This window comes from Paenibacillus sp. V4I7, from assembly GCF_030817275.1.
Classification (GTDB): domain Bacteria; phylum Bacillota; class Bacilli; order Paenibacillales; family NBRC-103111; genus Paenibacillus_E.
Genome location: NZ_JAUSZD010000002.1, coordinates 2,191,519 through 2,306,861, shown reverse-complemented (window position 1 = coordinate 2,306,861; position 115,343 = coordinate 2,191,519). Strand labels below are relative to the sequence as shown.

81 protein-coding genes and 1 pseudogene (2 of these 82 only partly in view) are annotated in these 115,343 nt (G+C 45.8%); 8 read left to right on the top strand and 74 right to left on the bottom strand.

All coding sequences use genetic code 11. The annotated features are described in order from the left end of the window. Positions 1–317, bottom strand: partial view of a lipoate--protein ligase gene (gene lplA / locus QFZ80_RS11540; protein ID WP_307558989.1) — the 5' end (the start) only. The gene continues 688 nt to the left of window position 1, outside the view; the window shows 317 of its 1,005 coding nt (coding positions 1–317); the start codon lies at positions 315–317; its stop codon lies off the left edge, out of view. Between the two features lie 19 nt (positions 318–336). Continuing rightward, positions 337–813: a GNAT family N-acetyltransferase gene (locus QFZ80_RS11535; RefSeq protein ID WP_307546549.1), complete on the bottom strand. Its 477-nt coding sequence runs from the start codon at positions 811–813 to the stop codon at positions 337–339. 142 nt (positions 814–955) lie between these two features. On the opposite strand from QFZ80_RS11535, the gene QFZ80_RS11530 reads away from it, so the two are divergent. After that, positions 956–1,753, top strand: a complete 798-nt coding sequence (locus QFZ80_RS11530) for a GNAT family N-acetyltransferase (protein WP_307558987.1) — start codon at positions 956–958, stop codon at positions 1,751–1,753. A 35-nt stretch (positions 1,754–1,788) separates the two neighbouring features. After that, positions 1,789–2,658, top strand: a complete 870-nt coding sequence (locus QFZ80_RS11525; protein WP_307558984.1) for an SDR family oxidoreductase — start codon at positions 1,789–1,791, stop codon at positions 2,656–2,658. A 71-nt stretch (positions 2,659–2,729) separates the two neighbouring features. On the opposite strand, the gene QFZ80_RS11520 is transcribed toward QFZ80_RS11525, so the two are convergent. From QFZ80_RS11520 to QFZ80_RS11440, 17 genes are all read right to left on the bottom strand, one after another. Further along, positions 2,730–3,425 carry a YdcF family protein gene (locus tag QFZ80_RS11520; protein ID WP_307558982.1) on the bottom strand — a complete coding sequence of 232 codons (696 nt, stop codon included), beginning with the start codon at positions 3,423–3,425 and terminating at the stop codon, positions 2,730–2,732. A 5-nt stretch (positions 3,426–3,430) separates the two neighbouring features. After that, the gene (locus QFZ80_RS11515; protein ID WP_307546557.1) at positions 3,431–4,090 is read right to left on the bottom strand and encodes an alpha/beta hydrolase; all 660 of its coding nucleotides are present in this window, start codon (positions 4,088–4,090) and stop codon (positions 3,431–3,433) included. 46 nt (positions 4,091–4,136) lie between these two features. Next, positions 4,137–4,868 carry a peptidylprolyl isomerase gene (locus QFZ80_RS11510; RefSeq protein ID WP_307546559.1) on the bottom strand — a complete coding sequence of 244 codons (732 nt, stop codon included), beginning with the start codon at positions 4,866–4,868 and terminating at the stop codon, positions 4,137–4,139. 129 nt (positions 4,869–4,997) lie between these two features. Beyond that, a complete protein-coding gene (locus tag QFZ80_RS11505; protein WP_307558980.1) occupies positions 4,998–7,550 on the bottom strand; it encodes a transglycosylase domain-containing protein in 2,553 nt (850 codons plus the stop codon). 143 nt (positions 7,551–7,693) lie between these two features. Further along, positions 7,694–7,933: an RNA chaperone Hfq gene (gene hfq / locus QFZ80_RS11500; protein ID WP_307546563.1), complete on the bottom strand. Its 240-nt coding sequence runs from the start codon at positions 7,931–7,933 to the stop codon at positions 7,694–7,696. 64 nt (positions 7,934–7,997) lie between these two features. Continuing rightward, positions 7,998–8,966 carry a tRNA (adenosine(37)-N6)-dimethylallyltransferase MiaA gene (miaA, locus tag QFZ80_RS11495; RefSeq protein ID WP_307558978.1) on the bottom strand — a complete coding sequence of 323 codons (969 nt, stop codon included), beginning with the start codon at positions 8,964–8,966 and terminating at the stop codon, positions 7,998–8,000. Continuing rightward, on the bottom strand, positions 8,960–9,736 hold the full coding sequence (locus tag QFZ80_RS11490) for a class I SAM-dependent methyltransferase (RefSeq protein ID WP_307558976.1): 777 nt from the start codon (positions 9,734–9,736) through the stop codon (positions 8,960–8,962). Before QFZ80_RS11490 ends, miaA begins: the two co-directional genes overlap by 7 nt. A 4-nt stretch (positions 9,737–9,740) precedes the next feature. Beyond that, positions 9,741–11,786: a DNA mismatch repair endonuclease MutL gene (gene mutL, locus QFZ80_RS11485; RefSeq protein WP_307558973.1), complete on the bottom strand. Its 2,046-nt coding sequence runs from the start codon at positions 11,784–11,786 to the stop codon at positions 9,741–9,743. 5 nt (positions 11,787–11,791) lie between these two features. Continuing rightward, a complete protein-coding gene (locus QFZ80_RS11480; protein WP_307558971.1) occupies positions 11,792–13,228 on the bottom strand; it encodes a S41 family peptidase in 1,437 nt (478 codons plus the stop codon). Between the two features lie 37 nt (positions 13,229–13,265). Continuing rightward, positions 13,266–15,893, bottom strand: a complete 2,628-nt coding sequence (gene mutS / locus QFZ80_RS11475) for a DNA mismatch repair protein MutS (protein ID WP_307564092.1) — start codon at positions 15,891–15,893, stop codon at positions 13,266–13,268. A 481-nt stretch (positions 15,894–16,374) separates the two neighbouring features. Further along, the gene (locus tag QFZ80_RS11470; RefSeq protein ID WP_307558969.1) at positions 16,375–17,841 is read right to left on the bottom strand and encodes a putative amidoligase domain-containing protein; all 1,467 of its coding nucleotides are present in this window, start codon (positions 17,839–17,841) and stop codon (positions 16,375–16,377) included. A gap of 145 nt (positions 17,842–17,986) precedes the next feature. Next, entirely contained in the window at positions 17,987–18,553 is a 567-nt protein-coding gene (locus QFZ80_RS11465; protein WP_307546578.1) for an outer spore coat protein CotE, read from the bottom strand. Between the two features lie 114 nt (positions 18,554–18,667). Next, a complete protein-coding gene (locus QFZ80_RS11460; RefSeq protein WP_307558967.1) occupies positions 18,668–19,627 on the bottom strand; it encodes an aromatic acid exporter family protein in 960 nt (319 codons plus the stop codon). A 70-nt stretch (positions 19,628–19,697) separates the two neighbouring features. Beyond that, the gene (locus QFZ80_RS11455) at positions 19,698–20,540 is read right to left on the bottom strand and encodes an ABC transporter permease (RefSeq protein WP_307546582.1); all 843 of its coding nucleotides are present in this window, start codon (positions 20,538–20,540) and stop codon (positions 19,698–19,700) included. Continuing rightward, positions 20,533–21,306: an ABC transporter ATP-binding protein gene (locus QFZ80_RS11450; protein ID WP_307558965.1), complete on the bottom strand. Its 774-nt coding sequence runs from the start codon at positions 21,304–21,306 to the stop codon at positions 20,533–20,535. Before QFZ80_RS11450 ends, QFZ80_RS11455 begins: the two co-directional genes overlap by 8 nt. Positions 21,307–21,355: 49 nt before the next feature. Beyond that, positions 21,356–22,369, bottom strand: coding sequence for an ABC transporter substrate-binding protein (locus tag QFZ80_RS11445; RefSeq protein ID WP_307546586.1), 1,014 nt, complete (start codon positions 22,367–22,369; stop codon positions 21,356–21,358). Positions 22,370–22,618: 249 nt separating this feature from the next. Continuing rightward, positions 22,619–24,139, bottom strand: coding sequence for a carboxypeptidase M32 (locus tag QFZ80_RS11440; RefSeq protein WP_307558963.1), 1,521 nt, complete (start codon positions 24,137–24,139; stop codon positions 22,619–22,621). Positions 24,140–24,281: 142 nt separating this feature from the next. On the opposite strand from QFZ80_RS11440, the gene QFZ80_RS11435 reads away from it, so the two are divergent. Both QFZ80_RS11435 and QFZ80_RS11430 read left to right on the top strand, forming a co-directional pair. Beyond that, entirely contained in the window at positions 24,282–24,605 is a 324-nt protein-coding gene (locus tag QFZ80_RS11435; protein WP_307558961.1) for an iron-sulfur cluster biosynthesis family protein, read from the top strand. A 51-nt stretch (positions 24,606–24,656) separates the two neighbouring features. Next, positions 24,657–25,235, top strand: coding sequence for a beta-class carbonic anhydrase (locus tag QFZ80_RS11430; protein WP_307558959.1), 579 nt, complete (start codon positions 24,657–24,659; stop codon positions 25,233–25,235). 278 nt (positions 25,236–25,513) lie between these two features. On the opposite strand, the gene QFZ80_RS11425 is transcribed toward QFZ80_RS11430, so the two are convergent. The 8 genes from QFZ80_RS11425 to QFZ80_RS11390 form a co-directional block, all read right to left on the bottom strand. Continuing rightward, positions 25,514–27,631: a hypothetical protein gene (locus QFZ80_RS11425; protein ID WP_307558957.1), complete on the bottom strand. Its 2,118-nt coding sequence runs from the start codon at positions 27,629–27,631 to the stop codon at positions 25,514–25,516. A gap of 64 nt (positions 27,632–27,695) precedes the next feature. Next, positions 27,696–28,874 carry an ABC transporter permease gene (locus QFZ80_RS11420; RefSeq protein ID WP_307558954.1) on the bottom strand — a complete coding sequence of 393 codons (1,179 nt, stop codon included), beginning with the start codon at positions 28,872–28,874 and terminating at the stop codon, positions 27,696–27,698. Further along, positions 28,871–29,587 carry an ABC transporter ATP-binding protein gene (locus QFZ80_RS11415; protein ID WP_307558952.1) on the bottom strand — a complete coding sequence of 239 codons (717 nt, stop codon included), beginning with the start codon at positions 29,585–29,587 and terminating at the stop codon, positions 28,871–28,873. Before QFZ80_RS11415 ends, QFZ80_RS11420 begins: the two co-directional genes overlap by 4 nt. 27 nt (positions 29,588–29,614) lie before the next feature. Beyond that, positions 29,615–31,348 carry an efflux RND transporter periplasmic adaptor subunit gene (locus QFZ80_RS11410; RefSeq protein ID WP_307558950.1) on the bottom strand — a complete coding sequence of 578 codons (1,734 nt, stop codon included), beginning with the start codon at positions 31,346–31,348 and terminating at the stop codon, positions 29,615–29,617. Between the two features lie 62 nt (positions 31,349–31,410). After that, positions 31,411–32,019, bottom strand: coding sequence for a hypothetical protein (locus tag QFZ80_RS11405; RefSeq protein ID WP_307558948.1), 609 nt, complete (start codon positions 32,017–32,019; stop codon positions 31,411–31,413). 101 nt (positions 32,020–32,120) lie between these two features. Then, the gene (locus QFZ80_RS11400) at positions 32,121–33,575 is read right to left on the bottom strand and encodes a sensor histidine kinase (RefSeq protein ID WP_307558946.1); all 1,455 of its coding nucleotides are present in this window, start codon (positions 33,573–33,575) and stop codon (positions 32,121–32,123) included. Further along, a complete protein-coding gene (locus QFZ80_RS11395; RefSeq protein WP_307558944.1) occupies positions 33,568–34,296 on the bottom strand; it encodes a response regulator transcription factor in 729 nt (242 codons plus the stop codon). Before QFZ80_RS11395 ends, QFZ80_RS11400 begins: the two co-directional genes overlap by 8 nt. Next, positions 34,293–34,826 (bottom strand): DUF309 domain-containing protein, encoded by a 534-nt coding sequence (locus tag QFZ80_RS11390; protein WP_307558942.1) that lies wholly within the window; start codon positions 34,824–34,826, stop codon positions 34,293–34,295. Before QFZ80_RS11390 ends, QFZ80_RS11395 begins: the two co-directional genes overlap by 4 nt. A gap of 180 nt (positions 34,827–35,006) precedes the next feature. On the opposite strand from QFZ80_RS11390, the gene QFZ80_RS11385 reads away from it, so the two are divergent. Beyond that, entirely contained in the window at positions 35,007–36,929 is a 1,923-nt protein-coding gene (locus QFZ80_RS11385) for a glycosyl hydrolase family 18 protein (RefSeq protein WP_307558940.1), read from the top strand. Positions 36,930–37,013: 84 nt separating this feature from the next. Here QFZ80_RS11385 and QFZ80_RS11380 read toward each other — a convergent pair whose 3' ends face one another. Further along, positions 37,014–37,229, bottom strand: a complete 216-nt coding sequence (locus tag QFZ80_RS11380; protein WP_307546612.1) for a hypothetical protein — start codon at positions 37,227–37,229, stop codon at positions 37,014–37,016. Positions 37,230–37,442: 213 nt separating this feature from the next. On the opposite strand from QFZ80_RS11380, the gene QFZ80_RS11375 reads away from it, so the two are divergent. Then, on the top strand, positions 37,443–37,601 hold the full coding sequence (locus QFZ80_RS11375) for a DUF1540 domain-containing protein (RefSeq protein ID WP_084159967.1): 159 nt from the start codon (positions 37,443–37,445) through the stop codon (positions 37,599–37,601). A gap of 99 nt (positions 37,602–37,700) precedes the next feature. Here QFZ80_RS11375 and QFZ80_RS11370 read toward each other — a convergent pair whose 3' ends face one another. From QFZ80_RS11370 to QFZ80_RS11165, 42 genes and pseudogenes are all read right to left on the bottom strand, one after another. Then, complete coding sequence (locus QFZ80_RS11370) at positions 37,701–39,779, bottom strand: thioredoxin domain-containing protein (protein ID WP_307558938.1); 2,079 nt, start codon at positions 39,777–39,779, stop codon at positions 37,701–37,703. Between the two features lie 64 nt (positions 39,780–39,843). Next, positions 39,844–40,488, bottom strand: a complete 645-nt coding sequence (locus QFZ80_RS11365; protein WP_307555558.1) for a formylglycine-generating enzyme family protein — start codon at positions 40,486–40,488, stop codon at positions 39,844–39,846. Between the two features lie 63 nt (positions 40,489–40,551). After that, positions 40,552–40,908: a DUF4180 domain-containing protein gene (locus tag QFZ80_RS11360; RefSeq protein ID WP_307555560.1), complete on the bottom strand. Its 357-nt coding sequence runs from the start codon at positions 40,906–40,908 to the stop codon at positions 40,552–40,554. 381 nt (positions 40,909–41,289) lie between these two features. Beyond that, a pseudogene (locus QFZ80_RS11355) lies at positions 41,290–41,439 on the bottom strand (TetR/AcrR family transcriptional regulator); the annotation flags it as partial. Positions 41,440–41,698: 259 nt separating this feature from the next. Then, the gene (locus tag QFZ80_RS11350; protein ID WP_307558936.1) at positions 41,699–43,480 is read right to left on the bottom strand and encodes a 5'-nucleotidase C-terminal domain-containing protein; all 1,782 of its coding nucleotides are present in this window, start codon (positions 43,478–43,480) and stop codon (positions 41,699–41,701) included. 237 nt (positions 43,481–43,717) lie between these two features. Beyond that, positions 43,718–44,170 (bottom strand): hypothetical protein, encoded by a 453-nt coding sequence (locus tag QFZ80_RS11345; protein WP_307546620.1) that lies wholly within the window; start codon positions 44,168–44,170, stop codon positions 43,718–43,720. Continuing rightward, entirely contained in the window at positions 44,171–44,959 is a 789-nt protein-coding gene (locus QFZ80_RS11340; protein WP_307546622.1) for a hypothetical protein, read from the bottom strand. Between the two features lie 115 nt (positions 44,960–45,074). Beyond that, positions 45,075–46,307: an OmpL47-type beta-barrel domain-containing protein gene (locus QFZ80_RS11335; RefSeq protein WP_307546624.1), complete on the bottom strand. Its 1,233-nt coding sequence runs from the start codon at positions 46,305–46,307 to the stop codon at positions 45,075–45,077. Between the two features lie 55 nt (positions 46,308–46,362). Then, the gene (locus QFZ80_RS11330) at positions 46,363–51,258 is read right to left on the bottom strand and encodes a pectinesterase family protein (RefSeq protein WP_307558934.1); all 4,896 of its coding nucleotides are present in this window, start codon (positions 51,256–51,258) and stop codon (positions 46,363–46,365) included. A gap of 98 nt (positions 51,259–51,356) precedes the next feature. Continuing rightward, positions 51,357–53,744: a hypothetical protein gene (locus QFZ80_RS11325; protein ID WP_307558932.1), complete on the bottom strand. Its 2,388-nt coding sequence runs from the start codon at positions 53,742–53,744 to the stop codon at positions 51,357–51,359. A 330-nt stretch (positions 53,745–54,074) separates the two neighbouring features. Further along, complete coding sequence (locus QFZ80_RS11320) at positions 54,075–57,938, bottom strand: hypothetical protein (protein WP_307558930.1); 3,864 nt, start codon at positions 57,936–57,938, stop codon at positions 54,075–54,077. 68 nt (positions 57,939–58,006) lie between these two features. Next, positions 58,007–59,314, bottom strand: a complete 1,308-nt coding sequence (locus tag QFZ80_RS11315; protein WP_307546632.1) for an ABC transporter substrate-binding protein — start codon at positions 59,312–59,314, stop codon at positions 58,007–58,009. Between the two features lie 105 nt (positions 59,315–59,419). Continuing rightward, positions 59,420–61,333, bottom strand: a complete 1,914-nt coding sequence (locus QFZ80_RS11310; RefSeq protein ID WP_307558928.1) for an ABC transporter ATP-binding protein — start codon at positions 61,331–61,333, stop codon at positions 59,420–59,422. 14 nt (positions 61,334–61,347) lie between these two features. Then, complete coding sequence (locus QFZ80_RS11305) at positions 61,348–63,339, bottom strand: alpha/beta hydrolase family protein (RefSeq protein WP_307558926.1); 1,992 nt, start codon at positions 63,337–63,339, stop codon at positions 61,348–61,350. A gap of 30 nt (positions 63,340–63,369) precedes the next feature. Further along, entirely contained in the window at positions 63,370–64,656 is a 1,287-nt protein-coding gene (locus QFZ80_RS11300; RefSeq protein WP_307558925.1) for a Gfo/Idh/MocA family oxidoreductase, read from the bottom strand. A gap of 175 nt (positions 64,657–64,831) precedes the next feature. After that, positions 64,832–67,993 carry an S-layer homology domain-containing protein gene (locus QFZ80_RS11295; protein WP_307558923.1) on the bottom strand — a complete coding sequence of 1,054 codons (3,162 nt, stop codon included), beginning with the start codon at positions 67,991–67,993 and terminating at the stop codon, positions 64,832–64,834. Positions 67,994–68,177: 184 nt separating this feature from the next. Next, positions 68,178–69,065, bottom strand: a complete 888-nt coding sequence (locus tag QFZ80_RS11290; protein WP_307558921.1) for an ABC transporter ATP-binding protein — start codon at positions 69,063–69,065, stop codon at positions 68,178–68,180. 1 nt (position 69,066) lies between these two features. Then, positions 69,067–71,412, bottom strand: a complete 2,346-nt coding sequence (locus QFZ80_RS11285; RefSeq protein ID WP_373460054.1) for an ABC transporter permease — start codon at positions 71,410–71,412, stop codon at positions 69,067–69,069. Continuing rightward, on the bottom strand, positions 71,366–71,968 hold the full coding sequence (locus QFZ80_RS11280) for a hypothetical protein (protein ID WP_307558919.1): 603 nt from the start codon (positions 71,966–71,968) through the stop codon (positions 71,366–71,368). The genes QFZ80_RS11285 and QFZ80_RS11280 overlap by 47 nt, the downstream gene beginning before the upstream one ends. 12 nt (positions 71,969–71,980) lie before the next feature. Next, the gene (locus QFZ80_RS11275) at positions 71,981–73,024 is read right to left on the bottom strand and encodes an efflux RND transporter periplasmic adaptor subunit (protein WP_373460394.1); all 1,044 of its coding nucleotides are present in this window, start codon (positions 73,022–73,024) and stop codon (positions 71,981–71,983) included. Then, positions 72,999–73,706 (bottom strand): ABC transporter ATP-binding protein, encoded by a 708-nt coding sequence (locus tag QFZ80_RS11270; protein ID WP_307558916.1) that lies wholly within the window; start codon positions 73,704–73,706, stop codon positions 72,999–73,001. Before QFZ80_RS11270 ends, QFZ80_RS11275 begins: the two co-directional genes overlap by 26 nt. Positions 73,707–73,926: 220 nt before the next feature. Beyond that, the gene (locus QFZ80_RS11265) at positions 73,927–74,412 is read right to left on the bottom strand and encodes a hypothetical protein (RefSeq protein WP_307558914.1); all 486 of its coding nucleotides are present in this window, start codon (positions 74,410–74,412) and stop codon (positions 73,927–73,929) included. Positions 74,413–74,491: 79 nt separating this feature from the next. After that, positions 74,492–75,853, bottom strand: coding sequence for an S-layer homology domain-containing protein (locus QFZ80_RS11260; RefSeq protein WP_307558911.1), 1,362 nt, complete (start codon positions 75,851–75,853; stop codon positions 74,492–74,494). Between the two features lie 196 nt (positions 75,854–76,049). Next, positions 76,050–77,393 carry an ABC transporter substrate-binding protein gene (locus QFZ80_RS11255; protein ID WP_307558909.1) on the bottom strand — a complete coding sequence of 448 codons (1,344 nt, stop codon included), beginning with the start codon at positions 77,391–77,393 and terminating at the stop codon, positions 76,050–76,052. Positions 77,394–77,449: 56 nt separating this feature from the next. Further along, on the bottom strand, positions 77,450–78,451 hold the full coding sequence (locus tag QFZ80_RS11250) for a hypothetical protein (protein ID WP_307558907.1): 1,002 nt from the start codon (positions 78,449–78,451) through the stop codon (positions 77,450–77,452). Positions 78,452–78,810: 359 nt separating this feature from the next. Further along, positions 78,811–80,142: an ABC transporter substrate-binding protein gene (locus QFZ80_RS11245; protein ID WP_307558905.1), complete on the bottom strand. Its 1,332-nt coding sequence runs from the start codon at positions 80,140–80,142 to the stop codon at positions 78,811–78,813. Between the two features lie 195 nt (positions 80,143–80,337). Then, positions 80,338–82,488 (bottom strand): COG1470 family protein, encoded by a 2,151-nt coding sequence (locus QFZ80_RS11240; protein ID WP_307558903.1) that lies wholly within the window; start codon positions 82,486–82,488, stop codon positions 80,338–80,340. Between the two features lie 103 nt (positions 82,489–82,591). Continuing rightward, positions 82,592–83,320, bottom strand: coding sequence for a hypothetical protein (locus QFZ80_RS11235; protein ID WP_307546661.1), 729 nt, complete (start codon positions 83,318–83,320; stop codon positions 82,592–82,594). Between the two features lie 25 nt (positions 83,321–83,345). Then, positions 83,346–84,083 (bottom strand): hypothetical protein, encoded by a 738-nt coding sequence (locus QFZ80_RS11230; RefSeq protein ID WP_307558901.1) that lies wholly within the window; start codon positions 84,081–84,083, stop codon positions 83,346–83,348. Positions 84,084–84,125: 42 nt separating this feature from the next. Beyond that, positions 84,126–84,842: a hypothetical protein gene (locus tag QFZ80_RS11225; RefSeq protein WP_307546666.1), complete on the bottom strand. Its 717-nt coding sequence runs from the start codon at positions 84,840–84,842 to the stop codon at positions 84,126–84,128. Positions 84,843–84,870: 28 nt separating this feature from the next. Further along, positions 84,871–85,827: a carbohydrate ABC transporter permease gene (locus QFZ80_RS11220; protein ID WP_307546668.1), complete on the bottom strand. Its 957-nt coding sequence runs from the start codon at positions 85,825–85,827 to the stop codon at positions 84,871–84,873. A gap of 38 nt (positions 85,828–85,865) precedes the next feature. Next, positions 85,866–86,732: a carbohydrate ABC transporter permease gene (locus tag QFZ80_RS11215; protein WP_307558899.1), complete on the bottom strand. Its 867-nt coding sequence runs from the start codon at positions 86,730–86,732 to the stop codon at positions 85,866–85,868. Beyond that, complete coding sequence (locus QFZ80_RS11210; RefSeq protein ID WP_307558897.1) at positions 86,729–89,008, bottom strand: DUF5696 domain-containing protein; 2,280 nt, start codon at positions 89,006–89,008, stop codon at positions 86,729–86,731. The genes QFZ80_RS11215 and QFZ80_RS11210 overlap by 4 nt, the downstream gene beginning before the upstream one ends. Further along, positions 89,005–91,125 carry a YIP1 family protein gene (locus tag QFZ80_RS11205; RefSeq protein ID WP_307558894.1) on the bottom strand — a complete coding sequence of 707 codons (2,121 nt, stop codon included), beginning with the start codon at positions 91,123–91,125 and terminating at the stop codon, positions 89,005–89,007. The genes QFZ80_RS11210 and QFZ80_RS11205 overlap by 4 nt, the downstream gene beginning before the upstream one ends. Before the next feature lie 32 nt (positions 91,126–91,157). Further along, a complete protein-coding gene (locus QFZ80_RS11200) occupies positions 91,158–94,244 on the bottom strand; it encodes a glycosyl hydrolase (protein ID WP_307558892.1) in 3,087 nt (1,028 codons plus the stop codon). A gap of 60 nt (positions 94,245–94,304) precedes the next feature. Beyond that, complete coding sequence (locus QFZ80_RS11195; protein WP_307558890.1) at positions 94,305–96,344, bottom strand: beta-galactosidase; 2,040 nt, start codon at positions 96,342–96,344, stop codon at positions 94,305–94,307. Next, entirely contained in the window at positions 96,341–99,493 is a 3,153-nt protein-coding gene (lacZ, locus tag QFZ80_RS11190; RefSeq protein WP_307558888.1) for a beta-galactosidase, LacZ type, read from the bottom strand. The genes QFZ80_RS11195 and lacZ overlap by 4 nt, the downstream gene beginning before the upstream one ends. 24 nt (positions 99,494–99,517) lie before the next feature. Next, on the bottom strand, positions 99,518–101,596 hold the full coding sequence (locus QFZ80_RS11185; RefSeq protein ID WP_307558885.1) for a hypothetical protein: 2,079 nt from the start codon (positions 101,594–101,596) through the stop codon (positions 99,518–99,520). After that, positions 101,551–104,628 (bottom strand): glycosyl hydrolase 2 galactose-binding domain-containing protein, encoded by a 3,078-nt coding sequence (locus QFZ80_RS11180; RefSeq protein ID WP_307558883.1) that lies wholly within the window; start codon positions 104,626–104,628, stop codon positions 101,551–101,553. Before QFZ80_RS11180 ends, QFZ80_RS11185 begins: the two co-directional genes overlap by 46 nt. 43 nt (positions 104,629–104,671) lie before the next feature. After that, positions 104,672–106,321, bottom strand: coding sequence for a hypothetical protein (locus tag QFZ80_RS11175; RefSeq protein ID WP_307558881.1), 1,650 nt, complete (start codon positions 106,319–106,321; stop codon positions 104,672–104,674). 9 nt (positions 106,322–106,330) lie between these two features. Continuing rightward, complete coding sequence (locus tag QFZ80_RS11170) at positions 106,331–107,179, bottom strand: sugar phosphate isomerase/epimerase family protein (protein WP_307558879.1); 849 nt, start codon at positions 107,177–107,179, stop codon at positions 106,331–106,333. Further along, positions 107,176–108,273, bottom strand: coding sequence for a Gfo/Idh/MocA family protein (locus tag QFZ80_RS11165; RefSeq protein ID WP_307558877.1), 1,098 nt, complete (start codon positions 108,271–108,273; stop codon positions 107,176–107,178). The genes QFZ80_RS11170 and QFZ80_RS11165 overlap by 4 nt, the downstream gene beginning before the upstream one ends. Positions 108,274–108,585: 312 nt before the next feature. Between QFZ80_RS11165 and QFZ80_RS11160 the strand changes: the two genes are divergently transcribed. Then, positions 108,586–108,765 (top strand): hypothetical protein, encoded by a 180-nt coding sequence (locus QFZ80_RS11160; protein WP_307558875.1) that lies wholly within the window; start codon positions 108,586–108,588, stop codon positions 108,763–108,765. After that, positions 108,765–109,079 carry a hypothetical protein gene (locus QFZ80_RS11155; RefSeq protein ID WP_307558873.1) on the top strand — a complete coding sequence of 105 codons (315 nt, stop codon included), beginning with the start codon at positions 108,765–108,767 and terminating at the stop codon, positions 109,077–109,079. The genes QFZ80_RS11160 and QFZ80_RS11155 overlap by 1 nt, the downstream gene beginning before the upstream one ends. A 480-nt stretch (positions 109,080–109,559) precedes the next feature. On the opposite strand, the gene QFZ80_RS11150 is transcribed toward QFZ80_RS11155, so the two are convergent. The 4 genes from QFZ80_RS11150 to QFZ80_RS11135 all read right to left on the bottom strand — a co-directional run. Further along, on the bottom strand, positions 109,560–110,882 hold the full coding sequence (locus QFZ80_RS11150) for an IS4 family transposase (protein WP_307556960.1): 1,323 nt from the start codon (positions 110,880–110,882) through the stop codon (positions 109,560–109,562). A gap of 197 nt (positions 110,883–111,079) precedes the next feature. Next, the gene (locus tag QFZ80_RS11145; RefSeq protein WP_307558871.1) at positions 111,080–113,440 is read right to left on the bottom strand and encodes a glycoside hydrolase family 95 protein; all 2,361 of its coding nucleotides are present in this window, start codon (positions 113,438–113,440) and stop codon (positions 111,080–111,082) included. 21 nt (positions 113,441–113,461) lie between these two features. Beyond that, positions 113,462–114,922 (bottom strand): DUF5605 domain-containing protein, encoded by a 1,461-nt coding sequence (locus QFZ80_RS11140; RefSeq protein ID WP_373460393.1) that lies wholly within the window; start codon positions 114,920–114,922, stop codon positions 113,462–113,464. Next, positions 114,903–115,343: the 3' end of a DUF5060 domain-containing protein gene (locus tag QFZ80_RS11135; RefSeq protein WP_307558869.1), read on the bottom strand. Its footprint extends 1,032 nt past the window's final position; only the last 441 of its 1,473 coding nucleotides appear in the window; its start codon lies beyond the right edge, outside the window — the gene reads right to left on this strand; its stop codon occupies positions 114,903–114,905. Before QFZ80_RS11135 ends, QFZ80_RS11140 begins: the two co-directional genes overlap by 20 nt.

Below are 115,343 nucleotides of genomic sequence, written 5' to 3'. Positions count from 1 at the left end.
ACGGGTTCAGTAAACTTTTGAAAATTGTGAAAAGAATTCCCATCATCCCGGGTAATGAAGCTGAAATTCAGATTGCCCAAATCATGATACACGGCTCCGCCACCTGATAATCTCCGAACCACATGAAGGTTATTTTCTTTGACATATTCGAGATTGATTTCTTCGAGTGTATTTTGATTTTTGCCAATAATAATGGAGGGTTCGTTGATATAAAATAGTAAGTAACTCTCCTCATTTGGGAGTTGTCTCAGGGCATATTCCTCAATAGCTAAATTAATCCGAGGATCTGTGATGCCTTCATTATCGATAAATAGCATAATCATGCCCCTTCAGTTATTATCCTATCGTGGTCGTCATAGTGCGATTTAAGGTAAACATCCCTAAGGATTTATAAAAAGCAATGGCACGCTCATTAAATTCCCATACGTTTAATTCTAGTGAAGCAGCTGAGCGTTCCCTAGCCCAGGCAATAGAAGCTTTATAAAGCTTTGTACCAATGCCCTGACGCAGATAGTCTGGTGAGACCGCTAGTTCATTTAAATACGCAAAGGTTCGAGGAACTAGCGCTTCATAGGTAGGAGATTTCTTCATCTCCAGCATAGCTACACCAATGACCAAGCCCTCTTTCTCCGCGACTAAAATCACTTTGTTCTGTTGGTCTGAAAAACTTCGGTACCAGCCCATAGCAACAACGTGATCCAACCTGGCAAAACGCTCAGGCAATGCATCCGCATGTTCTTCTTGTCCTACTCGAATGATGGCATTTACGGCCTCATAATCTTCTAATTGTGCGGTACGAATGATGAGTTCCAAGAAAAATCCACCTCCTGTTGTTTCATAGCTTACATCAAAGGATGATATTTTTCCACTTTGACGGAGTGCGATTATGTATATACATAACTCTATAAATTTATTTATAATATTGGAAACTTACTTGAGAAGGGGATCGCTAGAAATGAACGAAAAAATTGACTTTTATATCGCCATCGATACAGTGGCTTCAAACACGTGGCCTGCTGAATCATCCATTTCCATTGACAATTGGCTCCTACGGGCTTCCCAAGGTATCACTAAACGTGCCAACAGTGTGCTTGCCATTGGCGAATATCCAAACGATCCTAATTGGCTTGCGAAAATAGAGCAATTCTATCAAGAACTTGGTTTACCTGCAATTTTTCATATTAGCGACGCTTCTCCTGAAGGTCTGGATGAAATTCTTCATACAAAAGGATATGTGCTAGATACACCATGTCTGATGATGACTGCAGCCAGTCGGCAAGTTTCCGATAACGCAAACAATAAGATGATGCCTAATAAGTCGTCCATTCAAATGGAATGGGCAGAAGCAGCAGATGTAGAGTGGCTTGACGCTTTCCTCATGCTTGAACAGTTTCCCGAAGAGCGCAGAGGTTTCTATAGCGGTCTATTTGAGCGGATGCCCTCTCCGAAAGGGTTTCTCAAGCTGAAACTAAATGACCAAATCATCGCGTTAGGTACGGCTATTGTAGAGGACGAATGGGCAGGTTTTGTAAATGTCGTTATCCATGAAGGCCATCGAGGCAAAGGACTTGGGTACGTCCTCATGCACGCACTGACGGAATGGAGTTTAGAGAACGGTGCAACCAACCAATATTTGCAGGTTGTTACTTCCAATAAACCCGCTGTAACCTTGTATGAAAAGCTCGATTACCAAGCCAGATATGGCTATCATTATCGAATTAAGTATGATTTGCAGCCCCTTGTATCATCCTAACAAAGAATTTGTCTAGGATGAAAGGAGCCATACACATGGCAACAGCAACAGAAAAGAAACCAGCATTCCCGTCCCAGCATCAGAATCAGCAGCCAGGCATTGAATCACAGATGAATCCTCCTCCTGTCTTTGAGCAATCTGGGTATAAAGCAGCCGGCAAGCTAAAGGATAAAGTCGCCCTGATTACAGGAGGCGATAGCGGAATTGGCCGTGCGGTCGCGATTGCCTATGCCAAAGAGGGTGCAGATGTTGTATTGGTATATTTGAACGAACATACGGATGCGGAAGAGACACAGCGTCATGTCGAAAAGGCAGGACGAAAATGTCTGCATGTCGCGGGAGACATTGGCGACGAGAATTTCTGCAAGCAAATCATTGAGCAAGCTATCGGGAAGTTTGGCAAACTCGATATCTTAGTAAACAATGCAGCAGAACAGCATCCTCAGCCTAGCATCGAGAATATCACTTCGGAGCAGCTGGAGCGGACGTTTCGAACCAATATCTTCTCTTTCTTTTATTTGACCAAGGCTGCACTTCCCCACCTGAAATCCGGAAGCGCAATTATCAACACCGCTTCTATTACCGCCTATCACGGTCATGAGCAGCTGCTCGATTACTCCGCTACGAAAGGGGCTATTGTCACCTTCACGCGCTCCCTATCTCTTCAGCTGAATGCAAAAGGCATTCGTGTTAATGGCGTAGCTCCAGGTCCGATTTGGACGCCTCTCATTCCTTCTACATTCACCGCAGAGGAAGTAGCCACGTTCGGCTCGACTACACCAATGAAACGTGCCGGTCAGCCAGGCGAGCTCGCTGCCAGCTACGTTTTCCTCGCAAGTGAGGATTCATCCTATATGGCTGGTCAAATCTTACATGTGAACGGTGGAGCCATTGTAAACGGATAACCAAGGCAAAATAAAAAAGCATGACCAGCAAGTGGGTATTTCCCGCTTACAGGTCATGCTTCTTTGCTATCTCAGATGCCAACCAACAACAACAGCTTTGTCAAATACCACTTCGTATAAGCTAGCGTTTCTCTCGCTTCGTGGTAAGGCATGAAGAGCACCTCAGACTTCGTTGATGAAATGAGAGGCTGCTTCAAGCCGATCGTTTCCGCGATATCAAGCGAACGAGATCCATGAAATTGATGGGTCATAATAATCGAACTCTCAAGACCCTGCTCGTCCATAATTTGCTTGCTGTAAAGCAAATTCTCATAGGTACTTGTCGCCCGCGGCTCTATCAAAATGCTTTTGGCAGGAAGCCCTTTTTTAACCAAATAATTACGCATTCCCTCCGCCTCCGTTAGTTTGGAGCCGTTATGATCTAGACCTCCGGAGACGATTAATTGTTTGAACCGCCCCTCTTTATAAAGATTAACAGCCAAATCTAGACGCTCCTGGAGACCAGGACTCGGGATATCTTTGCGCAAGGAAGCGCCAAGAACAATACCAACGTCAACTTGTTTTGGCAACGTTTGATCGGGAGCGATCTGAACCTTCCACTGGATGTAGACGATCCAAGCGACAAGCAAGAGGAACACGGTAACTACGATTCGGAACACTTTCACAAGCATACGGTTGAACGTAGATTTTCGCTCAGTTCGTCGGCGTTTTTTTGGTGTTGGAGTGATGGCTCTTTGTTTCTTATTCATGCTTGGCTGTACAGTCATCCTTGCTACTCCTTATCCAAAAATGCACTAACTTGACGAAACAACGTGCCTGCATCCTCACTCAGACATATCAAATGATTAGATCTGGAATGCCAATGAAGCTCGCGCTGTCCTTTAAGCTTACTATAGATGTATCGCGCACTTTGCGGATGAATTACCTGATCTTTTTCAGACTGAGCGATGAGTGTTGGTATGCTTACCTGACTTAGTTCTGGTTTCAAATGCCGAACAAGTCGCGTAAACTGCCAGGTAGCTCGTAGCGGCGTGGATTTCGCTTTCATAAAGTTGATTTTCCTTTGATACTTCCACTCATCTCGAATGACATCCAGCATTCTTCTAGGACTGACGTAAATGACTGCCGTGTTCAAAAGGATCAGTCTACGAACTGGATATCGAACAGATAAATAAGCGGCCAGCAGCCCCCCCATCGAGAAGCCTACCATATCAAATGTCCCATACTGGATCGTCATTCTCTCCGCATGCTCTTCAGCTTCGCGTACCCAATCTTCCCAATGCGATGCTCTTAATTGTTGATGGGATTCTCCGTTCCATGGGAGTCTCGGAACCTCACAAAGCTGCCCGCGTTCACGTAAATACCGAGCTAACGGCTCAACCTCATAAGGTCCACCGGTGAATCCATGGAATAATAAACATGGTTTTTTCACGCGGTTCTCTCTCCTATCCATCCTTCAATGTTTAGAATATGATATTCTATTTTTCTTTAATGGCGATCGCGTTAATCGTTACTTTTTCTTTTGGCTTGCTTGGTGAGGATTCGCCACCCATCTCAACAGGTGTTTCGGCAATTTTAGCTATGGTTGCCATACCCTCTGGTGTTACTTTACCGAAAATTGAATAGTTAGGTTGTTGATTTAAACTTTTTGCACAATCTTCTCCCGAACAAATGAAAAACTGACTGCCATTCGTATTAGGACCGGAATTCGCCATCGCGACAATGCCGGGTTCATATTTATGCGAAGTTTTCAGCTCATCTGCAAACTTGTAGCCGGGGCCGCCTCTGCCTGTTCCAAGCGGATCTCCTGTTTGAATCATGAACGATTTAATAATGCGGTGAAACGTCACATTGTTATAAAAGCCTTCTTTGGACAGGAACACAAAATTGTTAACGGTCTTCGGAGCTTCCTTAGCAAACAGATCAATGGTAAACGTTCCCTTAGACGTTGTTACTTCAGCTTGATACGTTTTGTTCGGATCGATCGTCATATCTGGCGCTTTGCTCCATTGCTTAGGAGCTGCAGTTGGCGATGCCGCTGGTGATGCTGCAGAAGAAGCAGCAGGTGCCGTTGCACCGCTCTTAGGCGTTGCTGTGCCGCCGGCAGTTTCAGTAGGTTTGTTGCCGCAGGCCGACGCGATTAAAGTTAACGCGATCAACGTAAGCGGGAGAAGCTTAGTAGGTTTAAGGATGTTGAAAGGCACGTTCATTGAAAATTCCTCCGTCAATAGTATGTAGGTTTAGTGTGGGACCCGCGAATTGCGGGTCTAGTTTTATTATATAGCAAGTTACAGTTAAAACTAAAATAGTTGCTGTTTCTCCATATAAGTAACAAGTTACTATAACTTCGGCACAATAATCTGTCCCCCGTTTTGCTTGCCATCCTTCGGCTTTTCCTCGGTACCATCAACCGGCTTGTTAGCCGGTGACGGAGTAGGACTAGGACTTGGACTGATGCTGGAACTTGGAGTCGGACTAGCGCCAGGCTTAATGGTGCTTCCGGGCGATGGCGTAGGCTTCGTACCCGGTGACAGCGTTGGCTCTAGAGGATCCTTACCAGGAGATGTAGACGGCGAGACCGAAGGTGACGGCTGGCTTCCGTCAGGAAGTGTACCATCCTTCGGTATTTCGACGGAAACTACATTTGACTTGGCACCTTCCAAGTTTGAGTCCAAATTAATCGGGACAACGTAATATTGATACGTCTCTTCGCTGCTAACAGTCGTATCATTCACCTCAGGTGTTGCCGATTGAATCAGCATCTTCGGCTCTGTGTCTTTGGTACCTTTCCGGAACAGCTGATAAGCGATCTTCTCTCCTAGTGAGGTCCAAACTAATTTAACAGCCTTCGTTTCAGGTGCATACACAGCAGTTAAATCCGTAATCCCTTTTGGCGGTTCCGTTAGATTAGGTACGCCATCAGGCTTCACGAAATTCGTCACAGGTCGGCCTTCTAAGGACTTCGACATCACTTCTTTAAAGATAGCCGACGGGCTTCCGCTGCCGATTGTGACATAGTGCTTCGCATCCACTTTATCGAAGCCTTCCCAAACGGCTGCTGTCCATTCAGGCGTATAACCGACAAACCAAACATCACGATCATATTGTTCAATGCCCTTGATGTCCAGTCCAGTTGTACCCGTTTTGCCGGCAACAGGACGATTGAATTTCGCTTTGGTCCCCGTACCGCCTGGTTCAACAACGCCCTGAAGCAGCAGCGTCATGTAATATGCTGTTTTAGGTTGAATAACCTGTTTCTTCTCTGGCTTATAAGCGGCGATTTCCTTACCTTGCGCATCCGTAATGCGTAGAATGGCATGCGTTTTATTTTGCAATCCTTGGTTAGCAAAAGCTGTGTATGCCGTTGCCATTTGCAATGGAGAAACGCCATCCGTAAGTCCGCCCAACGCAATGGACAAATTCTTGTCCTTCTGTTCATTGAGAGGAGCCCCGATTTTTTTGGCAAAATCAATTGCTGAGTTCACTTTAATTTGATCTAATAACCAAACAGGAGCCAAATTATAGGACTTTTTGACTGCCTCAAACATCGTTACATGCCCATGCGTCACACGGTCATAGTTACGGGGGGAGTAAGTCCCGTTACCGAAAGACGTCTGCGTATCATCCATGATGGAATACGGCGTATACTTCCCGCTCTCCAACGCTGGACCGTAAGCCGCTATCGGCTTATACGAAGAGCCTGGCTGTCTTTTGGAATACACGCGACTGAAGCCTCTTTGTTTGTAATCCCGGCCGCCTATCAGCGCCATCAAACCGCCTGTTTTGTTATCCACAATAACCATGGCACTCTGAATCTTTTGACCATCAGAAGCATCCTTCTGGAAAAAGCTTGGATTTGCATAAGTCTGCTCCATCACTTTTTGCGCTTTCGGATTCATAGTCGTATAGATGCGGTAGCCTTTGGTCAGCAATTCATCTTCATCGATGCCATACATATTTTCAGCTTCATCCACAACATAGTCCAAGAAAGACGCGTAATCCTTCGTGCCTTGACTAGCTGCTGCTGGCGGAACATAATCCACTGCTGCGGCTTCCGCACGCTCGGCCTCTGTAATATAGCCTTGGTCGGTCATCAGCCTAAGAACGACAGCACGACGTTCCTTCGATAAGTCAGGATGAGCAAGCGGCGAGTATCTCGACGGAGCCTTCGGTAAAGCTGCGAGTGTAGCCATTTCCCATACTTTTAATTCATTCAAGTTGGATTTCCCGAAATAAACCTTGGCTGCCGCTTTAATGCCGTAAGCGTTACTACCAAAGAAAATACGATTTAAATATTTTTCAAGAATTTCATCCTTACTAAACCGTTCATCCAAAGCAAAAGCAATTGACATCTCCGTCGCTTTACGGAAAGCGGTTTTCTCGGAACTCAGAAATACGTTCTTAGCGAGTTGCTGGGTAATTGTACTCCCGCCCTCTACAGCACTCATATGAATAATATCTGTGACAAGTGCTCTGCCAATGGCTCTTAAATCAACACCCGCATGCTCGTTAAACCGACGATCTTCCGTTGCAATGAACGCTTGCTTTAATCGCTCTGGAACATCCTTGATGTTCACACTTTCTCGATTTTCGCCTTTATAGATTTTACCAATTTCCGTTGCAGGCTTATCTTTGCCTTCTTCTTGCGCATAAATAAGCGTCGATTCACTGGCCGTATCAATCTTATCAATGTTGTTATCGAGAATTCTGAAGCCGCTCATAATAACGACGATATAAATAGCCATTGCACAGATAATAGCCAGAATGGCTGCAATAATTGAACCCATAATAAATTGGCGAACATTAAATCCCTTTTTCTTTGAGCCCTTGCTGCTTCCTTGCGGCTTCGTCTTTGTATTCGCAGTTGTTTGCCTTTTCGTAGGTTTCTCCAAATCCATCGACTCCCTCGTTGTTCATTTCTCTATGTTGTAACCAACAAAAGAACAACCTTAAACAAGGTTGCTCCCACAAGTTTCTATTCAGTTAGACGATTCAGTCCATTAAAAAGTTGCAAAATTGAGAAACGAAGAGCGGATTACTCTGCTGCTTCAGCAGCAGCCATTAAAGAAACAGCGCGTTGTGGAGTGAAGGTAGAGATAGCATGTTTGTAAACCATTTGTTGACGGCCTTCACTGTCAATGATGATCGTGAAGTTGTCAAAAGCGCGAATTAGTCCTCTGATTTGAAACCCATTGGTTAAATATACGGTAACGGGAATGCTTTCTTTACGTAGTTGATTAAGAAAATTGTCCTGGATATTAATGGATCTGTTCATCAGTGGTCCCCCTTAATGGAATGAAACTATCGCCAGAAGGCGCTATTTTCTATTGGTGTATTTGTTAATTATATTCAATTTTATGTACAAACTTTCCTGCTAGTATATCATTAATAATTTGGAAATGGGCAGAAAAATTTGCTGATTCCGTCACATCCACCCAATGAATGTCTTTCATATGCCGAAACCATGACAATTGGCGCTTAGCAAATCGGCGCGTGTCACGCTTGAGCAGCGTTACCGCTTCCTCTAAACTCAATTCACCTTCCAAATAGCTGACGATTTCTTTGTAACCGAGTGCTTGCATGGAAATCGCCTGTTTTGGACAGCCTGCGGCTAGAATCGATTGAACTTCCTCGATAAGCCCCTCCTGCATCATCGCATCGATACGTTCCTCAATACGCTTGTACAGCCGTGCACGATCCATCGTCAATCCAATGATACATAGTTCGTAGGGAGACTCTTTTTTCTGGGACGCCAAATGGGTTGTCATCGTTTCACCAGAGATATAATAAATCTCAAGAGCTCGTATTACGCGTCTACGATCGTTGGCATGAAGTCGATTAGCGCTCTCAGGATCAATTTTACGCAGCTTCTGATGCAGCGCCTCGTCCCCATGCTCAGTGGCGAACGCTTCCTGCTCTTGGCGGAACGCTTCATCCATACTGACTTCCGTGAATTGATAATCATAACACACAGACTCGATATAAAGGCCTGTACCTCCAACAATAAATGGAAGCTTCCCACGTGAATGAATGTCCAGAATCAAAGCCTTTACACGCTCTTGAAACTCCGCCGCCGAAAAGGGATAAGAAGGATCATGAATATCAATCAAATGATGCGGGACAAGCATCTGCTCCGCTTCACTCGCTTTGGCTGTTCCAATATCCATACCTCGATACACCTGCATGGAATCTCCGGAAATAATTTCGCAGCCAAACTTCTGAGCAATTTCTAAACTTAGCTTGGTCTTACCAACTGCCGTGGGACCTAGTAGCACGAGTAATTTCGGCTTGGCTGGTGGGGCTAACACAGTCGAATCACTCCATACGTTGTTTTGGTCGTCGATCGCAATACATGCTCGAACCCGAGCCGGACAAATTCTTTACTGTCTCTGTTTTCTTTGAGCACAATGCTCTTGCGTGCAACTCTTTTAGCCTCTTCGATAGATGCCACACTGACAGCTTCATCGTTCGCATTGCGTCTAAGATGAGAGATCGCTTGAGATTCCTCAATCGGACTGCGAAACATCGGATCAAAATAGACAACATCTACGCTTTGCGGTGCCAGTTGCTGCAAATACGCGAGGTGATGTGTCTTTCTAACCGTGATGCGCCTCATTGCCTCGTTAAGCTCGGGAATTTCCGATTCATAAACGGCTAAACCTTCTTGAATCAACATAGCTGGAATCTTTTCGCTTTCAAGTGCCGTGACGCTTCCCTGTGGGCCAACAGCAAATGAGAACACGATAGAATCCGACGCTAATCCTGCTGTACAATCCACGATATGATCGCCAATTCCTGTACCGGAAGCCTCGATTAATAAGTCGGCCTCGCCTCGCTGCATACGTTTGACACGAACAAGGGCCATACTGGGATGAAAAAAGTACGCAGGTTGGTCATCTCCATAGTACCTGATCTCATCTCTGGTCACAAGCAGAACGGAATCATCCTTATAATTATTCCTAAGATGTTCCAAAGAATACTTCCTTCGGGACACGACTCGGCCGCCATACGCAGCAGCCAATCGCACTGCTTTGTCCAATAAATCACTGGACGGATTATACGAAGTTGTCACTAACACGGGTTTACATCACTCTCTTAAACATTTTTTCCAGTTCATAAGTCGTAAAGCTGACGACGATTGGCCGTCCATGCGGGCATGTGTAAGGGTTACGGCACCCTGACAGCCGGTCGATCAGCGTTTCCATCTCAAGAACACTTAATCCTTGATTCGCTTTGATCGATGCTTTGCAAGAGCACATAATAGCCGCCTTTTCTCTTAGTTTGGCGATGTCCACAGCCTTTTTTTCGCTGAGGACCCACTCACACATTTCTTCGACGATCCCCTTCTCTTCTCCTGACGGAAACCAGTGTGGATGCGCACGGACCAGAAACGTGTTCCCTCCGAAAGCCTCCATATACACGCCTGCCTGCTCAAAAAGCGACAGCTTCTCGGCAATAATACCTGCTTCTGATGGTGTAAACTCTAAAGTAATAGGGACGAGTAATTCTTGGCTCGCCTCAGCAGGATTGCCAAAACGCTCGTAATAATATTCATAATTAATTCGCTCATGCGCAGCATGCTGATCAATCAGGAACAGGCCTTCTTCGTTTTGGGCGACCAAATAAGTGCCATGCATTTGACCGATCGGGTCCAATCTTGGAAAAGCGGGAAGCATAGGAGCCTCGCCTTCCTGTTTCGAAGGAAGTAGGTCCATGAACGCTTCGTTCGTCCGGCGCTGCTGCTGGATGGACGTACTTCTGGGATTGCTTACAGCAGGAGATGAGTAGCTGTTGTTTGATGACGATGACGGACGGCTCGAATAGGAAGCTCCCGAAGCTCCAGAAACTCCTGAAGCTGTGGAGCTTCTTTGCGGTTCTGCAGCAGGTGGCCGGGAAGTTGACACCGATTCTGGTCGATACGATGTAACGGCCTCCTTCACTTGCGGAAAAAGCATGCTGTCCAAATCCACGGATACACGTTGTATCGTAGAATCAGGAAGCGATGTAGGTATCGCAGCTGAAACTGCCGGCGTTGATGAGCTTAATCCAGCTCCTGGCTCAACCGTTCTTGTAAGCTCAAGCTGCTCTTGTACGTATGCGCCTTTCGGGGCTGCTGGCTTCATCCCTTGCGGGATCAGCACCTGCCTTCCAAATAGCCGCTTCACTTCGGCTTCGATTAACGCGGTTAGCTCCGCTTCTTTACTGAAGCGGACCTCAAGCTTAGATGGATGCACATTCACATCCACTAAGGCAGGATCCATCCCGATGTGCAGCACAGCCACGGGATAGCGGTTGATCGGCAGCAGGGTATGATAACCCTGCAGCAGCGCTTGATTCAGCGCGAAGTTGCGCACGTAACGACCATTCACAATGGTCGAGATGCCGCCACGGTTCGCGCGGGTCATTTCGGGCTTCGCCACGAAGCCCGAGATCGTATAATCCAAGCTTTCCACTTGGATAGGAAGCATTTGTTTGCCGATAGCCGTGCCGTAAATGCCGGCGATGACCTGTAGCAAGTCTCCGTTGCCCAACGTTTGAAGCAGGAGATTGCTATTATGTTTCAACGAGAAGGCGATGCCCGGGTGAGCCAACGCTAATCTATACAAATAATCAGAGATATGGCCAAGCTCGGTCTGGATCGTTTTCATATATTTCAACCGTGCCGGTGTGTTATAAAATAATTCCCTCACTGACACTTCGGTCCCACGTGAAGCTGCCGTTTCTTCGACACTGCGAATCGTGCCGCCTTCAATGGAAATTTTCCGACCTAATCCATCGTTCGTAGAGCTAGTTACGCACTCAAGCCTAGACACGGACGCTATACTCGGCAAAGCCTCGCCACGGAAGCCTAATGTTCGTATCGAGAATAAATCTTTGCTTGTCGCAATTTTACTTGTGGCATGACGCTGAAAAGCTAATTCGCAATCTTCCAAAGCCATTCCAGAGCCGTTATCGGACACCCGAATCAGCTGAAGACCGCCCTCTTCAATCGTCACATCAATCCGAGTACTGCCGGCATCCACCGAGTTCTCGATGAGTTCTTTCACCACAGAAGAAGGTCGTTCAACGACTTCCCCTGCGGCGATTTGGTTCGCAATATGTTCGCTTAAGAGCTGGATTTTACCCATAATTCTTAGTTCCCCTTTACAGCACGGATGGAAACATTCTCCCCTTGATCCTTCACTTGGAGCTGTGGAAAATAATCATCGAAAAGATCAACATTGACGTAGCTAGTCCCATTTTCAATGATTAGCTTGTCCGCCTCTACAGGAATGGCATGCGTTCCTTTAGTATCAGAAATATCGACCGTGCGAGTCGCCTCGTTCCATGTAATCGAAGCTCCAACAAGTGCCGCTAGGCCGCGTGTTGATGCGTATAATTTTCCATTTTCATGGAAATTCCCGAATCCACTTCCTATTTCTACGCCGTTATAGGTTACTTTGTGCTTGGAAATCTCGACGTTAATATCTGTGATCCCTACTGTCTGTAATGCGGTAATCAATTGAGCAGAAGTCCCGTCCACTTTGATGTCCGGTGTGATCCCGACTTTGTTCACTTTACGCTTATTCGGCGTTAAGTACTCTTCAACCGTCACTTTCAGCGCACTGTCTTTATCCAATTGATAAAGTTGTTGTACACTTCCTTTGCCGTACGTTTGCATACCGATCACTTTGGCAACATTGTAGTCCTGCAGAGCGCCTGACAGCACTTCCGAAGCGCTTGCGCTATACTCATTGGCTAAAATGTAAACAGGAATAGACAATTCCGTTCCGCCCGTGATTAACACTGGATCATCCACACCATTGCGGTCTCTTGTATGAATCAGAACGCCTTCTTTGACAAAATGCTTGGCAATGTTCTGAGCCGTATCCACAAGACCTCCTGGATTATTACGAACATCTAGAATCAAAGATTTCAATCCTTTTGCCTGCAGATCCGTAAGCTGTTTACCAAAATCCTCGTCCGCATCGCTTGAGAAATCCGTTATTTGAATGTATCCAACACCATTCGTGAAGCTCTTGCTATACACTTCAGGTACATTGATCCCTTTACGCGTAATCTCGACGGTTAATTCTTTGTCACCGCGTTGAACCGTAACATTAACCTTCGTCCCCGCTACACCAACGATTTTGTTTCTGACTTCATCAATAGAGGTCGTAGAAGCAGGAGCGCCATCCACGGCACGGACATAGTCATCGCGCTGCAAGCCCGCTGATTCGGCAGATGAACCTGCAAACACCTCGGATAAATACACGCCTTTGTCATCAATTCCGATTCGAGCGCCCATACCGACATAATTATTTTCTAAGGAGCTGGAGAACTGACCGTACTCTTCTTGGCTGAAAAAGACGGTATATGGGTCCTTCAGTCCTTCTACCATTTGCTTAATGCTTTGATTGGCTAGCGCTTCTTCTGTTATACCACTCACATGCAGCTTGCCAATGATTTCTCTGACTTGCTGTGTTTGTAAATCTTCTTGTGCCGAAGCATTCAAGGGTAGAATCGTTATAAGAGCCGACGCCAGTGCTAGGGTAACCTTCATAGTTTTCATTCTTGGTTGATCTTTCATGTGCGTCTCTCCTCGAATATATAGTAGGAAAGCAAGCTTATTGCAGCTTTTGCTTCCATTCGTATACTAAATTAAGCGCCTGCAGCGGCGTCATATTGATTAAATCGATCCCTTTCAGCTGGTCGAGCACCAGCTGAGATTTGCTGTCCGGCTGCTTCTTCTTGACAGCCGTGTTTGCCGTGCTGTCCTCAGCGAAGAGGGACAGCTGCTGTATGGGAGCTGCCGCTTGCGGGACGGCAGCTGTCGCTGCAGCGATCTGCGCAGCACCCGCCGCCCGCTCTTCAAACCCATTCAGCAGCTCATAGGAGCGCTGAATGATGGCATTGGGCAGCCCCGCGATTTCGGCACAGTAGATGCCGTAACTCGTACTCGCTGCCCCGGGAATAAGCTTGCGCAGGAAGGTCACCTGCCTGCCGCTCTCTTTCACGGCCATGCAGTGATTGCGCAGATGCCCGAGGCTTTCTTCCAGATGCGCAAGCTCGTGGAAATGCGTCGAAACGAGCGTCTTGCAGCCGATCCGGTCATGCAGGAACTCGATGACCGCCTGCGCGATCGCCATCCCTTCCCCGGTCGAGGTGCCGCGGCCGAGCTCATCGATGATGACGAGGCTCTTGCTGGTCGCTTTCTCAGTCATCACTTGGATGTCCATCATCTCGACCATGAACGTACTCTGACCGCCGATCAGATCATCGGCAGCACCGATCCGCGTAAAGATGCGGTCGGTGACCGGAATGCGCGCAGATCTGGCAGGTACGAAACAGCCAATCTGCGCCATCAGACAGATCACGGCCACTTGCCGCATATATGTACTCTTACCGGCCATGTTCGGTCCGGTAATAAGCAGTATGCGGCCCTCATCCAGCAGCAGGCTCGTTTCGTTCGCGATGAACGAGCCGTCTTGAATAACCGCCTCCACTACAGGGTGGCGGCCTTCTTCAATCTCGAGATCAAAGCCTTCGCCGATCTCCGGCTTGCGGTAGTGATGCGCCGCGCTGACCGTGGCCAGCGACTGATAAACGTCGGCGGTAGCAATCACTTCCGCCAGCTTCTGTAATCTGGAGATATGCTCGGAGATCCGGTCGCGAAGCTCCGTGAACAGCTCATACTCCAGATCGATCATTTTATCCTGCGCTTCCAGAATGAGCGCTTCTTTCTCTTTGAGCTCTGGCGTTACGTAGCGCTCGGCATTCGCAAGCGTCTGCTTGCGCTCGTAGCGGCCTTCCTGCAGTGCGGACATGTTCGCCTTGGTGACCTCAATAAAGTAACCGAACACTTTGTTGTAGCCGATTTTAAGCGACTTGATGCCCGTCGCCTCCCGCTCCTGACGCTCGAGCTCCGCGATCCACTGCTTCCCGTTCTTACTTGCTTCCCGGAGTTGATCTAAGTATGGCTGGTAGCCTTCGCGGATCATTCCGCCATCCCGAATGGATACAGGAGGCTCGTCCTCAATGGCACTAGTAATCCATGACATAACATCTTCACAGGCATCCATATTTTCGACGAGTTTACGAAGCGTTTCGGAACCGGAAGCTGCACATACTTCTTGAAGCAGCGGAACCTGCTGCAAGGAGTGCTTGAGGGCGATCATATCGCGGGCGTTGGCATTCCCGTAGGAAATACGCGCAACTAAACGCTCCAAATCGTAGACTTCCTTCAACGCTTGCTTCACATCTTCTCTGATAATGAGCTGATTATAGAGCAGATTAACAGCTTCCAGACGCTCTTCTATGCGTGATACGCTCATTAGCGGCTTTTCGATCCAACGGCGCAGCATCCGAGCGCCCATCGCTGTTACGGTTTTGTCGAGCAGCCAAAGCAAAGAACCTTTTTTGGCTCGTTCACGTACCGTTTCAACGAGTTCAAGATTTCTACGCGTAAAAGGGTCCATCGTCATGAATTGATCAGGCTCATATACTCGTATATGCTTCACGTGGGTCAATGCTCGTTTTTGCGTTTCTTTCAAATAAGCAAGCAGCAAGGCAACGCCTTGACGGTTCAGAGCGGATAAAGCAGGCAGTGCGGCATCCTCAGCAAAATGCTCATCCAGCAGCTTTTCATCCACTTGCGTCCACTCTGTTAGCACCGTACTGCGTCCCCAAGTGAGGCCTGTTTCCCGAATTGTCGTTAATAAGGCATTATTCGTAATAATCTCCGAAGGGTTGTATACATTGAGCTCATCAACGACGAGTTCCCATGAGTTAGAAAGCCGTGTTGTATATAGCTCCCCCGTTGAAATATCGCATGCTGTAAAGGCATAACCGTGTTCCTGACTCACTAGGGAAACGATGTAATTGTTGCTCGATTCGCCTAGAAGCTTGCTATCCATAACGGTCCCCGGCGTAACGATACGAACAATCTCACGTCGCACCACACCTTTGGCTTCAGCAGGGTCTTCAACTTGCTCACATATCGCGACTTTATACCCTTTCTCGATTAACCGAGACATGTAATTGTCCGCCGCGTGATGAGGGACACCGCACATAGGGATTTTCTCGTCGCCGCCGCCTTCTCTACCTGTTAACGTAATCTCCAACTCTCGTGAAGCATTGATCGCATCATCAAAAAACATTTCATAGAAATCACCCAGACGAAAAAACAAAAAAGCATCCGGGACTTGCGCCTTCACGGTCAAGTATTGCTGAATCATCGGCGTATATTGGGCCACCTTGCGTTCCTCCAACCAATCACTATATTCATTATCAAAATCTATGAAATTACCAAACTTCATTTTCATATGTGGACAAAAAAGAATGTCAGAGGCTTCAATAACCCAGCCTTCTTCAAAGAGAAAAGACAAGTTTAAGCCTGATGCTTACTCTAATTGGATGAGGAGAGTTATTGAGCTTTGACTAATTAAGTAAGTTTGTTCCGAGTCGGTTAAGAGCCCCTAAAGACTGCTATCCATCCACTTTTATCGCTTTTAACCAAAATAGAAGCTTCTGGAGGCTCTTATTTAATCAAATACGCTTGATTTTCTAATGAATACCGGAAATAAGAGCCTCTAAAGACTGCTATCCATCAAACTTGCATCACTTATATGTAAAATAGCAGCTTCTGGAGGCTCTTATCTAACTGTAAATGCAGCATCAAAATGGGAATCCCAATGCAAAGACTACAACCATTTCAAATCTCTTATAGATACACTATTATAACATGATTTGTTCTTCAAAAGCTTCTTTACGATGGTAGGGTGCAATTTTCCAAGCTTTGCGAAAATCAGCTCTTTCGTTCCATGGCTCCATTGAGGTGATTCTTTCTCGGAGACGTTCCAAAACCGCGGCGAAAAGGTCATAGCCCTTCAGCTGCTCAAGATCCTGCCAAAGCTTCGCGACTATGGCTTGAAGCCGTTGCTTATCCCCACGATAGTAGGCTGCTTGAATATCCGGTTCCTGCAAGGGCTGCCGAGGCAGCAACCAGTAATTGTCAGCAATGAGCGAGGCTAGCGCGAACACACCGCGCGTAATATCAGGCGACTGCATCCAGCTCGGCAGGGTGCGGTACTCGAAGCCCCCATGCGACTTCTTGCGGAAGTCGCCAAGGAAGCCGTACCGAGGGCGTCGCTCCCGTGTCGTCTCGCCCTCGATCAAGATCAAGGGCAGCGCGAGGTAGTTATCGAGCGCGCGCAGTAAATGCCCATTCAGCCAGCAGCGGCTGAAGTGGATATGTCCGCCGAGGGGGTAGCCCCCCACCGGCATGCCGCCTGAGAGCCACGAGAGGCTCTCGTCGTCGATTTTCCGCGCGGCGAGCTGCATCGTAGACCGCAGGTTCCTCGCCAGCTCGCGCGGGTCTGTGCTTGGCTGCGGCCGAAGCTCCGCCAGCGGCAAGATCAAGCGATGCCCGCTGAGCACGACGGCATCGCAGCCGACTTCGCCGTCCCGCGTCAGGAAGCGGTCGGCGAAGACGACTTTGCCCTGCGGGCTGAGCAGCAGGAACTCCGGGTCGCTGCCGAGCATCGCCCGCTCCTTGCGCCCCAGCTCCTTCGCGATGGCGATCTCATAGCGATCGATCGCCTGCGCGAATAACTGCGCCAGCTTCCCGTTCAGCTTAGGAACGGGATCCACATCCAATACCAAGGTGTGCCCGCTAGGCAGCACACCTATGGTGACAAGGCCATAGTCTAGGCCGAGCGCATAGACAGATTTTACAGACTCACGGCTGGCCCTACGGACATGAAAATTCGCACGATCTGGTGTAACTTCTATGTAAGCTGAGCTGGCATTTAATTGTCTTTGATCATAGAGAGCTTTTTCTGATAACAGAAGCGTCTCCTTCTTCTCATAAACAACCAATGTCTGTAGATGAAATACAGCTACCTTATATTTATGTGTAAATATCAACCTTTCTTCCTTGGCACTTCGGCCATTCAGCCAAGCTACCGTCTTGATGCCGTGCAAATGAAGCAGTTCTTCCCGCTTCGAACGCGTCTGTGCCCTAAGAGTCGCCCTGATGGGCTGCAGCGCCGGCTTCTGCGGCCACTCATCATGAGCAGCTCCCCAATGAATGACGACCTGACCTCGCCAATCGACCGGAAGCCTTGATCCACTGGGTATGCGAATGAGATTCGCTAACTCCAGCGCTTCTTTTTCCTGTGCGTGCAGTAAGAATGTTTCCATCCATTTTGCCCCTTCTCCGTTCTCATTCCATCCTCACAGTCCCTGCATCTGATAGAACCGCCCATTTATTGAAATAAAACAAAAAAGAGGGCAAATGCCCTCTGCCGAACCTCTTTCACCCGCATACACTGGCGTATAAGATTCCTTAATCCAATTCGTCCTCAAGCAGATCGGCGTCCAGATCCTCGAAATCTCCATCGCCGCTGTCATCGAAATCTACATGCTTGTCGTCGAAGTCATTGCAGCCGTTGGTGCAAACGACTACACAGACTTTCGTTTCGGCAATTAGCTCGACTGAGAACTCGCGTTCTACCCGAATGATGACGCTGTCGCCACTTGAAGAGATACTAGCTTCCACACAGTTAGGCTCTTGCGTCGCGACAGCAGAAACTTCGGCTGTCGTCGGCTTATGTTTTTTGTCCAGATAGCTTAGCCCAACGATTTCTACATAAGAAACGGTTTCTTTTGCTACGTCTGTTTTGGTGTTACGATCGTAAGAATACCAGATGTTGATATCGTAAGTACCAACTACCTCTACGCCCTCTCCGGATTGGATCGCCTCGAATTGATTATTAATAATCCAAGCGCCCAATATACTGGTCGGAGAAAAGGGCGGAGTCACGGTATGACTTACATGCGAAAATTTGCGACCTTTACCGCAGACAGCCTTTGTAATGATCTCTCTGCATTGCAAATCTTTATCTAATGACATCCTTTCAACCTCCTCCATACAATCATTCATTACAAGTGTATGCAGGACAGTAGTCTAGAGTGACAATTATTTTATATTATTTTTACGATATAAAAATACTCATATCTTTAAGAGTCAACCCGCCTCTGGGCGCTGTTTTTTTTGCTTTTTGGCGATAGATAAGTACTGCATAAGCTCCCTGTTAAGCTGTAAAATGGCAGATCGCACCTCGAATTCTCCTCGGCTTTCTGGCAAAGGCAGCTGTTTATATCGAGCATCCAATGCTTGTAATTCTTTCTCGGCATCACCAGTATAATAGTCTTCCTTGACTGATTGACTAATATCTTCAAGAATCGCTGCCACCCACTCTCCCTGCGGCAAAGTTTGATACACCTGGGCAACTAAATCGATCATCCGGTGGATCGACTCCAATTGCTCACCCCTCATAAAGAAATATATCTGCAAGTAGGGGTCCCCTCCGAAAATGAGTGTATTCTCCATCGTACGTTTAGCCAGCCCTGCCCCTTGATTAATCTCTTCACTTACTTCCAAAAGCTCTTTGCCATCCCAGACAACGGTATTGTCTCTCAAATGCTTAGCCATGTTTATGAAAATATCTGAGAATAGCGCCTCGATTCTTTGTTTATGCCCTTCGATCGCTTTATCCGTCTTTGGCATATAGGCGATATTGATGAGTGTCGCTGTACCCAATCCAATGAGCAGAAGATAAATTTCATTCAGAACCGCCGTCCATCCGGCAGATTCATAGGCGAAGAGATGCAGCATGACAACTGCCCCGGTCACCGCACCCTCCGTAATCCGCAGCCGATGCAGGACGGGAAACACGACGAGGATGAATATACTGACAACCCACACATGGAACCCCAATACCATAAAAAGAAGAGAGCCTGTGAGAAGTGCGAGCATGGAAGCTGCGATCCGTTGAAGTGCGCTTTGAATCCCTTTTTTCTTCGTTACTTCTATACCCAGAATAGCGAGAAGCCCCGCTGCCGCTGGCGATTGTATCTCGAATACGTGCGCTAGATACATCGCTATAACGACCGCTAGCGCTGTTTTGAGCACACGAAAGCCCATAGCTTTTTCACCTCTTTGCTGGTTTTAACTATGGGCTCATTATTTCATTTTGGGCAAAATGTGGCAAGACTTATCGATATTTTGTCATTCTTTTTTCCAAATTGGACACAATTTGATACATAACTGTAGCCACAATGGCAATGACGAACAACGTAGAGATAACTAGTGTAAAATTAAACACTTGAAAACCGTATATAATCAAATACCCAAGACCCATTTGCGATACGAGAAATTCGCCTACGATCACACCGATCCATGCGAGGCCTACATTCACTTTCAACGTCGAGACGATGGCGGGGAATGAAGCGGGTAAAATAGCTTTTAAGAACACTTTGCGCTGATTACCCCCCAATAAAGTGACGACCTTCACATAGTTGGTATCCACCTCTTTGAAGCTCCCGTAAACGACTAGGGTTGTGATAATAACTGTTATCGAAAGTGTAGTTGCAATAATCGAAAGCAAGCCAGGACCCAAACCTACAATAAATAACGGTCCAAGCGCTACTTTTGGCATACTATTCAGCACGACAATATAAGGATCAAGCACGCGGGAGAGAAACGGCGACCACCAAATCACAACAGCTAACGCCGTACCGAACAAAGTGCCTAACACAAAGCCGATAATGGTCTCAACAACCGTTACGCCCACATGCGGAAGGAGGCTGCCATCAAGGAGTTTATCCCAGAGCAGCTTGAAAACTTTCGTTGGATAACTAAAAAGCAGCACGTCGATCCACTTTAAACGGGCCGCCATTTCCCAGAAGAAAAAAAACAACAGTAGGATGGCTAGTTGAACAAGCCTTACATAGTTCGTTTTCTTTTTCCTTACAGCCAAAAATTGCTGATGAACATGCTGAGTTAGCTTGTCGTCCGCGTTTTCGTTGAGACGCGCCTGCTGCTGATCATCACTCATGATGCACGCCCCCAAACTCCTGCCAAATCATTCGAAATAGTACATGGAAATCGGGCAGTTCCCGTGCTGCGAAAGGCACGGAAGACCGAATATCCTGCGGAATTATAAATTCTTTGCGAATTCGTCCCGGATTAGGATTCAGCACAATAATACGATCACTCATCGCTATTGCCTCAGAGATATCATGTGTCACGAGGAGTGCAGTCTTCTTCTTCGCACGTAGAGTCTCTACAACCAAATCCTCCAATTGTAACTTGGTTTGATAATCGAGCGCAGAGAACGGTTCATCCAGCAGAAGCAGTTCAGGCTCTGTGGCTAATGTTCGTACTAACGCGACTCGCTGACGCATGCCCCCGGATAGCTGAGCAGGATAATAATCTTTGAAGCCGAGCAGCCCCATCTCATCCAATAAATGAAGCACACCCTGTTTCTTCTCTTTGGTTAACGTTCCTGTGATTTCTAAACCCATACAAGCATTATCTTCGATCGTCCGCCACGGGAATAAATAATCCTGCTGAAGCATATAACCCACCCTTGTCGATGGACCGTTCACGATCCCTCCCGCAACAGTCACAGTGCCCACTGTCGGACGAATGAGCCCGGCAATGATCGACAAGAGAGTTGTCTTCCCACAGCCGCTTGGGCCGATCAAACTAACGAATTCACCCCGCTGGATAGCAAAATTGATTTGCTCTACAGCAAGTGTTGCTCGCTCCTCGGTCACATAAACTTGCGTCACGTCTTTTACAGTCACAGCTGTATCCATGTTCGTACTCCCCTCTTGTTCGATTCATCGACATGCCTAATGCTGATTCCTAGGGTTTTACGTTCGATTTCGCTTTCTCTGCAAAGGAATTGTTCACTAGCTTTTTCCAAGCTACCTTTTCTTTTAACTCACCTGCGGAAGTCATCACATCTAGCAAATTGTTCCATTCTTGCTCATCAACAATGCCATCTGTCGCAAATGATCCTTGATCCTTATAGCGCTTGACAACACTTTTTACAATTTCGACATCGATATCTTTAAAATAAGGCAGAACCGCATTCGTGATTTCATCCACACTTTTCGCTGCAACCCAAAGCTGCGCACGTTGTACCGCATTGGTAAACTTCTGAACTGTACTTGCATTTGATTTTATGAAGCTTTGCTTGGTCATAAATACCGTGTAAGGCAGATGTCCGCTTTCCACACCGAAGGAAGCCAAAACGAAGCCCTTTCCTTCTTTCTCAATAATGGAAGCTTGCGGCTCGAAGAGCTGTACATATTCCCCTGTTCCCGATGCATAAGCGGATGCGATATTAGCAAATTCGATATTCTGAATGAGCTGGAGATCCTTTTGCGGGTTGATATTGTGCTTCTTCAACGTGAATTCGCCTGCCATCTGAGGCATGCCGCCTTTTCGTTGACCGAGGAAAACAGAACCTTTGAGCGAGTTCCAGTCGAATTTATCCACTTTCTTCCGAGCAACTAGGAAGGTACCATCCGTCTGTGTCAGCTGAGCAAAGTTAATAACCGGATCATCCGAGCCTTGTTGAGATACATAGATCGAAGTTTCCGATCCTACTAACGCTACATCAATAGAGTTTGATAGCAAGGCTGTCATCGTCTTGTCGCCACCTGGTGTGGTGGTCAATTCAACATCAAGCCCTTCATCCTTGAAAAATCCTTGCGATAAAGCCACATACTGCGGTGCATAAAAGATGGATCGCGTGACTTCACCAATACGAACCTTTGTTATTTCTTCGCTTTTCGTTCCGCACGCCGAAACGATTACACTGAGCAGTAGGACGGCGGATAATGTGAATCCCCATCTTTTCCGATTGTTCATAGACGTCCCTCCGATAAAAGTAGTACTGTATCCTATGCAGGAGCCCAGAAGTCGGTTAATATTGTTTTTCTGATTCCACACTATATGCATAATGTGCATCAAAATTATGTGCGAACGTGCTATGGTGAGCTTAACACCTGTAAATTGTGCAGTTAATTTAGACTCAAAGGGGTAAATGTTGTTCGATCCATATAAAAAAAACAGCACCCTAAGGCAAAATTCCTGCCTCAAGATGCTGCTTTGATCCATTTAAATACCGTAAACCGTTTGGTATTTCTCTTCCAAGTATTGAACCAAGTACTCGGGATTCAACTCTTCACCGGTCACTTCGCGAATGATTTCATTCGGCGTCAAAAGCTTGCCATGCTGGTACACTTTATCCGTCAGCCATTCCTTGATCGGCACCAGATTGCCTTCTGCAATCAAGCTATCGAAATTCGGAAGCTCTTTACGAAGCGTATGTGTGAATTGCGCCGCGTACATATTTCCAAGTGCATAGGACGGGAAATAACCAAATGCGCCACCAGACCAGTGCACATCCTGCAGTACACCCTCGCCGTCATTTGCAGGAACCACGCCCAAATACTCTTCGTACTTGGCATTCCAAGCTTTAGGCAGGTCAGCCACAGCAATCGTACCGTTGAATAACCCTTTTTCCAGCTCATAACGAATCATAATATGTAAGTTGTAAGTCAATTCATCTGCTTCAATGCGGATTAATGAAGGCTCAATATGGTTAATAGCACGATAGAAGGATTCTACGTCCACATCATCAATTTGTCCGCTAAACGTCGTTTGCAGCTCGCCATAGTAACGTTCCCAGAATTCTTTACTGCGGCCTATCACATTTTCCCAGAAGCGGGACTGTGACTCGTGGATCCCCATCGATGTGCCTGTGCACAGATTCGTGCCAACTAAGTCTTTTGAAATGTTTTGCTCATACAGCGCATGTCCACCCTCATGAATCGTTCCGAACAAAGCGGATGTGATGTCATTTGGCAAATAGCGTGTTGTGATCCGAACATCACCTGGGTTCAGCGCCGTCGCGAAAGGATGCACCGTTTCATCTAGCCGGCCCGCTTCAAAGTCATACTGCATTTGCTTCAAAATGGAAAGTGAGAACTTCTTCTGTTTGCTAATTTCAAATTGTTGATCCAAAAACGATCGATTAGGCTGATTGGCTGAAGCTTGAATACGCTGAAGTAAGGGAACCGCTTTTTCACGCAGCGCACCGAATACTTCGTCTAATTTCTCAACAGTCATCCCAGGTTCATACATATCCAGCAAAGTGTTGTATTTATTGCCTTCGTAGCCCCACAGCTCGATAAATTCTTGAGTAGTAGCTACGATTTTCTCCAAATATGGTTGGAACGAAACCCAATCAGAGTTATGCTTCGCATCTTCCCATGCGGATTCTGCTTGCGAAGTAAGGACGACATAGGCCTGATATTTCTCGGCCGGTATTTTTTTACTGCGATCATATTCTTTTTTGCATTCTACGACCATTTTTTTGGAAATGGCATCTAGTTTCTCTAGTTCAGAAGGCTGCATGAAGAAGTCCAAATAACTTCCCATCTCATCGGATGTAGACATACGAAAAACTTCGGTGGATAGCTCTCCGACGACTTCAGAACGAGTTTCAAGTCCTTTTTTTGGAGCGCCGGTACGCATATCCCAATAAATTAAGGCGATGGCCTCCTCGTACTGCTTCATTTTGCGGACATAGGCCTTGAAAGATTCCAGCTTTGCTGGGGCTGCTTGCACACTCATGCTCTAATCTCCTCCCAAAAGTTACTTATTTTATCATACTTCGTCCCCTACTCAGAATCAAATTTATGCTGGGGTATGATAGAATAATGACAAGCTTAGGCAAGAAACCTAACTGTGCAAACATTCGAAGGAGATGACTCTTATGAAAATCACGTTTACCGATACAGCTATTCATAGATTGACACCATTTGTAGGGAAGAAAGAAGCTATCTTAAAGCTAGTTTTTGATACAGAAGATTGCGGCTGCTCCGTGAACGGAGTACCTACCCTTTGGCTAGTTTCCCAAGCAAATACTGATGATCTTACGGCTGAAACCGAGTCTTTCAAGCTCGTTTATAAAGCCAAGGATGAGATATTTTTTGAAGAAAATATGAAAATCGACTACCATGAAGGAAATAAATCCTATATACTTAAGAGTAATAATCAAATTTATAACGCGGGTATGAGCTTAGTCGACAAAAGATAAAGCTGCTAAAAATAGAGACAAGCAGCACATCAACTTACCTGGAGGGAAACCATGTCTTTGATTAGCGAAATCTTGAACTACAATAAGGAATTCGTAGAAACGAAACAGTATCAAGAGTTTCTGACTACGAAATTTCCAGACAAACGAATGGTTGTTCTTACCTGTATGGATACGCGGCTAGTCGAACTGCTGCCCAAAGCCATGAGTCTCCAAAATGGTGACGCCAAAATCATTAAGAATGCCGGAGCGATTGTCTCTCATCCCTTCGGAAGTGTTATGCGGAGTATTATCGTCGCTGTTTACCAGTTAGAAGCGGATGAAATATTCGTTATTGGACATTACGACTGCGGTATGACGGGACTAAATTCAGAGAGTGTGATTGCAAAAGCGAAAAATAGAGGTATCTCCGATGATGTCATTGAGACACTTGGACATTCAGGCATCGACTTATCTCGCTGGTTAACGGGCTTTAATCATGTGCGCGAAGGCATCGAGAAAAGCGTTAACATCATTCGAAATCATCCCTTGCTTCCAAAAAATTTACCTGTCCACGGCCTCATCATGGATCCAGAAACAGGTCGACTCGATTTGGTTGAAGACGGGTATAAGACAGAAGGATCTGTTACTTAATAAGTAGAATGAGCTGGCCCTAAAATCCAAACAAAGAAGCCTTTCAACCCACTTTTAACGTGGAGTTGAGGGCTTCTTTTTCTTTGACTTTAATACTTGAAGTGGGATTGGCTTTAAATGCATTTTACTGCGGCTCTCGCTCCACTTAAGCTTCGTTCCCGAGTCTATCTCCGTTACCACTCGCCGAAAGCTCGGTTTCTGAGCTTATTCATCTTCTCTCCAGTGCCAAAAAAGGCGCTCAACCCCTTAACGGGATAAGCGCCTTAATTCAGACCTTATTACATTTGTATTGTTTTCACTAAGCGTTTAGCGTCGCCGTTAGGTGTTGCAACCACTTCATACACGTTGATGCTGACATCGGAACTCAATTGTTCGGATTTGATACTGCCGAAATCAATGAACTGAACGCCGGACATGATCTTCTGCTGTCCTGTGAAGGTCATCGTCTTGGAGCTTAACAGCCGCCCTTCCGAGTCAACTACTTCAAAAGCAAGTGTTGAGAAGTTCGCATCTGTAATTACCTGCTCCTGCCTCTTCACATCCAAATCCAATCGTAACCTGTAAGCATAGGATGAATCTTTGCTATATGTAGCGCTCACAGAGTAATCCTTCAGGTCGATAGTGAATGGATACAAGGAGATTGCACCTGTACTTGGTATTGGTTGAATGGCTGTTTTGTATGACCCTACCGCTAGGCGATTGGCATCATAAACATTTAGTGCAAGCTGGTCGGCTTTCTCACTGGCAGGCAGCATGTAAGAATAACTCATCACGTAGCTAGTATTGGGCGGGATGGTCTTCGCTATCGCTGACTGTCGAACGCCAGAGTATGTGTAGCCCTCAGAGCTTGTCAAATCCGTTTGGAAATCCGGAACGGTCAATGACGCTGTTCCTTTATTCGTCAGCTTATACTTCGCAACTACCGTCTTAAACCCGAAATCTGAATTCTCACTCATCCCAAACTCCACAAGGGATACATCGACATTCGAATCAATGAGATTACTTGCAGTAAGCTTGAATGGTGTGCCTAGGGTATATGCTTGTGCAGCTGCGTAAGAGGAGACCTCTCCTCCGCTTCCTGCTCCGGCAAGCGTCGTAACCGAAACCGGTAAAGTTGCCACTTGCTTACTGCTGTTTGTGTCCGCATTGCCAGTTCCTTCACTTGGCTGTGTCGTAGTTGAAGCAGCTATCTGCTTCTCAAGCACAACCAACTGCAGCGCATCGGTGTTCAGCCCTGCTGGCAAAATACCAGAGAAACGGAATGTCGTAGACTCATTCGGAGATAAATACGTCGTGCGTACAGCATTATCACTAGAAGTAACTGCTACGCTGCCTCGAAGAGCTTGGAACTCTGCCGATAAGGTAGGTATGGTCACAATTCCATCGCTTTGATTCGTTAAGGTCACGTTGGCTTGCAAATGCAAACCATCCGATTGCTTACTTGCCGCTGCCCATGAAGTTGAAATCGCTAGGCCCTTAACATCCAAGTTTGGGTACTCCGTCTTGTCACCAATTTTTCCTATAGAAAAAGACTTCGCTACATGCAAGGAACCCAAAAAGGTTGTCTTCACCTTACCTTTTGGAGAGAATAGCAATGACAAATCTTTGGTCTCAAGTGCTGCTGGAACCGCAGCTTGCAAGGTAGCTTTAACAGGCTGCTGAGGAAGCAAGGATTGCCCTTCTACTTTGGCAAACTGGGCACTGTATGTCAGCCCTTTACTATCCTGGAAATTGTATTCAAGTCCTTCTGGCAGCTTAAGAGTTGAACTACTTAAATTTTCAAGCAGTAAGTCGGTATATACCATCCATGCACCGTCTTTATATACTTTATAGCTATTGCCTAATTGAGCCGTTACTAACGCATCATCAGCAAGTGTAGAGTCCAGTTCTTTCAAATTAAGAACCGCTTGTTGAAGTACTGATTGACCCGACTCCGCTAATGCAGCCTCTACAGACAAAGCACCAATATCTTCCATCGCATTATAGTTCCATTCGAAAATATCAACCTTTAACTGGGACGGAGTCAAGTTCGCAGGAATTTCAGAAGTAAATTTGAACGTGCCGGTTTCTCCCGCTTTCACACGCGCCGTTACTTTCTCACTCAGCTTCGCCGTGTAAGACACACCGTTCGTATCTATGACTTTGACCCCATAGTTATTGAAATCGACAGGAGAGCTGCTGTTATTGTTCAAGCCTAATGAGAAGCGAAGTGAGCCATCCTCAGCCCCCGCAGACAAAGTAACTTTGTCCAATGTAAAGTAGACGGAATCACTGAGAAACACGCCTTCCTTCCCAGCAAAAGCCGATGTTGCAAAGGGGAATGTTAGGAAGCTTGCTGCGGTTAGCATTAAAGCCGAACGACTGAGCAAACGTTTCATCTTTCGTTGTTGGTTCACAGGTAGTCCTCCTTAGAGTTTTCGTAGAAAACTTACATCGTAGCATAGTATTGAATTTCTCAAATCAATCAGACCGCAAAGCGTCAATTGGACGCAATTTGGATGCTTTATTTGCCGGATACAAGCCGAAAACAACACCGACAAGCACCGAAAATAAAAAGGCATATAAACTAATATCAAAAGATAAACTGGTTGTCTGTTTCGGGCTAAAATAAGGCAACGCATAGGATAGTCCGATTCCAAGCGCTAGTCCGATTAATCCGCCCATACCGCTGATGACGACGGCTTCGACGAGAAATTGCAGCAAAATATTTCTTCGCTTGGCGCCAATCGATTTGCGGATCCCGATTTCACGCGTTCGTTCACTCACCGTAACCAGCATAATATTCATGATTCCTATACCACCGACGAGCAGAGAGATTAGCGCAACAGCCACTAATTGATTCGTTAGGGTATCCGTTGCTTCAGTTCGTGCTTTAAGCAGCTCATCCTGATTCGTTAAGACGAAGCCCGTATCGCTTTTGAATTTGTAAGTCAAATACTGCTTCATTGTTTCTTGAGCGGTATAAATATCGTCCTTCGTCGGCGCTTCGACGTAGGTTGTGCGAATTTGCCCAAGCTTGAATTGTCGTCTTGCTGTTTCCAAAGGCATAATCACTGCACTATCGACTGAAGCCCCGCCAATATTAGAGCCCTTCTCTTTCAGAGTTCCAATAACATTGAACACGACACCGTCGATATTGATATCTTCTCCTACTGGGTTTAATTGGCCAAAGAACGTTTTAGCCACTTCACTACCCAATATGACGACGTTCGAGCGAAACTCAAGATCAGCTGGAGCGAGATTCCTCCCCTTGTCAATACTTGCTTTGATAATGTTAAAATAGCGATCGTTCGTTCCAATAACGTTGTATTTCTCCTGCGTACGATCATATTTAACGTTGGATCCGTTCTTCGTCATCGTTGGCGCAATCGACTGGAACTCCGGAAAATTTTCGAAATTCATCAGCTCATCATAATTCAATTGCGTTGCACGCCCGTTCCCAGTCGCGGTGACAACAAGCAGATTCGTCCCCATGTTCTCGTATTGCTTGGCGATTTGCTCTGAAGTTCCTTGACCTATCGACACCAAGGTTACGACTGAGCTCACGCCAATAATGACGCCCAGCATGGTCAAAAATGTTCGCAGCGGACTCGATATGATCGTACGAAGCGACATTCGAATGAGTTCACTTAGCTTCATACGCTCACCTCATGCTGTGCGCTCAACTGAATGTTATTCCGGAAGTCATCAATAATGACGCCATCCTTAAGGGAAACGACACGCTTGGCATTGTCGGCAATGTGATGATCATGTGTAATCAATACGATGGTATTTCCTTGCGCATTCAGCTGCAGGATTAACTCCAATACTTCTTCACCCGTTCTGGAGTCCAGTGCACCGGTTGGTTCATCCGCTAAGATGAGCGAAGGTGATATCGCAAGAGCCCGTGCGATGGCCACACGCTGCTGCTGCCCGCCTGATAGTTCACTCGGCTTATGATGACCACGTTCCCCCATCCCTAGCATCTTCAACATGTTGTTAGCCCGCTCCCGCCGTTCCTTCCTTGGTATACCAGCATAGATCATCGGAAGCTCCACATTTTCCATAGCTGACAAACGAGGCAATAAATTAAATTGTTGGAAAATGAAGCCGATTTTCTGGTTTCGCAATTCAGCAAGGGCATTATCACCCATATTCTCGGTCACTACGCCATCCAGCGTATACCTGCCTCTCGTAGGCACATCCAATAAGCCGATCGTGTTCATGAGCGTCGATTTCCCTGATCCACTCGGTCCGATAATGGCGACAAAATCCCCCTCGGCAACGGAAAGCGATATGCTGCGCAGAACATGAAGATCTTCTTCTCCGCGTTTATATGTTTTGGTAATCTCTTTCAGTTCAATGATATTCATACCGCAATAACTCCTTTCCCCGCCGCATTATCTAGTACCGCCACCGCCGTTAGTCCGAATAGCCCCCGTATTGCCATTTCCTCCAGCACCACCGTTACCGCCTGCACCTGCTCCACCAGCTCCGCCTTGGAATCCAGCTCCACCAGCGCCTCCTGCGCCACCGTTTTGCTGGAACTGCTGTCTCAATCGATTAATTTCATCCTGGCTTAAATTCTGCTGTCTCTTCACGACAGGCAGAACGACTTTATCGCCTTCTTTAAGACCTTCAGTGATTTCGATTTGTGTCTTGGAGCGAATACCAATTTTAACCTCGTGTTCATTATCAACCGTACCATCGGCTTTTTTCAAAGAAACAACACGCTTCCCTTTTTGCAATTGCAGCACTTCTGGCGGTAAATAAATAACGTCTTTTTTATCTTGAATTAAAATTTCGCCCGTTGCCGTCATCCCATATTTCAACATATTGTCTTTATTTTCTGCTGCTAGGACCACATCATAGAAGGTTACGCCATTCGTTGTCGTTCCCACAGAAGAGATTTGCGTCACTTCAGCCGGGAATATGCGTCCTGGGTAAGAATCAACCTTGATTTCAGCTTTCATCCCTGTCTTAATATTGGGTAAATCCAGCTCGTCCACTTGCACAGGCAGCTGCATTTTCGCTAAACTCGCAACAGCTCCGAACTGCGTGCCATTGGTTACCTTACTGCCGACCCTGAAATTACTCAAAATATCATTTTTCTTATTCACAAAGTCGGTTGAAAATACGCCGTCAAAGGGAGCTACGATTTTGAGGGCATCCACCTTGTCCTTAGCTGAGTCCACTTTAAGCTTCTGCCGTTCAAGAGCAGATTGTTTCGTCAGAATATCATCGTCCAGTGTATCATTCACGAAGGTTGCGATCGTATCGCCTTGATGTATCATGTCCCCTGTTTTGAATGGCAATGTGGATATATTCCCCGTCGTCCCAGCCAAAATCGTCGTCACCTTCAGATACTGCAGGGTATTCTTGCCTTGTGAATCGACGGTTCGCCCACCGATGGTAACTGAACCTGACACATTCGTTCCTGCATCCATGGAGTTGTCATTCGGGACAGCAACTTCGATGTCGATCAGTTTTCCGCCTTTTCCATCCGATTTTGGATCTTTGGAGATACTTTGAATCGATCCTGTTTTCGTGATCATAAATCCATCTAACGTAATATCCACCGGATCTCCTTTATGAAGCTGCGAAGCATCTTCCACAAAGAAAGGAAGTGTTACGGTTAAAGTACTTAAATCACCAATCGTGGCAATTTTGGTCGATTTATTGATTGTAGATCCTGGATCGATATTATTCGCGTATGTAAGTTTACCGGAAATAGGTGCTTTAACACCCATTAATCCTTGCTGCTGCTGTAAGGAATTCAGATCTTTCTCAAGCTGCTCATAGGTTAGCTGGGCATCTTGCAAATCGCTTTCCAAGCTCGTACTCGTTAGTTCTATAAGCACATCACCAGCTTTAACCGCTTGGTTTCGTGTTAAATTGATCGACTTAATATTTGCGTTTTCTGTGGATGAAATCGTTTGTGTATCTTTGGGCTCGAACTGTGCCGTACCGGAGACGGAGAAGCGGATATTTCCTTTTTTGGCATCGACCGTTATCTCTTTAACGGCAGCAGCTTTTGTTTTCTTCCCTTTACCGCCGAAGTAAGCGTACGAACCACCGGCACAAACGCTTACTGCGACAATCACAATGAACCACTTACTGCGATACCATTTCATGAAGTGACTTCCCCCTTAGAGTTTTCGCCAGAAAACTGGCTTCGAAATCATATTGCTTAACTTTAATCATGTTTAGACGCAAGCAGCTCTATTAACTGCTGTTCTACACTGATCCCCAAACTTCTTTGGTCAAAAAGCTGGAATTCACCATTTCCACGGTCCGTCATGCCTGCTTCAATCTGGCGTTCCGCCTTTCTTTTTTGAATAAACGCATTGATTCGCTTTTCCCGTTCTTCTGAGGATACCGCTTCACCCAGATTGTCCATCCGCTCCGCCATACGTTGTTTCATTTGCTTGGATTGTTCATCCAGAAATGTTCGCTGGGGGAGCGTCAAGCCAGTGATGACTTGTTTTTGTTCGGACTCGGTAATGCTTCCTTCATCCATACTTTTGCGAACAAAAGGCAGAATAGCCTCAGCCTGCTTAGCCGTAATGGTTAGGGAGTCAAGCCGATCCATTCGAATTAATCCCTGAAAAAGCATAACGAGCTGCATCTCTCTAAGGTTTTGGACATCTTCAGCGGGGGGGTCTTCCTGCGGAGTTTTCCCAGGTGACGGAGAAGGCAATGCCAATGCCGAAGTGCTGTCAAGCAAAGGCATGTGCCCACTGCAACCGCTTAGCAGGAAGGAAATGAGCGTTAAACGCAGCACCAATTTCCGTGTGTACTTCACCTTACATACACCTCCAAAACAAAAAATCCTGTCCAACAGCAACAGGATACGAAATAATGATGAATTAAGTTTGCTTTAGATGTAAAATTATTGTGAATTATCTACGAAATACGAGGAAAAGTAACGCGAAATTCGGTCCCTTCGCCTACCCGACTGCGTACATGGATCGTTCCATTCATACCAGTAACCAAATGCTTCACAATCGTAAGTCCAAGACCCGTTCCTGTCTTAACGTCGGACCGCGAAGTTCTTGCTTCATCTGCTTTGTAGAAACGATCCCAAATGCGTTCTAACTCGGCATCTGTCATTCCTTCCCCTGTATCACGAACATACATATGGACCTCGCGCTCCTGCTCTTCTAGAGCTACCGTTAGCGTTCCGCCCTGTGGTGTGAATTTCAATGAATTATAGATTAAATTCTGTACAATTTGGGCAAATCGATCTGGGTCTAAGTGAACCTGGGAGGGCATCTTATCCGGCTCAGGAAGAATGAGGTGAAAGTTTATCTCCTTCGCTGCTATCGGTGCTTTCAGCAGTTCCAACGATTCTTCAAGTGTTTCTGCAATGGATACAGGCCTAAGCCGGAACACATCGACCCCATTTTGAATCTGCGCCAAATCTAATAGATCGGTCACAAGACGCTGCAGCCGCTGAACTTCCTGATCACAGATACGCAAGTAATGCGAATATTTCTCTTCCGGAATGACCTTATCATTCATGGCCACAATAAAACCGCGTAGTGTCGTTAACGGAGAACGAAGCTCATGGGACACATTCGTTAAAAACTCCTGCCTTGTTCCTTCCCATTCCTCCAGCTGTTCGACCATGAAGTTGAAACTAGCAGCAAGCTGCCCTACCTCATCCTGTGAGGTGACCGGAACCCGTGTAGTGAAATCACCATGCGCGAGCTCAAGTGCGGCTCGATTCATCTGTTGAAGCGGGCCTGCGAGTTTGCGAGAAATGATAAACAGGATGAAACCAACAGCTACCAGTGAAAATAATAGGGGCACCAGAATGTTAACGCGAACTGCAGAAATGGCTTCACTGATATCTCCAGCCGGAAAATGCAGAATGATAACCATAGGTTGTCCATTTAGTTGATACGGGGCGTGATATGTAAACAGATTTATGTTCCGTCCATCAGGTGTCGTTAAACCAACCATTCCATAGCCGGTATGACCGTGAAGGCCATCGATAAAGAGCGTATCCATCTGTTTAGGAATAGCTCTCCCTTCACTATCCGAAGAGCCATTCAGAATGTTGCCCTTGTCGTCAACTAGCCAAACTTGTCCGTTAATGCTTCTAGCCAAAATACGCACCGTATATTTTAGCTCTCGGGTTGAGATCGTCCCATCCTGCAATGAATTCATTAAGCGCGTAACTTCTACATTACGCTTTTCCATCAGTTCGATCTTATCTTTATAAAATAAATCCGTAAAATAGTAGTTCCAGAACAGGAAAAGACCTGCAAAAAAAAGCACACAAGTCGCAAGAAAAGACAGGAAAATTTTCAAATATAAGCTGTTGCTCTTTCCTGTCAACCAACGTTTAAACATGCTGAACCACCTCAAAGGAGTAACCAATTCCCCACAGGGTCTGGATGCACCACATGTCATGCTGTCCTAGTTTTTTACGCAAGTTTTTCACATGGGCATCAACCGTGCGTGTACCGCCTGTAAAATCAAAATTCCACACATAACCAAGTAGATCCTCTCGTGTAAATACACGGCTTGGATGGCTTGTCAGGAAATACAACAGCTCAATCTCCTTCGGCGTAAGATCAATCCGTTTCCCACCGACCGTGACCCGGTACTGCTCAAGATCGATAACAATATTGCCGATCTCCAGCCATTTACGGGATGCATTCTGGGATTGAGACAGTTCCAAAGGCACTTGTATCGTACGGCGCAGCACGGCCTTAATACGGGCAATGAGCTCATTCGGGTCGAAAGGCTTGACCAAATAATCGTCAACCCCCAGATTAAACCCTCTCAGCTTATCGATGGACTCCCCTTTTGCCGTGAGGAATATAATTGGCGTTTGATGAAAGGGGGCTTCCATTCTTCGGATTTGCTCACATAACTCGTAGCCGGAAATATCAGGCAGCATGATATCCAGTAGAACCAAGTTTGGTTTCTCGTTTATTATCGTTCGAAGTACTTCCTGCCCTCGCGGCAATATAATCGCCTCATAGTTTGAGTGCTCCAAATACAGTCTGACGACTTCAGCAATATTCGGTTCGTCATCTACAACTAGAACTTTGCCTTCCGAACTCATCTAGCGCCACCCTTTTCCTTGCGGATCTGCTGCTGCCTTGCTCTTTCATTGATGACCTCTGAACGATCTCTCCGTGTATGTTTTTGGATGAGCAGCTCATCGGTCATCGGGCTTGGTGCCTGCCATATCAGCCCTCTTCTGTCGCACTCTTTTAAGCAAAAATCTATAAGTTCCGGGTCAGTAATAGGTAAATTAATATCTTCATATAGAAATTCATCTTGCTCTATAGAAGACCAAACCTGATTAAGGAGCTCTTGTAGCTTATCGGGGTTAAGTCCCAAGGAAAGGACATGAGGAGCTTCCGCATTCCTTCCTGCGCTTTGCAGCATTTTCACAGCACCATTGCGGTTACCTCTGCGAATATGATACATACCTACAGCAATTTGAATAAGAGCGACATAGGTTCTGCTGCGCGCATCCCCAGGATGCTCCTTCCAGAACTCCTCCATCACTTCATGGCATTCAAAATAATCCCTTTGCGCATGAAAATAAAGTAAATAATCGATATATGCCTCCGGATACGGCTTCATGAATCGTTCCCCTCACCTTGTTGTGATCACGGTAATGCCTAATTACTTCTCATGTTACTCGAAAGTTGTGTCATCGTCCAACATCAACAAGGGATGATTAACTTTCATACATTTTCCAACGCAACCAAACTATCATATCCTACGTCCAATTAAGTAGTTTACTAGAAAGAGGCGTGATGGATGAAAATCGGGAAATGGATGCTCACAGGCACCCTGTTATTATCAATAAGCGTACCACATGTTGTTCATGCAGCAGGTACGGTTCAATCAAGTCCGGACAAAACAACGAAATATCGCGTCTATCAGTACAATCATGTACTTATGGAATTTGCGGCTTATGGGCAAGCAGAAGCATTTGCGAAAGGCTTTACGAATAGTCATGTTGAAGAAATAAGCACGCGCAAATGGCTGTGGAACAATTTCCCGCGCTATCAAGTTTTTCAGTTGGATGTATCGCTGCCTGAGTGGCAATTTGCCTCACTCGACGCGGCCATCGCTGAAGCAAAGAAATGGTCCCACGCAAGTGTTCGGGACCTGCAATCCACAGGTTGGGTGTGGAACAACTACCCTAATTTCCAAGTCTACCAAAATGAGATCACGCTGGATTCATGGAAGTTTCTAACCCTTAACGAAGCCGTTGCCGAAGCGAAGAAATGGGGCGGCGCCCATATTATTGATTTAAACAGTAATAAGTGGATTTGGGACAATATTTCTAGCGAGGATAAGAAAGTGCTTCGCACTGGTGAGCTTACATACAAAGTGTATCAAGGTACTTTTTCAGCAGACAATTGGGAGTTTGCATCTTTAGAGGACGCCATTAATGAAGCTCTCAAATGGGGAAATTCAACCGTAGTCAATAAACATACGAAAAAAACCGTGTACAGCAATCTTAAAGTTTATAAAGTATTTCAGAATGACACGTTTTTGCAGGACTTTGCTTCCTTGAATGAAGCGGCAGACTACGCACGCCTATGGGGACATAGCTCCATCTTCATGGATGGCCGCAAAATTTGGAACAACTACGCCTCTTATCAAGTATTTCAGAATAAAGCTCTCATTGGCGAGTTTAAGACGATTCCCGAAGCATTAAGTTACAGTGTGCAGTATAGCAATTCTTCTGTTCAAACGCTCGATCATCGCTTCCTTTGGGATAACTTCAAAAAGCTGCAGGTATGGGGCTGGAATGGTATGGCCGGTGGTGATGCGATTAAAGCGCATGTGAATAATACGGTCGGACTTGACGTTGATTCTCCAAGCTATTTCGAGCTTGCGGATGCAGCAGGTAATTTGAAGGATCAATCCAATGCGGAAACCGTCAAATGGCTACAAAAGAATGGATACACCGTGTATCCGTTAGTCAGCAACCAATTTAACGCTACCTTGACGACTCAATTCCTTGCGGATAGCGCTGCCCAAGACAAATTCGTTAAGGCCTTGGTAGACCGCTCTGTGCAGCTTGGAGTTCCGGGAATCAATGTTGATTTCGAAAGCCTGGCTGGTTCGGATCGTAATGCTTTTACAGCCTTCATTGCCAAATTAACCTCCTACGCTCACTTGAACAACCTAGTTGTATCCATTGATCTGCCGCGTGGGAGTGTCAAATGGAACCATCTTTCTGCATTCGATCATGAGAAGCTGGGGAGTCTGGTTGATTACGTCGTTATCATGGCCTACGATCAGTTCTGGCGTGGCAGTACGTCTGCGGGGTCCGTAGCCGGACTTCCTTGGACAGATGGCGGTATTCAAGAATTCCTTTCCTATGGCATTCCGCGGGACAAAATCATTCTAGGTATCCCCTACTATGTGCGTGAATGGAAGCTGGATGCAGCCGGCGCCTTGCAGGGTAATCGAACCTTGCTGATGAAAGACATCCCTGCTTTATTGGCTTCCAAATCAACCAAACAAACGTGGGACAAAACCTTCGAACAATATCGGATCGATTACCAAGAGGGCGGCTTCACTTATGTGTTCTGGTTGGAAGATGAGGCTACGGTCAAAGCTCGACTGGACATGGCGAAAAAGTACGACATCGCTGGTGTCGCGGCATGGCGGCTTGGTTATGATCAAGCGGACTTATGGAAATTGATTTTGCAGAATAAATAATAAAGAGGAAGACCAGCAGAAATAAACCATAAAAAAGTAGACCACAACAGTTCGAAACTGCTGGGGTCTACTTTTTTATGCAGATCAGATAAGACCCCATTCGCTAAAAATGGTTTCCGTACCGCAGCCCGAACAGTACTTGGCATCTGGCTTGTTAACTTTATAGCACCCTTTGTGCAGTAAGGTTTTCTCTTTGGTACACTTATTCTTAAGCGGCGCTCCACAACGAATACAGTAGTTATCTTCTTTATCTGCGACATATTTACACCTGACACAGGTCTGCAGCTCATCCTCAGCCATAAGTTCAACCCCTTGAAGTTTGTAGCTACTTCATGTATATGAGGGCAGTCACTGCTAAGGTGAATAATAAACCCTTCCAGCTATGTATAAAAACAGGCCTCTTTCGCCCACCCTAAATAAGTGAGACTTTGTTCTCCGAACAAAGATCCCAAAAAGGAGAGACTTTGTTCTCCGAACAAAGATCCCTATATTATATAGAGGAGGTGAAGAGGCATGGCTAAAGATGTGCTTTGTGAAGTGAATTCTTGCAAATATTGGGCAACCGAAAACAAATGCAATGCAAGCTCGATTTATGTCGTGAGTCACCGCGGCAGTAATCAAGCGCGTAATTCCGAGGAAACGGATTGTAAAACGTTTGAGTCTAAGATTTAGTTAGAGCGAAAATCCAGAGCGTAAAAAGAGGCCCTGTCGGGGGCCTCTTCTCTTTTTCCTTGCCCTTATTCTCATTGTAACCAATAATGATAATTATTATCAGTGATTAGAGGAGAGATTTTTGAGCTCCTCTAGATCCTGTGTTGGCGCTTGGCAGGCAAAGTTCTGGCACACGTAGGCCGTTGCCTGCCCTCCAAGCGGCAGCTTGTCTTGCACCAGCGGAATGAGCTTGCGGACTTCTTCGCCCGCCGCTCCCGGCGGATGAAGAATCAGCAGCGCATTCGGCAGATACTGCCGCTGGACCGTGCGCAGCATGTGCTGCGTCTCCGGCTTCGCCGGGTCGCCGGCGATGACGATTTCGCTGGCTTCGCCATAAGCGAAGTCGAGCGCGGCCAGCGTGAGCGCGTGGCCCGGCGGGTAGGACGCCACAGCTCCGGCGAAAGCCTGGAGCTGCACATCTGCTTCCTGCGACAGCTTCGCGTCGTAGGTCAGCCTGGACAGCCGCAGCAGGTTCAGCGCGGCTGCACCGTTCCCCGACGGCATCGCGCCGTCGTAGATCTCTTTGGGGCGGGTCAGCAGCTGCTCGGCATCGCTGCCGTAGAAGAAGAGCCCGCCCTTCTCTTCGTCTCTGAAGAGACGAAGCATCTCTGCGTTCAGCTGGACAGCTTCACGGAGATAGCGCAGCTCGAACGTGGTTTCGTACAGCTCGATGAGGCCCCAGACGAGGAACGCGTAGTCGTCCACGTAGCCGAGGAAAGCTGCTTCGCCATCGCGGTAGCGGGCGAGCAATCGCCCGTCCTCCCGGCGCAGCTCGCGCAGGAGGAATTCCGCGGCCTTCGCGGCTGCCTCCGCGTATTCGGGCTTATCCAAGGCACGTGCCGCCTTGGACAGCGCAGCAATCATCAGACCGTTCCACGCGGTCAGAATCTTATCATCCTTGCCCGGATGGATGCGCTGCTCGCGATGCGCAAACAGCTTGACGCGGGCAGCCTCAATCCGCTGCTTCAGCTCATCCAGTGGGATTTGCTTACGCTTCGCAAAAGATTCCATCGTCGTTCCAATTAAATTCGGGATATTGTGCCCCTCAAAATTGCCCGACTCCGTAATGTTGTACAGCTCTGAATATAGATCGCCTTCTTCAATCCCTAATATGTCCTCGACTTCATCCGGCGTCCAGACGTAGAACTTGCCTTCCTCCCCTTCCGAGTCGGCATCCTCCGCTGAATAGAAGGCTCCGCCCTCGTCCGTCATATCTCGAAGAACATATGTAATGATCTGCTCAGCAACTTCTGCATACTTGGCTTTACCGGTCACCTGAAAAGCTTCTATGTACGTCAAAATTAACAGCGCATTGTCGTAAAGCATCTTCTCGAAATGCGGCACCAACCATTTTTCATCTACGGAATAACGAGAGAATCCGAATCCAATGTGGTCATACATGCCGCCACGATACATAGCATCAAGCGTTTTTTCCACAATCTCAAGCGCACGTTCATTGCCCGTTTTTTGATAGTATCTCAGCAGGAAAGATAGATTGTGTGATGTCGGAAACTTCGGAGAGCTGCCAAATCCGCCATGTTCTGGATCAAACATCTGATCATATAACCGGAATGCTTCATGTAGCGTTTCCTCCGACACCTGGCCACCCGTGCGATGCTCTAGTAAGCGGCTCGTCGTCTCTTGAATGACCTGTTCGCCAACCTCACGAATACGATCAGCGTCTTCTTTCCACTTACCAGCAATCTGTGCAATAATCTCAACCATCCCTGCACGATTGTATTTTCGACTACGAGGGAAATAGGTTCCAGCGAAGAAAGGCTTCTTCTCCGGTGTCAGAAACACCGTAAGCGGCCAACCCCCTTGCCCTGTCATCGCTTGACAAACAGCCATGTAAATATGATCAACGTCTGGACGCTCTTCACGGTCCACTTTAATCGAAATGAAATCTTTATTCAGCATGTCTGCAACGGTTTGGTCTTCGAATGATTCGTGAGCCATGACGTGGCACCAATGACAAGTTGAATAACCGATACTAAGAAAAACAGGCTTATTTTCTCGCTTTGCCGTTTCAAATGCTTCTTCACCCCAAGGAAACCATTCCACTGGATTGTGAGCATGTTGAAGTAAGTATGGCGATTTCTCAGTGATTAATCTATTGGTTATGTTATTCGTTGTCATGAAACATCACCTCCTTGTTTTTAGGATATTCTTGTCGATAAACGAGACTAGCACTTGTCACCACTTATACAGACTTCGCAAGTCGAAATCCAAGGTCATCAATGCTAAATGACGGGTGACTGCGACGACGACACGAAGCCCCACAACCTCTTGCCTCTTCAGCCCAGCTGCCACCGCGAAAAATTCGGTAGGAGCCGTATACGTTCTGATCGTATAAATCCCAGCACCATTCCCAAACATTCCCTAACATATCATACAGACCCCATGCATTCGGTTCCTTTCTTCCTACTTCATGGATCGTGCCAGCTGAATTTTCATTATACCAAGCTATTTTATCAAGCTCTCCGTATCTATATCCTGTAGTTCCTGCTTTACACGCGTACTGCCATTCTGCTTCGGATGGGAGGCGATACCCGTCTGATTCCCAATCACAGATGATATTTTCACCATCGTTACTCATCGAATAACACTCCGTCAAACCAACTTTCTGAGAAAGTAGATTACAAAAAGAAATGGCATCATTCCAAGATATATTCACAACCGGATTTTGATCTCCGTCATAAGAAATAGACGATTTTTGTGAAATGGCAAAATAAAGTTCCTTAGTAACAGGGTACCGGGCAAGAAAAAACGGTTGTATGTCAACCTTCCATTTTGATGATGTTCGATCGTCCCTTAAATCTATTTCTCCACCTGGAACTTTTACCATCGGATAATCAGCAAGACTCTGTAAGACATTTGACACTCCATCTTCCTCCTAGTCTATCATGTGTTAACCGCTACTCAATTTATCAATAGCTTGTTCTTCGTTTGACAAGAAAAAGATATCCTTCCCTTTGTTACACTCATAGATGAAATCCTTCAAGCTTTGACTTGAAAAGACAGAAAAATCACCAACTATTGCAACTTTCACTCGATAATTTATAAATTTTTGTAATATTTCTCCTGCAAGCCGTGTTTTTAAATCGAAAAAGTCCTCACTTAATGCAGATCGATTTAAAATTATACGATCACATCCTGCTTCAAATTGTACAGTTGCCATTAGATCTAAAGCCGACTGAATATCAGTTATCAATATTTCGTTGCTTTCAACGACGGCTACTCTAAAGAAGCTTAGTCCAACCACCATCGCCAAAAGGCCGTAAGCGGCACTTTTGGAATCGTCCACCCTCATTTGCCCCGACATGTTACCGTAATCAAAGATCCTAGCAATGCCGTGAAGATCATCCAAATAGTTCTTGGAAACTACCTCTTGTAATTTACGATCCAATACAGCTTTGGAGAAGAACTGAAGAAAAAGCTTTGCTTGATCTTCATGCGGGATAAACATTCTCTCTATCCCATCAAGTTCCGAAACATTGACCGTCTTTTGCCTATCATCGCTATATAGCGGGAGGATGTGCTTCAGCGTGACTTCAATCATTTCCTCTGCTGTCATTGTTTTCTGGATTTCTGATTGGATCTTTAAACCATAATAGGCTAAGAACGACTCGAAAGCTTCTATGATCAAGTTATCTTTATTCTTAAAATAATAAGTGACAACGCCCTTTGAGCAGTCCGCATACTCAGCGACCTTATCCAGCGTCATGCCATCAATCCCGTGACTGCTGATACAAATTATTGTGGCGTTAATTACGTCTGCTCGACGCTTTAGCTCCATTCCTATTTTGGGCATTTTTCTCCTCCTCGTTTCAATAATGTTTTTTTATACCGTACAGTCGGAATAAATAAAATATAACCATAGTATTCCTTTATGTCCAACCAAGATTCGATGAATAGATAAAACGGATAGAAAAAAGGATTACATCAGTTCTGCTTGAACGCTTCGGTAATCAACTGCACAAAATAAAAAAGCCACCCGAAGGTGACTTTATGAGATGATGCTTTCTTATGATGAGTGAATCTTGAACTACCCTGCTCTAAGGTACCTTAATCTCTTGTCCTGGGTAAATGAGATTAGGGTTTTTAAATTTGTTCAACTGCTGAAGGAGTTGCCATGTTGTTTGATAAGACCTGCTGATTTTCCATAGTGAATCACCGGGTTTAACAACATAGATATTGCTAGCTGCTCCAGGATCCGGTTCCTGTGAAGGAGTAGGAGTAGGAGTAGGAGTAGGAGTAGTCTGTGTCTCCTTAGCGTTGATGCGACCTTCGACTTTAGCCTCTACCGCTCCGCTTTTACGCATATATGTGATTAATGCTTCTTCCAAGGATGCGAAATCATTGTCAAGAGGATAAGCCTTGAACATGGCGTATTGGTCTCCGCCTGCGGCCATAAAGTCATTCGTTGCAAGCAAATAGGATGCCCCTAGATCAATCGGATACCCTTTTACGTGAATAGACGTCACACGGCTTCCTTTTGGCTGGGATGGATCAAACGAAACGGTCATACCGCCAACATGTGGGAAGCCTCCCAATGACTCCGGATAAGCAGAGAGACCTAGTTCTAACGCCGCTTTAATGTCGGAGCCCTTCACTTTCTTCGTTTGGATATAGTTACCGAATGGCAATACGGTTACTATCTGCCCCTTAGTAATTGAACCCGCTTTGATCGAAGCGCGGATACCGCCTCCGTTCGTAATGGATACATCGGCGCCTGTTTCGCTGAGCATGGCGTCCGCAATTAAATTGCCCAAATTGGACTCACCTTTGCGCACGACTTCCCGTTCTCCGACTAAATCAACCTTCGAAGAACCGACAATTTCCTGCAGCACCTTATCTTGTTCTTTTTTCACATTGGCAATAATGTCGAGTACGGCATGGTCTCCCGTGCTTTTATCTTCATCGGCCGTTTTCTTGGTAATCAGGCTTGAGGTTTTACCTGTCAGCTTACCGTTCTCAAAGGTCAAATCTACGCGGCCCAGGTTTTTGAGATACTCTCCCGTTTGCGCAATTAGCACATTCCCAACCAGCAGACCTGTGTTAAGCGTCGTATGGCTGTGTCCGTCGATGATGACATCAATTTCTGGAGCAGCTGCCGCTACCTTTTTACTTGTTTCAATGCTGGACTCATCGATGCCGAGATGGGTTAAGGCAATGATGGCATCAACTTTACCTTTGAGCTCGGAGACAATTTTCTTGGCTTCTTCAGCCGGATCTGTGAAAGTAAGCCCCTCCACATTGTTCGGATGTGTTTTATAGGCAGTTTCCGGTGTAGTCAAACCGAATATACCAAGTTTAACGCCATCTACTTCTTTGATGACATAAGGCTCCAGAATTCGTATTCCGTCTGCTTTTTTCGTATTAGCGCTTAGAACGGGGAATTTGGCCCGCTTGGATAGCTCGATTAGACGCTGATAACCGTAGTTGAAATCATGATTCCCAGCCGCCATAGCGTTATAGCCTACCGCGTTCATAATATCCACAATGCTTTCCCCGCGCACCAGATTGGCGATCGGCTGACCGTGGAACGTATCTCCCGCATCAAGAATGAGAGAATTTGGAGTCGATTCCTTGTAATTCTTAATCAACGCGCTCATTTTTGCAAAACCTATTCCTTCTGCCGTAGCTTCAATTCGGGAATGCGTGTCATTGGTGTGAAAGAGAGTAATTTTTTTCGTACTGCTGGTTGCTGCTGGATTCGTTGTTCCATTTGCAGGTACAGACGGAGTACCCGGTTCGGCTGCACCTACTGTGTAAACCGAGGAAACGGTCACAAACATGGCGAGTGCGCTTGCCATCCATAGCTTTGTTTTTCTCATGTACAGTTTCGCCTCCATAATAGTTGATCTTGTCCAACTACATTATATGGAATTTATATTCGTGGCGATTTTGCTGTAGGTAAAGGTTTTGTAAATTTTTCCGGTTTTTTTGTTATGTAAGACTTTAACATACCCCAATAAAAAGAAAAGCCCCGCTATGACAGCTAGGCTATTGTATGCAAACAGGTAACCCAAATGACTAAGGCTTTTTACACAAATGAAATTAATTTCATTGGGTTATTTTATTTTTGCTAATCCTAAAGCTAAGTGCTCCCAAAGAACTCCTTCAACTAATTCTCCCTGACTCTCATCGCAGTTGATAATCAGGATTACTTCTGAGTTTTTCCCTTTTAACACTCTTTTCTTCCTTTTATAAAATTTGTATATGTATAAATCAATTAAAACACCAAGGACAAACCCTGTGACCGCTCCAATCAATCCCCAATAGATTGGCCCCCACTCAAGAACAAACCCTCTACTGGCACCTATTACTGAAAATATGACCGCAAGTCCCATACCTTTTCCAACAAAAGAAACTCCGTCGGACTGATGGATGGTATCAAATAATTTACGTTCTACCGAGCGATTATCTAACGGAACGGCAAATATATCTTTAATACCTTTTTCCTCTAATTTTGTTATAGCTAATTCAATGTAACTGGAATGTTCAAATGTGGAATAAATTTGCACTTATTTCACCTTATTTCCTTTCATTATCATAAAACCTGATGGTTGATAATTTTTCTTCAAGTAATTCTTTTGTTCTTGTTCGAATAATTTGTTGTTTTCTACTGCGTTTGTATAAGAATCATAAATTGTAAAAAAATAAAAAGATGGTAAATATAAAAGCCATTGTGCATTTAATACACTTGTGGATTTCGAAATATTCCCTAAGAGCAAATAATGAAACGCTTCAAGAAAATGTGAATAATAAACAATGATTACGGTCATCACGAGATTGAAGAAACCGAGGACGAATCTGTTGATATATAATTGTCCCACACTGGGTATTGTCAGTGAGCATAAAAAAGCGAGTAAAGGGTTCTTTTTGTCAAGATAATTGATTTCTAGTGCACCAATACTAAATGTATTAAATGGAGCGTTTTCTCGTTCAGCAAGAAGATAAATTTTATTTAAATCCACCGTTGAGCGATAACTGTCCCAGATAGCAAAAATATAAACAGGAATATATAAATGCATCATCTTTACATCTAGAACTGCTTTTGCTGATTCAATATCCCCCATAAACGAATAAACCATAGCTGAATTTAGATGTGTTATTTGATTAATAAATAGTTCCCATAGAAACAAGAGCATTCCTCGAATATATTTGGATAAAAGCAGGTGCCCGAATCCTGGGAAAACCACAGACCAAAAAGCAACAATGTAAGGACTTTTTAAATGTAGTTGTGTTGTCCCGAAGATATTTACATGAGCTTTGTAACGTCGATTTTTATTAGTGTTTGTAAAATTATCCAAGGTCTCACCCTTATCTGCACTTTCGAAACAGTATTCCCAAATTATTGATACCTTAACAATACAAAAAAAAAACCGCGCTAGGCGCGGATCTAGATATATGTTCTTGTCCTCCCCGTTAATCGGTTCTTTCTTCGTTATTGTTATGGCCTTGGTCATGAGGTACCTTAATCGTTGCCGTTGCAATAGCTTTATTCCCCGCTAGGTCTGTAGCTATATACATGATAGTATATACCCGCTCCGTTCCTTTACCTGTTCTTTCTGCGCGAAGTTTAAAGGATGTATCAAACGTGCCATAGTGTGCATCTTGAATATCGTCTGGTTCTACCTTCTCGTTGCTTGTAATAGAAGTCAGAATAATGGTGTCGATTTGGGACATATCATCTAGTGCGTAAACATTGGCGGTAACTGTTACCATCTTTTTATTCGCAGGCCACAAAGCGGTCTTATCCAATGCGATACTAAGCGTTGGGGCTGCTTTATCAACCTTCAGCGATATCGATTTTACTGCTTCTTCATTTCCAGCTTGATCGATACTCTTGTATTCAAGCGAATGGACGCCGTAAACGGACCATGTAACTGGCTGAGAATAGGTAGACCACTCAGCTCCGTCGATACGATATACCGTTTGGGTGACCGAGATGTTATCCGTTGCTGCAAGCGTAACCGTCGGACTCGAGATATACCAGCCGTTCTTTCCATCAATTGGACTTGCGGTAGCGGTGGTAACCGGTGACTGTGTGTCTAATTTAATGGTCGTTGACTTGACTTTGCCAGGAATTCCTTCTTCATCAACACTTCGGTATTCAACCGTATGAGTACCATCCGTATTAACGTTAATCGCTGAACTGTATGTTGTCCAATCCCCCTGATTTATGCGGTATTCGATCTTATTGTCTTCGGGAATGCCATTTACAGCCTCGATGGTAACGTCAACCGGGTGCAAGTACCAATCATTTTGTCCGTCAGGAAGTTCTGGTGACGTTTTTGCTTCAAGCTCCACGATGACAGGTTCAACATTAAATGTGGCAGTGGCAATCGCCTCAGCGTTTTGGCCACCGACGGTTACGAGATACGTTCCCTGAACTTCTTGGCTGATCTTATAAGTAAACTGAAAAGCTCCGCTTGGACCACTCCTACTTTGATTCAAATAATCCAACTGATTCAAAGGGCTTCTTACTTGTATGCTGACGATTTGCCCTTCCTCTGAACCTAAATGGCCTGAAATCGTTGCGATTCGGGTGACGTTATCAAACGATGCGCTTACCGTCAAGGTTGCAGCCATCGCGAGCGGAGCCATCATACCGAAGCACAATAGGAGCGATAGTATGATTATTGACCATCTTTTCAATCGTATTCCTCCTCCTAATATAGGGATCTTTGAGCGCAGCTCAAAGTCTCTCTGCTTAAGGACTAATGACCGTGTTGGAAATCGGTGTATGATCGGACATTTTTTTAAGTGCAAACGCCTTCACTTTGTATCCGGTGACATCCTTCGGCACATTCACAACCGCCTTGATCTGTTTATCCCCTTGGCCAGGAACCGTTTGAGTTATGAAGGAATATTTGACCTTCCGGTCCTGTTGGTCATAAAGAGCAATGACAAATACACCACTTTGAGCGACTTCGGAATTGTTATGAACGGTCGCAGTCACCATTGTATCCTGTGAACCGCTTAAGCCTGAAAGTTCGTTTCCAGTCAAATCGCTTAAGATCATCCCCGAAAAAGTAAACAGTCCGCTGCCCCAATCTTGAACATAGGTTATTGAGTACGTATTCGTTGAATCGATGCCGTACTCGTCAACAGCATAAATGACGATCTCGTTCGGACCTTCCTGCAAACTTAACGGAACGTTAAACGGTTCGTTTGCCAACTGGATAGCTTTATCTAGCACCGTATTTCCGTTTATTTTAACCGTCACACTCGAATTTCTGCTAACACTAGCCGATAAGTTAAAGTTAGCAGTGTTTACGGTCGCAGGTATTTCACTTGTAATCACAACGGCAGATTTGTTGTACGTTACCGTGATGGTTTTGGTATTAACCACGTCGCCGAGCAGATCGCTCTTCGCAGAAATTGTGATCGTGTTTACTCCATCAACGAGCTGAATTTGATGTTCAAAGTCCGATCCAGCTTCTGTATATACGGCGTCGACTACCGTTGTTCCATTATTTGCAACCGTCAATTTAGCACTATCAATCATATTCCCTTTTATCGTGTAAATTGGAATATTAACTGTTTCGCTGACTGCATTGCTAATGGTAAATCCTGCAGATCGATTAAAACTCACATCAGAAAATGTGGCGGCCGTTAAATAATCAGAGTTGCTTGTCGCTTTAGCTGCGTCAACAGCCATCCCGACATAGACCTGTTCTGGCAAATTCACATTTGCAGAGTCAACCAGCGCCCAGCTATTTTTGTCCGTAGACACATAACCGGAAATAACATTTTCATTTCTTACGATTTTTAACCAGAAAGGTGCTTTAAGCGTACTTGATGTTACACTATTTGTGCTATAGCTTCCCCCTGCTTTGCTCCGGTTCATAAAGAGTGCTTTTCTTCCGCTCGTATCGATGGATTCGTTCGTTTCCGGTGTTAATACGATAGCCGTAGCGGGAGAATCGGCTGCAAGGCTGCTGCGAATCATCAATCCGGCCTTTGCGATATCATCAATTTCGGAATCAAAGTTTACATACGCGAGCATCTCAAAGTTTCCTTGAACTGGCTGGTACACATAGTGGAACGAATCCGAGCTGCTTCTCAACTCTCCGGATCCTTTCACCGTGTATGTTGTTCCTTCCAAGCTGGCGATGCCAGAAATTGGTATTTGTCCAATATCTTGTGATGTCCAAGGGGCTACGTTATTAGGCCCGTTCACATAAATAATGCTTACGGCGGACAAAGTCATATATCCTGCGTTGTCAATCGCCTTCGTGTAAATGTAATGCTCGCCCTCCGGCGCATGTTCCCAAGTGAAGGAATACGGTGCCGTATTATCCTCACCAAGCTCTTGATCACCCGAATAATACTTAACCTTAGCAATTCCCTCACTATCTACTGCATCAGCAGCAATCGTGATGGGACTACCAACTTGAAACGATGTTTGGTGCTTAGGACTTGATGTCGTGATTGTCGGATTTTCGGAGACCGAAACTACCAGAGAATTGATATAGTTTTCCAAGTTCGTGTATCCATTGCTAGCGATCGAAACTCCGTCCGTATTTAAACTCGGATTAAGACCATTTTCAGATTCCCAAGTATCTGCGATTCCATCGTGATCGTTGTCCTGAGGTGCAGGTACCGAATTTAATTCGGGCAATCCTCCGTCGCTCTGGATTGAATTGATAATTCTCCCTGAACCCTTCCTAACATCATTCATAATCCTAGCATCCAGAGAATCCCGCTTAGGCAAAGAGGCGCCCGCACTTTGCAGCACTTTCTCATAGGCGACTTGCGCCGTGTCCGTAGTAACGGAACCACCGATAGGATCCGATGCGTCTGGAATAACCATCGGCTTATACTTGCGAACTAGTGGTCCTTCAGGGATGATTGCTTTCCATGATCCATTGCTGTTTGTAACCCAGTTATCTGCCGAAACATCAGGTGATCCTTCCATATAATTGCCGTCGATATACCATGTGCCGCTGAAAATTGCGCTGGATGGCGAGACAATCCGGTTTTTTACATGATCAAAGGTACTTGGACCCGGCTTATAGTAGTTGTTGATCATGTTGATGCCCGTTGCCTGCTCGCCACCGTACGCTGAGTTTGTACCCCAGTTATAAACAACGTTATTGCGATAGTCGATTTTGGTCGGATAATTATCCGGATCTGTTTGTCGGTCAAAACGCGGGTTTCTATTGTTATGATTTGCGATCAGATTATGGTGATAGCTCGCATTCGTTCCACCCCATATCCCCCCGTAACCATGCGCTCCTTTACCGTGAATGGACTGATTCAAGCTGTCGCTAATGATGCTCCACTGGACGGTAAAGTTTTTACGATTTTTCACGGTGAACGTCTCGTCCGAGCTCCAGCTAAAGGAACAGTGATCAACAATAATATTGTTGCCAGTAATGTCAGCCGTATCGCTTAACACGTTAATGCCATTTCTAAAACGAATATATCGAATGATTAAATCTGTTCCTACGTCGTTATTTCCGAACTTAACCATATACCCGCTAACAGCTATACCGTCACCAGGTGCAGTTTGCCCTGCTATCGTCAAGTTGCCGGAAGTAATATCCAGCTCCCTCTTCAGGTTAATCGTACCGGACATTCTAAACACAACTGTCCGATTTCCCGTACTCACAGCATCTCGCAAAGAACCCGGAATAGCGGCTTCGCCTTTCGTTGTGTCATAATCCTGGAGGGTCGTTACTTCATAAACCTGGCCCCCACGGCCACCTTTTGCATACATGGCGGCTCCTTCAGCCCCTGGGAAAGCCGGAACTCTTGTTGTTGCAGTTGGATCGATCTTGATTGTTAATGTTTTTACTACGCTCGCGTTGCCTGCTTTGTTGACAAAACGATAGTCGATCACGTTCGTACCTGTTTGGCCGACCTCGAATTCAGCCGTATAGGGAGCCCAATTTCCGCCATTTATTCGATACTGAACCCGATTATCCTCAGGAAGCGCCCCGTTCTCTTCCATATAAACGACCACTGGTTTTGTATAAGCGCCATTTTGCCCATCTGGCAACGCCGGTGAAACAGCAGGAGTAAGTTTTGGAAACATCATAGGAATAATGACAGCTTTACTCGGATCCCATCCATCAAACATGCGAGGAATCGTTAATGCGCTTGCCTCCTCGGCTGACATTTGAGTACTCATGATCCGAGTATCTGGACTTGCTCCCGGACCCGTGCTGTTATATTCTCCATAGAAGAAAGGCGGAACTTGCATGGTCGTCCATCCTTCAGGCTGTATATGACTATCCATCCAGGTATTTATGTAACGCGTAGAAGGTTTATCCTGCCATGGGCGACCTAAATAATGAAGGCCCTTTGTGGAATTGTCTTTCAATAGCCTTGAATTGATGAACACAAGGCCAGGGTCGGTTTCATTTTTTGTTGCAGCTGCCGTAACATAACCACCCGAGTCCGCTGCATTAATACTGACTGCATCGACATGATCAAATACGGCCGCGCTGGCCGGACCATAAATAAAGTCTGTACGGCCCATAATCACACTGTTGCGATAATACTGTCTGCCGATTCTCGGGCTAGTCGCTCGAATACCCGCGTACAGCGTATCCTGATAACCGACAAGCTTCACATTCTCAAACACAGCTTGGTCCGCGTTAACGGATAGGGCCAGAGCCTGACCATCGCTCGGTTTGGAATCATTTTCAATCGTTAAATTAGCTGCAGTAAAATAATCTCCACTTACAGCTACGGTTGCGCCATTTACAGCTTGGTTAGGCATATCTGCGTTTGAAAGGTCATAAACAATTTTCGTATCATCCCGACCAGCGCCCATAAGGCTCACATAAGGAGCGGTTACGAGAGATCTTTCTCGATATGTACCCTTTTTCAAATAAATGACCGTACGGACATTATTGTTAGCGGGAATGGTTGCGAGAGCATTAGTCACGTTTGTGAAATCGCCGCTTCCATCCTGTGCTACAGTAACAACCCTAGCAGGTGAAACAATAAGCTCATCTGTATGTTGGCTTTCACCGCTAGAATTTATAGCGGAAACGACATAGTAGTACTGCTTTCCGTTTGTAACCGTAGTATCCTTGTAAGTCGTTGAAGTTAGACTACTGTCAATGACCGTATACGGGCCACCGCTCGTACCGCCTCTTTTCAAAGAATAAGAAGCTGCTCCAGGAACTGCCGTCCAAGATAATTCTACGCTGCCGTCGTTTGCTGTGGCCGAGAAATCATCAGGAATCACAGGAGCCCCCGAAATTGGAGTATACGGTGCAGCTTTAGCCTGATTCGAGATCATGCTCTCCATTGTTGAGCTAACTGCAGATACCACGTAGTAGTAAATCATGCCGTTTGAAGCAGTGGTATCCGTAAAAGATGGTGTCGAGATGTTGCTTGTGATCGTTTCATACGGACCACCGTTGATCGCGCTTCGTTTCACCTTGTACGATACGGCACCCGATACGGAATGCCAGGATAAAGTCACTAGATTATCGCCTGAAATCGCTGTCAATCCTGTCGGATTCGTGAGTACAGATGTTGTCTGTGCCGTAGTAGTCGTCGTTGAAGCTTCTGCATTCATGGTGAACGGGAATACGCTTAATCCAAGCAATAGACACATCCCTATGCTTAGGGCTTTCTTCATGTATTATCCTCCTTAGAGTTTTGCTTTAGCAAAACTTTCTTCACCGCAGAGCGCCATATGCTGAGTTTTCGTAAGAAAACTTACATCGTAAGCGTATGCTACTCAATAATCGATTCCTCGGATAGCGGCTTCATCCCGTCCAAACTGTCCCAAATAAACGCTTTTACATGATAGCCATTCACCTGTGCAGGCAGCATAAATCCGGTGCTCAACGTTTTTGTTTCTCCTTGGGCAAATTCTTCAATAAGCGTCGAAAAATCCACCATTTTCATGTTCGCATCAAATAACACAACCAACAGCGTAATTTGCTTTGCATTCGATGTAGTGTTGGTTATTTGCTTCTGCGCAATCAGATCACCTGATGAAACTAGCGAATTCATCTCTGTTTCATTTAAATCATAAAAATTCGGCTTTCCTGCCCAGAACGTGTAATCGATCGAAAAGCTTTTCGAACTTTCGTTACCCGCAGCGTCAATTGCGGAAATCTCAATTTGATTCATTCCTTCTGACAACTGCACCGGATAAGAGAAAGGAACGTTACTCGATGTGTATACGGATTCTGCAACCGATACGCCATTGTTCTTGATCGTTACTTTTGATTCCTCATCTACAGTTCCTTGCACGTTGTAATGAAAGTCTTTCACGGAAGTTGGTGGTACAGTCATATGAAGAACGGGTGCAACCGGATCGAAATGAACAACTCCAGAGATTTTATCCGAGTAAGTGCTGCCATTTCTTCTTGCTATTAACTCAATGTTATTTATGCCAGGAACCAACTCGACATCCACAGAAAATTGATTTTGCTCTAGTCTGCTGTCATAGACAAGAGTTTGATTGTTATAGACGGCCAAGATTACACTAGTTTCATCTAAGGAACCCTTCAATGTGTAATTGGATTTATTCGTCCAAGGCACAAATGAATCCGCTTTCAAACCAGTCGGAACCCGCTCAGCCATGACGAAGTAACCGGCGTTTTTGCCTGCATTATAATCGGTTACGTTATTGAGGCCCATTGTAACCGTCTCTCCAGAGGCAAATAGCTTTTTGTAAATTTTAAATGAATAAGTAAGTGCAGTGTCGGCCAACTGTACGGTATCACCCGTATCTGCCCATCCAGAGGAAGACGATAGCCATGCAGGAGGAATTTCCCTTTGATCCATTGCTACATAAATCGTTGCCTTATCCCGGACCGGGAAGGTAGCAATCTGCATGCCCGTAGTGCTTCCGGTATATCTCATTGTATCTGCATGCGTTTTGATCCAGTCCATACGGCTATACTTATCAGGAAAAGCTGTAATCTTGAGTGCAGACGTTCTGTCTGCAAATGGTTCATCACCAACTTGGAGACCGGAATTGATTGACCATCTGTTCGCATTGTAGTTGTTATATGCCGTAACGGTTCCGATCACGTTGGTTTCAGGAGTTTCGATCGGTGTGACAGCATAGGGGGTGGCTGTAAATTCCGCAATTTCACCCTCATAATCTATTTTTGCTGTTTCATCCCTGGTAATTACGGCTACACCTACTATGTATGTCTTTCCATTCGTTAAAGCAACAGCCGTATTGGTTACAGGATCCCAAATTCTGCTGGCCGAAGGAGATGCATAAGGCGGAATTGACGTAGGAACTGATGTATATGTGGTTGCTGTGTACCAAGGATCTTCCGCTTTCTCTTTTATTTTTATACTGTATTTTGAAGCCCATGCATTCGGTACCACCCACATTGCAATCGATTTATCACGCCCTACCCAGTAAGCGATTTCAGGCTTTGCTGGCTTATAATTCGGGGGAGTATGCGTAACTTTTATGCTGCGGACGTAAAGTTCGCCATTGCCCGACGGGGTGCCGATGGATATCTTTTTCACATCAATGGCATCGTTTGTATTTTTTCTGGCAGAGATAAGTGTACCGTCGAACCACATATTAAATCTCTTCGTCAGTGTATTTAGTTCAACTTTTATCGTGTGCCATTTGTTCAATTGATAGGGTGTTTTGAGATCGACTGGTGCTGTATCAGGCCAATAAACTACACCCTTCGACGAATCCAAACCCGCAATCACCAGCGATTTTGTCCCTGCAGCATTCGTGAGGTAAATAATCTGGTCCTTGGCTTTGGAAGTACCCGGCTGCATAAAAGTTATCTCTGCCGTTACAGTACCGGTTTTTGTCTCGCTGAAGGTTTTATTGATCAAGAACTGGCTGGTACCCGCACCGTTAACAGTAAGATGCAGTGCTTTTTGTTTAGCTACCGGATCAACCTCAACTACTGCGCTGCTTGTGGCGCCTGAAGGAAGTGTGGAATAATCAAAACCAAGCTGCGAGGCCGACTGTCCCTCTATGGCACTAGAAAAATCTTTGTCCAGCAAAGTAGTTGGTTCGACAACTGAATCTGCGGCAGCTGCAGGAGGTTGCCCCAGCATTCCAACTCCTAGCAAAACATTAAACAACAATGCGAAGCATAGTACTCGTTGAATTTGAATACGCAAATTTATACACCTCCAGATGCAATATAGTGAGTTTTTGTCTAAACAATGATCTACAAAAAATCCAATGATCCCTCCTTTCCTACAATGGATTTCGTTTTTGATAACGCTTGCAATTACTTGCGAATCTTTGGTTCACATATCCGATGTCTCGATGCTTTGACTAAAATGTATAATAGAATAAGTGCAGCATCATAGGGCAAAAGTTCCATGATTATAGGTTGTTTAATCCATCTATTTTTTAAAATAGAACAAAGCCGGTATATCTTCGCTTATGAAGTACCGGCTTTGTCGTCCTAGCCCATTTATGCTCGAATAACCTCAAAAATTTACTTAAACCTCATCTGTAACGATCACGACAGGTCCATATAAACCGCCGGTGGGGAACCATTCCTGCCAACCAAGTTCATCATCATTTCGGTCTCGGTTCCAATAGGTTACTTCTGGATTTCCTCCCACCAGACTTGTTGGCTTGCCGACTTCGTAGTGTGTGCCGAGCGTGTTAGTCACCCGGATCCGAAGCCGATGCATGCCTTCGGGCAATTTGGGCAGCGTGAACCGATACGGTCTCCATAGCCTCACGCCTAAAGGCATACCGTCTACCCACACTTCCGCAGTCCCCCTGACGTGCCCCAATTCAAGTTCGGTACCAACGTGAGAAGAAGTCTCAAATACTGTTTCGTACTCCACAGCACCGCTATGATGGGGCAAACAAAGTGAGGTCCGCCAATCGCCCAACGAGCCTTGTACAGGTATCGTCTCGAAGCGAATCGGTGCAAGAAGAACGGCAGCTTCCGTAGACGATCCATCAGGAGTTATTCTAACTGCCGCTAAGGTTCCGGCTGGCTGTGGCTCAAATTCCATATTGCCGTCACTTGCTGCGATTTCTGAGCCGTTAATCCAAACGCGCATCTCCCCTGCGCTTTCGATACGCATTCTCATCGCTCCTATGGGTAGCGGAAAGCGCAGCCAAACGGGTCTTCCATTGCAGGAGGGATCAGCAGAGAAAGAGAGCGGCTTCGGCTCGGGAACAGATTCAGGCATAAGCCAGCCCACCATTGGAAGTGGATGCGGCCTGGCGGAAATCCATAACGACTCCGTTTCCGCAAATTGGAGAACGGAGAAATGATGGATACCCGGAGCATTCCCTTGTTCGTCGGACCAATGTTCCCCAGAGAAGAAAGTAATGGTTTCACCATTCTGCAGCTCAATGACTCCGTCTACAAACACTTCGCCTTTCCCTTCGGGTAAAGCAACTCTGACTTCGTTCATGCCGTATTGCCAAAGATCCGTAACATCAACTTCTTCCTGACCTTGCCGGATATAAGGGTTGAAATCCCCATGTTCAGTCACATTGACACCGTTCACATAAAGTATGGCTCTCCCACGAGCGGCAAACACGATTCGAACCCGCTGAAATGGGTGATCTCGTCTGCTTTCGACTTGGTTCATCAAGCTGGATTGTAAATTAGGATGCTGGGTAAATAGCCATTTTGGAAGGGGCGGACGCGCGATCGTGTTCACTTCGATACCAGCTCTTATTACACCGTTGCCGATAGCTTCAGCCCTGAGTAGCAGCTCATTGCTCCCTTCCTGCAACTCGATCCATGCCGTTTGTTCCTCGGGTCCTCCGCTCCATGCAATCTCCTTGCCATTGATACGTCCAGTAATGTTGGCGTTACTTTCCGACCGGATCCAGTAGCGTCCACCCGAAGGTGCGATCACAAATGTTTTTGCCCAAACGAATTCTCTTTTTTTCAATTCACCAAGATTGAGAAATCGACGAGGAACACGACCCATCCGGCCCGCCCAAGAACGCATGGCAAGATCTCCAAACACGTTGCTGTACACTTTCTGAACAGAACGTAATTCGTCGAACTCTTCTCCATGGCATACATGCCAATAAGCGGATTCACTCCACAATCTCGTCAGCCAATTGGATTCATCCAAACCAGGTTTTTGCCAGCCAGCCTTTTCTCCCTCCGACTGTTCCCTCTCTAAGCGCACATGCATCATGCGGCGTTCGGTCGGCAGAAAGCCGTTAAGCTCTCCATGCAAATCAAAGTCCCCATACCGGTTGTCCAAAGTGGGCTCCACTTGGATTCGCCAGTCGTTAGATGCCAACTCCAGCCTTTTCCCACTCGCTTCCAATTGACCAATTTGAGCAGGAAAGGGACGAATTGTGAAGTCTTCACGATTATATTCTGCAGCCGAATTAGCTGTATTCGTCTCTGCGCACACGATCAACGAAGCAGGCCAGGATGTGAATGGAGCTTGTACTTCAATCCATTCGCCTTCCCGTTTATACGGAATCGGCTCCATAGATCCGTTGACTGGATCCCAAAGCTGGGGCTCACGATCTGTTCTTATCCGGTAAACAGATGACCCCGGTAAAACGGTATCCGGACACGCAGGTTGATGCATGTTTAACAAAGCTCCGTTCTCTGGAAGCAGTAAGAAGATGTCAGCATCCTCGATTTTGCGGTGCAAGGATTCACCTGGTCCCTCCACCCTTTTCGGAATACGGGATTCCACCAGTACTACAGCCTCTTCCGCTGTATCTACATATACGGCACCAGCCAAATCCCGCTCCGCCTCTGGCACATCTACGGCAATCACAAAACCGCCTTCTTTCAACCAAGCTTCGGTTCGTGTGCGTGCTTCATCATCCATAACGGTTGTTCCGCACAAAAGTAAAACGGAAAAACGCTCATCCGCTATTTTAAGTTTGCCCTTATCTGACGTCGCCTTTTGCAAGGCACTATCGTCTGCAATATCGAAATCTAGCTGTGCTTTCCTTAGCGCACCAGGCTGCTTGTGATCTCTGCGGCTCCAACTGCCTGTTATTTTCTTATATACGTTTTGGATATGAGCTACTTGATTGTTATGCTCACGATTCGAGACTCCCATCGGGTGCTCATTTATTTTCCCATCCGCCAAAGACAAGTATCCGCATACCGCATAAGACGGGTAATGGACAGCAACGTCGCAAACGTGCGTCCCCTCACTTAATAAATAACAAACACGGCTAATCGTGTCGGCAAAGACTGGATAATGCTCGAAATAAGGCTGACGCCATCCCGTATCGGGCGGAGCCCACTCCCACCAACCGCCACGGGTGCTATAGTAAACGGCATGGGGACTGTATACGGTTGCTCCCGCTTGAAACCAGGGAATCAACCAATGCATCGTTTCCTCCAATGTCCCGCCCCAACCACTGGAATGGAATGCTTCTAAGAACACGCGTGAGCCGCCGTGTAAATGCGCCATGGACGAATGTGGCTTAATCTCGCCATCCATGTCGCTTCCCGATGCGTTATACCATCGATGTGTCCGAAAATAATCCAAATAAAGCCGCTGCGCCCCGTTAGGATCCGCTCTTCGCGCTGGTCCGGCTTGATCGCAGCAAATGAGCATTCCGCGCTGTCGGTGCCAATTGCCGAGTGGAATAAAGAACGATTGTTCGGCAAGCTCAGCAGCAAGACGGTATACTCGGCGACGCACTTGTTCATAGCCAGGAAGCGGATCGTACAAGGCGGGTAGAAGAGGCGTTAGTTCCTCCTTAAACCTTTCTTTGTAACGAGCCGTCAATTCAGGTGTCCACAGAGGAAGCGGTGGAAGTTCGTCCTGGAAGCTTCCCGCAATCGTCTTGCCGAGATCATAAGGGAAGCGGCGCTCCATTTCACCATGAATCCGGTCAATCAATTGTCCCGTTGCCTTAGGGTCGAGCCAATTGAACCCCTGACGTACCGAAGCATAAACATAATCGTTTGTTTCATAAAGGACTTCCGAGGATTTGGGCATCTCCTCGCCGTGCGTGAAACGGCGTAATTGATACCCAGTCATTTCCGGATGCTCTGTGACGATACGAGACGGCATGTTGGACCCGGAAAAACCAATTTGGTCGTAAAACCAAAGATACATACCCAGTCGCTCCGCTTCGCGCAAAGCAACCTCGAACATACACCACCAATCTTCGCTGGCATAAACGGGACGATCGCTCACGGAACCGTACTGCGGTCCTGTAGGGGCCAAATTAATAATACCGATGTTGCGCAGCCCTCCGTCTCGAAACTTTTTCATTTGCCAGCGAATTCGTTCCGCCGTTACCTCTTCAGCACTCCACCACCAAAAGGGGACTGGTCCGAAACGCGGATCTGCATGAGCAAATTTTTTTTGCAGTTGCATTAAGTTCATTTGTTCCTCTTCCTCCCCAGCTTCGAGAAAAAACTCCAGTCCTTAAACTGGAGTTTCGACGAAAAAAGTTATTTGGCGGCTTTTTCTGTTTCAATACCTTTGGTCGATTGTTCTTGGATCATCCGCAGTGCGGTCATGGAATCTTTGGATTCACCAAAAATCAAAGGAGAGAAAACATTATGCAGCGGTACATCAATATAGGTTAAGCCTGCTGCCCGAGCAGCCGGAGGCATCGCATTTTGGCCGTAGAATATCGACTGAACATGCTTACCCTGCATTTGCGGCAAGTTTTTCCCAAACGCCTCTTGAACCGCAGGGGTCTGCAGCGAGCCGATAATGCCTTCTTTGGCTAAATTGACTTGCATCTCTTCAGAAAGCATATATTGGATAACTTGGAACGCCTGGTCCTTCTTCGTGGATTGGTTCGTAATAAAAGCTGCGTACATATTAGGCTGCGCTTTCGTATTAGGAGCATCGGAGAAGGAGGGCATGGCAGCGATATCGAAATTCAGGTTTTTATTTTGCTCATACCATTGAACGATTTTCTCTGAAACATGGACACTCATCGCCATTTTCCCTTGGGGGAAATGGTCAACCGAAGTAAACTGGTTAGCCGGAATTTCATAGAACCGCCTTAAGTTGTCAACAAGCTTCTTCCATCCGTCCGTTGCTAGTACTGCCTTGTCCTCCGTCAAACTGAACGGCGATAGCCCTAGTTGATTATAAGTCATATACAAACCGGGATGCTGTTGATAGCCTTTATATGTATTTTCTCCTTCTACACGAGTCAACTTTTTGGCCAATTCGTAAACTTCATCGTATGTCATGCCATCTTTGGGATAATCGACCCCGAATTTATCAAAGATATCCTTGTTGTAGAAAAGCACGAAATCGCTTAATTGGTAAGGCAATCCGTATATTTTCCCTTCCGGAGTCTTGTTTTTCATCTTCGCCATAGCTGCTGGATTTAATTTGCTGGTGTCAAAATTATATTTTTTGATCAATTCGGTCATATCGTATTGGAGATCGTTTTTAATAATACTCTTTTCATAATTGCCGCTCGAATTCTCGATGATGATGTCGGGAATCGTGCCGGCCGCGATCAGATCCTTATACTGTCGACCCGGATTGTCCCAATGAACATGTTTAAAGGAGATATCGGGAAACTTTTTCTTCAGGTATTGCCCGATTTGCTTCTCATAATTTTCTTCTTTCGCATAAAAAGCAGGGTACACCGTATAAATGAACAATTCATTATCCGGTGCCTTCGTAGTTTTTGGGACGTCTGGACTTTGTGCTGTAGGTTCTGCCTCACAGCCTGCAATAGCGGTGATTGCTATCGCAATCAACAAGGATGATTTCAGATACTTTTTCATACTTCTTTGAACCTCCTTAGATTTTTGCTTAATCATTTATTTAATCTTACTTTATTACGAAATTGCAACGCTTTCATTGGGCAGTATTTCATTTATATAGGTCCATCATACTTTCAACTTCAGTGCTAAATTCAGTTCTTCAGGTCTCATTGCCATCAACTGCTTTTCGTATAACTCGCGATATAAACCATTTTGAGCAAGCAGCTCTTGGTGGTTGCCTTGCTCCACAATTCGTCCCCGGTCGACAACAAGTATTTGATCTGCTCGAACAACCGTAGCCAGACGATGCGCTATTACAAACGTCGTTCTGTTTTCCATCAATCTTTCCAAAGCTTCTGTAACCAAGTACTCCGACTCCGCATCCAATGCTGATGTCGCCTCATCCAAAATCAGGATTCGAGGATTTTTTAGAAGTGCCCTGGCAATTGCGATCCGCTGTTTTTGCCCACCAGAGAGTCGGACCCCGCGTTCCCCGATGACAGTATCATACTGCAGTTCCCACTCTTCGATAAATTCATGGGCATTAGCTGCCTTTGCTGCCGTGTATACTTCGTCCCTGGTAGCCTTAGGGTTACTATAGGCAATATTCTCATAAACCGTTCCTGAGAACAGAATATTGTCCTGGAGCACAAGAGCGATATGGCTGCGTACATCTTCTAAATCGTAATCTCGCAAATCCACCCCATCCAACAAAACCTTACCTTTGTCCGGATCATAAAAACGAGGAATTAAATGAATAATGGTAGACTTCCCACCGCCACTTGGGCCAACAAGCGCTACGACATCCCCGCTCCTCGCATGGAAGCTAATCCGCCTTAGAGCCTTTCTTTTCTCAAGAACCATTGGAAGCGGATCAGGCTTCATTTTAGGCGGAATCCAATAAAAACGTTTGCCAGGCTTTATGTTCGTCATCTTATCTTGATCCCTCTGGTGAGATTCGGCTTGCTGTCCATGTCTTTCAATGACATACTCGAAGCTGACTTGATCGAATTCAATCTCGCCGTGGCAAACTTTCAAAGGAACAGGGTTCTCCTTATTTCGAATGTCAGGTTGAATGTCAAAAACTTCAAAAATTCTTTCAACGTTCGTCAGCGAATTTTGAATCGTGACGTTAACATCGGAGAAACGTTGAATGGGCCCATATAGCTGGGACAAATAGGCTTGGAACGCGATCAATTCTCCTACCGACATCCTTCCGCCGATCACCATACTCCCCCCTACAAACCATATAATCAGTCCCCCTGCGTCTTGGAAAGTTTGGCTGATACGGCCTAGTGCATTTGACAAAAGGTGAGCAGACATCGTATAGGAGTAGTGAGCAGTGGCCTGCTTCTTAAATCGACTAAGTTCCATCTTTTCTCGATTAAACGCCTGCACGACCTTCATTGCTGAGATTCGTTCCACCAATACACCGGAGATTCGCTCCATCTGACGATGTACAGATCGCCAAGCAAAACGAATCCGTACATTAAGGTTCGTAAACGTTAAGTAGTAGAATGGCAGAAGCCATAAGGATAGCAATGCAAGTTTCCAATCCATACTGAAAAGCATAAAACCCGCGAAGAGGACAAGAAACAGGTCTATCAACAAGTTGATAACCCCGCCGCCGACCAAGTTTTGTGCACCGTTCACATCATTAAGTATGCGGGACAGAATGCTCCCAACTTGACGGCTGTCATAATATCGTTGGGATAGCTTTTGCATGTGTTGATATAACTGAAACCGAATATCTATGATCATGGAATTACCCATTTTTGCCGTTACATATTGGCGTAAGAAGTTGGTCACTATACTAAACAGGTAGACGCAAGCCAAAATCATGATCACCTTTTCCAGGGTCCATAAGCTGTCTTTTTGCGGAAGCACTTCGTCGACCATAATCTTCGTCATCCAGGGTACAGTCAAAGGAGCTGCAAATTGAAGGATACCTAGAACGATAATCGTCAAAATATAAAACCGGTAAGGTTTCAAAAACTTTATATAGCGCCGTACAAGTTGGGGATTTCTATGAATTTGCAACCTCATCTCCTCCCTCAGCTCACAAAATCGCTCCTAACAAGCGTAGAATCGTAAAGCTTGCCTTTCTCGGCAAGCCATCTATCCATATCAGGAAGATCAAAATATCGGAGCATTTCGGGTAAAATAAAGCTTAAGGAATCCGTTTCATCGTAAAACGGTTCCTTGATCCAATCGGAGATACTGTTCATGCGGTTCTCCATCCAAACATTCTGAACGCGGTCATCAAGCAAAGCCGCTAATCCGGCATATATGGCATATCGTCCGCTACCATATAGTCTAATGTCTGAGGGATCGATATTGGATGATCCAGTTGCAAGCTCCACTGCCCGCAATACATCGTATGTTCGTATTGCAGCCATACTGTCGCCCAGCCACATCATTTCGTCGGTATATCTGTCCATCATCCCGAATCGTTTGAATGGTTTATCCGTAGGAGAATTCAAATGCGGAAGAAGCGGACCGATTCCTGTTGGATTGAGCACCATGGCAATCCGTCCGGAAGCGCAAGTTTCTTCAATCCACTTGGCATGCACTTCAAGCTGGCTCGATCCGCCGTCCCAAATGCCAATGGTCACAGGAAGTTTATTCCCCGCAAGCTTCGAATCGAAAAATTGTAAACAATGGTTTAACAATCCAGTTTGACTCCACCAGATCTTGCGGATCACCCACATATTCGCAACTTCTCCTCCACCAGAAGGACGCTGGTTAAGGTCGCAAAGCTGTCTGCCCGAAAATACACGCTTTTGAAGCCATTCGATCGCGCGCTTTTTTCGTTCGTCTTCTGGCAATGCTTGACGTGACCTCTCAAATATCGCTAGTCGTTCCATATTTTCAACGTGCGTACTTTGGGCATGCTCAAGCTCGCCGATAACCTGCCCACTTTGTGTGCACCATAGCTGCTGGGCTGGGATCAGCTTTATTTCTTCACTTGACTGTACAACCGTACCTTCGAGCAAATGCTTAGAAAAAAACTGTGCCGCCGCACGTGCCAATGGAATCGTAAATCGATGAACATTTTCATCTTCGAAAATGTCCAGATCTTCACCTCGGCCATGCATCTCCCAAAATCTGCGGTTTACAGCTACCGTATGCCTGGGACCTTCAATCGGGACGGAATCATACGTGGTAGCAAGAATGCGCACAGGCCGTGGAGCCATGGCCATTACAATGTCTTCATGGTCGAAACCTAGCGCGGAGAAACCCGGCCATTTCTGCTCGGCATCTTGGGCTTTGCCGGTAAGCAGAAAGTACGGCCGATTCATAATAAATCCGCCTGGAGCGGCTGCGGCAATGCGCTGATCGTACATCATAACCAGCGAAGTCTGCGTTCCACCGCCTGAATGGCCTGTCACTCCTATACGGTTCGGGTCGACCTCCGTCCGAGTGCATAAATAATCTATCGCGCGTACGGCGTCATGAAGCATGTAACGGGCTAAACTATCCCCTAACGGCATACACTGCCGCCCGACATTTTCATGCTCAGTAACGCTAGTCATCGGAGCCTGTTTCGATTCAGGATCGTAAAATCCGAACCTTTCCCCCTGACCGACTGGATCAAGCGACATCACAACAAGACCGGAATGGACCATATAATGGCAAACCGTTTGATACTCATCACAATGTTTAGCCTGTTCACGATGTCCGCATAGAAGCAGCACGGCTCCACGGGGCTCAATTATCCCGTTGGGTACATACAAATTCGCAGTCGCATATACATGAGGCCTCGGTTCGAAAATGACTTTTTCAACTCGGAAACCATTCCCTTCGACCGAACCTGTAACTCTCGGATTTAATGGTGTATCCGAAGAAGGCATGCCGCCGATGCAGCGTTCCAGCCCTTTGCGGATATCCTGTTGCCTTAGCTTGAGCTCTGTCTTGTCCTTAATGGCTGAACGCGCTTGTTCGCCCTTCTGTGCTGCTCTCATAGCAGATTCGTAAACCCAACGCGGAAGCTGGCTTTTCACATCAAAGTGGGCGATTCCCACATTCTCTAGATTCTCATACACAGCAGTTATGTCCCCCTTTTTTCCTATCAATCAGTTCGATGAAACCAACAGGTCGGCTATGCGAACAGGCATGCCTGTTTGTACTGACTTCCATATCGCTTCCCCTGTCAACACCGAGTCAGCTCCCGCTTCCGCTCCTGCCATAATCTCATAGGGACGAATCGGATCTGGTCCTAAGAACAAATCTTCCAAAATCAGAGGGTCCCCTCCTCCATGCCCTCCGGGACGCGGGACCACATGAATCGTTTCTTTGCCGCCGAACAAAGGGAAATACTCAATGGTTTGCTCGGCTACCTGATGCGTTGTCCGCTTGGACATCACTTCCTTGGTCTCGATTCTTCCCTTAGTCCCGTTAATCGCCAGACGATATCCTTCATAAGGCAGCGAAAAGTTAACGGAATAACTCATCATAGCCCCTTTGTTATACTTGACAACGGCAGCATATGTATCTTCAATATCGATTTCCGAATCAAAGATACAACCATCAGCTCGGTACCCGGTTGCGCTGCCTGGTAGCGCAACCATATTCGTCAAATGATCGTCCTCGGGTACAACCTCTTTACTCCGTGTAGACCATCGCATGAAATAGGTGCAATTCTGCTTGACTTGGCATGTTCCACAGTGCCTGCCGTCTTCTTTGACAGGATTGAGTTCGCCTTCTGGACCGAAATAATTCAGCGCGCCGTATGCAAAAGCCTCCACCGGCTTTTGATCGATCCACCAATTGACAAGATCAATATGATGGGTGCTTTTATGCACCGACAATCCGCCGGAATTGCTTCTTTTACGGTTCCATCTTTTAAAATAGCTTGCGCCATGATAGGTATCGAGATACCAATTCAAATCGACAGATGTAACCCTCCCGATTCTGCCTTCAAGGATCAATTCCTTGATTTTCGTGTGAATCGGTGAGTAGCGGTAATTAAATGTCACATACAGCTTTCCCGTACTGTTATTCTGCGCATCCAGAACACGCTTGCAATCTGTGCCATTCGTGACCATCGGTTTTTCCGATATGACTTCAAGATGGTGCTCCAATCCTTTAACAATGTAATCCGCATGGGTATGATCCGCACCTGCGACAATAACGACGTCGGGGCTCGTCTCCATGATCATCTGTTCGAATTGATCGGGAAGGTAAACAGGCAGCCCACTCAACGTCGGGAATTTCTTGAAACAATTCGTAAATCGTCCGGGATCCGCATCCAGCAATCCAACAATTTCACAATGCGACTGAAAAGTTTCCAGCATGTTCTTGATAAACATGCCGTTCGCTCTCGTACTAACTCCGCAGATGACATATCTTTTTCTTGCCAAAGTATTCGCCCTCCAATCTTAGGTTAAGTATACAAATATGCGAAGCGCAAAGAATTAGTAAATACGATCTTGAATATAGGTCAATCCTGTCGAAGCACTCAGTGCTACCAAGCATCACCAAAAACAAAAACCCCCTGTCGGTAAACCGACGTGGGGGGGGGGGGGTAAACGCTGCCTATTTTACGGCAACTATGAACGATTTGAGTTGGGTTCCTCCAACGGCATGAATGGTAAATTGCTTAATGTTGCTCGTTGCCCCTTTTGGGGTATACGATATTTTAAAATCGGAACCGACTGAGATTGTATCCCGTTTACTTGCCACAGGTTCCGTGTAAACAATGTCGCTGATGAACACCTGCACATTCAGAATATCATTGTAAGGAGTAATCTGATCTTGATTACCAGTAGGACTGCTATTACTTGGTTGATTCGTGAATGTAGCATAATTGGTTACAGCTTGCAATCTGCCCAATAGATTAGCGTTCCACACATACAAACCATTCAGAGTGGCGCTTGAAATTTCTTTTGGTCCGTTAGATGCAAACTTAATTTCAGACACACTCATTGGATCTGCAGTAACTCCTATTTCTGCAGTGACCTTTTTCATCCCAAACGGGGTATCGAGATAAACAGTCGCGGTGGCCTTTCCGCTATCAAGACCGATCATCTTACCATTTCTATATCCGATGACATTTGGCCTGCTGAAGGTAACTGCCTTAATCGGAGCAGAAAGACTTACTTTATAACCTGAGCTATCTTTCACGTTTATGTTTAAATCTTTTTGAAAACTCGAATAGTTGGTGAACAAGTATGTCGCATCTGTTACACTTTTGGTTATTCCGCTATCATAGAGCATTCTACCGGTCGCTAAGAGGGAAGTGCTTCCTGGGTCAATCTCGTAAGTCAAATCCACTTTATACTGGTCAATGACGTCCACCTCTACTGATAGGGATTGCAACGATTCTTGGATTTGCCCACTCGGGTCGACTTGAACCAATGTAGCGGTCAAACGGTAGCTTCCCTTCAGTGTTGCGTGTGGAACTAAGTTTATAGATTGATTGGATATTTGATCAAGATCCCTTAGTTCTACTGGGTTCAAATCGTTAAGCACCACACCTCCACTCGTTCCAGTGAGCGCTCCTGAATCGCCGCTGATTTTCTCGAGTTTCATTTCAACCTTGTAATCGCCCCGCTTTGTTCTGTATAAGATGTCGTATTGATCGTTGATGATGAACTTTACTGTAGGCGTTACCCCAGGAAACATAGTAACGCTCTCAGAACTGTCGGCATCTAGCTTTATTGAATTGGGCTTGCGGGGTTTCTCGATATGGATTGGCATCGTCACTGTTTGATTAAGCGCATTCAATCGAACATTAATGGTCGCCGGTCCCGCTGCCTTCACCTCTTTAACCCGTATTTGTCCATCCGTGGACCTAATTGCAACTTTTCTCTCAGTACCTGTTACGGGATCTTTACGTGTTAATGTATCTGCCTCCAACACGATACCACCTGTGGCATATACGGATATTCTACCCGTCGTTTCTGCCTCCACAATTTCAGCTGAACTGAACTCGTAACCCGTTGAATCTTTGATGGTCAAACCAAAGAACTTCTCTCCGTCACCTTCTGCCGCCGGTTCTGTTAAGGGCTTTATTGCAATTGTAGCAGGTTTCTTCAATGCTATTACATTAATCTTCTTGGACACCTGCTGACCAGCGAAGAACAAATCCATAGTCACTTCTTGGTTACCGTCCATATCCCGGTTGGCTTCCAATTGCAATTCTGGATAACCGTCGTTGTCAAAATCGATGAAATCGTTTTGCCCTGAATTATTTATTACATTCCCCCATGTTCCGGTAAATGCCTTTTGAATTCCCATGTTCAAAATTTTGGAATCAACGATGGGATTTCCATGCTGGTCATAGGCTTTTAAGACTAAGTACGCTCTCACTCCGGCTTTAAAGATCGTGTTTCCGCCAGGGTACATCAGATCATCACCTAGCTCGAGTTTCGTCACCACAGGAAAGTCGTCAATGATAAATGTTTTACTTGCTGACTGGAAACTGCGTGTTTCTAATAAAGAAACCATGACTGTACTTCCTATAAATTCATTGCTTAAATCTATGATAAAAGCTTGCTCCTTGGGATAAAAATCCACTTTGCGATTTTGCGCACCTACCGTGATATTCAAATCGCTTGCCGATATGTCTATAGTCTCACCATACTGATTTGTGGCTTTGAACGCGATGATTGCTTTGGATTTAGGAAGCTTTTCGGTAGAAGTAACAATCTCCAATTTTTGGATCTTTCCTACTTCAGAGATGATTTCAATTTTACCCTTATCAATGCTTCCAGCATCTAACCCGGACAATTCAATTGTATATTTCCCATAAGTTAATGCGTCCGTTTCGACGATGGCGGTCATACTGTCATCCGACCATTCGGTGCTTGATGACAACGCTGTATCGGAACCATATTTCGTAACGGCCAAAATTGCACTATTCGTGTCGACTTCCCGATTTAGTCTCACGGACAATTTACCCGTACCGATTAATTTGACTTCGGCAATAGAAGCTTTTTCAGGCTTCGCTGTTGTTAAATGCAGCTGCATCGCTGCATAAACAGCCAGTGCAAACGCTTTTCTTGTAACAGAGACATTACCTCCGAATTTGCCATTAACCTGGTTAGTCATGATTTTTTGCTGAAGTGCGTAGGCAACGTAGCTCTTGTATGTATTGTCTACGCTATCATCCTTGCTAGGAGTCACTGCTTTCGCCTTCTCATCCAAACCAAGTCCCTTGATCAGCAGCATCGCGAGTTCTTGGCGGGTCACTTGCCCGGTTGGATTGAACTTATCTACCACATCGTACGAAAGAGCCGAGTTCTTCAAAGCTTCGATATAAAGACGCGCAGGGTCATCCGATTTGACGTCGGAGAAGCTCGATGCTGTAACCATTTTATCAATGCGCAGTCCTAAAACGATAGCGACCGTTTTCGCTAATTGGGCGCGAGTAATCTCTTGGTCTAAACCGAAGGAATCTACCGACGCCGTGTCGATCACCTCCATTTTCAATAAAGCATTAATCTTTTTCTTGTCGTCCTTCGAAACACTTTTCAAATCGCCGAACTGGTCAGCCAGATACGTGTCTGAAGTTACTGACGATGATGGCGTTGTTGCTTTTGTAGTTGTCGACGACGTCTCAGATGATGTAGCCGATGTTGACGGCGCGACTGTCGTCTGTGAAGTTTGCGAAGCTGTATCCTCCGCATAGGCCAAAGGAGCTAAGCAGTAACACAACAGTAAGAACGATAAAAATAGCGCAATTTTTTTATTCATTTGATGCCTGCACCTCCCGAGAAGCGAATACGCCTCGTATTAAAACGCTTACATTTTGTATGAAACACTGTTATTTCTCTGATCACATCAACCCTCTCTCCAGTCTCAGTTTACTTGCATGACCTAACTATATGGCAAAAATGCGAACTTTTCATAGGGGCTTTTATGCATCTTTATAGGTTGTTTATTTCATCATTACTGGAGGCAGAAGTACGATTCTCCCCTCTTCCAACGTAACTTGAACTTTATTCGTGTTATTCACTCCGATTGATTCCAAGTAGTTTGGAGGAATTTGCAACCGGCCCGCTTGGTCCAGCACCGCATATTCGATGTGAGACTCTAGTTCTTGCTCTTCTATACACTGATCCAGTTCAAGCAGCTCTTGATCGAATGATTTACGGCGCAATATTTCCGACGACGTTTTCCCGTCCCGAATGGCCACTACGCGATCCACTTTTTTGGCAAGCAGCGGATCGTGCGTAACAATAACGACTGTTAACCCCAAACTCCGGGTCAAATGCCGGAACAAATCAAGAATTTGATTAGCCATGTTCGTATCCACAGAGCCTGTTGGTTCATCAGCAAGCAAGAGCTTCGGATGGTTCGCCAGCGCTATAGCGATGGCAACACGCTGCTGTTCACCGCCTGAGAGTTGGTTCAATCTGTTTTTCAGCCGGTGGCTAAGGCCTACGGCTTCCAGCAATTCCATGGCCCGTTCTCGCTTGCGCTTGCCCTGAAGTAAGATGGGCAGCTCCACATTTTCCAGTGCCGTCAAGTAAGGAATTAAATTCCGTGCATTATTCTGCCATACGAAGCCTACGGTCTCCCGTTTGTAACTCACGATGTCTTTCTCCGACATGCCCAGCAAATCTTTGCCATCCACCCTTAAACTGCCTGCCGAGGGGCGGTCAAGCCCCCCAAGCATATTAAGCAGTGTCGACTTACCGCTTCCGCTGTTGCCGATAATGGCCATTAATTCACCAGCCTCCACGTGCAAATCCAATCCTTGTAAGGCGACTACCTCCAAATCGGCAATTTTATAAATTTTGACCAGGTTATCACAATGGATCATACTAATCCTCCCCCAACTTAACAGCTTGATGAATTCGAATACGTGATACGAAAGACCCAAGTACTCCTAATCCGATCGCGATCATCATCGTAACGATCCAATACAGACGAACTTGATCACGAGGATCAAATGTTACTTCGAATGGAGGTACCTGTGTTTTGGGATCGAATGACAATTCAAATAAGGGTACGAACAAATGACTCGTCACGTTTCCCGTCAGAATTCCAATAAAGATGGCCGCACCGGAGATCAAGATTTGCTCACCAACAAGCATCAGTATCAACTGGAAAAAGGAAATGCCCATCGCTCTCAAAATGCCGAACTGAAGCGTTCGAGCGAATATGGATAGAACCCAATATAACAGGAAGCCAAAAAAGCAAATGAAGATCGATATCAGAAAACCAAGCGTCATCACACCATTAATGGCCATCTGGAAGGGATCCTTGATCGACTTAATCTGTTCCTGTTTGGCATCCCTCAAAGACTCTATCTCATAGCCATGATCGACGATTGCTTGATAAACCGCTTGACTGCTTGCCTCTGGTTTCAGCTTCAACCAAACCTCATACGGCTCCAGCGCAAGATTGTTTTGAATATATGGAAGTTGGCCAATCACAAGATTTGGCTTCTTTATTTTCGTAGTGGAACCCTGCTTCGTTGTGGTTGTCACTGTATCATTGACCCCTGGGTTTGGATTCCAAGACGGCCAATAATCAATCACCCCATACACAGTAAATTGTGCTCCTTCTACACCTTCCCAGCCTACAGTCATCGTGTCGCCAGGTTTCAGACTATATTCTTCGGCCATCGATTTCGATATTAAAACAGCAGATGGATTGCGTGCGATCAAGTTTAAGTATTCATTGATATGATGGTCAAGTAATCTATCGCGCATCCAAGCGGTTTCACCAAATTGTTTACTTTCTATTCCCATAAGTTGTATATTCTCAGTTGTCTTTCCCCGAATGTAAATCGCATCCTTTTTATTAAACACTTTTGCAGCGTGTTCCACACCATTCAGCTGCGTAAAAGGCAGGAATGACGGCTCTGTATATTGTGTCTTTTGTGGAGCATCGGAATCAGCTTGGGAATCAGTATCTTCCTCTTCAGACTCTTCCATTAAACCTGTCAAGATAGCCGGAGGAGCGTCATTCTCCCAACGGATTTGCGTCGTGATATCGGCGCCCGCGGAGTATAGGATTTTATCGGCCGTATTCTTGTTGATGGTACGGGTTGCACTGGCACTGAATAAGCCTGTGGCAATTGTAATAATCAGAAAAACCATAATAAATTGGTATTGAATGGTCGAACGGCTGACTTGTATTAATGTGCTGTACAGGGAAGGTGGCCACCAGCGTCTGCCAACTTTAAACACCAAACGCATAAACCAAGGGTAAAATCGAAGAATGAGCAGACCCATACCCAATATAAAAAGTGCTGGAATGAGAAACAGCAGCGGATCTACCTTTAAATCGCCGGATTTTAAGCCAAGCGACAGGAGCTCCTTAATTCGCGTTTTATAATTATTCAAGCCGTAAAGGGCTACCCCAATCAATATCACATCGATGAAATATTTATGCCAAAAAGAGCTTTTCTCCTGTCTTGCCGACTGCTGTTTTTGCCCGACAATCGTAACCCTCATAGCAAGAAAAACCGGAATCAGCGTCATCACAAGTGAACTTGCGACAGCAATTAACCCATACAGGAAAGCATCCCGATTCAGTTCAACCTCAAGCTTAGCCCGCTGGACAAATTCAAGAAACCCGCTAGACGCACCTAATAGTTTAGTCAAAAAGGCACCGAAATACGGTCCGATGAAGAAAGCAATTGCACCGAGTACTAAGCCCTCCACAACATAACTGAAAATGATTTGCAAACGACTAGCTCCACGACTGCGTAATACGGCGATTTCCGTTTTCTGGCGTTCCGTGATCAAGTTTGCAACCATGTACAAGTAAAAGGCGAGCATGAGCATAACAGGCACATTTAACGACCAAAGCATGAGCCTTAGATTGGCTTCTTTAACGTAATAAGCGCCCAGAGTTTGTAAGGCAGGAGCATTCATATTGTGAGTTTCGTAACGTTTATCCATATGGGCCGTGATCGTACGATGAGCATCAATGAAATCGTTCGTGGATACCAGCGACATTTTGCTATAATCAAGGGCCAAATACCAATAGCTAGACTGAATATTTAGCTTGCTGCCTGCAGTGAACTCTTTTTCAAATAAATCAAAATGGATCAGAAAGCTGTTTTTATAGCTGCTTGGGATGTTATACCAGAATAGATCCGTGTAATCCTTACGATCGAATACACCTACTGGCTTGACGTAAACCGGTTGCTTCATATTCTCCATCTTGGATTGTAAAAACGGTATTCAACACCATGCCAAGTTCTGTCAAAGCTTCTTTTACTACAAGCGCTTCATATACCCCATTAATAGGTTCTTTCTCAGGCAGACGCCCGTCTAATAGCCGGATGTGTCCCTCCATGCCATCAATGGCAGACAAATCCGCCGACCGCTGTCTGTTGATATCGACTTTGTCTGGTTCGGCCGGAGCAAGTCCGTACCGTTGCGTTGACCTCTCACGGACGAGTTGCTGGATAGGGAGGCCAAAGCTATGGCTGGCTTTGTTCAGAAATTCATCGGTTTCAGAAATTTTTTCGTTCTTTTGCTTATCTTCTGGAACCAAATTTGCTGATAACCAATAGATGCCGGGATACTGACTGCTAGAGGTTTGCAATTGCTGCAGCTCCTGAATCAGTAATCTTTGCAAGATCGCGTTTGTATATATCGGCATCGTGCTCGTTAGAGCCACAGATAACACCAATCCGAATAGCAGGCTAAGCTCCAGCCATTTATTATTGATCATTTTGCGCAAGATCATGATAAATAATGCCAATCTCTTAACCTCCTAATTATTCAAAATAATCTTCTGCCCTTCGGTAATACCTTTCCGTATTTCCACTTCCCTTGCCGCAACGATCCCTTTCTCCACATCGATCTCTTTTCTGCTTTCTCCTTCCATAACCTGTACATAGTCGCGCCCCATGTAGCTGCGCAGCCCGGCTCTAGGGATGACCAGCACATTCTCTCTCTTTTCCGTCACAATGGTGATATCTGCTTGGGTACCAATCGTCACTTCTGCCGGCAGTCCCTGCACGTTGATAAAGAGTGACTTCGAATTCCTATCCTGCACCGTTTTATTATCGCTGATCGGAGCGGTCATTGGCGTTTGAACGACCTTCCCTACATACGTCTTGTCTTTTATTTTCACATTGACATCCATGTTTATTTCCACACCAACTACATCGTTTTGACTAGAGGCCGTATAAACTAATTTCATCTTATTCGGGTCTGAGATCGTCACCAGCTGTTTATAAGCCGATACTTGATCACCCAGTTTCATCGGTTCAATATATGTTACAATACCGTCGACCGTTGCCACGAGAGTTGTTCTCTCCAATTGGCTCCGAAGCGATTTCAACTGAATTTGAGCGCTTTCATAATCGAGCATTTTCAAACGAACCGCAGGATCATCGCCACCCTTATCGGCTATTTCTTGTGCCATTGAAATTTTAATCTTTTCGAGCGTAATTTCTTGCAAACGAATTTTCGTTTCAAGATCGCCTGTTTCCGTTGAAGCTACCACATCACCTGCATGTACTTTATCTCCCAATTTCACATTCATTGACGTCAATCTGCCGCCAGATTCTTTATAAAACAAGTAATCCATTTGATCCGATGCAAACGTCGCGACTCCCGTAATTTGCTTGGCGATATTGGCGTTTTTCACCTCAAAAAGCGTTAAGGATTCTGTGAGAGGTTGAACAAGCGGCGGTTTCAATTCTGGTTCTTCAATCGGCAGCAAAGAGCAGCCTGCCAAGGTACCAGCCATACACCATATTCCAAGCATCGGGAACAGGATTTTGCTAAGCTTCTTCGACAATTTGACCATCCTCCAATGTGTATACATGATCGGCTACGCTCATTATTGAGGGATCATGAGTCGTCATAATGATGGTCATCCCCTCGTGTTGAACCAAATCCTTGAATACTTTCATTACTTGAAGTCCCATCTTACTGTCCAGTTCCGCTGTCGGCTCGTCCGCCAAAATCAATAAAGGCTTATGAGCAATCGCTCTAGCAATAGCTACCCGCTGCTGCTCTCCACCGGACATCTCATAAGGACGATGTTTCATTCTGGTTTTCAACCCTACGAAATCAAGTGCCCTTTCCGTATAGTCCTTATAGTGCACAGAAGGAATGCCCGCAATGCGCAACCCGAACTCCACATTCTCATAAGCCGTCATTAATGGAACTAACGCAAAGGATTGGAAAATCAATCCCATGTGAACACGTCTCAGCTCGTTGCGTTTCTTTTCTGAGAATCCACTGATTTCAGCATTTTGAAAGTACACTTTGCCTTCCGTAGGCCTGTCAAGAGCACCCAACATATTCATTAACGTCGTTTTACCTGATCCAGACCGCCCTTTGAGAGCAACTAATTGATGTGAGGCGATCGATAGGTTGGCTCCTTTCAGAGCGTGAACGGCGGTAGAGCCGCGTCCGAACACCCTGGTAATACCTTCCGCCTGCATTAGAACTGTGGCGCTTTGCTGTTTTTGCTCGATCATCATGGATAGTCACACTCCTAAATCGCCGTTGCGTCTTATCATTCGAAGTTTTTGCAAACTTAACATTACTATGAAAACGTCAGCGAAGTTTAGGGGTTTCTTTTCATCTTTATAGGTTGTTTGCTCCAACATTAACGAGTGGAAACAGATTGAATTTCTGTGAAATAAAAAACAAAGAGGAAACAGGGTTGTTTCCTCTTTGCGAACGCTTTCAAACATTCAATTATTGAAAAACAATATTCTCAATTTTCGCTTCACCGTAACCATTATCCCATGCACTGACATCGACATTGAAATATAGGGGGCCAGAATATCCTCCTGGTAAATCGATAGCCGTTTCATACTCATAATCACTGCTGTCATTTTTCGTAATGTTGAACAAATCTCCTGCATATGTAGAGACTGTTACCGTGATATTAGCGTCTCTCTCCACATAATACGCCCAACCAAATGTAATTCGGGAAATGTTTTCAACATAAGTCTCACTTGTAGATATTCCCGAACAATTTTCTTTATCATTGTATCCTGCTACATTGGCATAGCCATCACCGACATTTGCTGAGGAATAACAATGGTTATAATTAGAATCACTGCTTGATATGGCATTAGTCCATTGTATCGTAGGGTTATTTTGCGCAAAAGCCGATTGAGTTAAGAAAAACAATGAACAGATAACTAACCTCATGCTAAAAAACTTTATCTGTTTCATTTTTACCACTCCTTATTAAATTATTATGTTGAAAAAAACTCCAGTCCATAAACTGGAGTTTTCATACAGCGAAAAGAAATTAACCGTTTTGCAATGTCCATAAAACGAGAGCATCCAAAAGCTTATATGTGTCCTCAGTAGTAATATCATGTTGCCCATTCCAAGAGAAATACGATATACGAGCTTTAACGGCATACCCGTTATCAGCTTTCGTGCCTTTATCATAATAATATATAGTACCCTTCGACTTGTCGCCGGGTATGGTAGCAATCACTTTTGCTTCCTTGCCCATAACACCGTAACCAACACCAAATTTGGGTCCAGCTTCTTTAAATACATCTACATTACCTGTTAACCCGCTCGCAACTTTATGCTTACTGTCTGCAATGCTTATAGACTTAATATTTAGAACCGTTGTATTTTCCTCTACTGAGGAAAGACCGAGATAATACATGCCGTGGTTTTTCACATATACGGTTGGAATCGCGACATCTTTCATGACTCCACCCTTAAGATACTTGGAATTCACGGTTTGACTGATATAGATCAAATCATATCCTTCCGTTTTATCGGCGGTGAATTTTCTATCAACAATATTGGTCACCCTAAAACCAAGAGCCTTCAAACGATCTTGAACAACAACATCATCCGGAGGTATGCTAGATGCGTCCCTTCCTACAAATAGTACTTTTTTTCCTTCTGCGGACACTTCACCGGAAGGTGTAACTGGATCAGTAGTCGGTGTGCCCGGCTCTGTCGTGCCATCCCCATCGAAGAGATTCTTCGCTTCAAAGCTTGCGAGCGCTAACATTTTTCTTGTAGCCGATTTCGTACCGCCAAATTTATCATCATCTTGGTTCGTCATGAGATTCTTTTCAAGCGCAAGCGCGACATATCCTTTTGCCCAAGCGTCCACAGTGTTGTCCGTAACAGGCGTAGCTTGTTTAGCGTCTTCCTCCAAACCAAGACCCCTTATGAGGAATGCGGCAAGCTCTTGCCGAGACACTGCACCGGATGGTTTGTAAGTTTTCCCTTCTGCATCATACCCGTTTGTTAGCCCTGCTTTCTTGAGCGCCTCAATATAGGGAAGTGCATAGGAATTTGCCGGATCGTCAGAGCGAACATCGGTAAATGTAGAGCTTGTAAGCGTTTCATCAATTGTTAATTTAAAAATAATGCCAGCCACTTTGGCGAACTGCGCGCGATTCATTTCGGCATCCAAACCGAAAGTATCTTCCGTCAATCCGTTAAAAACGCCACCTTTAATCAGCGAATCAAATTTGTCCTTCACATCTTGCGGCAGATCCTTCAAATCCTTGAAATCATCCACGGATTTAGTAGTAGAAGCTTGATTATCCGAAGCGGTATCGGCTGCAAAAGCAAGCGGAAGTAAAGATAATGACAAGAGAAGAACCATGAATAGCATTGTTATACGTTTCATACAGATCACCTTCCAATTTTAGATTTGCAAAGAGACGAGCTTGCAGTCAGTTAAGAAAAAATCAGGTATTATTTTACACGACTAACATATACACCTCCTCAGCAAAGGCATCGTTGCACTATCCTAACATTAATACGAAAAGATGAATCTATTATAGGGGCTTTTACTCATGTTTATAGGTCTTTAATAGGTTTGATTATTTCTTTACAGCTTTATCGAGTGCAGCCTGTTCAGCTTTCTTTGTTTCGATTCCTTTCGTCGATTGTTCTTCAATCATGCGTAGTGCCGTTACAGAGTCTTTCGACTCTTTGAAAATCAACGGGCCGAATACATTCTGCATCGGAACGTCATACCAGGCTAAACCTGCTGCGCGTGCTGCCGGAGGCATAGCAGTTTTGCCATGGAAAATAGCTTTCGTGTTCTTACCTCGCATTTGAGTTAAATTTTGTCCGAACGCTTCTTGGACAGCTTTGCTTTCCAAAGGCACGATTACACCTTCTTTTGCCAAATCGACTTGATGCTCTTCGGAGAGAATTGCGGCCATAACCTGAAAAGCTTGATCCTTTTTCGTCGATTGTTTCGTAATGTACATGGCATATAGGTTTGGTTGATACCTCGTATCCGGAACATCGCTAAATGAAGGTACCGACACGACATCGAAGTTCAAGTTTTTGTTTTGTTCATGAAACGAAACAATATGGTCCACCGTTGCCACAGCCATGGCAATATTTCCTTTTGTAGCAAAAGTTTCGACGGTATCAAACTGATTGGCGGGAATATCATAGAAACGTCTCAAGTTGTCGACAATCTTTTTCCACTCCGGTGTGTTCAAGCTTGCCTTGTCTTCCGTTTGGCTAAGCGGCGAAACAGAAAGCTGATTATAGTTCATATAATGGCCTGGGTTTTGAGAAAACCCTTTATATGTGATTTCGCCTTCCACACGGGTCAGCCTTTTGGCCAATTCGTATGCTTCGTCGTAGGTCATGCCATCCTTCGGATAGTCGACGCCGAATTTGTCAAAAATGTCTTTGTTATAGAATAGAACGAAATCGTTATTATTGAATGGTAAACCGTATATCTTCCCATCCGGCGTCATATTTCTCATCTGAGCCATGTGGGCCGGATTTAATTGATTTGTATCGAAGTTATACTTTTTGATCAAATCGCTGATGTCATACTGAAGATCGTTATCGATAATATATCTATGCGCATTCATACGGGTGTTATCAAGGATAATGTCCGGGATCGTGCCGGCCGCAATCAAGTCCTGATATTGTCTGCCCGGATTATCCCAGTGCACATGCTTAATCGTCATATCTGGAAATTTCTTTTTAAGAAATTGGCCGATTTGTTTGTCGAAATTTTCTTCTTTTGCATAAAAAGATGGCCAAACCGTGTAAATAAACAATTCATTTTCAGGTGACTTGTTTATCGGTTTGTTGGCTTCAGCAACAGGAGCGGAGTCTGGACCTTTCTCGCATCCTGCCAACAGTGTGAGCAATGAAACGATAAAAAAAGTACTCTTTACATATTTTTTCACGGTGTTTAGTACCTCCAATGAAGAATAATTGTCCTATTCGATTGCTTCTACAACTATTAGCCGTTTTGCAAAGTCCATAGAACGATATTGTCCCAAAGCTTCCACCCTGCGTCAGTTGAATTATCCTGCATTCCATTGCTCCAATAGTAGAACGATAACCGAGCTTTAGTCGTGTATCCGTTATCGGCTTTCGAGCCTTTATCGTAATAATAGAGTGCAGCTTTCGTCTTATCTCCCGGGATCGTTGCAATCACTTTCGCTTCCTTGCCCACTATTCCGAAACTAACACCGTAACCCGTGTCAGCTTCTTTAAACACGTCCACTGTGCCTGATAATCCACCGGCAACTTTATGCTTGCTATCAACGATGTCGATCGATTTTATTTTTTTAACCGTAGCTCCTTCCTCGAGCGAGGATAGGCCCAGATAGAACATACCGTGGCTTTTCACATAGACGGTTGGAATCGCGACATCTTTCATGACGCCACCCTTCAAAAACTTAGAGTTCACCGTTTGACTGAAATACAGCAAATCATAACCTTTGGTTTCATCGGCAGTAAAATCTTTATCGCCAAGCTTAGTAACAATGAAGCCCATACCCTTCAAACGATCGGCTATTGCAACATCTTCCGCAGGCACAGGAACTTGTTCCCGCCCAACAAAGAGCACTTTTTTCCCTTTAGGTGATATTTCGGGCTGCGGCGTTGGCTCGGGTTTGGCCGCAGCTGGTGAAGGCGCCACTGTAGCTTTCGGAGAATCCTTAGGTACAGTCGTTGCCGAAGCCTTGGATGAATCTGTAGCTGCAGGCGTTACTGATGCTTTAGAAGATTCCGTAGGTGCAGGCGTTACTGAAGCCATTGAAGTAGCCGTAGGCAGTGCAGAAGCCTTGGAAGATTCCGTAGGCGCTGCCGTTACTGTAGGCACTGGTGACATCGTAGGCGCGACCGATTCGGTGACTTTTGGCGAGACGCTCGCATCAGGATTTTCTTTGGATGACGAGCAGGCGATCATGGTCATTGTCATCAAAGCGATGACGAGCAGGATGAGAAAACGTTTCATTGAACTAATTCCCCCTAAATTCTTGATCTTGATACATTCGCTTTGGAAGGTGATTTTCACTTGGCGGCTTTCTCATATACAAACCTGGATGTTGCTGATAGCTCTTCTACATAGGTTCTGATTTGTAGCCTGCAATAACGGTGATTCGTCGCAATTAACAAGAGATTCTTCTTCATAGCTCGCCTCCATTATTCGCCATGTAAACGCTTCTATTTTTATTAAAAAATGAAGCGAGTACCGGCAACTTCGTTTGGCACTCTTTTATATCCTTACTTTATTACTAATTTATTGCGCTTACATTAGGGGGGTAGTTCTATTTTATAGGTTGTTTGTTGCATCTTTCCGTACCGTGGTAAACTCTATTGATGTTGACTAGTTCCGCCATCCTTCTGAATCACTTTCGTTTCTTCTATTGCTTTGTTCATGGCATCATTGGTCATACGCAGTGCCGTTTGGCTATCTTTGGATTCTTCCGCAATTAAATTCCACACCATATCCGTATTCGAGTCTATGAAGGTCAAACCGGGTTTACGAAGAGCAGGCTTAGCACTATTTAAATAAAAGAGCGACTGGAGATGCTTTCCTTTCCACTCCTGAATACCTTGCCCGAATACCTGTTGAACCGCAGGGTCTATTAGAGGAGAAATGATTCCTTGTTTGGATTGTTCAATTTGAATCTCTGTCGACAGAAGATAAGCAATGACCTGAAACGCCAGATCCTTCTTTTTGGATTGATTCGTTATAAACATGCCGTTCGTGTTGGGCTGAAATTTGGACTTAGGCGCCTCCGGAAAAACTGGAACGGAAGAAACATCGAAGTTTAAGCTTTTGTTCTCGTTAACCAATCTCACCGCATTTTCCAAGGAGTCCACAATCATCGCAATATTCCCCTTAGAAAAGGCATTCGTTTTGACTAACTGATTGCCGGGAATATCATAGAATCTCCTAATATTGTCTACACTCTTCACCCATTTATCTGATACCATGGAAGCCTTGTCTTCGTTGGGGTCGAGTCCAGGTTCCGATAGCTGGTTAAACTTCAAATAATGGGCAGGATTCATCTGAAAACCTTTATAGGTGATTTCTCCCTCTTGACGCGTCAACTTTTTGGCCATCTCATAAGTTTCATCCCAAGTCATGCCATCCTTCGGATATTCCACACCAAACTTGTCAAATATATCTTTGTTATAAAACAGCACCCACTCGTTCGAATTAAAGGGCAGCGAATACAGTTTTCCATCCGATGTATTAATGGAATGCTGCATGTCTGCCGGGTTCAGTTTGTTGGTATCAAAATTGTATTTTTTGATCAAATCGGTCATGTCATATTGCATATCAAATCTTCGAACCTGTCTGTATGTGTTGCGGCGTACTTCATCAAATACAATGTCGGGAATAGTGCCCGCTGCAATCAAGTCCTCATACCGTCTGCCCGGATTATCCCAATGAATATGCTTGACTTTAATATCCGGGAACTTCTTCTTGATATATTGGCCAATCTGCTTTTCAAATATTTCTTCCTTGACGTAAAACGCAGGCCAGGCCGTGTAGATGAACAATTCATTCTCCGGTGATTCCGTTGTTTTGGCGACTGCCGGAGTTTGCTCAGAACTTACAGACTCTGACTCGCAACCCGCCATGACTAAACATGCCAACGCAATCAATAAGGATGACAAAAGATACTTTTTCATTCTTCATTAAACCTCCTTTATGATTTTCGCTTTACACGGAAGCGCTTTCTAAACAACTTTATTAAAAATGAATTGTGCTTTCATTAGGGGATAGTTTCTTTTTATAGGTTGTTTGTTGCATCTTGCCATATATTCCCGTCATACGGTGTTTTGCAAAAAAAGCAAAGGCTGAGTGCCTTCGCTTCGATAAATAAACTAGTCCGTTGTAATAAACCAATCAGCTTTCTCTGACGCCAGCAGCTTTCTTTGACCTTGGAACTCGTCATAAATACTGAGCGTATATTTCTCGAGGAATTTAGTGTTATAAATGAGTCCCGGGTCTGGGATCGTGATTTGAAAATTCTCTCTCTTGCCAAGTCGAATCTTCGTATCTTCATCCGCTGTGGAGTCTCCATTTATAACGTCAAAGTCTTTGAAATCAAATTTTTTCTCAAAGCGTTTCATCCCGCCGCCATCTTCAAAAACAAGCAGCAAGTTATGGCCTTCGGTATTAATTTCTGTTAGTTTTTCCTTTGTTAACTCGTAGTTGAACTTTAAAGTAAATACTTTATCCTCAATCTTCGTACCAATTTTATCAACCGTTATCGTATACGGGAATAATTCGACATTCTTAAGCGTTGTGGCTACGTTAGTCTTCTCAGCCGGCAGCCAGTAAGCAACTGGGTTCACATAGGAATCAGCAACGGCTTTCTCACCTTCCGATAGCTTGCCTTCGGTGACTGCTTCTCCAAGAAGTAAGTTCATATTTGAAGTAGAGTAGCCTCTTGGTACTGAAGCCCATACATTTAGCAGTGCTTTTCCTGATGGACTAATCTTATTCTTCACTTCTGCAACCGAGGCCGGGAATACCGTACCGTCAGGTGAACGAAAATTGGCGAATAGCTTGGAAACATTAGTGAATCGCTTCTCCAAATTCGTTACCTCAACCATGGCCGAGTACATGATATTCGTTTTGTCCTCATAGGTGGACACACTGTGAATCACATACTTTGCCTTACGCCCTACATCATTGACTGAGTAAGACTGGCCCAAACCGATGAAAGGAATCGCCTGAAGCTCTGACTGTGTGGAGAATTCCAAAACATCCGTAGCTGTGGCACCGCCGTTATCCGTTTCTGAAGCTGGCGCTTCAGCATCATTTTCTTGCAGAACTAACTTCACGTGAGAAAACTCATACGTATACGGCACTTTGCCCGCAATTTGCAGATTGACGCTTGCTCCTGCTCCCAATCCAATCACTTTAGCTGTCTGAATAAGCTTAGCATCGATTTTGACAGCATCATCAAGCAGGAAATATCCGGATAACTTTGGGATAGGCAATGACTCTTCACCTTTATTACTTAGTGTCAAATCGGCCGTCAATATGTCTTGATCTTCCCAAGGCAGTCGATAAAGTCCACCCAGTTGAGTGGTATAAACACCCGATTTACTTGTGAAGGAATACTCTTTTCCAATTGATCCGCCTTCCTGAGACGTAACTGCTGGCAGCCCAAAATTCGCGACGGATACATTTAACTTCAGGTCTGAAATGGTTTCCGCTACGGATAACTGCCAAGAATCCGCGGCAACCGTCACCGGAATGGAACCAGAGAGCTGAATCTCCTTGCTCTCCTTCGGATTGATCTTTAACTCTTTCAGTCCCTTAGCTTCAAGCGGATAAAGCAGCCCCTCTGGCGTGCGAATCGAGAAGAGGTACGCAGGAATGGCAACTGTTTGACTGCCAGCATTTTCTAAAGTCACATACACATTTGGAACGTGATATTTTTCGTTCTTATTGCTGACGAACTTCTTAATAGAAGCATTTACTTGGACACCGCCTACTGAAATGGCTGCAGCACCATCTGGGGGCGTTATATCTGTATAATCATCTGGTACCGCGATTTCTCCAAGTACCCTTTCAAAATTTGATTGACCAAAATCCCATTTGATAAATTGGACAACGAGATCTTGCAATTTCGTGCTGGGGTTAACAGTCGCATAGAATGTTAAATCTGTCGTTGAACCAGGAGCAACCCGGTTCTTATCTTTATCAGCAGGCAGTAAACGCGCTGTAAATTGATTACCGGATTTGCTATTCAACCGAGCCCAATAATCAATAAATTGCAACTCGCTGCTTCCTTCGTTGTGAATGGTAATGGTAAATGTCGCTAGATTCCCACTTTGATTAGGTAAAACATGAATCTGTTTCAACTCAAAATAACTGCTTCCAGTTATCGGTACCCTACCTACCGCCAACGAAATTTCGATTTGATTGCCATCTGCCCAAACAGGTGTGATGGCTCCCAAAGCCAATGTGGCAGACAAGGCAATGGTTGCTAAGTGATTGTAGCGGAACTTGATGTTCATAGTTATACGACCTCCTTCAGATTTGTGACTGTAAAGCGCACCAACGAAAAGGCCCTCCTGAACGGAGAAGCCTAAAGAATTTGTTCCTTTTCGTAAAGGAGTATCACTTGCTTCCGATTGCCCATTTTACGGCTGCATCGAAGAGCTTCCAGCCATCGTCGGTCTGGTTGATTTCTTCTCCATTTACCAAATAAAAGTACACTTGACGTGCCGGTACAGATTCGTTATTTAAGTTTTTGACGCCCTTCTCAAACGCGCAAATGACGGCTCTTTGGTCATCATCGGGAGCTGAGGCAACAATGACTCCCTCCGTGCTTGGCACGACGAAACCGATCTTCCCGTCTAGCTTATAGACATCCACATTGCCTTTTAACCCAGCTGCCATCGGATGATTGCCGGCTTTAATCGTAACCGTTTTACCGGAGAAATCGCCATTATCCGTGTCCGTCGATTTACCCGACAAAGCCACATCACCTATATTTTGAGATTCAGCATATATGACGGGTATCGGTGAAGCAATTAACTTGTTGCTAACTCGACCGGAGTTGACAGTTGAACTGACAAATACCAAAGCATATTTCAGCGCTTCGGCGGCAGTAAGCTCTTTGTCCGAAGTCACTGCAACTTCAAATCCGAGTGCTTTCAAATGTTTAATTGTAATGGCATCTCCACCGCTCTCCCTACCGACAAAGAGCGCTTTCTTACTTTTTCCAGATACTTTCGGAGTATTCCCACCCTGACTCGCATCAGGATTACCCTGTGTTGTTGCTGTGCAAGCCGTAGCGAAAATCATGATCATCGCAATAATGAGAAGGCTCAAAAATCGCTTCATGAAATATCCTCCTTAGCAGTACATGCTATTTTTTCCCAACGGTCCAACGAACGGCTGCATCGAAAAGTTTCCAGCCACTTTCAGTTTGATTAATCTCTTCACCATTGAACAAATAGAAGAACACTTCGCGCGCGAGTACAGGTTGGTCCTTTGCATTTTTCACGCCTTTTTCATAGGCAAAAATGGTCGCTTTTTGATCATCGTTCGGTACCGTAGCCACAACAATCGCCTCGGAGCCAGGGGTAGCATATCCCATTTTCCCGTTATCTTTATAGACGTCCACCTGGTTCTGAAGCCCTGCTGCAAGTTGATGCTTACTGTCTTTGATTTGAATCGTCTTTGCCACGTTCCCTGCATCCAATTTACCGTATCCATCGGTAATCGTCATTCCTGTATCCGAGGTTGATTGAGGCTCGGCATAAATAACGGGTACGGCAGCCTTTACAAAATTGTCACGGATTTTACCGGAATTTACGGATTCGCTTACATAGATTAGCGTATATCCATTCGCTTTTTCAGGAGAAACTTCTTTGTCCGATATTACCGTGACTTCTAAGCCATGCACTTCTTTTAAGCGTTTGGAAACGATAGCATCTCCACCGCTGTCTCTTCCGACAAATAGAACTTTTTTCCCATTGCTCTGCGATTTGTTCGGAGCTGTCTGTTGATTGGACACGGAATCCATATTAACCGGTGCTGATGTACAAGCCATTAGTGCTAAAAACAGCATGAAGACAACGATCATGTTCAGTAAACGTTTCATAGACCAAATCCCCTTTACCAAAATAGTAGTAATGCTCAAAAATTACTTCTTTCCATTTTGTGAGGCCCATTGAATGGCGGCGTCAAATAGCTTCCACCCATTATCGGTCAAATTGGGCTCTTGACCGACCGGCAAGGAGAAAAACACCTGCCGCGCGGGTACGGGATCGCCCAATATGTTTTTCGCGCCCTTCTCATAGGCGAATAAGGTGTATTGTTTATTGTTGCCATTGACCGGATTCTCAGCGATAATCGTAGCTTCTTTACTCGGACTTTGGCTGTATGATAATTTCCCGTCTGCTTTATAAATTGCGAAGGTATCCTTTAATCCAGCCGCAATTGGATGCTTGCTGTCTATGATTAAATTAGTTCTTACTTCTGATGTTTCGCCAAAATTTGAAGCCCCTCCCATACCGATCATGCCCGCTACTTGAGTTTTGGATGAGACAACAGGCACAGTAGACTGTTTCAGCTTACTGTCGATATTGGAAGAGTTTACAGCAGAGCTTATATAGATTACTCCATATCCGTTCGCTTTTTCCACGGTGAAGTGAGCGTCAACAATATCAAAGACTGTGTATCCCTGCTTTTTTAAACGATTGATGATAAAATTCTCTCCGCCTCCTTCCTTAGCCCTTACAACAAGCACTTTTTTGGCATTTTCCGATGTCACCTGTGAATTTGCCGAATCCGTTGATGAACACGCAATAAGGGAAACCACCATGACGGCAACAATAAAAAAAGCAAGAAGTCGTTTCATTTCCATTATCCTCCAATTCTGAATGGTCCTATTCCACCAATCCAGTTCTTTCCACGCCCTCAACGAACCAGCGTTGCGTAAATGTATACAAAAGCATCGGCGGTATGATCATCATGAATGTTGTAGCCATTCTAATCGCTTCGTCATTAACCGACGGCCCGTATACTTCTGCTTGCTGTCTCAGCGCAGAGGCAATGCGTGATATCCCCATTGAGAGAGGCGCAGTTTCGATATCGGACAAATACATGCTTGGCAAATAGAAATCGTTCCAGGTCCAAACGAAGGAAAACAAAAATACGACGAGAATGGCAGGTTTGGCAAGCGGCATCATCACTTTGTAAAATATTTTAAAAACATTGGCCCCATCAATTCTGGCGGCTTCCTCCAGCTCCTTCGGTTGAGTGGAGAAAAATTGACGATAAATGATGACGAACAGCGCACCCTTTAAACCGAGGCCGAAAAATGCAGGCACAATAATGGGGTAAATCGTATTCAAAAGTCCTAGTTCTCTCGCATAAATGATGTTCGGCAAGATGGTAACCTGAATCGGTACAATAAATGTCAGCAGCAATAAAAAAAACATCAACCTCTTAAAAGGGAATTTCAATCTTGCAAAGGCATAACCGGTCACAGCACAGGATAACGTTTGCAATATGGCCACTGAAAGAGAGAGCGTCAAGCTGATGCCGAAAGCTTTCGGATATTTCAACCAAGCCCAAGCTTCCTGCAGGTTTCCAAGGTACAGCGTCCGTGGAAACCAGTTAACGGAAGGATCTAGCAAATCATCTGCGTTTTTGACCATAGTGGTTATCATATGGAGGATAGGCTTCAGATAAATGTAAGCCGTATCCAGCAATATTAAATAAATAAAAAATTTAAATAACATCCCTTTATCCGCTTCTCTGCCTATAATCGTATAGCGGGCTTTATTTAACCAAAGCAGAAACGATTGCGATTGCTCTTTCTTGATTTTTAATCCGATCATAGCTTCACCTCTACAATAAGTTTTTTGTTATTTAAATTTTAAACAGTCTCTCTTTGGGACTTTGTAACCCTGCTGAAGATGATGAAAATAATCGCCAGGAAGAAGCTGATAATAAGGAAATAAATCCATACAAGCGCGCTTTGCTGGCCATACTCACTTTCTCTAACCTTTGCCAATATGGGGTTAGTCGGGAAAGTAAATAAGTCAACTACTGTGTAGATCGTATTAAGGAAAATAAATGGTATCATAGCTGGCAGAGTAATTTTCCAGAACGTTTCCCAAGGACCGGCGCCGTCAATTCGCGCCGCTTCATAGGCCGAATTCGAAATGGTCTGCCTACCTCCCAGGAAGATTAAAATTTGTACCCCTGAATACCACAAGATCAATACGAACGAGTCGAGAATCTTGATTAGTGGATCTGACCATGTCGACGATAGATTGGCACTTATGAGGCCTGAAACATTGTACTTCGACATAAAGCCCAGGTTACCCTCACCTTGTGTCAGAAATTCCGCTACAACTTGACCTGTCGCTAAAATGACAGGAAGAAAGAATATCGCGCGGAAAAATGTTCGACCAACAAATTTTTGGTTCAGAATGATGGCAATCATCAAAGCAAATATGACGATAATAGGGATCATAAACAACGCTTGCCTAAGAAACGGCAATAAATCGTCGTACAAGAGTTTGCCATTCTCAAAAAGGATATATCGGTAATTGGTCCATGCAACGTACTCGGTTGTTGTTTTCGTTGCCGTTATCGTCACTTTTTGAAAGCTCATAAACAAAGAGAAGCCTATTGGGAATGCCATAAATACGATAAAACCAATAAACCAAGGGGCAATAAAGAGCGTACCTTCCAAATATTCGACTAGTGACGAGCTTAGTCTCCTCTTACGTTTCATCGGCTTGCCCCTCCTCGAATCACAACGAAGTTTTGTGCTGGAACGGCAAGATCTCCGCTGCGGTACGGCTCTAAATTATAGTTGACAATGACCCGTGTACCATTTTCGTAGGTTGTTTCCTTTACGCCCAGGGCTAGCGTCTTGTGATCGGCAATAAACTGATCCTGTACATCACCGAGCGCTTCGTTGTATCGCTTATACTGCTCTACGGCAAAAGTCTCCCAATAGGGATAATACGTGTTATAGTATCGTATGCCGAAAGAATTCACGTATTTTTTCGATTCCTCCCTTGTGAAAATAAAAGATGGCTCCGCGCCGTATTCAATATCACGCAAAAAGTCGTGTACGTCTTCTTGCCGGTTATTTACAAATTCCGATGAGTAGGAGACTAAACCGTGGGTAGCAATCTGAACAAAAGGAACGGCTTCATCTGTAAATAAATCGTAGGAATGATCGTAAACCAGCGTTTGAATATAATTCATATGAGGCAGTGCATAAAGATTTGAATATTTCCCTTCTACGCCACCTAATGATTCTTTTATCGTTTTTAAAATACGCTCCTGTACATCCCGAGCTTCATCTCTTGTCGAACCGAACCCCGAATTATAGTCACTGAACAATTTTTGTCCGAGTATGTTGACAGCAATTCCGTCAACACCCATCGCTTTATATTGATTCAGGTCTTTCTTAACCATCTCTTCTGCAAATTTATAGCTGACCGCTGGCGTTCGTTCTCTGTTATATAAAGCACTGACCTTTTGATTACGCCCGGCCAAATTGACGATGGCATGATATTTCTCATCAAAACCTGCCCCCCCCGTGTTGTTCAAGGCATATTCAGCCTCTAAATAAACTGGTAAACCGTAATTGTGGGCATTATCAATGAACGCTTTCATTCCTTTATCGCCACCGATACGGGAATCAACCGGAAACGTGTTCCCAAAGGCGCTGATGCCACCCTTCTGCCACCCTTTAAACGTAAGCGACATGTTGGTTATACCTTTGTCATGTAAAGAATTGACCATTTGAATGGCGTCGTCCGTCGTGGTCAAATTGAGGTATCGTGAGGTGACCAAGCCGTCTTCCTGATCCGCCCCGATGAAGTTTACGTGCATGGGTATATTGGGATTACTGACAGTGACGGGCTTAACCCCCTTTTCCTTCATCAGATATTGACGGTATGTTTGAGCCATTCCTACATAATCCGATTTTTGACTTTCTAACATGTAGTAACGTACGACACGGTCGCTGCCGAACAATTCGTCTCTGTTATAATCGATAAACCCCCATGAATCAGGGACATTCGTATTTCTGGTTGTAAACTGCAAGAAGCTCGAACGGAAATTCATTTGTGCGGTAACCCAATTATAGTCACTGAGTACTCCTGCGGGAGCAGCAACGATGTTCGTGTATTCGTCTCCGTCGTGAACGATGGCTACAAAACCTTTGGAACCCGTCTTCATACCGAATACCGGCATAACAATCTTGTTGCGATTGTTGCTAAGTCCCGCGAAGGTATGATCTTGACCGTACACAGCTTCATCATATATCTTGTTGACGTTCAGTTGATTATCTTTAAACCGCACCAACGCGCCAGCGCCGTCCGGTATGAACATATATCCGTCCTGCCCGGCGGCGGTATATTCGGCTCCGAAGAATGGAAACAGCCTGACCCAGACCAGACCCATGTTTGCTTCCTTGATACCTTCGCGTATAATCTTCGTCTCTACATAATCGTTTTCGATTTTAACCTGTATGGGGATGGTAAAGCCTGTGGCAGGCAGTTCATAAACCAATGAGAAGCCGCCGGGAATCATTTGTACCTCTTTGATCCGTCCTCCATCCGCAGCTAAGTTTGTTTCTTTTGCTTGCAGGATGTTTTTCGAGAAATCAACGTATTGAACCATCAACGGCGAGACCAAATGCTTTTTCCAAGTCTCGGAGATCTTTTCTTTAGCCCAAGATTCCGGATTTGGAAAAGAACGGTAGACGTTTCCGTTCCGTTTGTCTTCCACCGTAAAATGACCGGTGTTTTCATCCATTTTTAAACGCAGTGCCTCGGTTTCGGCGACTTTTTTAAAGTCATTCTCTTTAGGTATTTGGGAGTCAACGTTCTTCACAGAAGCTGTAGAACCTTGTACCGCCGCCGGTAAAGCCACACGATTTTCCGGAGCTTTGAACTCAATTTTGACATTAGCCACTACCAAGTAAACGGCGACCAAGAGCAGGATGGTAACGACTGCTGTGATTTTACCTTGTTTGTTTATCCTTATCATCTCAAGATCACCTCCTGATACATTTCATAGATTAATGAAACCAAATCACTAGATAGTCCGGCTGTAATAAAGAGGAGAACGCCAATGACCAACATGGTACAAAGCGTAAAAATGATGTTCAATGCGGTTTCTCCTACACTGTAATTATGAATACACTGAATTTTCCAGAATATCAATAAACCGATCCATATAATCATCCCTTGTGCCACATAATGGTAAATGCTTGACTCAGACATCGTCATGACGTTCGAAATGAAGGCAAGAGGAATGCCAATAACCAGATACGGTACGAGCGCATAGGCACTTCCGATAAAAATATCTCTAAACCTGCCCTCTCCTCGATAGATGGAGCTCACGAGATAATTCGCAATGACCCACGCAATCCATACGATGAAAAACTGCGTAAATATCGAATATATATCTACACTCGTCGATGCGTTAAAGGAAAAGCTAGTGACAAGTCCTTTGATCACCAGAGAAGCATACACGCCGAGTAAGATGAGAATCGCACTTAAATAGCTGCCTCTACCCTCATAACGGATGGCTATAAACCCATCGATTGGATGCTTCATCATGTAAAGTACATGTTTGCAATTCAGTAGAAAGTTGTTTCGTGTTCGCTGTCTATTGCGCCATTTTTCTCGAAACCGACTTTTTGAGGTCCATTTATTCATCAACATGTATAAAATTCCGCTGAATAAAATAAGGCTCGCAATCCAGGAGAAGTTATGTTGCAGCCACTTCATTCTGATTTGCCAAAAGGCGTCAGAGTACCCTTCCTGGTTCCCTGCCTCTTTAAACAGTTTTTTCGCTTCTGGATACTGTTCCTTTGTAAAAGCCGCTGCAGCCAATCCCATAATGGCCGGAGTAAATTGGGCATTCATACGGAGCACATCCTGCCACAATTTTTCACTGGCCTCATAATAACCCGCAAGAGTCTGTTGGTTCGCTTGGTCCACCTTTTGGCCAAACTCCGATAAACGGAACACTTGAACGATATTTTCCTGATCGTCCAAAACGAACAATTCATTCCTTGCATTCACATCGAGCGCCACAGGGCTCTTCAAGAGACCCACTTGAGACGATCCGACCGCTGAAGCACCACCCCAAAAGTACAACAAATTACCAGAAGCATCATAATGACTGATATATTTAAATTGCTGGTCCACCACGATCATGTTACCGCTTTGGTCAACGGCCACATCAATCAACTGCGGACCTGAGGTTATTGGCCCTATCGGAACATCCCCATTAACGACTTCCCCGAATGTTTTGTTGGAGCTGCGGAGTAAATTATTCCCTTTAATATTTAATTTCTTTAATTGGTCGCTTTTGGCCATACCACCAGTGACCGTATAAATATAACCGTTCTTATCCGTAGCGACACTGTTAATCGTCTCCGGTCTCTTTGCGACCTCATTGGCATACATTTTCTTGGGGTACAACATGCGCTTTAAAGCATCTAACGGAGATAGCGTCGTTTTGTTTGCGCCGAAAAAGCCCTGGAATTTACCTTTCGGGTCAAGCAGCACGATCCCTTCGTAACCGCCATGCACCGCAATATACAGAAACCCCCGTTCGTCTACCATCACCTTTGCCGGATCGAAGACAAATGTCGCTGGGATGTATCTGGATTCCGGTCGTTTGAATTCAATTTGCATCTTTCCATCTTTATCCAGCTTAAGCACTCTTTTGTTACCCGTATCTGCGATATAGATGTCTCCTTCTTTGGTGACAAATATACCTTCGGGTTTGTTTAACGGACTTTCTGGAAGTGTAATATAGCGCAGCAGTTGTCCCGTTTCCGTCATATGGACTATCCGGTTGTTGCCCGTATCAACGATGTAGACTTCGTTCTTTACATCTATAAAGATGTCTTTTGGATTTCGCAATGGTGAGGGCGTTTTAATGGTTGGCTGCTTAGGATCCGTTGTATACAGATCCTCTCCGATTACACCCAGTGGAAAGTAAGCCGGTTGAAGCCATATCTGATTATTATAACTATCCTTTGTGTAGGTAGAATATTTCACTTCGGCGTGCGTAGTTGCAGGCAACAGCGCGGTGCACAAGATGATCAAGGAAAGGAAAAGCCTCCACCTATGGCATCTTATTTTCATGCTCAAACCTCCATTTCTGTCTCTTCATTCAATCAGATACGGTACAGTTTGATTTGGTCAAACAAACCGTATGAGCGCAGCTTATATTCCGGCGTGTAATCGTCGCCTTCTTTGCGGAAAGATGCCCAGTTGGTCGTCGACGTATCACCAGCCGTATGATGAAAAGGGCCGAGCATGTTGCGAGGACTTCCCATGACTTCGATTTCAATCTGGTTAGCTCCATCGTTAAGATGCTCCGTCAAGTCGAGTTGGTTCGCAGCCCGCCAAGGCACGTGCCCCGCTGTTCTGCCGTTTACCCGCACTTCAACTGTTACCGCGGAATACTCACCGAGCTCAAGCACCATCCGGTTCTTCGCATTGTTCTCCACGATAACGTCGAAATGGTAGATCATGCTGCCGCAGTAATGGAAATAACCTTGCAAGCACCAGTCACCGAACTTCAATGTTTCAGGCTCTGCCACAACCGCTCTGTCGGCATCGACCCCGAAATCGCCGATCAGGTAAATATCCTCTACTTCCATGCGGTTATGGTACTTGCAAGATAAAAGCAGCTCATTCGCACCTTCTCTTAGTCCGTGGAGAAGCACCTTATCAAACGTTCGATCGAGAAACCAACCAACAGGTAGGTTCGAAATCATTTCGCCATTAAGCTGAATGTCGTAATATTCCGCGGACTCCACGATGAGATAAACGTCATCCGATGGCATGACCGATACTTGGAATGTGAATCTGAATACTGCCGATGTGCCGTTCTCCGGATGTGGCTCGTCAATCCATTTATACCTTTGCTCAAGCCCGTTGTAATAAACCTGTCTCATGCCCAAGGCGTCCCGGACTGCTCTTTGAGCTTGCCATACGCCAGTTTCTTCCGACCAGCTGTCATCCCCTAACCGATATGAGCAGGTATCAAGGGTCAATACGTTAGGCATCGAGCGCGTGAACCGGCAAACCGGACCAAGCTCCACAACCGTCACGGAAGTTTCATCCGCACTACTCCTACCAAGTACCGGGTGGTTTTCTACAGATTTATTTGCATTCATGATATATAGCTTGGAATCCGCTGGGCCGAACACGTCCTCGAAATGAACGTACCCGTCACGGACGACGATCTCCACGTCCTTCGCTTCTCCTGTCAGAGCATTCCATTCTTCCACACTGCCGGTGCCTTCCATGGTTATGCTTATCCGATGTGTACCCTTTCGATCGTTATTCACGACAAATAATACGCGACAATCGCCTATTTCTCTCAGCATATACAACATTTCGTTCGCTTCTATTGATTGCGTGTTCGTCAAGCTGACTCGCCGAGGCTGTATGCGTTCCAGAGCTGTTACCGTATCTTCAATGTCCACTACGACGGTCATGTTCGCGTGATCGTAAAGTTTGGACAGCAGGTCCGACTGTCTGCCCTCGATCATCGTTGGACGCTGTCCGACGGCAATCACTTTTCCCCCTGCCTCCAGAAAGTCTGACAGCAGCCGAAAGGTGCTGCTCAACATCGTTTGGATGACCGGAATGACTACGATAGGATATTCCACCAGATTCACAGCAAGATTACCCCCGCGTATTTCCCCTGTTTCCGCCAAGATGATCTCATCGCCGAGATCGAAATCGTAATGCGCCCTGAGCAGTTTGCCAAGAAACGCATTAAATTCATGGCCAAACGTATTGGTTGCAGAAACGTCCCTATCCTTCCCTCGAGCAGGGAAACCGTACGGCCCCGTACCGACCATGCTCCAGGCGGTGGAAGAAGGATGCAGGACGAGTACATCGCGGATCGGCCTTCCTTCCGTGAAAACCGACGACAGTCTGGCAAAATAATCTTCCATCACATGGTTGTATTTCCACCAGCTCGTGTTGTAGTTAAACACAGGGGGATAGTCCCTCTTCCGGCACCCTTTGATCGAATAAAGCGCCAAATGCTGCGACCTCAAATTGACACCTAGCACATATTGAAAATCTCCCATCCACTTTTGTCCCTCGAAAGTGAACGCCCAGCCAGTGCATCCATACGTTTCGGAGAGAACGAACTTTCTACCGTATTGGTTCGCTACGCTGGTGCATTGCTTGACCGTGATATATTCGTTCGTCTGCTCGTTTAACATATCGATTCCCGGAAGCTGCTGATACCGGTAGTTAGGCATAACGGCTCCACAAACGCGGGTGGCGGTGCCCATATTATTTTCCCAGAGATAATGTCCGGTGAAGTCGATACCATTTTTCTCGCACCATTCACCAAGCTGCTTGGAATACGACTCGCTGAACCTTTCGGTGAGCGTCCACCAGTAATCATGACGGACTTGTGTTGAATACTCGCCATTGAAGTACATGTAGGGTATGAGATCCAAGAGATCGTATCCCCGTCTTTCTTGAAAAAAGTCAGGAAATGACCAACTCCACGGAAGCCAACCGCGGCCAGCAGTAAACTTGCAGTGGCTGTCGTGTACGCTAGGTTCGTCCGTGAAAACGCCGCGGATGGTATGTCCGAAGTGTTCCCCCACCTCTTGCTTGTAGGCTTCATAAGTGATGTCGATAAAGGCCTGCACCGTCTCCGGATTTAAATTATCAGGCGGCGCTTCATTGTTGAACCAAGCACTTCGCTCGGAAATTTCTACGCGAAAGACCAGCAGCACTTCGTCTTCATTCAACGCGATAAATTTGCCATCATGCAGTTTCTCGCAGCGGACCAAGTTTCTTTCGTCGATGACAGCCTTAAACAGCACCACGCTATCTGTCAAATCGTCCGAACCGATTTCCTGACGTACCTCCATCGTCAAACCTTTGGCGCGGAATGCGTCCCCGCCTCTATCTTGCACAAGTCCGCCAGCAAACCCAGATGGCCAACGGTCCTCGTCGTACAACCACACTTGCATGCCGATCTCTTTGGCTGTTTCCACGGTCTTCCGTGTGTATGCCATCCACTCGCGACCCATGTAAACGGTTTCTAATCCATCGCGGGAATGGATGAAAAATCCGCCCATCCCCTGTTCCTTCATTTGATTCACTTGACGGATAAGCTCGTCTTCTTGCAATTCATCATTCCATGCCCAGAATGGCAAAGACCTATATTCGACCGATGGATGGTCGAATTTTTTGCGTAATTGTTCGCTTACTTCCATCGGCATCCGCCTCCTTCTCTGAAACCAGCTTCCGTACCATAGGCCGCCATCTAAACATTTTTACGCCTGCAGGATCATGATACTCTTTGGTTCAAGCTCGATGTCACCACTGACGTTTTGATCGCGCAGCAGTTCCTTCTGCACGTTCTTCCCTACATTCATTTTTTGAATTTGATCGCTGTGGTTCATCACAAAAGTAAACCGAACTCCGTCTTTCTCGCGCTGCGTAACCTCAACTCCCGGCGGCGCTTCGTACAAAAGGGAAATCCCTTTGCGTTCGCATAAAGCCTTTATCCATTGCTGCATGAATTCCCGACTTGGATCAGTGGCTGCATACCATGCCTCACCCTTGCCGAAGCGATGATAGGTCAAGGCCGGCGATCCACTGTAAAAATCTCTACCGAATTCTGCGAGCGCTTCCGCTCCCTCTAGATGAATAACTTCGCATACTAAACCGCATTCGTACGATCCTTGAAGGTGTCCAAGCTCCTGCTTCATGACCATAAGGTTCCTTTGGTCTGGATAAAGAGCGTCAATCTCCTCCACCCAGATGCCCAGAAGCTTACGCAGCTCACCCGGATAACCGCCAGGTGTAACCAGATCATTCTCGTTCGCTATCCCGCTGTAAAACGTGGTCACAAACGTCCCGCCATTCGCAACAAACCGCTCTAACTTTTCGGCATAACCAGGTTTCACCATATACAAAAGTGGGGCCAGCACAAGCTCGTATTGACTTAAGTCCGTATCGACATGTATAAAATCGACTGGGATATGATTCTCGTAAAACGCGTCATAATATTTTTGGATTTGATCCAAATACTTGATATAGGTTGAGGGTCCGCCCCCCAGCTCAACAGCCCACCAATTGTCCCAGTCAAACAGGATGCCGATTCTGCTCTTCACACGAGAGTCCAACAGACGATCACCCAACAGCTGCAATTCCTTACCGAGCTCCGCACATTCCCTAAAGACTCGCGTGTTCTCGTGACCCGCGTGATCTATGACGGCTCCATGGAATTTCTCATATGCGCCAAGGGAGCGACGCAGTTGAAAGAACATCACCGACTCCGCCCCGCGGGCAACCGCCTGATAGCTCCTGAGCCGCATGACGCCAGGCCTTTTCACAGGATTCACTGTTTTCCAGTTAATCACGCTCGGGCTTTGCTCCATTAACATGAAGGGAGCACCGTCTTTCAAGCCGCGCATGAGGTCGAATCGGAGCGCCATATAGCTTTCCGGTGTATGGTTCTCGGTATAAATGTCCAGTGCCGCAATGTCTAAGTGAGGTGCCCATTTGAAATAATCCAGTGGCTTGTAAGTCCCATTCCCTTGAAAGTTAGTCGTGACAATCGCATCAGGTATTTTCTTTTTAATCGCGTTGTATTCAATGAGATAACAGTCCAACCAGCTGTCGGAATTAAATCGATAAAAATCGAGTGTGATGCCTTGAAAAGCCGTTTGATCGGAATTTCCGCCCGACAAACCTTCGCTTAACGCGCTGGGGAGTACAATTTCATCCCAATCGTAAAACGTATGTCCCCAGAAACGGGTATACCATGCCTGGTTCAACTGCTCCAGCGTACCGTACCGTTTCTTTAACCAATCTCGAAACGCCAATTCGCAATTGTCACAGTAACAGCGAATTCCGATTTCATTGTTCACGTGCCATAGAAGTAAAGCCGGGTGATTCTTGTACCGTTCCGCTAACTTCCCTGCCATGAGCCCCGCATATCGGCGGAAGGTCGGACTATTTGGACAAGAGTTATGTCTTCTACCGTATTTTCTTTTTTTACCATCGGAGGTAACGGTCAGAATATCTGGATATTTCCTCGCCATCCACGCCGGATGCGCAGCTGTACTCGTACCCATACAGACATGGACTCCGTTTTTATGCAGCTTATCCATCACTTCATCCAGCCAATCGAATCTGTAAGTCTCCTCATCCGGCTGATTCAAAGACCAAGAAAAGACATTGAGCGTTGCAATATCGATACCAGCAAATTGAAACAGCCGCATATCTTCTTCCCATATTTCCTTCGGGAACTGCTCAGGGTTATAATCACCGCCAAATAAAATTTTCGGAAACTTGCGGCTGATCATAGGTTCACCTCCTGTTTCGATATCGGTACAGACTGCTCACTGTCTTTCACTTGAAAAGGCCCCGGTTGTCGTTTGCTCAGTTTCATCGGAGACTGATCTCTTGTGGAAAAAGGCTTCAGCCGTAATGAGAACATAGTGTCCACCGGATGAATTAAATACTCATCGAGCGGAGGAGCTTCCCCGCAGCTGTGATTGCCAAGCGGTGCTTGCTGATAATCCATATTGACAATCGTTTCGTTCAGACGAACTAAATCGAAAGTATGCTTCGCTTTAGTCAAATTGTCAGTGGAATAATGACTCACGCTGACATCCAGCATCGGCAAACCGCCAATAAACAGACCAGTTCCCAGAGCATTCGTTACTGCAGCCCAGCGCACATCCGCTTTATTGCCGTTTTCCTGCGGCTTAATATACGGGACGAATTGATCCTGTACCGAACCTCTGTACACGCCGAGCCGCCCGCTCTCTTTCCGGTCGATATAACACTCGTGTGGGCCGAGGCCAAACCACGAAAATTGATCGAAACCGTCAGGCATAGCCATTTGTAATCCCAACCGCGGCAGCGGGGGAAGTCCTTCCCGTGGTACGATACGGGTCTGGATGATGACATCACCAGATCCATAGATCGTATAGGTCATCCATGTTGTAAAGCAGTTTCCCAGACCAGCCGCGCCAATCGTCGACTTCACCGTAATTTGCGCAGCGTGCTTTTGAAGTTGAAAAGATATATCGTTCACGCGATGATTTAATTGATCAAATCCCGCCTTCTTCCACTCTTTCGACTGGCGGGAGTCGTTATCGATCGTCGCCCGCCAAATTTGAACTTTCGGACCAGCGGATAAAAGAGGTATGCCGTTATATTCAAACGCGGATAGTTCACCGCGAACTTTACTCCATTCCATGTTAAAATCGTTTCCATTTACCCGAATCAGTGTTTCTGTTTCGGAGGCATGCAGGCTAGGCATCGACTCCAACTTGATGGACGAAACAACTAGCCGCGCAGTGGGAATCGGCAGATCGGCCCAAGCAATTTCATGCCCTTGCGGCGCCCAACGCGAAGCTTCCCGCAAAGTAAACCGGATATGGAGCCAGTACTCACCATTGAATTGTCCGAATGTCGTTTTCCAAGGGATAAAGACGGTAGCTTCTCCTCTGGCCGGTACATCAAGTTCAGGTAGTTCCCCCTGTTCCACAATTTCTCCATCGCACAGAAGCGACCAAGATCCGACAAGATGATCAAGGGAAATAAAGTCATATCGATTTTGGATGTTCACGATTCCGCCCAGTACATCGACTGGCTCTACTTTCACCGGTTCGATCACCTTTTTAAACTCAAGGATCGACGCCTTGATTTTCCTGTCAGGGAACAACAATCCGTCTATACAAAAATGTCCGCTGTTCGGATGATCATTAAAATCACCGCCGTATGCGTACCATTCTTCCCCCGAATCGAGCTTTTGCCGGATTCCGAGATCCGCCCATTCCCAGATCAGGCCGCCAAGCAATCGTGGATATTTGTAAATGGCGTCCCAATATTCCTTCAAATTGCCGACGGAATTTCCCATAGCATGAGCGAATTCGCACATTAAGAAAGGCCTAGGATCAGATTGTTCCCCCTCTTCTATCAAAGCTTCCAAGGAGGGATACATGCAGCTAACAATATCGACGACCGGAGCATCCTTAGCTCGTTCATAATGAATAGGTCGTGTGGGATCGGCCAGACGCACCCATTCGGCCATGGTATCATGATTTGGTCCGTAGCCTGACTCGTTCCCGAGCGACCAAATGATGATGGAAGGATGATTTTTATCCCTTTCAACCATCCTTACAGCGCGATCGAGGAACGGCTTATTCCACTTAGGATCCTCGGCCAAATGGCTTTCGTTGTCGATAAAATGGCAGCCGTGGGTCTCCAAATCCGCTTCGTCAATCACATACAGCCCATAACGGTCACACAGATCGAGCCATCGCGTATCGTTTGGATAGTGGGAGGAGCGAACTGCGTTCATATTGTGTTGTTTCAGCAAGCGTATATCTTCGATCATGGATTCGTAGGGAATGGCAAACCCGAATTCAGGATGGAATTCGTTGCGGTTGACCCCCTTCAAAATCACGGTCTTGCCATTAATGAAAAGCTGACCGTCCTGGATGACGATGTCTCGAAATCCAACTGAAATGCTCCCAACTTCCAGCAGATTTCCTTGCTCATCCTCCAGCTTTAACAAAAGAGCGTATAAATTAGGCTCCTCAGCCGACCATTTATGTGGAGCTGAGACGGCAATTTCCAAATCAAGCACGTTCTCCTCGTTTGCTTTCATCAGAAGAGAAGAAATGACGATTTCTTCGTTAACAGATTGTCGATCTTCGTCCAAAAGTGACATCCGAAATGTATATTGACCGGATTCTAAGTCCGTATAATTTTTCAAGTTAAGCCGAAGCCCGAGCACGGCATCTAAGAGATTTTCACAGAAACGGGTTTGCACCGCAATATCACGGATATGGACATGAGGGGTAGCTTTTACATAAACGTCCCTGAAGATGCCGCTCAACCGCCACTTGTCCTGGTCCTCCAAATAACTACCATCGCTCCATTGGTATACCTGCACAGCAACTATGTTTTCTCCCGGATGCAGCAGCGAGGTGACCCGAAATTCCGAATGCATGTGACTACCCTGTCCATACCCCGCGAATTGTCCGTTCACCCATACATGAAAGGCCGAGTCGACCCCTTCGAAGACAAGAAATACTTGCCGGTCATCCCACGAATCGGGAATGATAAAACTTCTGCGGTAACACCCTACCGGATTATCGTTCGGTACATAAGGTGGGTCAATTGGAAAAGGATAATAGCTGCTGGAGTAATGCGGACGACCATATCCATGCATCTGCCAATTGCCCGGCACAGGTATCGTATTCCAGTCATCTGATGAGAAGGACGAATCATAAAAACGTTCTGGAGCCTGGGATGGGCTCTCTGCATAATAAAATTTCCAATTGCCGTTCAGTGATTGGAAATGAGGCGATGCAGCCCGTTCGTTGTCGAGCGCTGTTTCTACATCGCCGTACGGAATGAATCCGGCATGCGGAGGCTCCATATTCCGCCCCAGAATCTCAAGATTTTCCCAATCCGGTATGGCTCTATCGTTCACGTGATTGTCCCCCATTCTTCATTATCACTCAGCAGCATCTAGGAATCGTAAGGCATTATGTAGAACAAGCGCTGTCACCCAGGATGGATTCCATTTGTTACTATGTCCCCGGTGATGCCAATGCGTTTGGAAAAAGCCTTCTCCCTGTTCACCAACCACGGTGAAATTCCATTCTCCAGGTTTCGTACATATTCCCTGCCCCAAGGCATCGAACACCATTCGACCTAAACGCTCATATTGCGTTTTGCCAGTTAATCGACCGAAATGCCAAAATTCAAATGTCGGAAAAAACACGTCAAGATGATGGTTTTGCACACTGACTCCTGGCCATCCGGTAGCGGTGAACCCAGCGTTCCTGAACTGTGACCCCCGATCAAACACCGGATTCCACATATAAACATAAGTAAGGAGCCAATCCCCCGATATTTCGGCCCATTCACTGTAGCGCTCATTTTCTGTTAAGACATACAATTCATAAGCAGCCAGGAAGAAGTACATGCCAGCTTCCTTATCCTCACAGTTCGCATCGAGCGTTGAGCATGCAAACGGCCGTTCAAATGTCTTAACATGAAGCTCATAATATCGCTGCATCATTGTTTCGGCAGCATCCAAATACCGCTTTTCACCTGTAACCCGGTAAGACTTAACAACAGCGATCAGGCAAGGAAGACCAGCTGCTGTAATCCTATCTTCCGCTGAACTGCCATCCAACAGCCATGCTGCCGGATAAATGCCTGACGGTAGGGAACCGGCGAGGAAGAAATCAGTCGACTCGCTAAGAGCCTCCACCCAGTAAGCCGGAACTTCCCTGCCCATATCTCGGAACAAAAGGATGATTTCCGCCAAATCGGCTATGGTTTCCCCGAGAGCACGGCTGGAAACGACAGCCTGCTTATTCCAGTTGAAGTCATCCCATTGTCCCTCCACTAGACGGTAAGAGCTGTGTCTAATACCAGGAATGTTAGTACGGCTTTTGCGCAAATAAAAATCAACGGCCTGTTCGCAATGGGAGATCCGTTCTTCCTGACCGTGGGTAAACCCTAATTTGGCATCGCACCATGCCAGCTTCAAGCATTGTCCCGTCCACCCGTACATATAGTGCAGCGGACGTTTAGAGACGTTGCCGAACTCATTTGAATCGGAAAATTTCACATAGCCAGCGGCCCCATTTTCGCCAGTTCTCCATCTATCGTCCAGAGCGTTCTTCTTCAGTTGGATCATCTCTTCGAGTGCGAGCGGTTTTGCCCCTACCGGTGCAAACAGCTCCATGCCTTTGCGAACGATTTCGCGGAAGCCCTGCCCGGGATGAGCAACAACTCCCCAATCGAAAGCGTATTGTTTGGTTAATGAAAAACCGGGTGTTATGTCCACATAACCACTGCTATAAGGTCCTGTTTTGTTTTTACCCACATAATACATATCCTTCTCGCCATTAAACATCAAGACTCCGCTCATCGCTGCCAGCATAATTCGGTCTTCCTCTTGGATCGCTCCAAGCGAGCCGTAGTGCACGACTCCATCCGCTGATTCCATGTACGCAGGCACCGAAAACAAGGAGATGAAGCGGGCCTCGGCAGCTTCCGTCCACTCCACATTCACACAGGGGATCGGTAATCGGTGTTCTTCACAAATAAATCCTTTGTCAGAACCTAGTCCAAGTCGAGGAACAACCCGGCTCGGATCAGCGGAAGGATTGTTATTGTAGATCATGTGGGGAATCGTAATTATTTCCTTGCTCCACCTTGGCAGTACGAATAGGAATCCCGCAGCGACATCATTAAGTGTGCGGTCCGTCCGATTTTCCCAAGTCGCGTTTATTTTCAATAAATGACGCTCGTCGAAGGCAAGCTCCATTGTGAAGGTTAACGCTTCCATTTTCCCGCAAATTCGTATCAAATCCGACTCGGAGATGATTTGTACATCCTCTAACCGCACAAAATCTGAACGCCACGGTCTTCCGAAGGAACAGATGAGCATCTCATCTAAATGTCCCGTGAAATGAGGGGATTGCTCGCCATCGCTTCGCAGAGTGAGCTGTATTCCTTTACTAGTGCCCGCTATTTCTGCCCGTTTTTGCTTATCTCGGCTAATAATGGCGTACAATTCTCATCCACTCCTCTCTCCTTTAATAAGGAAATTAAGAATCGGTCCAGCGTTGGGTTGAATCCCACTCTACCCGATAATGGTAAGCATACGAAGTAGACTTGCCCTTCTCCGAGCCGTTTCACTCCCACGACAGGCAGCTTTGGTTTGCCATCGGGCTCGCCTTGAGGGTGGTATGCGAACACAATAGGTTCGATCCCTTCTCCTTGCAGGTAACAATTGGTTATCCCATCTATCCTGTCGTTCGTCAAATGATAAAAATAGGAGAAATCGTCCGCTTTCATCCACTGCAAGTGCGGGTCATCGGCTTGAACGGCTAAGGTATACATCCCACGTAATTTGACTGTTCGGACCGTCGTATTCTCGATATCCCAAGTGTCACTGTCTGGGCTGCGTAGAATCATAACGGCTACCGCACCATTACGGACCTTCTCTAGAATGGATACTTGATGGCGATCAAATGCTTCCTTAGAAGAAACGACAAGCGTGCCCTCTTTTTGCGTATCTCCGTCATAAGATTGACCTTCTATGTTTAGCAAGGAGCAGAGCAGTTCTGATTCCGTATCTAGAAAAGCGATCTTCTGCGATTTCGGATGTCTCATTTTCGCAAATGCCTCGAAAGAAAATCTTTCCTTATTTATCAATTCCCCGTTTTCATCCAATAAGCAGGCATCCATGTACAAGGTCTGTCTATCTATTATCGATGGAACCGAAAAGCTGATCGTGCCTGCATATCTGGACGTTGCCTTAAGCACAGTGCCTGTCATTTCATAATTGCCGTAATCCCGGTTATCATCCCGAAGCGTAGCGACGACACGGCACCGGTCATATTCCTTCGCCGTATCGTTCAAGAGCCAGGCTTCTATTTCAAGCGTTTCCCCTTCATACACCTTCCACCTGTCGCTTCTTAGATGGATGCGTACCGGTTCCAGACATTCCTTATACGTGAAGTACGCCGGTTTCGGAATCCTGTCAACACCAACGAGAGCTTTCATCCAGCCGGATGGCCATGCATCAATGAGCAGGTGAATGGCGGTGGAAACCACCAAATCAGCCCTCCTTCGCCATGCATCTGTCATCAGCTTCGTCGCCAAACATTGGTGCCTCTGGCTCACCTCGACCCACTCGCGAATCGTATGCTGTTCGGCATACCAATCCCCATGCAAACCGTAGGTTTGAGCGCCTTTAATTTGGTTTGGCAGCCAATGCTCCTTCTCAGAGGAGGGAAGCCATTCTTTCGGATAACGATTCATCATCAACTGGACATTATCCAAGCCTTCCGTGCCATACTCTCCGCATCCCGCCTTCCATCCCGTTCTAATCGAAGGAAGAAAACCCTTATACATTTTACCTACAGAGATCGTATTGTTCGTATACCACATGTTATAACAATGAAAATCGGGCAGTCCTTCGTGGGTAGGAGGATTGTAATCCCCGTCCGCGTTTTTTACTACACGATCCGGATTTTCAATGAAAATCGCCTGTCTGGCGGCAACGAAGAAGGCTTCCAGTTCGTTACGATGCAAATGGCGGTGGCCTTTTCGCCTCTTTTCAGTACGTGAAGGCTCATTAATCAGCGATACCATGACCGAAGACGGGTGACTGCGGATCAGTCTCTCCATCTCCGCCGCCTGCCGGACTCCCTCAACAAATTGGTTGCGGCGGATAAATCCGAACGTTGGAAGATCGCATTGATGCATCATGCCGAGCATATCGAAATAGTCATATATTTCTTCTTGAACAGGACGCTGTGTGATGCGGTAAAAGTTCATATGAGCAAGTTTCGCGATCAGAATATCGTCAATTAACTGCTCGAAATCGTTGTTCATAACACATTGCTGCAAATGCCCCATTTCATTGGCGCCTCTTAAGATAATCGGTTGGTTATTGAGATACAACGTACCTTTCGGGGTGTCCTTTTCATCCATATGAAATTTTCGCATGCCGAAGGTGCGGTCTTGGGTATCCAAATATTCTGTATTGTTCTTTACTTGAGCGCGAGCCATATATAAAAAAGGAGTTTCCGGCTCCCACATCCGGAAAGACGGGAAATCCACCTTGTAGCGGTAATAATTGAGACCCGGACCGGCGTAGGCCGCTTGAAACGAGATGGGTCCGATTCCCTGACCGGTGAAGTTTTTCGGCATGATATCAAGAATCAATTCGAAGTTTTCCTTCAGATTATTCGTCGTATTAACCACATCAATCCATACTTCCACGAAGCCGTCATCGATATTCGGCCGCACAAAAATATCCTGAATAAACAAAGTCGAACGCTCTTCCAAATAGACCGAATTGTATATGCCGGCACCTGGTGGACAGTGGCTCCAGCCGCTGTATGCATCGTCCCATCCCGGGCCAGTCGCCGCGTACATTTTATCCCCATCCAGCTTCGTACCGCCTACCCCCATCATCGGATAATCGTTATACACTTCAACGACCAGCGTGTTGAGGTCCTGCAGCAAATCAGTTACGTCAAATTCAAAAGGAGCAAAGAACCCCTCATGGCTGCCAATGCACTTGCGATTGAGATATACCGTCGCTTTATAGTCAACCCCTTTAAACACGAGGTAGACTCTCTTTCCTTCGGGAACGGGAGCATAGGGAAATTCACTGCGGTAAAATCCTGTCCATTTGCCGTTTTCTCCCGTCGGTCCGCGGAAATCAGGAACCATTACTGATTCCCAATCCCCTGCTCCTTCCAGCACATTCGTAAAGTTGGCGTCCTCAGACGATTGATAGCGAAATTGAAACTCCTTACATGCCTGTCGGTTACGGCGCATTGTAGAGGAGGAAGCCAAATTTCTCATAAACGGGCTGTACTTCTCACGCAGCAGCTTCAACTCTTCATGGAAAAATGCGATTTGTTCCTCGTAGGTGTAAAGAGATACGTTCGTCGCTTTTTCCGATCCCGGCGTGAAATATTTTTTTTCATAAGCTACAGGAGGAATCTCCCGCAATTCGTCTTTATTTCCGGGATGTTCGCGGAAGGCAATCTCCGCAAACGGATCCTGATGTTTGATTTGCTCCAAACTTATCTCCCCCTCTACCGAAACCGTACCGCTTGGATTCGATTCATACAGCTGCAATCTCAAAATCGAGTGTATACCCTTCCCTGTCCTTTGGGTACATCCTTACTTCTGTCGTGCCAAAACGCTGCGTCCAGCAGCGTTCCTTCCCCAAAAAGGGTTCAACGATTTCTTTCACTCGTTCATCCAAAAAATCGTTCGTGACGATCCACTTTCCAAAGCCCATTTTTCCACTCTTCCTTAGCTTTTCCGAACAATCAGGAGGGAGCAACCATTCTGCGATCACGACGACTCCCCCATCTTCTGCCCTTTTAATGACAGCAAACAGTGTTTCGGCGGAAAGAGACGACCCTCCAACCATAATCAATTTCGGTCGGCCCAGCTGTTCTGCGCTGACTTGATTGTCAAAAGCAAGGACATTTTGAACCGGATAAAATAACGGATGCACCCTTCTTCCATCGCTTGAAACATACCCTTGTTCTAACGGAAATTGTTCATAAGCTACGTCTCTTTTCAATTCGTGTCTTGGAAAGTCGTAGCCTGGGATATGCATGCAGCTGCCGTGAGCAGGTATCGTTCCTCGGCTAAGCAAATGCCAGATGTGAAATACGCTTTGGGAACCGCCCAAATCAACCAGTGTCCTATTGCCGAACAACCTTTCGTTTTGCCCGTAATTACCGTCATCCGAATGAATGATTACGATATCTGGATTCGCCTGCGAATGGTGCCAGGTCAACGTATGCTCAGGGATAAATTTACGGACGAACTCTTTCCACACTTCACCGAATTCGGTTGTTTCAAATCCCATAGAAGTATGTTTGAACAGAACATCGATATTTTCCACGAACAAATGGGACGGTCCCATCAAGTAGCCCATTTTCAAAGCGGACTCAAATTCCTGCGGAGAGTGGCCGGGAAATCCTTGAAAACGGGTGAACCACCTTCCCGTATCCGGGCCCCACAAATCGGCACAAATCCATAGAGCTCTGTCATATTGTTTGGCCGCTCCCAATGCGGTAGATAACTGCAAGGATTGAAACGATTCCTTCATAATCTTGGGACAAATGTCCATTCCCGCTCTGGCAAACGTGTGGAACATGGTAGGAAACACATGCTCCGCAATTAATGGCATGGTTATGCGGGGTGATCCGGCTTGCTCCACAACGCTCTGTACATGCTGGACATGGGATTGAACCGACTGCTCAACCTTGTCGCGCGACTCTTCCAAATTCCTATCATCGGTGCTGCCCCAGTGCGGGAACCAGCCGTCATGCCGATACTGTCCGGCATTTATTTGCAGATGCTCCGGTTCATCGTAAAGCAGTCCGATACACCGACCCGAGCGCGCTGCTTGCATGATCGTCTCATCGGGCACGTCGTACCGGTTCGTTCCTTCCGTCCAGGGCCCGTTTATATTTCCGTATTCGTTGCCGAGGCAAATGTCTAATCCCGCTTCCGCGATATCTGCCAAGAGCTCTGAATACCCTTTCATTTCTGGAATCACATGATGAACATAAAAGTCCGCTTCCAACTCGTGCAAGGCGTGTAGAAATTCTTCAGGCTCAGGCTTTCGGTCTTGAGACGGACAAATACTTCCCGTTCCCGTCCGCATAATAAGCTCTGAAGCTTCGCCTGCCCATGAGTCCTGCCATGCGACGACAGGACCCTGTATACCCAATCTCGGTTTATGCGTCATAGAAATCCTTCACATCCTAACTGCACTTTCAAAGGATTTTCGGATCAAATCCAAACATTCCGCTACTTCTTCCGGCTTTGCATGCTCCAGAATCAACGGAACATCCGGCAATCGACTGGCAAGCAGCGCTGCATACACGCTCCAATCCGCCTGTCCCGCCCCTACCCGAGGTGTTGTAAATCCTCCGTCTCCGTAAAGTGCGTCTTTGGCATGCGCAATCGGAGAATAAGGGGCAATGCAGTCGAATATGTTTGCCATAGCCTCTTCCTGTCGGCTCAAATCTTCTTGCGTCAAATAATTGAAAGGATCCATAATGAGCGCCAACCCTTCGGTTCCGAGTTGTTCCATCAAACGGACACCCTGTTCCGGACTCGCCAGCACATTAAGCGCGAATCCTTCGATCAACAATACGGCACTGTTCTTCACAGCCCGGTTCCGCAAACGGTCAACCATTTTCAACAGCTCATCCCATGCTTCAGGGGTCCGGTTTCCTTCAAAATCGCGCCAAGCGTTGGTAGGGTGTAGGCTACCTGTTTCTGTCGCGATATACCGTGTACCGTAAGCTGAACATAGGTCGATCATCTTCTCGAGCTGTTTTAACTTGTCTTCCCTTTTCTGTAGGTTAGGGTTCAGCAAATTGGTGTATCCCGACAAGCTTACGACGGAAATCCCTTTATTCTCAAAGATGGTACGGATTTTTTCAGCACGAGTCAGAGAAAACGGCTCATCGTCCATCACCTGCATAGCTTGTTTCGGGTCGATCTGCACATAAGCTAACCCGTGTTTGCTCGCGTCTTCGGCGATTGCTTCCGCGCTCCAGCCAAGATATATGTAACTCATAAAACCAAGTTTGTTCATGATTGATCGCTTCCTTTCAACACGTCCGTTCTTTCAACCACGCATCCTTCTTGACTGGAAATAACCATTGCAGTCGTCATGGCCACGGTCTGTATGTTATCTTCCGGAGTGACCGGCGGGCGCTTGCCTTCCTCCATGGCAGTCATGAATGCGATCATGGAGCCTGCAAAGGCGTCAGGGAACCAAGTTCCTTTCAGCTTGATCTCGTGCACGACGTTTTTGTGCTTGTTCAGCGCCATATAGAGAGTTTCTTGCGTACACCAGAGGCTTCCTTCCGTCCCGTCAATCCACCATGTGTTGCTGTGGGAACGGCTTGCTTTTGCAATATTGTTAAAATGAAGCGAAGCCATGAGCGGGTTTCGTCCGCCTTTCGGACCAAACTCGACGTTAGCCGAATAGATCAGCGGGTCAATCGCGTTCTGCTGCTTCAACTGCGCTGTCGTGCAGTGAACCCGGGACCACTCTTCTTCGGGATTAGGGTTAAAATATCGGCACAAATCCACATAGTGGACTCCGTGATCTACAATATTGAAATTGTTCATTTTCGTCCACCACCAGCCAGCTTGATCTTGGAATGAACGCATATCATGGTGAATGCTGTATACCTCACCTATGAGATCCTGCTCAAGTACCATCTTCAGCGCTTTGTGAGCTGGAGCCCAGCGAGCCTGTTGGTTCACGCCAAGCACGATACCTAACCGATTCGCCTCTTGTCTAAGCACCTGAGCATGCTCCAAATCCAGCGCTAACGGCTTTTGGCATAATACCGGCCGAGGTGCCTTGCCAATCAGTTTCAGCACTTCCAGTCTCGGTTCAGGATGGATCGCCAAATCTATAATGCCTACTTCATCATTTTGCAATAGTTCATTGACATCGGTCGTCCAGTGCGGAATATCAAATTTTTGCGCTGTTGCGCGAGCCGCTTCCTCGTTGACGTCGCAGACAGCCGCAATATGCAATCCATATTTACGATAGGCGGGTAAATGCGCCGTATTCGCAATGCTCCCGCAGCCGATTAAGCCGATTCCGTATTTCTTCAAGTCCGGTATATTTTGCTTTCTTGGCAAATAATTCTCAGGTCTAATAAATTCCATGGTATCACCTCTTAATTACTACATTACATCACAACGAAAAAACATTTATAGGCTGTTCATGCTTTTTTTAGGGATCATTCGACCACAATGATTGAATCATTTTGATGGTGTAATGTGTGCCTTTGGACACAGAGTTCAGGAGCCTTGTCTTTATCTATTCCAAAGATAGACAATTTTCAAAGTAGCAGTAGCTTTCAGCTTTGTGCTATAATATTTCAATAGATATACGGTTGTGAAGCACACGCCGCTGCTCAGTTTCAGGTTATCCTGACTGGGGAGCGGCTTTATTTTTCCCTAAGGAGGTATGGTGGTTTGACAATCTGGTACCTGAGTATGAAATCCAGGACTTTCGCGACGGCACACGATTTATCGACTTTGCGTTCATTCGCGGGCACATCCGGTTGGCAATCGAAATCGACGGCTACGGTCCTCACTTGCAGAAGATTACACGCTCTTAGTTTTCCGATCAATGGATCAGGCAAAATCATTTGATGCTCGATGGCTGGAAATTGCTCCGCTTCTCCTTCGATGATGTGAAAGACAAACCGAGAATGTGCGAGCAAATGATCCATCAATTCATGGGAAAATGGTTTGGAAGCAGTAACTCCGGTCGGTACAGCAGTTGTTCTGTCGAAGAAAGAGAGATTATTTGTTTGGCGCTACGCAGCAATAGAAAAGTAAAACAGAGTGACGTATGTACGGCGTTAAATGTTGAGCAGCAAAAAGCACGCACCCTGCTCCACAGCTTACTCTCAAAGGGAATACTTATCCCTGGCGCACGCGGTAAGCAACGAATGTACGTCTAATCTCTTATCACATTCCATAACAGCAGAATTTGCTGACCTGTGACGCAACGATGAAAAGTATCGTTACAGCATAGAAACGAAGATTGAGCTCCCTTGCAACAATGTAAACCATCGTTGCATCAATCTTTTATGTACCGTCATACTCCCGACCCCACTCATAACGATGTAAAACATCGTTGCAGGAATCGCAATGCTACCTCAACTTGAATCTAACGATGAAAAACATCATTGCAGCAAAAGTGGCTGTGCAAAAAGTCGCCGAGGATGACTGAGGGATATGCTGTACGACTAAAAACAAGGCCACCGATAACGGCAATGTCATTAAGTTAGGCTCAAAGACAAGACCGTGAATAAAAATAGAATCCAAAACGGCATGGGAAAAGCCCTGTGCCGTTTGTTTTCTTGCGCCAGCAAGGAAAAAGCGTACAGCAAACAAAGCGGATGAACTTTCCGCTTAAAAAAATGTTCATATGAAACGAATTATGCTACTCTATAGACGAAGCTAACAACGGATTTGTAGCGGATTTTGCGCGTATTCTGCTGTCCTGGGCGGATGGGTCGAATCGGCAAAATGTTTTTGCGAATCAGTGCTTCAACATCGGGCGGGGGTTCATCGTCCCTTGAGCGCAGGAAATGTCTACAAACGTGAACGGCAACTGTGAAGTTGACTTGGTATTGGTGCCGTTTATCCATTTGGGAAATGACTACGTGCGAGGTAATCATTTCAGCGAAATTGTACATGATCATTCTTGCGAAAATCTCTTGGGTGATGGACTCTTGTCTCTTTGCGTGAAAATTCGTCAGACCTACCGTGTATTTTAATGCCCTGAAAGAGGTTTCGATGCCCCATCGCATGTTGTAAATGGACTTGATTTCATCGGGTGGGAAATCAGCGGCAGAAAGATTCGTAATGACGGTTTCATAAGCGCCATTTGGCAAGACGAAACGAACAACCCGAAAGGAAATCGGGTAAAACAAGTTCTCATGCAAATCCAAAAAATCAAAGGTAGACGTGGAAGGGACGAACTTGTAAATCTCGGGATGAGCCCTGACCTCTTTGGTTTGTTTTTTGGTGAGTGTCAGATGAACGTCCAGATCAAACGCTCCGCCAGAGGGCAAACACAAACCCGAAAGAATACCACTGGAATCCAAATCCTTTACCCGTATGACATAATTCCACCCTTTTCGTTCAATATGAGCGAAATTGTTGTAACTTTCATAACCTCTATCGGCAGTAACAATGGTTTTGCCCTTGATGGGGGAACGGTCAACCATAGCAGCCAGCGCCCTTCCCTCATTGCTCAACCTTCGTGGCTGAATAATCGCATCCACGTAAAGTCTATTGCACAAGTCATAGGCTGTGTTCAAATGCAGAAGGTTATAGCCTTTTGTGTTCGGTTGACTTTGAAAATAGGTGTCCGTGTCCGCAGAGTCAGTTGCGATATGCAAATCCGAACCGTCAACGGCAAGTAATCGATACCCACGGTAGTCCTTGATATCGGTATACGATTGCGTAAATTCGTGAAACAAGAATTCCACAGCAGATGGCAGGATTTTATTCCTCTGTTGGACAAATGCAGAGGTGGTTGCGGTATTTACGTCATAGCCCTGCGATTCCAAGAGTTCCTTATATAAGCTGTTGCCCCCCATTGAGATCAGGAGTTGCATAACCGTTTCAAAGGGAAGCTTTTTCTTTCGGGTAAAATCTTTTTCGGGGTTTTTGACAAAAGGTGCTGGTGCAGCTGACATTTCTCGTATGAGGGATGTCAGTGTTTCTTTTAGCGAATTCGAGTACTCATCCATTGGCGTAACCTCCTCGTTTTTTCAAGGGGCTTCGCCACACATTTCCAACTGCTTGTCAAGTTCTTTTTTCTTTTGGACGTAAAAAAAGAGCGGGTTATCTTTTCGATAACCTGCTCTTTTTCTTGATTTTGGCCTTTCGCCTTAACTTAATGACATTGCCGATAACGGTGGCCTTGTGCATGATCCTATTTCCAACGCTATATGTTGGTTACCATCTTCGCTTCTTCAAGCTGAGTCTGCTTCCTTGCTGTGAGCACGTACGTCTTACCCTCAACAGCGTCGAACTTGGTCAAATACTCCGAAGTAATGGTTTCAACTGGTTTCCCATCTGTTTCCACAATAAGAGCCGATTGCGGGCGTCTGCATGTTACGGTGCATAATTGGCTTTTCGTCGCTTTTATGACACAGTGGGTAAGCTCGCCCTTCTCCCATTCCATCTCGATCTCGAAACCGCCACGAGCGCGAAAACCGCTGATTCTACCGCCTTGCCAAGCCTTCGGCAAGGCCGGAAGCAGCGCAATCTCCCCACGGTGCGATTGCAGGAGCATCTCAGCAATTCCCGCAGTTCCGCCGAAATTTCCGTCAATCTGAAACGGTGGATGATTGTCGAACAAATTCGGTAATGTCGAGAGGGAAAGCAGCAAGCGAAGATGCTCATAAGATTGTTCCCCATCTTCCAAGCGCGCAAAAAAATTAATGATCCAAGCTCGGCTCCATCCCGTTTGGCCGCCTCCGTTCTCCAACCTGCGTTCCAGCGTACGTTTAGCCGCTTGCGCCCATTCCGGTGTATGCCTCACATGAATGATTTCTCCAGGATGGAGCGCGAACAAGTGGGAGATGTGGCGGTGACCAGGATGGACTTCGTTCCAATCCTCCACCCATTCCTGCAGCTGCCCGTGTTTGCCAATTTGCGGTTGCGGCAGCTTGCGAAGTGTAGTTTCCCATTTCTCCCGTATTGTTTCATCCGTTTGAAGAATGTTGGAAGCCTCCATACAAGCGCTGAACAATGTATAGATGATTTGGGTATCCATGGAAGGACCTATAGTCAGACAACCCACGCTTCCGTCGGGACCGATGAATTTATTTTCGGGAGAGGTAGAGGGGCCCGTAACAAGACGTCCCTTTTCGTCTTCAAATAAGTAATCCAGGAAAAATTCCGCCGCTTCCTTCATCACAGGGTACGCCCGTTCACGAAGAAATTGGTCATCCAAGCCGAACCGATAGTGTTCCCAGAGGTGAAGAGACAACCAAGCGGCACCCATCGGCCAAATCGAACCTGGTATATGATTCCCTTCAATTTGAGTTGATCCCCACATGTCGGTATTATGATGAGCGACGAACCCTCCGCAGCCGTACACTTTTTGTGCTGTTTTCCTGCCATGAGGACGCATGCGATCGATCAAATCGAACAAAGGTTCATGACATTCGGACAAATTACAAATTTCCGCAGGCCAGTAATTCATCTCCGTGTTAATATTAATCGTATATTTGGACTCCCACGCCGGAGTAAAGCTTTCATTCCAAATGCCCTGCAAATTCGCAGGATTTGAACCAGGGCGGGAACTGGCCATTAGCAAGTAACGCCCATATTGGAAAAACAGCGAAATAAGCCCGGGATCTTCCCCGCCTTCTTTGTATCGTTGCAACCTAGCATCGGTAGGTAGTATTTCGGTTTCACCGGCATCTTCGGGACTGTCCAGCTCCAGCTTTACACGCCCAAATTTAGAGACATGATCCGATACGTGATCCTTCTTAACCCGCTCAAATCCCTTGCTTGCTGCATGAACCAGCTGTTGAATGCACTCGGCTTGAGGGTCCTCATGACGAAATGTTGTTGCAGCCGACAGATAGATGGTAACAGCTTCCGCCTGATGAACCGTGAGGAAATCACCGATTGCTTCAACCGTTCCACCTTCTGGAACAGCTTTCACTGCCGTGCAGTACGTCACACCATCTTTTCCGCTTTCTCCGCTCATCATCAAAGTATCATGGGCCATCCTTTGCGTACCTTCGTCAAACGGTCTACGGCTCAAATGCATCCTGAGATTCAATGTTGCAGGCCGATTGCACGTGATCCTGATAACCATCACCTGATCGACCGCACTACTGAACAATTCCCTTACATGGAGAACGTCGTTTAGGCAATAGCTGACATGGGCGATACCCTGCTCAATGTCCAAATCCCTGTAATAATTGGAAATCATCTTTTTTTCCCCGTCGTGGTAGAAATGCAAATCACCTAACGGTTGATAAGGACGCATAGATTTGGGATTAGACATTAACCCCATTTGCGCCAACTCTTCTGCCTCAATTTGTTTCCCTTTACTTAATAAACGCCTTACTTCCGGAAAATATCGCCGACCATCCGGATTGTCTCCGTTCACCGGTCCGCCGTACCAAACCGAGTCTTCGTTCAATTGCAGGCGTTCTTGATTTACTTTTCCGAATATCATCGCACCCAGACGTCCGTTACCGATCGGCAATGCCTCATTCCACGTTTTTGCCGGTTTTTCATACCATAACTTTGTACTTCCAGTTGATTTCCGCAAATGTTCCAATGACATCTCTCCCTGATTAAGCTATTTTTTAGACGAATCAGTCATTTTTCGAATTCTCAAAGCGTAATAAAGCTTCCCAGGCAAATCGATTCGGAATCGTCCTTCATACGACCCAGTTAGTGGCGTGATGGTCATGTTCCATGTATCGATCAGATCTACTTCATATTTACCATCAGGCAGCGAAAATTCGCGGAATGCAAAACGATGAGGGCCAAAGTACTGCAAATAATATTCGCCCCTTACCTCCAATGTGGCGGCATCAAGCCGATCGCTGCTGTATGTCATTTGACCCGGCGCATCTTGAAGAATACCACGCATAAATTCGATTCTCCGAACGCTTCGTCCATGAAGTTCCCCTCCATGCGACCACCAAAGCACTTGCTCCGCATTCAAATACGTTTCGCCATGAGTTACATAGCCCCCGCGGCAATTTCCTTCCCAAATCCGGCAAACTAACTCTTCAGGTGTCAAACTCCCCCAGCGAGTATCGAGATTACCCTCGTACCCACACTCGTCAATAATGACTGGTTTTCCGTATTGTTTGGTGGCTTCCGATGCAACTCTCACGTCGTTATGTTGGATACTCGCATGTGTCACCCATGGAACGCCGAAATCATACCATGTTCGACAATTATGGATCGAGCGTAAGTGTCCGCCATAATCGTATTCCTGAACAATACGAAACAAGCGCGTCCAATCCTCGGTCTTTTTGTGCTTCATTAAGTCGTATTCATTGGCAAGCGACCACCACACGTTGCGGTAAGCGCCGAGACGTGCGATCACATAGCGTAGGTAATGCTCATCCTCATCGGGTGACATCTCATCGAAGCCCCACCGTCCTTCGTCATACGGATGAAACAGTATAAGATCCGCCTCTATGCCCAAATCTGCCAAATCCTTTACCCTTCGTTCTAAATGGGTATAATATTCCGGGCAAAAGCGGGAGAAATCGAAACCTTGTTCCGGCGAACCTTCAAAAGGATAGGCATCCGGCTCGGCGTTATTGAACACATAACTTTTTGGGAAAACACACATGCGGATTTTGTTAAATGGCGATTGCTGCAGAGTACGCAGCGTTTGCTCTTGAAGTTGTTCGCTTTGCAGATGCCATACATAACAAGTCGTGCCAACCGGGATAAACCGTGTACCATCCGCATATTGAAAATGAACAGCATTCTTTACTTGGACGGGTCCATGATTGCCGTCCTCAGAAATTGTGCAGGTAAACTCTCCCACAATCCCGTCCAGAACCGAGCAATTGCTTGACGTTGTAAAAGCCCAAACGCCTTCTTCCTTCGGCATAAACCGTATGCGGTACTTCCCATTCCCATCGTAAAATCCATCCGCTTCAGCATAGAGCAAACCCTTCTTGAATTGAGCGCCAAGCTGTATGTCATTAAACGGGTTTCCTTCGGAGGGACCTTCCAAGGTCAACTCAAACACTCCCCAGCGTTCCACTTCCTTAGTTAACTTCAGACTGATCTCCTCCTGCCGAGTTTGCTTCACTTACCTTCAATATGCGTAAAGCGATATTCGATTTCCCTGGAAGGTCAACCCTGCTTCTTCCGCGAAACGTGCCTTTAACCGGTGTAATGGTCATTTTCCAAGTATCGATGATCTCGATGTGGTAGGAAGCATTTTCAGGTAAATCAACGTATTTATAAGCATGCTGATGATGACCGAAATACAAGAGCCCATAAGTTCCTAGTTGCCATGCCTTCATCCAATCAGCTGGACCCTCTTCCATGATTTTTCGCAAAAAAGCGATTCTCTCCGTACTTTCTCCGTACAGTTTACCCCCGGAGGATATCCATGCCCTTGTCTCCCGCTCAATGAATGATTCACCATGCCCGACAAACCCGCCTCGGGATATGGCTTCCCAAAATCGGTGGGTCATTTCCTC

Bases quoted from the DNA above. Each gene is read 5' to 3' on its own strand.
- QFZ80_RS11455 (WP_307546582.1), bottom strand. From the start codon at position 20,540: ATGAGTGATGATCAGCAGCAGGCGCGTCTCAACGAAAACGCGGACGAC.
- QFZ80_RS11525 (WP_307558984.1), top strand. From the start codon at position 1,789: ATGGCAACAGCAACAGAAAAGAAACCAGCATTCCCGTCCCAGCATCAG.
- QFZ80_RS11270 (WP_307558916.1), bottom strand. From the start codon at position 73,706: ATGATGATCGAGCAAAAACAGCAAAGCGCCACAGTTCTAATGCAGGCG.
- mutL (WP_307558973.1), bottom strand. From the start codon at position 11,786: ATGGGTAAAATCCAGCTCTTAAGCGAACATATTGCGAACCAAATCGCC.
- QFZ80_RS11410 (WP_307558950.1), bottom strand. From the start codon at position 31,348: ATGAAATGGTATCGCAGTAAGTGGTTCATTGTGATTGTCGCAGTAAGC.
- QFZ80_RS11285 (WP_373460054.1), bottom strand. From the start codon at position 71,412: ATGAAGCAACCGGTTTACGTCAAGCCAGTAGGTGTATTCGATCGTAAG.
- QFZ80_RS11215 (WP_307558899.1), bottom strand. From the start codon at position 86,732: ATGAAACGTAAGAGGAGACTAAGCTCGTCACTAGTCGAATATTTGGAA.
- QFZ80_RS11315 (WP_307546632.1), bottom strand. From the start codon at position 59,314: ATGAAAAAGTATCTGAAATCATCCTTGTTGATTGCGATAGCAATCACC.
- QFZ80_RS11230 (WP_307558901.1), bottom strand. From the start codon at position 84,083: ATGAAACGTTTACTGAACATGATCGTTGTCTTCATGCTGTTTTTAGCA.
- QFZ80_RS11510 (WP_307546559.1), bottom strand. From the start codon at position 4,868: ATGAACGTGCCTTTCAACATCCTTAAACCTACTAAGCTTCTCCCGCTT.
- QFZ80_RS11480 (WP_307558971.1), bottom strand. From the start codon at position 13,228: ATGAAAGATCAACCAAGAATGAAAACTATGAAGGTTACCCTAGCACTG.
- QFZ80_RS11210 (WP_307558897.1), bottom strand. From the start codon at position 89,008: ATGATAAGGATAAACAAACAAGGTAAAATCACAGCAGTCGTTACCATC.
- QFZ80_RS11265 (WP_307558914.1), bottom strand. From the start codon at position 74,412: ATGAAACAGATAAAGTTTTTTAGCATGAGGTTAGTTATCTGTTCATTG.
- QFZ80_RS11450 (WP_307558965.1), bottom strand. From the start codon at position 21,306: ATGGATACAGCTGTGACTGTAAAAGACGTGACGCAAGTTTATGTGACC.
- QFZ80_RS11320 (WP_307558930.1), bottom strand. From the start codon at position 57,938: ATGAACTTAATGCAACTGCAAAAAAAATTTGCTCATGCAGATCCGCGT.
- QFZ80_RS11290 (WP_307558921.1), bottom strand. From the start codon at position 69,065: ATGATCCATTGTGATAACCTGGTCAAAATTTATAAAATTGCCGATTTG.
- QFZ80_RS11260 (WP_307558911.1), bottom strand. From the start codon at position 75,853: ATGAAACGTATAACAATGCTATTCATGGTTCTTCTCTTGTCATTATCT.
- QFZ80_RS11380 (WP_307546612.1), bottom strand. From the start codon at position 37,229: ATGGCTGAGGATGAGCTGCAGACCTGTGTCAGGTGTAAATATGTCGCA.
- QFZ80_RS11150 (WP_307556960.1), bottom strand. From the start codon at position 110,882: ATGGATGAGTACTCGAATTCGCTAAAAGAAACACTGACATCCCTCATA.
- QFZ80_RS11365 (WP_307555558.1), bottom strand. From the start codon at position 40,488: ATGGTAAAAGTTCCAGGTGGAGAAATAGATTTAAGGGACGATCGAACA.
- QFZ80_RS11435 (WP_307558961.1), top strand. From the start codon at position 24,282: ATGAAAATCACGTTTACCGATACAGCTATTCATAGATTGACACCATTT.
- QFZ80_RS11165 (WP_307558877.1), bottom strand. From the start codon at position 108,273: ATGGAATTTATTAGACCTGAGAATTATTTGCCAAGAAAGCAAAATATA.
- QFZ80_RS11460 (WP_307558967.1), bottom strand. From the start codon at position 19,627: ATGGGCTTTCGTGTGCTCAAAACAGCGCTAGCGGTCGTTATAGCGATG.
- QFZ80_RS11235 (WP_307546661.1), bottom strand. From the start codon at position 83,320: ATGAAGCGATTTTTGAGCCTTCTCATTATTGCGATGATCATGATTTTC.
- QFZ80_RS11370 (WP_307558938.1), bottom strand. From the start codon at position 39,779: ATGACAACGAATAACATAACCAATAGATTAATCACTGAGAAATCGCCA.
- QFZ80_RS11520 (WP_307558982.1), bottom strand. From the start codon at position 3,425: ATGACTGTACAGCCAAGCATGAATAAGAAACAAAGAGCCATCACTCCA.
- QFZ80_RS11350 (WP_307558936.1), bottom strand. From the start codon at position 43,480: ATGAGAAAAACAAAGCTATGGATGGCAAGCGCACTCGCCATGTTTGTG.
- QFZ80_RS11445 (WP_307546586.1), bottom strand. From the start codon at position 22,369: ATGAACAATCGGAAAAGATGGGGATTCACATTATCCGCCGTCCTACTG.
- QFZ80_RS11415 (WP_307558952.1), bottom strand. From the start codon at position 29,587: ATGAATATCATTGAACTGAAAGAGATTACCAAAACATATAAACGCGGA.
- QFZ80_RS11220 (WP_307546668.1), bottom strand. From the start codon at position 85,827: ATGATCGGATTAAAAATCAAGAAAGAGCAATCGCAATCGTTTCTGCTT.
- QFZ80_RS11430 (WP_307558959.1), top strand. From the start codon at position 24,657: ATGTCTTTGATTAGCGAAATCTTGAACTACAATAAGGAATTCGTAGAA.
- QFZ80_RS11275 (WP_373460394.1), bottom strand. From the start codon at position 73,024: ATGGTCAAATTGTCGAAGAAGCTTAGCAAAATCCTGTTCCCGATGCTT.
- QFZ80_RS11420 (WP_307558954.1), bottom strand. From the start codon at position 28,874: ATGAAGCTAAGTGAACTCATTCGAATGTCGCTTCGTACGATCATATCG.
- QFZ80_RS11375 (WP_084159967.1), top strand. From the start codon at position 37,443: ATGGCTAAAGATGTGCTTTGTGAAGTGAATTCTTGCAAATATTGGGCA.
- QFZ80_RS11465 (WP_307546578.1), bottom strand. From the start codon at position 18,553: ATGTCATTAGATAAAGATTTGCAATGCAGAGAGATCATTACAAAGGCT.
- QFZ80_RS11195 (WP_307558890.1), bottom strand. From the start codon at position 96,344: ATGATCAGCCGCAAGTTTCCGAAAATTTTATTTGGCGGTGATTATAAC.
- QFZ80_RS11470 (WP_307558969.1), bottom strand. From the start codon at position 17,841: ATGGAAACATTCTTACTGCACGCACAGGAAAAAGAAGCGCTGGAGTTA.
- QFZ80_RS11530 (WP_307558987.1), top strand. From the start codon at position 956: ATGAACGAAAAAATTGACTTTTATATCGCCATCGATACAGTGGCTTCA.
- hfq (WP_307546563.1), bottom strand. From the start codon at position 7,933: ATGAACAGATCCATTAATATCCAGGACAATTTTCTTAATCAACTACGT.
- QFZ80_RS11400 (WP_307558946.1), bottom strand. From the start codon at position 33,575: ATGTTTAAACGTTGGTTGACAGGAAAGAGCAACAGCTTATATTTGAAA.
- QFZ80_RS11250 (WP_307558907.1), bottom strand. From the start codon at position 78,451: ATGAAACGTTTTCTCATCCTGCTCGTCATCGCTTTGATGACAATGACC.
- QFZ80_RS11205 (WP_307558894.1), bottom strand. From the start codon at position 91,125: ATGAAAATAAGATGCCATAGGTGGAGGCTTTTCCTTTCCTTGATCATC.
- QFZ80_RS11200 (WP_307558892.1), bottom strand. From the start codon at position 94,244: ATGGAAGTAAGCGAACAATTACGCAAAAAATTCGACCATCCATCGGTC.
- QFZ80_RS11385 (WP_307558940.1), top strand. From the start codon at position 35,007: ATGAAAATCGGGAAATGGATGCTCACAGGCACCCTGTTATTATCAATA.
- QFZ80_RS11360 (WP_307555560.1), bottom strand. From the start codon at position 40,908: ATGGTGGTTGGACTAAGCTTCTTTAGAGTAGCCGTCGTTGAAAGCAAC.
- QFZ80_RS11155 (WP_307558873.1), top strand. From the start codon at position 108,765: ATGCTCGATGGCTGGAAATTGCTCCGCTTCTCCTTCGATGATGTGAAA.
- QFZ80_RS11440 (WP_307558963.1), bottom strand. From the start codon at position 24,139: ATGAGTGTGCAAGCAGCCCCAGCAAAGCTGGAATCTTTCAAGGCCTAT.
- QFZ80_RS11390 (WP_307558942.1), bottom strand. From the start codon at position 34,826: ATGAAGCCGTATCCGGAGGCATATATCGATTATTTACTTTATTTTCAT.
- QFZ80_RS11245 (WP_307558905.1), bottom strand. From the start codon at position 80,142: ATGAAAAAGTATCTTTTGTCATCCTTATTGATTGCGTTGGCATGTTTA.
- QFZ80_RS11330 (WP_307558934.1), bottom strand. From the start codon at position 51,258: ATGAAGAAAGCCCTAAGCATAGGGATGTGTCTATTGCTTGGATTAAGC.
- QFZ80_RS11395 (WP_307558944.1), bottom strand. From the start codon at position 34,296: ATGAGTTCGGAAGGCAAAGTTCTAGTTGTAGATGACGAACCGAATATT.
- QFZ80_RS11295 (WP_307558923.1), bottom strand. From the start codon at position 67,993: ATGAATAAAAAAATTGCGCTATTTTTATCGTTCTTACTGTTGTGTTAC.
- QFZ80_RS11225 (WP_307546666.1), bottom strand. From the start codon at position 84,842: ATGAAACGACTTCTTGCTTTTTTTATTGTTGCCGTCATGGTGGTTTCC.
- QFZ80_RS11175 (WP_307558881.1), bottom strand. From the start codon at position 106,321: ATGACGCATAAACCGAGATTGGGTATACAGGGTCCTGTCGTCGCATGG.
- QFZ80_RS11240 (WP_307558903.1), bottom strand. From the start codon at position 82,488: ATGAACATCAAGTTCCGCTACAATCACTTAGCAACCATTGCCTTGTCT.
- QFZ80_RS11170 (WP_307558879.1), bottom strand. From the start codon at position 107,179: ATGAACAAACTTGGTTTTATGAGTTACATATATCTTGGCTGGAGCGCG.